The organism is Mesorhizobium sp. ORM8.1, assembly GCF_053005525.2.
This window is the reverse complement of record NZ_CM132600.1, coordinates 4,757,501-4,840,000: the sequence shown is the minus strand read 5'-3', so window position 1 is coordinate 4,840,000 and position 82,500 is coordinate 4,757,501. Positions and strand designations below refer to the sequence as shown.

The window sequence follows — 82,500 nt, the reverse complement described above, 5'->3', positions numbered from 1 at the left end:
GCCTCAAAATCCTCCAGCATGCGCAGGCCGGCACGGACAACCTCGCTGGCATTGTTGTAGCGGCCTGATTCGAGCTGCCGCCTGATGAAGCGCTCATAGTGGTCGTTCAAAGCGTAGTTGGGCATGGCAACCTCCTGGGGAAATATGGGGCCGGCCGGCAGATATAGCAATAGATAGCAACAATTGACAGTTTTGGTTGATTCGATCGCAGTTCCGTCCTTTGTGATTCGGTGAAGCGCTGAGCTCCACCGATTCGGCAGCGATCAAAATGTCGATCAAGACGCCGGCGCCCGAACGAGGATCGCCATGCGGCCAATCCCACGACCTGTGCGCGCTCGCCATTTGCGAGACGTCTGAGACACAGAAGCCGGCTGAGTTAGAAACTCAACCGGCTAATATTAGTTTCGTTCCTGGTGGCGCACTGGTTCGGAACGCGTCGTCGCCCTCACCTTGACGCCCTCACCGGCCGCGGCTCATGAGTGCCGTCGAAGCGAGCATCGCACCAGGCGCCGATGTGGGCTGAATTATTCGGCTTGGTGGGAGGCCTTAGCTCAGACAGCAACCGGCGCGGAGGACACGCCGCAACGCGAACGGCCCGCTTGGATGCGGGCCGTTTGGATTTGGTTGCGGGGACCCGATACCCCTTTTGTCATAACATCGTTGGGCTGGTCATTTGGATCGGGTCTGGCGAGTTCGAGGATGCCGAACAGCTCGCCGCGTAGCTCCGCATGCACCTCACCGCGCTTTTCGCCGGGCGTGACTACGATCTCTCCGATCAACGAGCGCAATGCCTCGGCGGCCCGACGTCCGTCCTCGTGGTCGGCGAGCGCTTGCGTGAGTTGCTCGACCCGCTTGCGGTAGAGCGTGGCGATGTTGGGATGCAGGTCGGGTACGTCAGTGGGCCCCAGAGCCAGACGCGCGGTGATCTCCGCCTTCTGCCTCTCCAGGTCTTCCATCCTTGCTTTCATCGAAGGTTGGTAAAGGCCATCCTCGATCGCGGCCATGATGCCGGCGATGGCGCGCTCGATCTTGTCGAGTGCCTTGCGATCCTGTTCGCCTTGCGCGCGACGCTCCTGATTGAAGCGATTGGTCTCCAGGGCGTAGGCTCTGATCGCCTCTGCCACGGCTTCGGCCGAAACGAGCGTTTCCTTCAGGCCTGCGAGGACCCGCTGCTCGATCTTCTCCCGGGTGATGGTGCGGCCATTGTCGCAGATGCCGCGGCGCTGATGGTTGAGGCAGGCATAGCGGTCTCGCGTGAACAGGCCGTAGCGCCCACCGCAGCAACCACAGGTGAGCAGGCCGGAAAGGAGGGAGACCGGCCGCCTCATCGTGTGCAGTTTTTTCGCGCGGGCCTTGCGCGTAGCGATGGTCACTGCCTCGAACTGGCTGGCGATGGATTTCTGTCTCTCCTTCACGGCCTGCCACAGTTCGTCCTCAACGATCCTGAGATGCAGCACCTCGGTGCGGATCCATTTGGCTGGCGGATTGGCCCGCGAGACACGCTTGCCGGTGGCGGGATCTTTGACGAAATGCAGGCGGTTCCAAACCAGCACGCCGGTATAGAGTTCGTTGTTGATGACGCCGGTACCCCGGATGACGTGCCCGCGCACGCTGGTATCGCCCCAGTGCCGGCCGAGCGGACCAGGAACGCCCTCTTTGTTCAGGTCGACGGCGATCGCCTTCGGGCTCTTGCCGGCAGCGAATTCGCGAAAGATGCGGCGCACGATGGTCGCTTCCTGCGGCACGATCTCGCGATCGCCCCGGACGGGCTCGCCTTCCGCATCGAGCTTCTTCACCACCCGGTAGCCGTAGCACAGCCCGCCCCCGGCCTTGCCCTTCTCCACCCTCCCTCGCAGGCCACGATGGGTCTTGAGGGCAAGGTCCTTGAGGAACAGGGCATTCATTGTGCCCTTGAGGCCGACATGCAACTCGCTGATCTCGCCTTCGGCCAAAGTGACGATGGCAACGCCGGCGAATTTGAGATGTTTGAAGAGGGTGGCGACATCTGCCTGGTCGCGGCTGATGCGATCAAGCGCCTCGGCCAGCACCACCTCGAAGCGGCCACGCTGGGCATCGCGCACCACTTGCTGGATACCCGGCCGCAGCACCGTGCTGGCACCGGAGATCGCCGCATCCTCGTAGGCTCCCGCCACGCTCCAGCCTTCCCGCGCCGCCTGCTCGCGGCACAGCCTCAACTGGTCCTGGATGGAGGCATCCCGCTGGCTGTCGGAAGAATAGCGGGCATAGAGTGCGACACGGGTCATGGCGGCAGATCCTCTCTTGTTGCCAAGGGGTTTGCCATCCGGCTCCCTGCCCTCTCCATCTTGGCGGCCCGGCCGATTGTCATTGGCCGCCAGCGCCGCCTCGAATGTCTCCCGCGCCAGCTGCCGGCCGATCAGCCTAGCGATATCCAGCACAACCCTATCCAGTTTGGCCGCCGCCGCGGTTACAGGGCGGCCCTTGGGGCCGGCGAGGTCGCTGTTGTCGTTCGCCGGAATCAGCGACTGCGGTCCGGTCCTGGTTTCCTCTGCCATCGCGGTCGCTCTCCCAAGGGTGGATCGACCCGCCATCAGAGTCCTCCGGACGGCGAAGGAAAGCGCGAACTTCATGTCGTAGGGCCACAGCGAGCAATGACTTGCGGCGTGCGGTTTCGTCTTAAGCGTCAAGATCGACCTGAAGGCGACAAGTGGTTGGGGCCGTGTCACAGGACGGCTACATCGCCAAGGCGCTCCGCCTCGTCTTCCTCTTTCAGCGCCGCGACCAGCTTGACTGCGGACTCCCAATGCCTGGCAACATCGCTCCGCGTCCTTTCCCGGCTCCGGCGGCCAACCGGCAAGTCTCCCGCGATCGCCTTTAAGTCACGCAGCACGGAAGCTATGTGCGGCCAGGGGAAGTCGGTAGGATCACCAATATCTCGATCAGCGCTGACGATCATTTCCAACTTGGCGATGGCGCCGAGAAGCGACGTCGCCGCGACTTCAGGGATAGAATCCTGGAACTTGAGGGCTTCGGTCATCGCAAAGACCTCAGCCTCGCGCGCAACCGCATACTCCCGAGGATCGCCTTGGGTGCGCGCCGTTCGCTCTTGAACTCGCGTCGGTGAATCTGCGGCCAATACCTGAATTCCGGGATTGACCAGCATTCGGCTCTCCAGCCGCTGCTGCACACGACATAGAAGCATGGAGACGTACCGAGCCATTTGCCAATCGCTCACAAGCAGGAGCGCGGGATCGCGTAGGGTTGCCGGGTGCAATTCCGTGTCGTTGCTGCATGAGGCGAGAACGGTTGGCTTTTTCGTTGGCAAGGCATGGCCTCCTTCCGTGGGGTCAGTCTCCCGCTGGTGAATACATATTATAGTTGATAAACTTAAAGTGTGTAAACCTCGATTGTCCGACGCATGGACATGCGTCAGCTGGTTGGAAAAAACTTCGCGCGTATTCGGCGAGAGAAAGGCCTGACGCAGGAGGACGTCGAAGCACGCTCTGGATTTAGTCAGCAGTATCTGAGCAGCCTCGAACGAGGCCGGCGAAACCCCACGGTGATTACGCTTTATGAACTTGCTCAGGCGTTGGGAGTAAGTCACGTGGAGTTGGTCAAGCCAACCGATCATCCCTAGTTTTATAGCAATGATCTAAGCGGAAGCCGCTCGCTCGCGCGCTCATTCAATGGCGCCGTAGCGAGCCAGCGGCGGGTTTGCGCTGCATTTCGGACTTCGCGAGGGAGTCTGCCGCATGCTACAAGCAGACATTATCCCTCTCCTAAACAGTCCTACCTGAGGTCCCCCAGGCTCCTCAGAACTTTCGTCAGGCCCGGCATGTTCTCGGCTGTGCGCGGCGCCTTGGCAGCGCGCCCGAAGATCGTTTCGTCGTCAAGACTATGGCGGGATGCCGAGGCGGATTTCGCAATGCTTCCCATCCAGACCTGCTGGCCGGAGGACGCCGGTGCTCTCATCACGTGGCCGGTGGTCGTCACCCGGCCGCCGGGCGAGGGCGATCCCGGCAGATACAATCTGGGCATATACCGCATGCAGGTCATCGCCCAGGATCAGGCGATCATAAGATGGCTGCCTATGCAAGGCGGTGCTGCGCACCCTTGCATGTGGCGGGCGAGAGGGCCGTAGAGGCGCTCGAGAAAATTGAAGCGCTAGTCGCCGGCAAGGTCTTGCCGGCCGCTACTCGTGGCCAACTGAGCCAGGAGCCGGAAAAGCCGTGAGCGGTCGGCCTGCTCGAATCTGTGCAGGCCCATCAGTTCGAGCATCATGATCCCTTCGCACGCCATCCAGACGAGGCGGGCGAGGTCCACGTCCTTCGCCTCCGCGTCGATCATGCGTGCATAGTTCTGGTAGGCTTCCCGAACCGGCTGCATCAGTCCAGGATCTTCGGCCAGAGCAAGCATCATCGCTTCCACGTAGGATGGCGCCAAGGGGTCGGTAGCCGAGAACGTGCCAACATAGGCGCGCAGCGCCGCGGCTGGCTCGCCGGAAAGAGCGCCGTGGCTGTGCCTGAAACGTTCGTCCCAGTCGCTGCAGAGATCCTTCAATAACGCCTCGAAGAGCTTAGTCTTGCTGGGGAACGAATGCAGCACCGCACCCTTGGTGGCACCGATCTCCCTCGCCACAGCCTCAAGAGTGACGTTTCCCGCCCCACGATCGAACGCGATCCGTCTCGCGGCTGTGATCATTTCCTTTTTGTCGAACCTGCGTCTTGCCACGCATTATCCTTCCTGATACATACCTTCTGGTCGGTATGAACTCTAATATAACGCCATAACCGCCGATAGCCAAATGTCCGAGCACACGCAAAAGCGATGATTGAAGCCAGGATTCTCAGCGTCGAACAATTGTCGCCGGAAGTGAAGTCCTTCGCTGTCGAAGCCATCACGGGCGAACGTATGCCTGCAGCAGAGCCCGGCTCGCATATCGACCTTCACCTACCCAACGGTCTGATCCGTCAATACTCGCTGTACGAGGAGACGGACGGAAGCAGATACGAATTCGCCGTCAAGCATGTGCCCGACTCCAGGGGAGGCTCCAAGTACGTTCACGAGCACCTAGCCGCAGGTGACGTCGTCACGATTTCGCCGCCGCGCAACAATTTCGTTCTCGGCCGGCACCCGCACACGCTGTTTATCGCAGGCGGAATTGGCATCACGCCGATCATTGCCATGAGCCGAAAGCTTGCCACCGAGGGCCGGAGCTTCGCGCTCCACTATTTCTGCCGTGACGCGGAAGCGCCGTTCAAGAATCGCCTGGATGTGCTGATGAAGACTGGATGCGCGACCCGTTATGTCGGCTTGGACCCGGCGGCTACGGCGCTCACACTTTGCGAACTTCTGACCGGCGGCCATCCCGCGGGAACTCACGTCTATGTGTGTGGCCCTGGACCTCTGATGGACGTGACAGTCAGACTAGCCGCGTCCAGCCTCGGCGCGCACGCGGTTCATCTCGAGCACTTCAGCCCCAGAAGTCACGGCGGCGGGACCGACCGAGCGTTCACCGTGAAGCTCGTCCGCAGTGGAAAGACGCTCGACGTGCCTGCTGATCGATCGCTTCTGTCCGTTCTGGTCGCCGCAGGGGTCCGCATATCCTCCTCTTGCCAGGAGGGCATATGTGGCTCGTGCGTCACCGGCGTTCTTTCCGGCGTACCCGACCACCGCGACTCCTTCCTGACCGACGAGGAAAGGGAAGGCGGGCAGGACATCTGCGCCTGCGTGTCTCGGGCCAAGACACCGGAACTCGTCCTCGATCTGTAGAACAACGGAAGCTGAAACGGGAGCAGCGCTATGGCGATCGCAGCCAGTACCCACGACTTGCAAGCAACTCGCGACTGGACGCCGGGCTATTGCCTGCCGCAGGCCCTGTACCAGAGCGACGGCATTTTCCGCTCCGACGTGCAGATGCTGCTGGATGAGCAGTGGCTTCTGGTCGATCACGAAAGCCGCATCCCTAACCCGGGAGATTACTTCCTGTTCGAAATTGGGCAGGAGAGTATCATTGTCGTCCGCTCACGCTCCGGCGTCGTCAACGCCTTTCATAATGTCTGCCGCCACCGCGGCTCGCGGATCTGTCTGGAGCCGGAAGGCAGCAAGCGCATCCTAACCTGCCCCTATCATGCCTGGAGTTATGATCTCGATGGCAGCCTGCGTGCCGCCCATCTGATGCCGGAGGATTTCGACCGTACGAAAATCTCGCTGGAGCCGGTCAATGTCGGCGTGTTCGAGGGCCTTATCTTCCTGAACGCGGCGGCCGCGCCACCCTCCTTCGAGGAGTTCGTGGCCCCATTCCACAAGTTGGTGCGCGGTCAGGGCGTGGCGACTGCTAAGGCCGGTGCGCGCAAGTTCTATCCGACGCAGGCGAACTGGAAGCTGGTCGTCGAGAACTTTTTCGAGTGTTATCACTGCAACACCGCACATCCGACCTATTGCTCGGTTCACGATCGGATGAAGATGCTCGCCTTCGGCGCCGGTGCCGGATCAGGCGACGACGTGGCTATCCAGGAATATAAGGAAAAGCTGAAGACCTGGGAGGCCAGATCGGCGTCGCTCGGCTATCCAACCGGCATGTTTGCTGACGGACCGGAGACGCCGTTCTTCAGGTCGGGCAACCGCCTGCCAATCTCGGACGACGCCAGGACGGAAAGCGTCGACGGCAATCCCGTCGCGCCGCTGATGACTGCCTATGGCGAGTTTGACGGGGGGCAGACCGGATGCGTCTTCAATCCCGTGAGCGCGATCCTGGTCAACAACGACCATGCCGTGATCTTCCGTTTCACACCGCGCGCCCCGCAATTAACGGATGTCGAGGCTATCTGGATGGTCCGCGGCGATGCGCGCGAGGGCGCCGACTTCAGGCCGGAAGAACTCATGCGGGTGTGGGACACGACGCTACGGGAAGACAAGACGATCACCGAAAACAACCAGAAGGGCGTCAATTCCTCCGCTTACCGGCCCGGCCGATACTCTACCCAGGAAAGGCGCATCTCGGAATTCGCCGACTGGTACATGGGCCGGCGCGAGCAGCGTTTGGAACAAAGCGCCGCCTGATAGGCCGCCGCCAACGCGGGCCGAATCCTGTTCGACCCGCTCCTAGCGATCTGCCAGAACTTTGGTTCGGTCAGCTTCGGGGAGCGGCAGCCTCGAACGCGGGAAGTTTCGCACAATGCTGTGCGATCGCGTTGGCGCGCTGCAACGCGGCTACATCGGCATTCCAGCGGTGAGCGTTGTAGAACTGCGGCACTAGGCACAGATCGGCGATGGTCGGTCGGTCGCCGTGGCAGAAGAGGCCTGTAGCGGGACTGTCGAGAAGCGTCTCAAACGCGGCCAGCCCCTGGCCGATGAACTTCTGCATCCACGCGACACGCACCTCGTCGCCTCCGTTCGTCAAGGCCATTACATGGCCGACAGGACCAAGGTTGCAGACCGGATGGATGTCGGCGGCGATCGCCTGCGCCAGCGCCCGTACACGCGCGCGCTCGGCAGGGTCCGGCGGCAGTAGGCCAGAGCCCGGGCGGGTCTCGTCCAGATATTCGATGATGGCAAGCGACTGGGTTAGCCTCAGCCCGTCGATCTCGAGCACTGGCACTAGACCCTGCGGGTTGCGGGCCAGATGCTGCGGCGCCCTTTGCTCCTTCTCCAGAAGGTTGACGGGCACCGTCTCGTAGGGGATGCCGAGCAGGTTCAGCGCGATCCGCACTCGGTAGCTCGCCGACGAGCGCCAGTAGTCATAGAGAACAGGCATACTCATCGCGGGATCCGGCCCCGCGATGTGGCGACGCTTGCAGAAGGCGGCTGGCTATGGGGATTCATGCCTTGAACAGTTCCTCGGCATGCAGCCACTCGGCATGCTTCGGGGCGCGCTTGGTTTTCGACCACTCCTCCAGCATCTCCCGCTTCACCGCGTCGAGCCGCTCAAGCATCGCCTCTTCCTTCGGGTCCGGGCAGGATAACTCGATCCGGTGGCCGTTAGGGTCGGAAATGTAGATGGAATGGAAAATGGAATGGTCAGTGACGCCCAGCACATCGACTCCGCTCTTCTCCAGCTTGTCCTTGAAGGCCAAGAGCGTATCGCGATCCTTGACCATGAAGGCGATGTGCTGGACCCATCTCGGCGTGTTTAGGTCGCGGTCCATCTCCGGCTGCGTCGGCAACTCGAAGAAGGCGAGCTTACCGTCGCCCGCGCCAAGGAAGACGTGCATATAAGGGTCGGGCTCGTGGGTCGAAGGCACCTGGCTTTCGGCGATGGCGAGCACAAAGTCCATGTTGAGGTTGTTGACATACCATTTGACGGTCTCTTTGGCGTCCTTGCAGCGATAGGCGACGTGGTGGATTTTCTCGATCTTCATTTGAAATGGCTCCTCTGCCTTGGCCGTGGCTCCGGACACAGTTCCACCCGAACTACCTGCCATAACCCCTACTGCTGCGGGTCCGCCGCCGCCCGAAGCGCATCGCTCAACAGCCGGCGGTCGCCGATATGATTGGCCAGAAGCAGAACCAGCCGCGCATTGATGGCGTCACTTTCGGCTTTGCTTCGCCCTTCGTGCAGGGCCAATAGCTCAGCGTAGAAATCGTCCGGCTGCGGAATGTTCGGAGCCGTATTGAGTGTCGTCATCGCCAGTTTCTCCCATCAGCGTCCCGTGGCCTTCGCAAGCGCGGCTTCGACCTCCGTGCGGTCGAACGCGGTCCAGCGCGCGGCGACGTGTTGGTCGGGGCGCAACAGATAGACCGCCATGCCTTCATCGCCGAGATAGCGTTCCCTGAGCGCGCCGGTCGGATCGTCCGCAGCCGACAGGGCCAGCCGCTCGGCTGCAATGCCGCCGCTTTCGATCACGTCCGGCGCTTCGGCGTCGATGGTTAGAAGCTGGAAGCGGTCGCCCAGCCGGTCGAGCAGCCAGCCGCCCTTTACCGGCGCATCGACGGCCGGCGAGCCGGGTCGGGTGCGCGGCGGCAGCCCCTGCGTGTCAGGGCCGTTGAGCGGAGAGCCATCATAGGTGCACGGCACCGACAGCCGCCCGGAATTGACCAGCGGCCGCGCGAAGGCAAAGCGCTCGGAAAGATCGAGCACGGCATCGCGGAAAATCCGGCTCATCTCCGACTTCGGCGTAATGAAGTCTGTTGATCGGCTGGAGTTGAGGATGTTCTCGTCGGCGCCGTTGATACGCTCGGTTTCGTAGCTGTCGAGCAAGCTGTCGGGCGCCCTGCCGTCCATCACAAGCTTCAGCTTCCACACCAGGTTGTCTGCATCCTGCATGCCGGAATTGGCGCCGCGCGCGCCGAATGGCGAGACCTGGTGCGCCGAGTCGCCTGCGAACAGCACCCGACCGTGGCGGAACCTCTGCATGCGCCGACACTGGAAGGTGTAGATCGACACCCATTCGAGCGTGAATTTGGCGTCCTCGCCGAGCATTGCCTTTAGCCGTGGGATAACGTTCTCCGGCTGCTTTTCCCGTTCCTTGTCGATGTTCCAACCGAGTTGGAGGTCGATGCGCCAGACGCCGTCGGGCTGCTTGTGCAATAGCGCCGATTGGCCGCGATTGAAGGGCGGGTCGAACCAGAACCAGCGCTCGGTCGGAAACTCGGCTTCCATGACCACGTCGGCAATGAGGAAATTGTCTTCGAACACGCGGCCGATGAAGTCGAGCCCCATCATTGCGCGGATCGGTGAGTTGGCGCCATCGCAGGCGATCAGCCAGTCAGCACGGATGCGGTAGGGGCCTTCCGGCGTCTCGAGCGACAGCACCACTCTATCGCCGTCATGCTCTACCGCCGTGACCTTGTTGTTGCCGCGGATATCTATCGGCCGACCTTCGGCCGCTAGCGCGCGCACGCGGTCGACGAGGAATTTTTCGAAATAGTATTGCTGCAGGTTGATGAAGGCCGGCCGCCTGTGGCCGGCCTCCGGTAGAAGGTTGAACTCGTAGACCCGGCGGTTGCCAAAGAACACCTTGCCGACGTTCCAGATGACGCCCTTCTCCACCATCGGCTCGCCACAGCCCAGCCGGTCTAGGATCTCCAGCGGCCGCTTGGCGAAGCAGATGGCGCGCGAGCCGAAGCTGACCTTGTCGTTCTCATCCAGCACCACCACGGGAACGCCCTGGCGAGCGAGATCTATCGCGCAGACCAGGCCGACCGGCCCGGCGCCCACCACAACGACCGGATGGCGCACCGGCGTGGCTGCGTCCTGATCAGGCGAACGCTTGTAGGGATAAAGCGGCGTCTCGAATACCTTTGCCATGTTTCCTCCCGCCGGTTGCGTCCGGACCGCTAACCCTGAAGTGCGGCCCACATCTGCCGGTCACGCTCTGCGGTCCAGATGCGCGGCGTGTCGATGCCGCAAGCCTCGTCGTAGGCGCGGGCGACGTTGAAGGGCAGGCAGTGCTCGTAGATGGCGTAGGATGCGAATTTCGGATCGCACGCCGCGCGGGCCGCGTCCCACGCTTCCTTCAGAGAGCCGCCGCCCTGGGCTACCCGCGCCACCGGCCGGTAGGTGGAGGTGACGAAATCGGCAGTGTTGTCGAGCGCGGCATTGACCTTATCCGAACCCACCAGCGCGTCGCCGCGTCCCGGCGCGATCGCGTCGAGGTCGAACGACCGGATCGCCTCCAGCGTTTGCGGCCAGTCCGCAAAATGGCCGTCGCCGCAATAGCAGGCCGAATGGTACTCGACGATATCGCCGGTGAACATGACGTTGGCGTCGGGCACGAAGGCGACGATGTCGCCCGCCGTGTGTGCCCGGCCGATAAATTTGAGGTCCACGCGCCGCTTGCCGAGATAGAGCGTCAACCGGTCGTTGAAGGTCAGCGTCGGCCAAGTTAGGCCGGGGATCGACTCGTGGCCTTGGAAGAGGCGCGGAAACCTGCCGAACTCGGAGTCCCAGTCCTCCTGCCCGCGCTCGGCGACCATGGCGCGCGCCTTCTCCGACATGATCGTGTGCTGTGCACCATAGGCCGAAGCGCCTAGCACCCGCACGGCGTGATAGTGCGAAAGCACTACGTAATTGATCGGCTTGTCTGTGACGGTCCTGATCTTCTCGATCACCTTGCCGGCCAGCCGCGGCGTGGCCTGCGCGTCGATCACCATCACCGACTCGTCGCCGATGATGACGCCGGTGTTCGGGTCGCCCTCGGCGGTGAAGGCCCACAGGTCGCGGCCGATCTCGGTGAACGAGATCTTCTTCTCTGCCATATCGCCGGCTGATGCGAATTGCTTTGCCATAGTCTCATACTTCCTTCTTGTATTGCGTCACCGCTTGTTCGATCGCGCCAAAGATGGAGTGGCCGACCTTGTCTCTCATCTCGATGCGCGGACCATGCCGCCGAAGGCGCATGAAAGGCGTTTTCGCCGCGCCCTCCTCAATGATTTCGATCATGCGCATCTCGGCTATGAAGGAATAGCCGACGCGGCCATCCGTAACAGGCTCGCACGGCCCATCGCCAAGCTTGTTCGACACCGTGCCCGAGCCGATGATTGTGCCGGCGGCGAGTGGCCGAGTTTTCGCCGCTTGGGCGACCAGCGCGGGAAAATCGGAGGTCATGTCGATGCCGGCGTTGGCGCGTCCGAAGGCCATGCCGTTGAAGTCCACCGCCAGTGGCAGATGCAGCTTGCCACCGTCCCAAGCTGGCCGCCCGTAACCGATGCGAGTCGCGCCATTGCGACAAGCCTCTCGCGATCTTGCGACGTGTAGGCAGGAGCGAGTCGCAGGAACAGCGCCTCGCGATCACCTCGACCTCGCTGGTCTTGCGGATTTCCTCGCGATATTCGGACAGCTCCATAGCAATCTCTCTTTGGCTTCGCCTGTTCTTCGTGATCGCAGCGACTGCTCGCCCGCCCACGTTATATGCGGGAGCGTGTGGATTTGGGGTCGTAGACAGCCTGGGGGCGGACGGTGGCTGCGACGTCGTTCGGCAGACTGACGACCCGGCCATCGGTCACGAGATCGCGCTTCACATAAGCAAGCGCCAGTGGCCGGCCGACGGTATGGCCCATCGCCACCGATGTCACCTTGCCGATGGCGGCGCCCTCATGCGTGACCGTCGCGCCCATCTCCGGGAGGGCAGCCCCCTCGGGCAGTTCCAGCAGCACCAGAAGCCGCTCGGGGCCATCCTGTTTCTGCCGCTCGACGACGGCCTTGCCGGGGTAGTCGGCCTCCTTCGGCTTCACCGTCCAGCCGAGTCCGGCTTCGACGGGCGTGGTATCCTCGCCGATGTCACGACCCCAGATCGGATAACGCTTCTCGATCCTGAGCGATCCCATCGAGCCTGCGCCGCAGGGCACGAGGCCAAAGGGTTTCCCTGCGTCCAGCAGCGCGTCGTAGAAACTTTCGACATACTCTGTCGGTACCCACAGCTCATAGCCAAGTTCGCCGGTGAACCCGGTGCGCGTGACGACTACGCCCGGAATGTCTGCCACTGTCGCCGTCAGCAATCCGAACGCCGGCAATGCCGCGTTCGACAGATCCGCCTCGGTCACGGCAGCGAGACAATCGCGCGACCTCGGACCCTGCAGCGAAAGCGAGACATAGCGGTAGCCGAGCGAAACGGCGTGTACGCCATAGGCCGCGCCGCGCTCGCGCAGATAGGTTTCGACGCGATTCACCCGGTGCGGGGCCGGCACGACCCAGAAAACGTCCAGCGCGGGACGATAGGTTATGACATCGTCAATGTAGCCGCCTTGCTCGTTGAGGATGCCGCAGTAGACGCCTTGGCGGAGCGCGACCTTGGTGAAGTCTGCGACCAGCGTCTCGTTCAGGAAGCGTTCCGCCTCCGTGCCCGCGACCTCCACAAGGAACTGACCGAAAATCTCGAACAGGCCGGCGGCGTTGCGAACGGCCTCGTGCTCGGTCTTTGCGTCGGTGAAGACGTTGGCGGTGAGGAAATGCGCCTTCTCCGCCATCTGGGCGTTTCGCGCGAGAAATGCATGGTAGAGCGGTGTATGCTTGGCTGTCATTGCTGAAATTCCTGCATTTAGAAGAGCACAGGGCGCTCGCGGCGGAAGATACGGTCGGCGGGCTCGGTGCCGAGGATTTCGCGTGCGTGCCGGTGGCCGGAATAGACTGCAGCCTGGATCACGCCGGGGCAGTCTGCGTCGCCGACTATGCGATGTGCGAGGCCGCGTTCGCTGAGAGCCTGTGACAGCGCCGGATCGGGTAGCCGCGTCGTGACGGAGATCAGCGTGCGTCCTTCGATCATTGGCAGCTCGTCGCCAGTGTCGGAGCGGAACACCGACAATCCGCCCTCCTTCCAGGCGATCGCGGTGGTGTTGGGATGCATTTTGACCCCTGCCGATTTCAATTGGCCCAGCATGCGCGGCTGCTCCAGCGTCTGCGCCATCCAGGCTCCGAGTACAGGCAGCGGCGTGACGATGCTGACCGCATGCCCTTTGGCCGCGAGGTCCGCGGCCAGGGCGTTGGCCATGTAGTAGTGGTCGTCGTCATAGATGACGACTGGCCCCTCGATCGCCCCGCCGTCCATCACATCGTCGGGAGTCAGCGCCGTTCCCTCGAAACCCGGGATGGGATCGAGCCTCGTGCGTCCGGCCCCATCGCCAAGCCACAGAGCGCCGGTGGCAAGAAGGATATGATCCGCCCCGAATTCGGCGATCGCGTCGGCGTGGAGATCGCTGCCGGGATAGAGCTCCACATTTGGCATTTGCCTGAGTTGATACAGGCGGTAGTCCGCTACGCGCCCCCAAGCGGAGAGCCCTTTGATCCGTGACTCGCGGGCGACCCGGCCACCCAGTTCCTCGCGTCTCTCCGCGACCGTCACCGCATGACCCGCGCGCGCCAGCACTAGTGCCGCTTCGAGTCCCGCCGGGCCGCTGCCCACGATCAACGCAGACTCCGGCTTTACCACCTGCGGCACGCGCTCAGGGTGCCAGCCGCGGCGCCATTCCTCGGAGATCGTCGGGTTCTGGGTGCAGCGCAGTTCGACGCCAAGGGTCTCGGCCGAGACGCAGAAATTGCAGCCGATGCACTCGCGGATGTCCTCGATCCGCCCTTCACGGATCTTTGCCGGCAGGAACGGATCGGCGATCGACGGGCGCGCGCCTCCGATCAGGTCGAGCACGCCGCGCCGGATCTGACCTACCATCGCATCAGGCGAGGTGAAGCGGCCGACCCCGAGCACGGGCTTGCCTGTCACCTGCTTGACGAAGCTAGTGAACTCCTCCTGAAACCCTTCGGGGTCGTAGCGAGAGGTGCCGCTGTCTCGGCTCCAACCGGAGATATTCACGTCCCAGAGGTCTGGAAGCTCCGCAAGCGCCTCGACGACAGCACGACCTTCACCGGTGTTGAGGATGCGCTTGGGTCCCGACAGTTCATGCACAGCAAAGCGCACCGCCACGGCCATGTCATCTCCGGCTTCTTCCTTGGTCTCTTCCAGCACCTCGCGGAACAGCCGCAGGCGGTTGTCAAAACTGCCGCCATATTCGTCGGTTCGCCGGTTGTAGGCAGGCGACAAGAAGTGCCAGAGCACGGAGGCGTCGTGCGAGGCGTAGACATAGACGATGTCGTAGCCCGCCTGCTTGGCCCGCCGAGCAGCGGCACGATAATTTTCGCGCAAAGTGCGGATGTCGGCTTTATCCATGGCTCGCGCCATGAATGGCGCTTCCGCTTTCAGCGTCGGCACGACCGACGGCCCCATCGCCGGATAGCCGTTCGAGATGCCGCGCGAACGGATGCCGGTATGCGCGAGTTCGATCGAAGCCAGAGCCCCGTGCACGTGGATGCGGGCCACCGAGCGCGCGTGCGCCTTGACATCCTCGTCATCCCACAGCCGTTCGTAGGGAAGGCCCGACAGATCCGATGTCGGATCGATCTCGGAAAGCTGCATCGCCACGATGCCCCAACCGCCTTCGGCACGCGTCTCGCGGATGCCGATGGCACCGTTGGGCATAAGATAGGAGAACCCGATCGCGTGAGGCATCGACACCAAGCGGTTCGGCGCCACGACCGGGCCGATCTTCACGGGCTCGAACAGGATGTCATAGCGCGGGTCACGCGACATGGCGCTTGCTTTGTCTTGTTACCTTGATGGTGCCGTCGGCGATCCAGCCGTCGATGATCTCAAGAACCTTGTCCGAAAAGGCGAGGTCGTTGATATGGCAATCCACGACCGACAGTTTGATCGGGTCGGTCATGACCTTCCTATACTCGTCGACCATCTCCGCCAGCGCGGCAGGGTCGTGCGCGGGCATGCCTTCGGTGTCCCACGCGTGGATGCCGTGAGTTGGCAGCACGAAATGCACCGGTCCCTTGGCGGCTCTCAGTCGGCGGGCGACCTCGCGTGCAAGCTCGCGCCGCTCCTGCCCGGTCAGTGAAGCCGATGCGAGCAGTCGGTTGTGAGCATGATAGGGGCGGTCGCGGAAACGCTCGGGCACCGGCTGCCAGGTGGCGAAATCGATCATGTCGCCGAAACCTGGCGCGGCGATGATCGGTGTCCCGCGCCGGCCCGCAGCCATCATGCGATCCTTGCCGGCGTTGATGACGGACCCGACCATGAGATTGCCGATCTCGGCCACCGCCAACTCCAAAATGGCGGCGAAATAGCCCTGCGCGGCGAGGCTTTCCATCGCCATGCCGCCCATACCGGTGCCATGGAAGACGGCAACCGAGAAGCCACGGTCGATCAGCGGTTGGCGCAGGTGAATCATGTATTTCAGGGCCGACGATCCGAAGCTCATCATGCCGATCACCGGCCGGTCCGGATCGGGTGGCACCACCGCCCGTGCCGCGCCCAGCACGGCTCCCGCGGCCTGGCTGAGCGTCGCCTTGCAGATATCATTCAGACCATAGAGCCCACCCGCCCACAGGATCATCTGAATGTCGGCGGACAGTCTGTCGGGCGGGATCAGAGGGGAGAAGGCGATCGTCGAGATCACATATTTGGGCACCCCGATCGGCAGCGCCCGCGCGCAGTCCAGCGCCAGGTCCGTGCCCATGGTTCCGCCCACGGCAATCATGCCATCGATCTTGCCTTCGGCATGTAGCTTAGCCGTCAGCTTCGAGGCGCCCGTCGCCATGATCTGCATTGCAGTGTTCTCATCACCTGAGCTAACGGCTACCGCGATTGAGGAATCTGCCGCTTCGGCCACCTGGTGCTTCGAAATGTCGACCGGCTGAGGCGCGTCCCCCAACACACTGACATCCATGGTCAGAGCATTGCCGCCTTGCTTCTCGATGCAGCCCTGCAGAAACCTCAACTCATCCGACTTGGTATCGTAGGTCCCGATGATCAGGATCGTCTTTCCGCTCATGGGCTTGGTTCCCCTTGTTTGTTGTTTTTGCCTGGTTCGGCCCGCCGCGCATACGTTCGCCGGCAGGGTCATAGAATGGCGCGAGTTGCACGGTCAGGGGGAAATCCTGTCCAGCGACTCGGACCGTAAAGCGGCCTTCTTCGATCCACTGCTTCGACACCCCTTCAGGATTCTGAAGCGTCGCCATGCCCAAGGATTTGCCGAGCCGGAACCCCCAGGCGCCTGATGTCACATGGCCGGCCAACCGGCCGTCGTGCCAGATCGGCTCGTTGTGGATGAGGAACGGGCCATTCTCGGGTGTTGCTCCCTCCACCGCAATCGCTACCGTACGGTGTCGGGTTGCCGGTCCCGCCGCCTTCTGCTTTACCAGCGCCTGGCGTCCGACGAAGGGTTCGGCCTTGTCCAGCTTCACAGCGAAGCCGAGGCCGGCCTCGTAGGGCGTGTCGTCCTCGCCGATATCGTGGCCAAAATGACGGAACGCCTTTTCCATACGGCAGTGGTTCATCGCGAACATGCCGATATGGCGCAGACCGAGCGGCTCGCCCGCGGCCAGGAGCGCCTCGTAGACTCCCGCGGTGAATTCCGTCGGAATCAGCAGTTCGTATCCGAGTTCGCCGAGGAAGGAGCGACGGATAGCCCAGACGCGCGCATAGGCGAGGTCGATCTCGCGTGCGTCGCCGAACAGAAATGCTTCTTCCGCGAGGTCGTCCATCGAGATGGCCGAGAGAATTTCGCGGGAGCGGGGTCCGTGGACGGACAGCAGTGAAAAGGACGAGGTGGCGTCAAAGACTTCAAAGCGCCAGTCCGGATCGGAATGCGCCTTGATCCACGCTTGATCGCGAATCTGGCTCGGATGGCCGGTGACGATGACGAACCTGTCAGGCCCGATGCGGGTCGCGGTGATGTCAGCCTCAATGCCGCCGCGCTGGTTGAGGAACTGCGCGTAGACCGATGTTCCGACCGGCACATCCATCTCGGCGCCGCAGACCCGATTGAGAGCGCGTGCGGCGTCCGGCCCTTGAACAAGAATCTTGCCGTACATCGACTGGTCCAGGAGTGCGGCCGCGTCGCGCGCGGCCTGGCATTCCGTTTCCACCAGCGGGAACCATTCCTGCCTGCCAATCGACGGCTCAGTCGGCCACCCTTTGCCTGACGTATCGAAATACATCGGCACTTCCCAGCCGATACGCTCAGCGAACACCGCGCCTTTCGCCTTCAGCCGATCATGCAACGGAATCCGGCGCACGCCACGGGCGGTCTCGATCTGCCGGCCGGGCCAGTGCAGGCCCCAGTGCAACCCGACCGCTTCGGTGACGCGCTCCGCGTTGTAGGCGGCATTGACCTGAAAGGGAAGCGCGCGGGCGGCGAGCATTGACCCCATGCCGCGCGAAGGCAGACCGTCAATCAGCCACTCGGCCATGGTCAAGCCGACCCCACCGGAATTGAGGATGCCGTTCGAGTTCATGCCTGCGGCAACGAAGAGCCCAGGCATCTCCGGCGCTGGGCCCAGATAGGGCCGACCATCCGGCGTGAAGCTCTCAGGGCCGTTGAAGAAGGTCTGCACGCCGAATTCGGCGAGGCCCGGCATGCGGGCAAAAATCGTCTCGAGCACGGGCTCCAGATGCTCCATGTCGAAAGGAAGCTCGTCGAACTCGAAGCTATCGGGAATGCCGTCGCGGCCCCACGCCTTGCCGCGAGACTCGAAGCCGCCGATCAGAAGCTTGCCCGCGTCTTCCTTCGCGTAGATGCGCTCCTCCAGCACCACAAGCCCAGGCAGCGTCTTCGACAGGTCCGGTATCGCCTCCGTGACGATGTAGAAATGCTCGGCCGCGTGCAACGGGACAGTGACACCGTGAGCCTTGGCAAAGCGGGCCGACCACATACCGCCGGCGAGTAGCACCTTTTCGGTTGCGATGGTGCCGCGCTCGGTCTCCACTGCGACTACACGACCGTTGCGGGTGACGATCCGCGTCGCGGCCGTGTTCTCGAACACCAGACAACCATTGGAGCGAGCGCCCCGCGCGAAGGCCTGGGTGACGTCGAGTGGATTCACCTGTCCGTTTGAGGGAACGAAGAAGCCGCCTAGCACGCCGTCATAGTCGGCCCAAGGCCATTTCTCCTTTAACTCTTCCAGACCGAGCAGATGGCTTTCGATGCCGACGCGCGCCGCATGGTCATGATTGCGGCGCAACTGCTCCAGCCGGACCGCCGACAGCGCAAGATGGATGGTGCCGTTCTGCTTGTAGCCGGTGGCCTGCCCTGTTTCAGCTTCGAGTTCGGTGAACAGTCGCGCGGTGTATTTCGACAGTTCCGTCTGGGCTCCTGACTCGCGCAACTGTCCAACGATGCCGGCTGCATGCCATGTGGTACCAGACGCGAGTTGCTTGCGCTCGAGCAGCACGGCCCCCGCCACGCCGCGCTTGGCGAGATGATAGAGGGTCGATGTCCCGATGACGCCGCCGCCAATGATGACGACGGGTGCGTGATCAGGAGGGGTCTTGCGGTCATTGAAGATACTCTTTCACAGCTGAATCCATGCCGTCTTGAGATCCGTGTATTTGTCGAGAGCGTGGAGCGATTTGTCGTGTCCATTGCCCGATTGTCTCACCCCACCGAGCGGCACGGTGCCGTCTGCGCCGCCGTAGGTGTTGACGTGGACGAGGCCCGCCTTGATCGCTCGGACCATGCGGTGGGCGCGGGAAAGGCTCGACGTCCAGACGGCGGAGGCGAGACCGTAAGGCGTAGCGTTCGCAATGCGGACGGCGTCGGCCTCGTCGTCGAACGCGATCACGCCAAGGATCGGGCCGAACACCTCTTCGCGGGCGAGAGTCATTTCCGGCCGCACCGCGTCGAAAATCGTAGGCGTCATGTAGAAGCCGCCGGTGTCCCGCAAGATACGCTTGCCGCCGATCTTCAGATTGGCGCCCTCGAGGCCCGCCTTCTCGACATGCGCGAGGTTCTTGGTCAACTGTTCGAGGCTGTTGACGGCGCCAGCCTCGGTCGTAAGGTCGAGCGGGTCGCCGACCTTCATCTTGGACGCAATGGCAGCGACCTTCTCCACGAATTCGTCCTGGATCGCGCGTTCGACCAGCAGGCGCGAGCCGGCCACGCAAACCTGACCGGAGTTTCGGAAGATGCCGTAGGCTGAAACCTTTGCGGCCTGATCCAGGTTCGGCGCATCTGCAAAAACCATGTTGGGCGATTTACCGCCGAGTTCGAGATAGACGCGCTTGAGGTTGGAACGCGCCGAATATTCGAGGAGCCTGCGGCCGACGTCCGCTGAACCGGTGAAGGCGAGCACGTCGATGTCCATGTGGAGCCCGAGCGCTTCGCCTGCGACCGCACCGCGGCCGGTGACGACGTTGAGGACGCCGTCGGGAAGTCCGGCTTCTGCACAGATCTCGGCCAGGCGCAGAAGCGACAGTGACGCTGTCTCGGCCGGCTTGAGCACAACGGAATTGCCGACCGCGAGTGCCGGTGCGATCTTCCAGGCGCCGATCATCAAGGGGAAATTCCACGGCACGATCGCCGCGATGACACCCACCGGTTCCCGGTGAACAAGGCCGAGCATATTCTGGGCCGTCGGCGCGATCTCGCCATAGACCTTGTCGATGGCCTCCGCGTAGTAGCGGAAGGTACCGGCCGCACTGCCCAGTTCAGCCTTCAACGCCATGGATATCTCGGTTCCGTTGTCGCGCACGCCAAGCACAGCGAGCTGAAGGGCGTACTTCTCGAGCAAGTCAGCAATGCGATGCAGAACCTTCTTGCGCTCGGAAGGAGCCGCGCGCGACCAGCCGCCATGTTCGTAGGCTGTGCGCGCAACTTTGACCGCAGCGTCCACATCGGCGGCGCCGGCGGCTGCGATCGATGTCAGAGGCTGGCCATTGATCGGCGAAACGACCTCGAGGGTTTCGCCACCTTCAGCGTCTTGCCACTTCCTCCGATAAAGAGGCCCTGCGGCGGGATGGAGTTCAAGCGCAGGGCATCGATACTCTCTTGGACCGACGCACTATCCATGGCTAGCCTGCCCTCCTCACCTTGTCGTTGTTGATCACAGCACGCTCGCCAGTCGATTTCCTACCCATGCCGGCAGCTTGAACAGCGGCGCCCTCTGCCTGGCCATCATGTGTCCTTTAAGCGCCGCAACGTCGCCAGCTATTCGTGTGGCATGCGATGATTCATGTGTGTATCATCGGTTCAATATTATCACCGACGGTGAGAATAATGTTGCAAGAGGCTCGGTTTTCTGTCAAGAGGTATTTGGAAGTGCAAAAACGAGCGCATCAAAAGGGGCGAAACCCAAGCGCCAGAGTGGGAATTGACAGGGCTTTGTGAGCCCTCAGCATGAGGAGAGACGCATGAAAATTTCAGATAGCTGTTTCAGACTGCTGGCGCTGGCCGGCATAGGCGGAATGATTGCGACCGCCACCGCGACCCATGTACGAGCCGAAGATAAAGCCGCCTTTCCTTCTTTGGAGGAATTGTACAAGGGCACATACCAGGGCCCGCCGACCAGTGCGCCAAAGCCCGTCACCGGCAAAAAGATCTGGGTGATATCTTGCAGTCAGGATGTCAGCCTTTGCGCAGCGCAGGCCCAAGGCATTACGGAGGCCGGAAATCTCCTTGGTTGGAAGACCACCGTTTTTGATGGCAAATATGATCCCGCCACACAGGGCAATGGCATTCGCCAGGCCATCGCGGGTAAGTATGACGCCGTGGTCATCGCCGGAGCCGATTGCGCCGGCATCAAAGCGCCGCTTGAGGAAGCCCGTCAGGCGCAGATGAAGGTTGTCGGTATCGAAGGCGCCGATTGCAATGTCACAAACCCAGGCGAGCAGCCGCTATTTCACGGCGAGGTCAGCTATGTCGAAGGCGATGTTATCTCTTGGGTGAAGAAATATGGCGCCTGGCAAGCGGACTACATAATCGCCAGAACCGAGGGTAAGGCGAAAGTTATCGTTTTCGTCAGCGACGAAGTCCTCATTTCTAAACTGAACAGCGAGGCGACGATCGCGGAGCTTAAGCGCTGCCCTGGGTGCGAAGTGTATGAGGTCAAGTTCAGCTATGCCTCGCAGGGTCCGGAATTGCAGCAGCTGGCCGAACAGGCGCTGCTTCGCTATCCGAATGCCAATGGAATCGCAGTACCTGCCGATTCGCTCATTCTCAGCGGAATGGGTTCGGCGATCGAAGCCTCCGGCCGCGATATCATCGTTATGGGTGCCGAGGGCCAGCAGGCAACCATGGACTTGGTGCGCAGTGGCAGCAAGCAAGTGACTGCGGGGGTCGGAATCCCAAGTGTGTGGGAGGGCTATTCTGCTGTCGATAATCTCAACCGGCTGTTTCAGAATCAGGATCCGGTCGGCTCTGGCGCAGGCCTGCAGGTGTTCGACAAGGATCACAATGCTGGAACGTCTGGGCCATTCAGTGCATCCGTCGACTTTGTAGCCGGGTTCAAGAAAGCCTGGGGCCTCGCACAGTGATGCCCGTGCCGTCTGCCGCTCTCAAAGTTACGGATATCGCCAAGAGGTTCGGTGCGACCCGTGCTCTCGCGGGCGTTTCGATGACCGTAAGACCTGGGTCGATTCATGCTCTGCTCGGCGGCAACGGCTCGGGCAAGTCCACTCTGATACGCATTCTGGCCGGCGTCGATCGCGCCGATGCTGGCCAGATCGAAGTCGGCGGCGCACAAATCGACGCTGGGTCCTTGACCGCCAGCCTCGCGCGAAAGCACGAGATTCATGTTGTTCATCAACATTCCTCCACCTTTCCGCATCTGTCTGTTGCCGAAAATCTGTCGCTGGGGCGAGGATATGAGGCCAGCATGGGAGGTCGGATCCGATGGCCGGCCGTGCGCGAGCGGGCCCAAGGGTGCTCACTCGCTTTGGCATCGAGGCGAGCCCAGACCAAATCCTGTCGTCCCTGCGCCCAGCCATGCAGACGATGGTGGCAATCGCACGCGCGCTACAAGATCAGGAGGGGAGCACGACCGGCCTTCTCATACTCGATGAGCCGACGGCAACCCTATCTTCAGCCGAGGTGGCACGCCTCGCGCAAGCTCTCAGGCGATACGCGGCCGCGGGCCAGACCATTATCGTCGTGACCCATAGGCTTGATGAGGTGCTCGACCTTGCAGATCACGTTACCGTCTTGCGCGACGGGAAGGTGGCTGGAGATTTGCCCCGCGACGAGATCACCCACGATATACTGGTTCAGTTGATCGCTGGAAGTCCGCTTGCGGTTTCTGAAAATCGGGGCCCAACTTGCGTGACGGACCGGGTTCTGCTGGAAGCGAAGAACCTTTGCCTGGGGCCACTCGTAAATGTGAACCTGTCGGTCAAAGTGGGCGAGGTGTTGGGGATCGCGGGACTGGTTGGATCAGGCAGGACGTCCTTCCTACGCGCGGTATTCGGGCTAGCTCGGCCAAGCGCGGGCACCATGCTGTTTGATGGATCTGGCTACAACCCAGTTGATCCCGCGGACGCTGTTCAGCACGGGATTGCCTACGTACCGGAAGACCGTCTTGCGGACGGCACGTTCCCAGGGCTCTCAGTGGCAGGGAACATCTCCATGGCAAGTCTCGATCGGTACTGGAAAAGTGCCCGTCTGCGTGCCAAAGCCGAAAAACGGGACGCAGCCGCCATAGCTGACTTGGTAGGGTTGCGACCACGCAGGACCGACCTCGCGATTAGCCAGCTCTCCGGAGGCAACCAGCAAAAGGTTGTAATCGGCCGCTGGTTGTTGAGAAGGCCCCGTTTGCTTCTTCTGGACGAGCCAACACAAGGTGTCGACGTTGGCGCCCGCGCCGATATTCATCGGCTCGTGCGCGGCGCGGTGTCTGAAGGAGCAAGCGCGGTGGTCGTCTCCTCCGATTTTTCAGAATTGGCCGAGCTGTGCGATCGCGTAATCGTATTGAACCGCGGCCGCATCATCGCCGATGTGACCGCAGGCGAACTGACAAGCGACAATCTTCAACGACTCGCCCATATGAGGATAGCGGCATGAGTGACCCGACCGTGACCCAGGTTCGCAAGACGGCGGCCGGCCCCTCTACCAGCCGCGTTACCGGACTGATCATCCGCTACGCAGAGGCTTACACACTCGTCGGCCTGATGCTGCTGATCGCGGCCGTCTTCTCGGTTCTGCCTGCAACGAGCGAAACCTTTCCGACGGCGGCCAATCTTCGGATCGTCATAGCCAATCAGACGGTTTTGGCGATCGTTGCATTGGCTGCCTTTATACCTCTCATCACCAACGAGTTCGACGTAAGCGTTGGAGCAAATCTCGGGTTGGCTTCAATTCTCGCGGCGTCGGCGATGTCGATTGGCGTGCCATGGCCGGTTGCGCTCTGCATCGCCGCAGGCGTCGGCGCGTGCGTGGGCGTCGTCAACGGCCTATTGATCACTTGGGCGGGGATAAACTCGCTGATAACGACTTTAGGCACCTCGATCATCATACACGGAATCGTCGTGTGGAAGACGAACGGCGTAAGCATCGTCAGCAACATCCCACCTGCGCTCACGCGCTTCGGATCCGGTGCTGTATTCGGAGTGCCGTTGCCGCTTTTCGCCCTGTTGGTGGTCACGATCGCAATCGCCTATCTGGCGTATCACACACCGTTCGGCCGTTACATGTATGCTATTGGCTCGAATGCGTCCGCCGCTCGTCTTGTCGGGATCAACACCAAACGAATTCTTTTCCGGAGTTTCGTGCTGGCCGGATTGCTGGCAGGGCTCGCAGGGTTTCTTCAGGTATCGAGGACCGGCGGAGCCAACCCGAGAGTCGGAGAGGCTTTTACATTGCCGGCGCTGGCGGCTGCCTTCTTGAGCGCCGCCTCGATCAGGCCAGGCGTCTACAATGTGTTCGGAGTGGTTGTGGCTGTCTTCTTCCTTGCCACTCTCAACAGTGGATTGAACCTCGCTGGTGCTGACGTTTATGTGAACGATCTGATCAACGGGTGCGCACTGATACTCGGTGTCGGACTCGCCCGTTTTCTGGGACGAAATCAAGTTTGAGGATCTCCGTGACAGAGTTATTTCTCACGACCGGGGACGCCGGTCAACGTGGCGGACGGAGCACGGTCTCATGAGTAAAACCATGGGGACTGTGGACAAAGCCCTGATTTTGCTGGAATTCTTTTCGGTCGCGGAACCCGAATGGGGATTGAGCGAACTGGCTCGCGAAGCCGGGCAGGACAAAGCCACAACCTTGCGGTTGCTTAACAGCCTGATGCGTGGCGGTTTCGTCGAGCAGCATTCAGCTACCAAGAAGTTTCGGCTCGGAAGGAACATCCTGAAGCTCGCCCGAGTGCGTGAGGCAAGCTTTCCGATCGCCTCGGTAGTAGAGCCGGTGCTTGAGGCGCTAGCTGCCCAAACCAGCGAGACAGCACATGCCGCGCTTGGCTCCGGAACTGGTATGATAACGATCGGCATTGCCGAGCCGCAGCGTTCGACGAGGGTGTACGTTGATCCATCGCAGCGGCTGCCGTTCCATGCCACCGCGTCCGGAATCGCGTATCTCGCCTTTGCGGATGACAGGATGCTCGACGCGGTCCTCGCGGATGGAGACTTCAAAAAGCACACTAGTCAAACCGTGCGGACTGCCGATGATCTACGCCGGCTTCTTGCGGACACGCGGGAAAAGGGTTTCGCTATTTCGGCGCGAACCTTTGAGGACGAGGTCGTCGGTATTGCCGTCCCATTCTTCGACGCAACTGGCCAGGTCTACGGAACGATTGCCGTTGCATCGGTGGCCTCGCGCTTGACATCGGAGGGGGAACGCTCAATTGCCGCGGCCGTTCGGAAGGCTGCCAACGAAGTCACTACGACGATTGGTGGCGAGATTCCGGACGAGATCCGTGATGGGGAGGAAGCCACAGCATGATCGAGACAGCACAGGCGCTGGTCCTCGACTTCGGGGGCGTGATCTCCAAGTCTCTTTTCGAGACGCACCAGCAGAGTGAGCGGGCGCTCGGACTGCCGCCGGGCACGCTCGGCTGGCGCGGGCCGTTCGATCCCGACACCGATCCGCTCTGGCGTGCCATGCAGGCCGGTGAGATCTCGGAGCGTGACTATTGGTACAGGCGTGCGCATGAAACGGGAAGGCTGGTCGGGGAGGATTGGACGACGCTGCCTGAGTTTCTCCGGCGCGTGCGCGGCGACGATCCCGTCTCGGTCATCAGGCCGGAAGCGTTGGCCGCGATCGAAGCAGCAACGGCTGCCGGGAGAAAGCTCGCCATACTGTCCAACGAACTCGACCTCTTCTACGGCGCCGACTTTCGCGAACGTTTGCCCTTCCTGGCCGACTTCGACGTCGTCGTTGACGCGACATACACGCAGATTCTGAAGCCAGATCCGCGCGCATATCTGATCGTGACGAGCGCGCTTGGACTCGAACCCGCCGCGTGCGTTTTCGTCGATGACCAGTTCAAGAACGTGCGCGGCGCGCTGTCTGTCGGAATGAACGCGATCCAATTTGACGTGCGCCGGCCCGCGGAAAGCTATTCGGAAGCGCTTCGGTTACTAGGACTGAACGCCCAGACGGAGGACCAATATGGTGGTGCATGACAGCAATTTTCTGAAAGAGAATAACGCCAGGCATCTCTGGCATCCAATGGCGCATCCAGCCGAGATGCGCGCGCACCCGCCCAAAGTGCTGGTTGGGGCCGAGGGCGTGACTCTGACTGACGTCGACGGCCACCGCACGCTCGATGCCGTCGGTGGACTGTGGAACGTGAATCTCGGCTATTCCTGCGATCCCGTGAAGAAGGCGATCGCCGACCAGCTCGACGCGCTTCCCTATTATTCTGCCTTTCGCGGCACCTCCACGGGATCTGCGGTCGAACTCTCGTATGAACTCGCTGAATGGTTCAAACAAGACGGTCTTGTGCGCAGCTTCTTCACGTCCGGGGGCTCCGACAGCGTAGAGACCGCGCTCAGGTTGGCACGGCAGTACCACAAGATCCGCGGCGAGCGCGACCGCACCAAGTTCCTAAGCCTCAAGAAGGGCTATCACGGCACGCATTTTGGCGGGGCCTCGGTAAACGGCAACACCAATTTCCGACGCAACTATGAGCCGCTGCTGCCGGGCTGCTTCCAGATTGCGTCGCCCTATCTCTATCGCAATCCCTTCAACGAGACGGACCCGGCAAGGCTGGCCGAGCTGTGCGCTGCAGCGCTTGAAGACGAGATCGCTTTTCAGGGCGCCGACACCATTGCCGCGTTCATCATGGAACCGGTCCTGGGTGCGGGCGGCGTTATCCCGCCTCACGAGAGCTTCATGCCCAAAGTACGCGAAATCTGCGACAGGCACGGCATCCTGCTCATAGCCGACGAGGTCATAACTGCCTTCGGCCGTACGGGTGCCTGGACGGGATCTCGTCTTTGGGGCGTGGGGCCCGATCTCACCTGCACGGCAAAGGCCATCACTAACGGCTACTTCCCCTTCGGCGCGGTGATGATCTCGGAGAAGGTGGTCGATGTGTTCGAGAACGACGCGACAGTATTCGGTGCGATCGGCCATGGCTACACCTATTCGGCGCATCCGGTCGGGGCGGCAGCCGCACTTGCCTGTCTGTCCGAAATGAAAAAGGTGAACGTGACGGCTAATGCTGAAGTGCGCGGCGCTGAGTTGCTTGCCGGTTGTTTGGCTCTCAAGGAAAAGCATGAACTGGTCGGCGATGTGCGCGGCAAGGGGCTGATGGTGGCGTTGGAACTCGTCGCCGATCGCTCCACGAAGAAGCCGATCGACAAGAAGGTCATTGGCCTGGTCTTCGAGCGGGCTTACGAGGCGGGAGTAATGATCCGCATCTCAGGTAACAACATCATCCTGTCCCCTCCGCTCGTTATCACGGCCAGCGACGTGAAGAAGATCGTCGCGGCAATAGACGAAGGGCTGGCGGCCGCCTGATTTGAAGGAATTTGCCGCAATGAAAGTTTTGGTACCCGTGAAGCGAGTTGTGGACGCCAACGTCAAGGTCCGGGTGAAAGCCGACGGACTGGGCGTCGAGCTTGCCAACGTCAAGATGGCGATGAACCCGTTCGACGAGATCGCGGTCGAGGAAGCGATCCGCATCAAGGAAGCCGGCAAGGCGGAAGAAATCATCGTTGTCTCGATCGGCCCGCAGCAGGCGCAGGAAACGCTCCGCACCGCGCTCGCCATGGGCGCCGACCGCGCCATCCTGGTCAAGACCGACGAGCAGACCGAGCCGCTGGGCGTCGCCAAGGTGTTGAAGGGCGTGGTCGAGGCGGAGAAGCCCGGCCTCGTCATCCTCGGCAAGCAGGCGATCGACGACGATTCGAACCAGACCGGCCAGATGCTGGCGGCGTTGCTCGGATGGTCGCAGGGCACCTTCGCCTCCAAGATCGAGCTCGCCGGCGACAAGGCCAAGGTGACGCGCGAAGTCGACGGCGGTCTGCAGACGGTCGAGTTGAAGATGCCGGCGATCGTCACCGCCGACCTGCGCCTCAACCAGCCGCGCTATGCTTCGCTGCCGAATATCATGAAGGCCAAGAAGAAGCCGCTCGACGAGAAGAGCCCGGCCGACTTCGGCGCCGACGTCAAGCCGCGCCTGAAGGTGATCAAGACCGAGGAGCCCGGCGGCCGCAAGGCAGGCGTCAAGGTGAAGTCGGTGGCCGAGCTCGTCGAAAAGCTGAAGAACGAAGCCGGCGTGCTCTAAGGAAATCCGATGAGGCCGGCCTGCAAACGGCTGGCTTCTGCGCTTCCGGTGCTCACGTACGGTTGTACGCTCCGCTCCGGTTCTCGAAACCAACCGTTTTCGGCTCGGCCTGGATGGATTTCAGGGAGCCTCGGAGACGAAAGTCAGGGATAAAACAATGGCAATTCTCCTCATCGCCGAACACGACAACGCAAGCCTTTCCGACCAGACCGCCAAGGCGCTGTCGGCGGCGCTCCAGATCGGCCCGGAAGTCGACGTGCTGGTGGCCGGCAAGGCCGCCAAGGGCGCTGCCGATGCCGCCGCCAAGCTGAAAGGTGTTCGGAAGGTGCTGTTGGCCGAAGCCGACGAACTTTCCGAGCGCTTGGCCGAGCCGACCGCGGCTCTCGTTGTGTCGCTTGCGGGCGGCTATGACACGATCATCGCGCCGGCCACCTCCGCCGGCAAGAACATCGCGCCGCGCGTCGCCGCCCTGCTCGACGTCGCCCAGGTGTCGGAAATCATCGAAGTGGTCTCGCCTGACACCTTCAAGCGGCCGATCTATGCCGGCAACGCCATCCAGACCGTCCAGTCGACCGACGCCAAGAAGGTCATCACGGTGCGCACCGCCTCCTTCGCGGCAGCGCCGGAAGGTGGTTCGGCCGCGGTCGAGACGGTCAGCGCCGCCGCCAACCCCGGCCTCTCCTCCTTCGTCGAGAACAAGCTTTCCGAGAACGATCGGCCGGAGCTGACCTCGGCCAAGATCATCATCTCGGGTGGCCGCGCGCTCGGCTCCTCGGAGAAGTTCCAGGAAGTCATCCTGCCGGTCGCCGACAAGCTCGGCGCCGCGGTTGGCGCGTCCCGCGCCGCAGTCGACGCCGGCTATGCCCCGAACGATTGGCAGGTCGGCCAGACCGGCAAGGTGGTCGCGCCCGACCTCTACATTGCCGTCGGCATCTCCGGCGCCATCCAGCATCTCGCCGGCATGAAGGACTCCAAGGTGATCGTCGCCATCAACAAGGACGAGGAAGCGCCGATCTTCCAGATTGCCGACTACGGCCTCGTCGGTGATCTCTTCGAAGTGCTGCCCGAGTTCAAACAGGCGCTGTGAGCACTTACAGCCGAGCGACTATTCAGAGGGAAAAATGACCAATTGCAATTTCGTGCTCAACCTATCGTGCGAAGACAAGCCGGGCATCGTTGCCGCGGTAACGACCGAACTAGCCGCATCCGGTGCCAACATAGGCGAGAGTGCGCAATTCTGGGACCGGCATACCGACCGCTTCTACATGCGTATTGCCTTCACGCTGCCCAAGCGCGTTTCCAAGGAGGACATCGAGCGCGTTCTGAAGCCCGCAGTCGAGCGATTCGGTCTGAAGACCACGATCGCCGATCAAGCGTACCGACCCAGGATCATCATCATGGTCTCAAAGTTCGACCACGCGATGCTGCATCTGCTCTACCAGATCCGGGTCGGCTGGCTCGATGCCGAAGTCGCTGCCATCGTCTCGAATCACGAGGACAGCCGGCGCACTGCCGAACTGGAAGACATCCCCTACCACTACTGGCCGGTCAATCGGGACAACAAGGCCGAGCAGGAGGAAAAGCTGCTCGACCTGGTGCGCGCGACTGGCGCCGACCTCGTAATCCTTGCGCGCTACATGCAGGTCCTGTCGGACAATCTATCTAAGCGGCTCTACGGAAAGGTGATCAACATCCATCATTCCTTCCTACCGTCTTTCAAAGGGGCGAAGCCCTACCACCAAGCGCACACGCGTGGCGTCAAACTCATCGGCGCGACCGCCCATTACGTGACGCCGGACCTGGACGAGGGCCCGATCATCGAGCAGGAGACTGAACGCGTCACTCATGCCATGAGCGCGGATGATTTCGTGGCCACCGGCCGCGACGTCGAAAGCCGAGTCCTCGCTCGGGCTGTCAAGCTGCATCTGGAGGGCCGGGTGATGTTGAACGGGCGCACCACCGTGGTCTTTTCGCAATAGCCGCATCAAGTTTCACTCCACTGTTGTCGAATTGGCAAATGATCGAGTCGTGTGATGCGGCACCTGACGTGACAATTCGCCGGAGGTTCCCATGAGGCGCTGCGATCGACGCGCGCGGGGTGTCGAAACGGCTCCGCGAGGCAGGAACTGAAGCTAGCAATCTCGAACAATGAGCGGCAAAAGGCGACCTGGATGGTCAGTCAGGAGCTCGAATCTTTTCGGGTACGTCCACAATTCCAATAAGTTAGCGAACCCATCCTTTCAAATCGCCGATTTGAAACGGTTTTGCACAGTCGGATACTGGGACTGCGAGAAAGAGGATTGCGATCGGTGGGTGGCTATGTGTCTCGGCTATCGCAACGCTGAAAGTGATTGGTTATTGCCGCTGAAAAAGGTGCGCTGATCGCCAGAGGCCCTGTTCCACAGAATCGATTGAACAGGGCAAACGACCAGACCGTCCATCTAGCTATTTTCGTGTCTCAGCCGAGTAGTCGCGCATAACTGCGGCTTGTATCGAAGCGCAACGGAGGCCGAAACCGACACAGAGCTTGGCTGGGGGTTGAACCGCACAAGTCACAAACCTTTTCGCCACGGAGCACGAGACGGCGATAGCCAGCCCCAGACGACCTATCTGGCCATACGACCTAGAGGTTAGCTGTCGAGAGCCGGATTCAGTCGAGTGAAGACGACAGCTTGGCGGAGTTGTCGGAGCCAACCGGCAGCTTACTTATACGTTGTGCCGAAACCGGACTGGCTGCAAACGGCCCCATTGCGGACATTTGGAGGGACAAGCGACGAACGTGTCATTGGTTCGTGAAACATCCACAACATTGCTGGGCCATCGCAATCCGGAAGTTAACAAGATGCGCTCGCAACCTTCAAATTCCAAAGCTGAATCAGTTATTTAGTGAAAAGTCGCACATTGCAGCAAGTACTCACAATGTGCGGGAAGCGATGAAAAACCCAGCAAAAACAACCAACCGACCGCCGCACAATGTGCGCCCTTTTATCTTGCCGTCTTAATCGGTCGCATTTTGAGAGACTTGATTGCCATCGTCGTTCCTCCTCCAATCTACGATAATACACTATTCTATGCTCTACACCACGATCCCGTACTCTTGCGTTGAGTTCCGACGCGCCGTGCAGTCTCCCGCGCTCTGCGACGGCGTAGCAGCGCTGCTTATTTGCAGCACGCGAACCGTCGTGGCGCACTTTCCATCGGAGTGACGGAGCAGCGTCACAGGCAATCCGGCGCGGTCCGGCCGTCTCGCGATCGGCGCGGCCGCAGGCAATGTATGGCCCGCCCCGTCTGCAAGCAGAATGTATTGGATGGAACAACCGCTCTGCACCAATGTATCCGGCCTAGACGCTCTGCGCGCCCTGCCAAGATGAAGATCCGCGCGCCAGGCTCCTAACAAGATACACGACCTCGAAAGGGCCGCTGCCTGCCGACAGGTTTGCCGAACGCCGATCAACCGTTGTGCCATCTCTATGTACATCTTCCCGCAGACTTCATGCGGCCGAGCAGATGCCGGGACGCACCGCTCGACCAAATTCGTTACGCCTTGGAGGCCATCGCGGCTCCATAGGGGCGCTGGTTCGACATCACCGCCCAGGCGATCCGGGCCAGTTTATTGGCAAGCGCAACGACCACCACGTTGCGCTTGGCGCGCTTGAGCAGTGCCTGCGGCCAGGCGCCGAGCTGGGTGTCCATTCGCGCCAGATATGGCAGTGCCGCTCGCGCGCCATGGATCAACAGCATGCGCATGTAGGTGCTCCCGCGCTAGCTAATCCCCGTCAGCCGCGGCTTGCCGTCGGTCGTGATCTGACGTGGAACAAGCCCAAGCCAAGCAGCGAAGTCACGCCCCTTCGCAAACGCCGACACATCGCCGGCCGCCGCTGCCAGCGCTGTTGCATTGAGGCCTCCAATGCCCGGAACACTGCGCAACAGACGAGCCCGTTGATCGCTCTTCGCGAGCGCTTCGAACTCTTGATCGAGCTGCTTGATCCGATGATCGAGCGCGTGCAATTCGTCAAGCCTGCCATGAGCCAGTTGCCGCATCCTGGCGGTTAGGATCGGGTTGTCGGAGAGGTTCTCGCACAGCCACAGGTTCAGCTTTGGGCGCCCTTCGCGATGACGATACCGTGGTCGAACAATACACCCCGCAGTTGATTGAACAACGCCGTCCGGGTGCCAGCCGGCCGTTCGCGGGCACGGTGCAAAGTCTGCACGTCGAGCTGCTCCTCCGACTTGATCGGTACGAAGCGCATTGTCGGCCGTGTCGTTGCTTCAGCGATTGCCTCCGCATCGCGATCATCGTTCTTGTGTGATTTCGCGTACGGCTTCACATACCCGGGCGGCATCAGCCGAACCTCATGTCCGCCCATGACGAACTGACGCGCGAGGTGATGAGCACCGCAGCACGCCTCCGTGCCAATGATGCGGTGCGATTGCTTTTCGACGAATGCAGCAAGGGACGCGCGGCGTATCCGACGACGCAGCACAACCGCTCCTTCACGGTCAAGGCCGACCAAGCTGCGGAGCGTCTTTTCCCAGATCGATTCCGAGTACGACGATGTTCATTTCCTTCCTCCTTCTGACAGGGACTAGCAGTTTGGCCGGAACCGGGGCGGGCCATCCCATAAGATGACGTGCGTTCCGTCGTTCCTGGTCTGCATCGGTCCTCATCCGCCGGAGCGGATCTCTTGTGTCAGGTGGCGCCCGTCAGCGTGCCGGCGCGATGCGTTTCAACCGTCGGTCTTCTGCTCATCAATGCGCTCCGAAGGGCCTGCGGGCCTTGTTATGGGGCACGCCGGCCTGCATCCGCCTGGCTTGCCGCCGGGTCGCCGACATAGAACGCCCGCGCGTGGTCCCCAAAATCGTCATTGCAGACCGCTTGACGCTTTGCTGATATGAGCAAAGGCTAAATTGCTAAGGACCACTGCATCGCGGGGGGTAGTTTCTTTGCATGCAACCGGAATTGTTGAGCCCCTACAACTCGCAGCCGTTCTTCTAGCTGGTGTCCTAGCTGGTGTGGCCTTAGAACGCTTGCTATCGCGGAAGCGGAGGCAGGCCTGGAGAGAAAGAAACCGGTTGCGCTGGGCGAGAGAGCGCAGTGGAGGCGACATCCTTAGCGGCCTGTGGACCACCCCGCAGCCTGTCGCCGCAGCACCGAAACTAGCTGATCCTGCTGACCAGTTGCGGATTGTCATGGGTGCGAACTTCACTATTCAACCACTCCTGAACAAAAGCGAAGTGCGCGTCTTCAAGGAACTTGATCGCATGGTAATCGGCTGCAATCCGGGATGGCAGGTGATGGCCCAAGTATCTCTGGGCGAAATTCTGCGTAGCGCCAACGCCGACGCCTACAGCTGCATCAACTCGAAACGGGTGGACCTTCTTCTTGTAGACGAGAACTGTCTGCCTCGACATGCACTCGAATACCAAGGCTATGCACATCATCAAGGCACAGCAGCAGCACGTGATGCAGTAAAAAAGGAAGCCCTGCGACGGGCTGGCATCAGCTATCACGAAATTGTCGGCGGTCATACCACACCTTCCGAACTCAGGCGACTGGTCGAGAAGCTTGTGGATCGGCCAGCCGCAGGGCTATAGCAACTCGCGCTGTTCGGGGACCAGGATTGCCTCCAACTGAAGAGGGACCTTCGTGGAACGAGGATACATACCGAGACTTGCCGAAGAAGAAGCTAAGGTGTTGGTCCTTAGAGCGCTTTTCCATGCGAAGAAGGGGCAACTGACCTCCACTGAGATCAAAAAGATAGCTCCGAAATATCGCAAAATGAGCGACGAAGACATGAAGCCAAAGGATAATCGGAGCGGAGCGCCCACGTTCCATCAGATTGTCCAGAACGCCTTCGACAGGATGGACAAAACGGTTGGTGTCTATCGTACTTCATTCGCGATGGAAATTTCAGAGCCTTTAGGACGAGTAATAAGAATTACGGATGATGGAAAAGATTTCGTTCTGGATTTTCCGGCTTCATAGAATGTATCGAACAGCGGGGTTTTGATGCATATGACTTCTTTGATCATAGCGCGATTGATTTCATTTGGCCCCGCATTGAACGGACGCTTCAAAAGAATGGGTTCAAACGCGGAAAGGACTACTTCATAAACTGCTTGCAATCGCAAAAGTATGCGTCGAATCATCCGGGTTCGTGGGAGCAGCGCGGGCATTTCGTATCAAAAGGGTCTGAAATAGTTGAGTTTCTCGGCGCGGCCCATAAAGCCGGTCAAATTGAGGGCCATATCAGGCCGAGGAGCATCGAATTGTGGCTTCAGACGCGCAGCGTCATTGATAGCCACATCAACTTCCAGAACCCTTATAGTTCACTACAACAACTTCGGTTCATTTGACGGTTTCCACTTATAATAGACGGGGCGCGGTTTCCGTGATCGAGCGGCTCGCCGAAGCACTCAAAATTGATGCAACTGAGCCTATTCACGACGGAGCTTGCGGCGGGCGCGATCAATCGGGGTCAGTTGGTCGAGGTGACCAAGCGATTGGCCGGGCTGTCAGCGAGCGACCCCCGCTGGATCACCAACATTATCGACGCTGCCCCCGCGCGAGCGTTCCTAATGTGCCAGAACATTCCCGACGCCGACGGAGACTGGAGTGCGCTAGTAGGAGAGAAACGTTGGATCGCCAGTCGCCCAGCCGAGGCGTAAAGGCTGGCCGGTATTTAGCGTGATCAGCGCGGGCTGGTCGTGGGCGACCTTTAGCCCGATCAAATTCGCAAATCGCTCGAAATCGTCAAACCATTCTCGCGAAGCTGAAAAAGAATGGACGATCATCGCGGCCTCGTCCGTTTTGAACCGGCGTGCCTCGATCAAAGCAGAGGCTGTCCTGTGAAGCAATTGGTAGCGGATTGCATCACCGGGAGCTTTTGCAAGCCCCAAGACATCGCAGAGATGTTTCATACGGATGCGTTTGCCGTCCGACGGCTCGCGAAACCATTCGCCAACGGTTGGTCCGAACGCTTCACTGACTTTGCCCTCGATCATTGATGCTGAGGTTCGGTCGTGAGTTCGAATAAGTGCAAAAACGTCGTTTTGGCTGTCTCGCCCACCACCGGGGAGCGGAACTTTGTGCTCTGGAATAGCAACTAGAAGCTCAACCGGGGCGTCGAACAAAGCCGCTACTTCTTTCGGCAACCCGCCGGAGCTTTCCCAGCAATGCGCTACCGTGCGAGCTGAGTAGCCTGTTCGCCAGTGCTTGATCGGGTCGGCAAGGAAGGCACGCCAACTGTCAGGGCCAGAACTTGGGATATAGACGCGGGACATTTCTTTAAGTCTCCTAACAATCGCCTGGCTATCCCATGGACCATCGAACGCTCCCGACACGAGGCAGCGCTCTATTGCTCAATTGAGCAAATGGCGCTTTATCCTCTCGTCGTGTTGCTTTTCGGCCAGCACTAGATAGCGCCTTCGCGCGTCGTACGTCATCGGCACGGAGCGTCGGTTGCCAAGGTCATCCACAAGGCCGAAATAGGCCGAAAATGTTGCAGTTGTGACGTCAATTGGCACAGTGACCCAAGCAGGGATCGCACCTTCCGCTCGCGCAAGTTGGCGAACTTCGTCCAACGCCATACGAGTGATTTGTTCAACCGTCTTGCCTTGCGACTTCAACGTCCGGTTCTTCGTGTTGCTGACCAAAACGAGGTTGTAGGCCCCGTTTATTTCGAGCTGCCCCTGACGCATCTCATTCCGCGTCTTCACCCCAATCAGAAAGCGGGCGTTATCGCGTACGCCTATCAGATCGGCAAAGGGATAGTGCCGTCGAATGCTGTTCAAATTCACGACCTCGGCGAATCCGAAACGGGCGAGGCACTCTGCAGCAAGCTGTTCGCCTAGATTACCTAGCTCGCTAATCCGTTCGACCGTCTGCAGTATCATGGCTTTCCTCAAAGGCTGCGCATACGCCGGGACCACTCAGACGGAACTTTGATCAGAATTGATGAAGGAGCTTCCTTGCCAATTCGACCACACGGTTTCGCTCGGGGCTTAGCCAGCCCTGAGGATGACGTGTTTCAATGGCGAATGCCCCATCGGACGTGGCTTTCAGTCGAGTGTAGCCATCTCTAAAATTCAGTGGCTGGCTCCTGTAGCCGAGCTCCTCTAGCACGTCAGAGATTGTGTCCTCGCAGTACCCTGAGGTAGCGAAGAGGATGACGCGAGGGGACAGGTATTTGATCTCCTCCGTCAATGCCATTTGGTGCGGTACTGATATGCCCTGCCATCGGTGCGCTGGGGGTGGCCTCTTACCACCTACCTCGTCCATTTTGCAGATGTTTGTCCAAGCGATGCGACGGCGCGACGGGTCAAGAAGATCGACCATTTGCCAGAAGGCTGACTTGTTTCTTTTTTCGATCATCCACTTGGTGGACGCGGCCGCACTGGCAATCTGATCACTGGCTGAACCCACAAGTGTGCCCAACGGACCAGCACTCTTGCCGACGTAAAGCAATGCCAATTTGCTTTTGGGATTGTATTCGGGGCCGATGCCGGTAGCGAACACTCCGGACGATGCCCAACCTTCCTGCGCGGCGTCCTGATTAAGCGCAACGAGTTGGCTCCAGGTTCTGTCGGAGATTGGCAATCGGCTCGTCATATAAATGTCCCCCACCAATTTATTAAAACGCTGGTTTGCCCGACTGGGTCAAGTCGTCAGATTTCCGAAACTCCGCGAGGCGCTGCATCATTTCGATGGCAGCAACGGCTGCTCCCATGGTTCTAAGTATCAATATTTCTTTCCTCCCTCGGTCCTGCTATGCCGCTGCGCCAGAAGGCGGAGGTTCAAGATGGTTGGTCAGATTTACATTTCAATGACTGGAGACGACAACGAGCTATGGGATCGGTGTTTGGCTGAAAAGCTGGTGGCCATAGGTTTTGACAAGCCTTACTTCGACGCTTGGTATGCGGATGACTACGACCAGTACTTGGACCTTATGCGAGCTGCGGAACCTAAGAAATCTGGTAGTGCCGTAAAAGCCAAGGCCACCCGCTGGTTCCGGAGGGCCACCTTGATATCCAAGAGCGAGGACGACATCTGGCTCCACAGGGATGGCAAGGACCTTTACTGGGCCACAACGACATCTGATCAACCGATACTTGAGCCGTTCGAAGATAAAGTCATGATCGCGAAGCCAGTCGATAACTGGTTAAAACGGGATGCAAAAACGGTCGCCCTATCTTGGAAATCGATACACCCCAAGGGTCAGGACTATCTCGTAACCCAGCAGGCCGTCTTCAGGGTAGCAGATGAAGATATGCGGTCTTATCTGCTGGCACTGGTGGGTGGGGAACCGCTCGGTCCCTGGCACGATAGAAAGGAATGGAAAGAACGGCTAGGAAATGGAAAAACGGTAGGCAAGCACATGCCTCAGGCTCAGTTTGCCATCGAACGGATGTTGCAAGCAATCAAAGAAACCGTAAAGAACTCGAACGGCCAGATCATCCAGAAGGCGCTCAAAAATAAGAAGCTGCTTTGCTCGGACGACGAAATGAGAGCCCATCTCGCAAAGCTCATGGAAGAACAGCAGGGCAGGTGCAACATCACTGGGCTAGCGATGCATATCGATGGACAAGACGAGCTGGAGCATGATCTGCTCGCCTCGGCGGATCGCATCGACAGCGACGGTCATTACGAGATCGGCAACATGCAACTCGTTTGCCGCTTCGTGAATTTTTGGAAGTCCGCTCAAGAGAACGAGAAGTTCGTTGATCTCCTAGAGCGCATCATCCAGCACAGGATCGCGGCGAGCCAGCAATAAGTGCTCACAATACCGCACCGTAGCGATGGGGCTGAAGCCGACGCCGCGTTGAGCCCGGGACGGTCAAATTTTGGCACGGCGGAGCCCTTTTCAGAGCGAATATCCGATGCACGAGAACCGTTCATGTGGCCATCGCAGCCGTACAGGATCGACGCGCGCGCGAAGTAGTTCTTGCGTGCACTTCGGTGGTGCATTTACTACGCTGAACCAAGACGGCTAAGGGGGCGCAATGAAGGGCGATTGGGTTAAGCGTGGATCGCCGACTTCACCCGTCGTCGTATTCATTCACGGCATCCTGTCGAGCGGCGAGAGTTGCTGGCGGCACGCATCCGGAGCCTATTGGCCAGACATTGTCGCTAAGGATCCGGAGATGTCGGATCTAGGTGTCTACGTCTTCACTTACAGAACTGGCTTTTTCTCAGGTAGTTACCGCCTTGCCGACGCTGTTGATGCGTTAAAGGAACATCTGGCCCTCGATGGGATAACCGGCTCGACGAGAATTGTATTTGTGTGCCACAGCATGGGCGGGATCATCGCCCGCAGGTACCTGGTATCGCGAGCCACCGAGCTGATCGAGCGCCATGTACAGGTCGCGATCTTCCTTCTGGCATCTCCGTCGCTTGGAGCAGACTACGCTGACTGGCTTAAGCCGCTTGCAAAGTTCTTTGGACACTCACAAGGCGACGCTCTGCGTTTCACCCGATCCAACGATTGGCTGGCTGACCTGGACCGCGATTTCCTAAACCTAAAGGAGCAGGGCCGCCTTTCTATCGTAGGAAAGGAATTGATCGAGGATCGCTTCATCGTGTTACGTTGGCTTTGGCGCAAACAGGTTGTCGAACCATTCTCTGGGGCCCGCTATTTTGGCGAGCCCTATAAGGTACCCGAGTCAGACCACTTCTCAATTGCGAAGATCGAGAATGAACATGCGATCCAGCATCGTCAGCTTAAACGCTTCGTCGCAGAATGGGGTCGGGCCAAAATAAGTGCGGCAACGTCCAGCGAGTCTGTCGAGCAAAGCCGCAGCAACCCGGTAGAACCAGGCGGGGACTCGTACCCTATCTCCGTGAGCGACGTGACTGCTGCAAAAGTCCAAGGCGTAAACCCGGTTGTCTGGCCTTCCCACACGTCGCTTTCTCTCGTTGATGACGCGATAACCCCCGTCCCCCACGCAAGCCTAGAGGTAATCATGGGCGATCCCAGAACTAGTCATCTCATCGACCGCTTCTGGGATTTGGACGCAAGCGACCGGCGTGAGATCGCGCTCGAACTTGGCCTGATTAGTGACGGGGAAGTCGACCTGCCGGAGCTGCAGCGCTACGGTCTAGCACTGATACGCGCCTCCGAGCGAAACCTACTCGATCGGCTTGAGAAGCTGGTCGAGGAGCGAGAATGACGAAAAGGGAGCGGGATTAAGATGCATACGGACTTTCCGAAACTCTATGCCGAAATCTCAACCGACGGTGCGCAGAGTTCTCGGCGCTGGACCGGGGTAGAGGAATTCGTCGGCAGCTACACGTCCACGCGGCTCGAGATGCTCGCCCGCCTTGTCTTCAACACCAAGCCACCGGCCGGTGGTCACCAGCAGGAGAATCTGGCGACCGAACTGGCAGCGTTCCACAAAGCGTTTTCGGATGCCGATCCCTCCATCGAGCAAGGCGCGCGGCAGGACCAGATCCTCGCGGCTGCAGCGCTGATGCAATACTTCGCCACGAATTCGAAGGCGGCGATGGCGGTAATCACGACGGCCTGCAACGGCGCGCGCACGGTTGCGCTGCCAATCGACCTCGTGACAGCGGCCGAAAACGCTCTGTCGAAGCTCGCCGCCAGTCGGCGCAAGCGGCCCGACCTCGGCAAGCTCGAGATCAAAGCTCCGGAATTGGAGTATGAGTTGGACTTCTCTGCAGCGCAGGTCAACACTCCAGCGACGTTCAAGGGCGTATTAGATCAACTCGCCGAAGCGGTGGACCAAGCCCTCGCCGACGTCGTCGCCAAGTTCAATGCGTCGACACAGCTCCTGGTCGACGCTAGCAAGAAGGCGGACGAGGAGCTGGATATGCTTTCCTGGGTATTCGGGCAGAGGGCCCTGCTGCCCGACCAGCCGTTCGCCGATATCCCGGCCGACCAGAAGCCGCTCGTGTTCGCACGGGATCTGGCCTCGCGGACCACGATCTATCCCGGTCCAAACCCGGTGCCGGCACTGTTGGCACGTGCCGGCCTCAATTGCACCGGGCAGCTGAGGATTGTAGATGCGGTGAACGCGGTCACGGATGACTGGACTGCAGCGGCCCTGAAGAACCTCAAGCCGTCCCCTGCAACCTCTCCCATCCACTTCGCGCTCATGAAGCGGGAGGAGACCGGGGCCGGCGAAGGTTGGCACGCAGGCTGGGCGGCCATCACCGGGATCGACCTTGGCGCGGCGATGTCACCCATGGCACTAGCGGAGCTTTTCTACCGCGAAATCCTCTGGCTACGTTGATCCCATGGCCGACACCGAAATAATCTGCGCGAACCGCGAATGCCGCATCGCCCAAGGTGGCAAGTGCATCGAAGGCCACGATGATCTTGCAAAATGCCCCTTTTACGGCAGGGAAACAGAGGAGATCGACGAAGAGCAGGACGACGACGGTCAGCATGCCACCGAGGCGTTCGACGGCGTCCATCTGCCCGACGCTCTTCCGCTAGATAGAGGAGGCACCGACAAGATACTCGCCATGCTGCCGTCGCGCATGATCGGCGTGATCGGGGGTTACGATTCCGGCAAGACGAGCGTCATCGCGGGCTTATTCGACCTCTTCCAGTTGGGGGCGGTTTCCGATAGCACCTTCGCCGGATCCTCGACGCTGCACGGTCTGGAGATCATATGCCACCATGCGAGGGTCGCGTCGGAACGCAACGAGCCGCACTCGGAGCGCACCAAGCGGGGCGAGGTCCGGTTCTACCATATCGACGTGCGGCGGAACGGTGCGCTCCAGTCCCTACTGATCGCCGACCGTTCGGGAGAGGAGTACGAGGAAGTTGCCGATCTCGCAGCGAACGCGGCCGGCATGTTCGAACTGCGGCGGGCGGATGTAATCACCATACTAGTGGACGGGCGGCGGCTGGCATCACCCATCGATCGTGCGGACGTTATGGGCACCATACCACTCATCGTCCGGGGCATGGTCGAGAACGGCGCGTTCCTAAGGAAGCCAAACCTCGCCATTGTGCTGACTAAGGATGACGCCGTACAGGCATCACCCCGCAGGGAGCGCGTCGAGCAGGACTTCAGGGCCATTGCCGACGGCGTCCGGGATTCGTTCGCCGACCACTTCGGCGAGTTCGGCTCCTTGGTCACCTGTGCCTCGCCCGCGGACACGAACGTCATGCGCGGCGCGGGCTTGGACGAGTTGCTGGGCTTCTGGATGAAGCCGATCGCGCAGCCGAAGGCAATTCGAATCCGCCACCGAAACGGTCGAGTGTTTGATGGACTCGCCATCGAGGAGACGGAAATTGGTTGAAGGCGACAAGCAACATGTCTCGATCTCGGTCATCGGCCTGCCCGAATCCGGCAAGACGACCTTCCTCGCGGCACTGTGGGAACTGGTGAACGAACATCGGATCGCGAAGGCGCTTACCTTCGACTCGATCGGGGAGAACGACCACAGCTACCTGCGAAAGATCGTCACGGTCTGGCGGAAGGCGACCGAACAAGCGCGGACCAGGCTCACCGGTCTAAGCGCGGTGAGGATGAACCTGAAGGACCGCGACGGGAACGTGGTCGAGGTCGCCATGCCCGACGCACCAGGCGAAGACTTCCGCGCGATGTGGGAGAACCGTGAGCTCGGGCGCGTGCTCGGCGACAGTCTCTCTGCCGGGAATATCATGCTCCTTGTCAACGGCAACAAGGTGAAGGCGCCCGCTTGGGTCACTGAGCGGGCCGCGCAGCGCAAGGCGACGGGCAGGCAGAAGGCCGAGGCTCTAGCGAAGGAGTGGCATCCGAGCCTCGCCCCGACCCAGGTGCAGTTGGTGGATCTTCTCCAGCTCGTCTCGCACGCGCCCGTCGGGCAGGCCGGCCGCAGGATCGTCGTTATGATCAGCGCCTGGGACAAGGTTGAGGGCGAGAGGCTCACGCCAGACGCATTTCTGACCGCGAAGATGCCCCTGCTCGCACAGTACATCGAAGCCGGGCGCGACGGCTGGACGAGCCGGGTTTACGGCGTCAGTGCGCAGGGCGGAGAGTACGACGGAAATGACGACAACGCCGAACCGGTCGAAGGAGGGGCTCCGAAGAAGAAGAAGACGAAAAAGGGTCGCGACGCGGACCGTCTACGCGAGGTGGACGTCCCGGCCAACCGTATCCGCCTCGTTTTCGGCGAGCGGGAGTCGACCGACCTAACCGAGCCGCTGCAATGGCTTGTGCATTGAGCATGGACCGCATGAGGGTTGACCAGACGCTCCACGGTTACAGCGATGGCCACCGGCTTATCTACGGATCGTTCAAGCTGCAGCAGTCCGACGCGCGGACGATGCTGATGCTGAGCGACGCGTCCGGTAGCGGCAGCCGAATCCCGTCCGAGGGCTACCTCACCGGCTACCCGCTTGCGGAATCGGGGAAGTACGTCCTCGCCCGGACGTGGGCCGCTCTTGAGATGAGTCGACCGGGCTGCGTGTGGACCCATTCTCTCCTGATCGACTTCGCGGACCTTGCGCGTCTGGGCTCGGCACTTGACCTCCTCGAATGCTTCCAGCGTCCATCTGGGGGAGGCGGCTCCGACTATTCCGCCCAGCTGGAGGTCGCGATGAAGAGGGCGCCGACGGTTGTGCCCCCTCACGAGCTCAGGCGAGCCGGCCAATGGGCCAGCGCGCTCTACGGGAAACCCAAGGGCAGGATCATCGCTGAACGCGAGGGCCCCGGCGACGACGCGCTCGTGTTGGCGATCTGGATGCAGCAGTGGCCCCGATTGCGGCGCGCCTTCCGCTTCTGCTCTTTCTCGGCGGACGATCGCTCGACGTCGGCGGACACCTTCGACCTCCAGCTGATGGATGCGGGCCGATCAACTCGATCGAGGAGGCCTGACGTTATCGTCGCGACCGCGGTCGAACAGGGTGACTGGCTCGGTGCTCTCCTCGACGACCTAGAGCTGCCAGCGCGATCGCACCTGCGGCAATTCCTGCGGGACGTGGGATCCGATGTTACTAACGGCCGAGCGGCGATGGTCCCGCTGATCCACCTGCACGGGGCGTTGGAGCCGAACGCCGGTCCATCGAGGTTGGCGGACGCCGTTTCCGAACTTGAGAGGTTGGGTTCGGGACAGGGCCGGATGGGACGAGCTGCAGCCGCGCGCGTCGTGCTTTCACGATCGGGGATCGACGATAGCCGGCTCTTGGACTTCGCGTTGCAGCAGGTCCGAGCCGACCGCGACCTGCTCGGAATCGAGCCGGCCATCATCGGTCAGGCTATCCTGCGTTGGAGGCCTGAACTGCTCGCCGACGGTTTGGCCGAGGAGGGTCCCTTGCAGAAGGCGGTGGAAGCGGCGCTTCCGGGAGCCGACCTCGACGAGCTGGTGGGCGTACTCGAGGTCGTGCCCGGCGCAGCCTCGGCAGTGCTCCCGTCGCGCCCGGACCTCCTCGAGCACGCGTCGTTTTGGCGGATCACCAACATCGACGCCTTGGGGCTGATCCGCTCGCTGGATATCGATCAGGATCATGCGACCCGGATCGTCAGCGCGCTTGCGGAGGCCGCCCGAGACGACTGCTCGCGGATGGTGGTCGACTGCTTCGGCATCAGTCCGGTGGTGGTCGCCCTATCTAAGTTAGACATCGTTGGGATCCGCTCGAGAATGGGCTGGGTCCGCACCATAGCACGGCGGACGAACGATCTGGCGGAAAGAATGGCGGACGGAGGGCTGTCGCATAGGCCGCTGCTGTTCGTCCTCGCCGAAATCCTCGACCCCGACGCCGTGCCGAACAGCGTAGGGACTGACCCTTGGGTGGCCGCCGTCGAGCGCACGAAGACCACTGACGACGTGTCGGCAGAGGACCTGCTCGCCGCCTTCCTATTCAACCGCGCCAGAGGATTGCGATCAGGGTCGACGGGCAGGCTCTTCCTCCTCTCCGTGCAACGCCTCCACGAGGCCATGGCCTCCGAGCGCCTCTCCGGCGAGGCTTGGCGCATCGCCAAGCAGCGATTGCCATATGGATCGGTCTGGCGTGATTGGGACCAGTGCGAGAAGCTCCGTCACGCCGTCGTTGACGATTTCATTGACCGGGATCTGCCCCCGATCGAGTTTGGAACAGTCGTGGACGACGGCAATCTCTGGAAAGGGCTGGTCGATCTCGCCGCCGAAAGCACGCGGGGGCGCCGGTATCTCGACAAAGTGCGCGGCGCACTCCGGGGTGGTCACGAAGGCTGGTGGGTCGAGCGCGCGAAGCTGATTGATCGCAAAGTGAAGTAGCGGGGAGCTGCGGATCCGGTTGCTAAGACAGCTCCTCGCAGTGCAAGCACCTACCCCCGCTTCATGATTCTGCACGAGCCTTCCAGCGCGGCGGCGATATCAAGTTCGTGGTGCTCTCAGGTGACCGCAGGCCTATTAAATCAGTCACTCAGTGAACGACTGCATATGAATCAGAAGATCGCTCCAGAAATATCCTGAAGCTTCATCTTGAAACCACCGAATCTGACTAAGGGCCGCTCATGCCGGTTTGGCGCAGCAAACCGGCCCGTAAGTTTCTTAACCCATCACCCTGGCAAACGCGCAATGACCGAGGGGCACACTTCGGGTTCGATCGCGCGGCCGCGCACGACCGAAATGAGGCGCATTGCCGACCGGCAGCCTTGGGCCAACTTGACGATCCGCAGACAGGCACACATGCTAGCGACGCGGCTTAGGCAATCGACGTATCCCGCCCGAACCTGTTGCTCGCGACAGACTCAGCCAGCGTGTCGAGCCGCGATCACGCCGAGGCCGAGGTGATCGGGCCGGTACCTCAGCCATCCTGAACGTCGAATAGCCCTCAAACGCAAAAACCGTCCCGGTTAGACCGGGACGGTTATCGATTTATGATAGAATTGGTTGCGGGGACAGGATTTTGAGCCTGTCGGGCCCACTTGCGAAGTCCGGTCAACAGACGAACTCGGTTGCAGAGCTGTATTGCGGTCGCCCCCTACCGGCCCGTCTCCCCAGAATGGAACTTCGACCACGTTTGCACCATTGCGGATCGAGACTCCCGTTGTTGTGCACGCGCATTCGAGCGGAGGTCGCAATGCAGAAACTCCAGTCGGCCTCTGATTGTGGAACGGTGTCGTGACGGCTGTGGGGCCGAAATCGGACTGTCGGGTTCTGACATGACAAGCTGTCCGGACGGTCGGACCACAAGAGGTGAGGGTCGCGTCAGGTCGAAAATGCGCATGAAAACTTAAGATGGTTGCAAGGTGGCCGTCTCTTTTTGCCGCTCAACTACAACGCCCAGTCTACCCGAGCGTTTGGCTTGCCAAGCCAAAGGTTTTCGGCATGGCCGAACCGCCGGCAGCAAAATCGGCGAGGCGTTTGCCCCGTGACATAGTCAGCACCGTGTCGAAGACCGGCAATCCGGCGTGCGACAGGAAGGCGGCGAACTCCCCGTTGTCCATATGAGTGTCGACCCGAAGGAAGGATCCGGAACGATCGATGACGTGGGGCCGGACGACCGCTATGGCATCAGCGTCGCTTTGGGCAACGATCGGCCCCACGACATGACCGCGCCCGAACGGTCGGCAGAGCGCGAAAGCGGTCAGCTTCTTTCCGTCAAATAGCCCATAGCCGCTCGAATGCACGAAGAGCTTTTCAATAAGCACCGCGCGCCTCACGCCGAAGCCCGCCGCGTCGATCTCGACCGCTGCCAGAATATCGCTTTCGCCCAAAACCCGGATATCGCCGCACGCCTCTGCCGGGCTGGCCGTCGTCGGCACGTGGGCGATGCCCTGGCACTGGTAGACGGTCTTTTCCGGCTGGAAGTCCAGCGAGAGATAGAGCCGCCGTGCGGCTCGGGTCGCATTGAGGCGCAGGTCGCGCCCGGGAACCTTATCGAAGACCCGCTTCATCAGCCACTGCGCCGCCCCCAGCGTCTGAAGCCGGGGCGAGGTGATGACCATGCCGATGGTTGCGAAATCGGGGCCGTACTGGAACCACATTGCGGAACCCAGAACGCGACCGATCTCATCGAGCGCGACGAACCCGTGCCCCAATTCCCGCAGGAACTGCCAGTCTTCAGCCCGGTGCGGCCATCCCACGGACAGCGAGTGCGCATGCAGGCGGTCGAGCCCGATGCCCTCGATGTCGGCTATACGCATCGAGAAGGCATCTATTTTCAAGCTTTCGGACGGCTTCAATTCCCTGCCTCTGAAAGATTGCCTAACAGGTGACGCGCAATGACCCCAGCCCTGCCAACGCTAAACAACCACGCCGATACAATTTGCTCGATTGCCGGTCGCCAGCGCAAGATTCGACTGAAACACTTCCGCTTTCGGCACGCAATCGCGAAGGAACGCGTCCATGCTCTGCGGCAATCCCGCAGTTATGGCCAGCGGCGCCGATCCCCCGCAACCTGAAGATGCCTTGAGGGCTGGAATGGACGTCTTAGACATCCTCGACCGTCTCGTCGCCTTTCCGTCGGTCGCCGGCAAGCCGAACTCCGACATCGCCGGCTGGATCGAGACCTATCTCGGCGAACATGACGCAAAGGTCACCCTGCTTCCCGGACCGGAAGGCGACCGCGCCAATCTTTTCGCGACGATCGGCCCCGCCGATGTTCCCGGCTATATCCTGTCCGGCCACATGGACGTCGTCCCCGCCGGTGAGCCGCAATGGAGCTCGCCGCCTTTCGTGCTGCGTCGGGAGGGCGAAAGGCTGTATGGACGCGGCACAACGGACATGAAGGGGTTTCTCGCGGCCGCGCTTGCGGCCGTGTCCAAGTTGGCCGGGCTTCGGCTTACCAAGCCGGTCCACCTCGCCTTCTCCTATGACGAGGAGATTGGATGCCGCGGCGTGCCGCATCTGATTGCCCGACTTCCCGAACTTTGTGCGAAGCCGCTCGGCGTCATCGTCGGCGAGCCGAGCGGCATGGGCGCCGTGCGCGGCCACAAGGGCAAGGCGGCCGCCCGCGTGACTATCCACGGGCGCTCCGGCCATTCCTCGCGGCCGGATCTCGGGCTCAACGCCATCCATGCGATGGCCGAGGCGCTGAGCGCGGCAGTCCGCGAGGCCGAACAGCTGACAAACGGTCCGTTCGATCCAACTTTTGAGCCGGCCTATTCCTCGCTGCAGGCCGGCGTGATCGCCGGCGGACATCAGGTCAACATCATCCCCGACAGTTGCACGCTGGACCTGGAGGCGCGCGCCATACCGGGCGTCGACCCCGCCAGCCTGCTCGCGCCCATCAAGGCGCGGGCCGAGGCGCTTGCCGCCAAGGGGTATCTGGTCGAGTGGACGCCGAAGAGCGCCTATCCGGCGCTGTCGCTGCCGCAGGACTCAAGCCTGGCGGCACTCCTTAGCGACCTGACCGGCAAGGCGCCGCTCGCTGCCGTCAGCTACGGCACGGAGGCCGGGCTTTACCAGGCGTCCGGCTTCGATGCGATCATATGCGGCCCCGGCGATATCGGCCGCGCCCACAAGCCGGACGAGTATATCCTCGCCGGCGAACTCATTGCCTGCCAGCGGTTGATCGAGGCGCTGGGCGCGCGTTGCGCGGCCTGAAGGAGCATCTGGCATGACCTTCCTGTTCAACTCCGATGCACGGCGTGGTGCGGTGTTTGCCGAGGCCTTCGCCAAGGAACTTCCGGACGTCCCTTTCGCGATGGATGCCGCGGCGATCGACCCCGACGCGGTGCGTTATCTGATCACCTGGACCGTTCCGGAGAACCTCGCCCGCTACAGGAACCTGGAAATTCTTTTTTCCCTCGGCGCCGGGGTCGACCAGTTCTGCTTCGATGCCGTGTCCGCGAGGGTGAAGATCGTACGCATGATCGAGCAAGGCATCGTGCGCATGATGCAGCAATATGTGGCGCTGGCTGTGCTTGCGCTCCACCGCTGCCTGCCGACCTATCTCGCCCAGCAGCGTGCAGGCCAATGGCGAGATATCCCGCAGCCTCAGGTCGGCTCGCGCCGGATCGGCGTACTCGGTCTCGGACAACTCGGCCAAGCCGTGTTCGACCGCCTGAAACCCTTCGGTTTTCCGCTCTCCGGCTGGAGTCGCTCTCCGCGGCGGATCGAGGACGTGATCTGTCACCATGGCGAGCTCGGCCTTCAGGAGATGCTCGCGGTCAGCGACATACTGGTCTGCCTGCTGCCGCTGACCGATGAGACGCGCGGGTTTCTCAATGCCGCCCTATTCGCAAAACTGCCCAAAGGCGCGGCGATCGTCCACACCGGGCGCGGGCCGCAGCTCGACCACGAAGCGCTTATCGCCGCGCTCGACAGCAATCATCTGTCGTCAGCGATGATCGACGTGACCGAGCCCGAGCCGCTGCCTGCGGGCCATCCGTTCTGGTCGCATCCGAAGATCATCCTGACCCCGCATGTCGCCAGCGTCACGCAACCCGCCACCGCCGCACGGGCGGTCATCGAAAACATCAAGCGTCACCGCGCCGGGCTCGATCCCATCGGGCTCGTCGATCGATCGCGCGGCTATTGAACTCCAACCGGAAAGGCCATCCCGTGTCCCTGCTCAAATCCATCGACACCAACCCGAGCTTTTCACCGCGCGAATCCAGTTCGCTGCCCGAGCGGCTGATTGCTGGTAATCCCGCCTTCAAGACCTGGGCGCAGGACGTAGCCAAGGACGACCTCGTCCATACAGGCATCTGGGAGGCGACACCTGGCGAGACGCGCTCGATCAAGGGCGAGACCTTCGAGTTCTGCCACATCCTCTCCGGCGTTGTCGAAATCACGCCCGAAGCCGGCGAGACGGTGACCTACCGGGCCGGCGACAGCTTCGTGATGAAGCCAGGCTTCACCGGGGTGTGGAAGACCGTCGAGACCGTGCGCAAGATCTACGTCACGGTAGGCTAGCGAGCGTCCGCGCCGGCGCAGAACCTCGGCGCGGAAGATTTTGCCGTCGCTGCCGTCCGACACGCAACATTCGTCGGCGGGGGATCATCGAACAGCGCATGCTGCATACCCGCAGGCGCTAGGCTAAAGCCGATACTGCCGAGTGGTTTGCCCATGAGCCTAAGCTTCGATCCCGACACAATTCCCCTTCCAGTCGGCCATTTCATCGGCGGCGAGCTGATTTCGGCCGACGGCGCGATCGAGATGCGCCGCCCGTCGGACGGCAAGGCCTATGCCGCCTGCCCCGTGGCGGGTGTTGATATTGTCGGCCGTGCGGTGGAGAGCGCCAAGGCGGCGCTTAAGGCCAGCAACTGGGGCGGCGTCCGTCCGCGCGAGCGCACCAGGGTCCTGCAGGCGTGGGCCGATCTAATCGAGTCGGAAGCCACAACCCTCGCCCGGATCGAAGCGCTGTGCTCCACTCGCCCCGTCGGCCAGCTTGTCGCCGGCGACATCGCGGTGACCGCCGAGCAGATCCGCTTCTTTGCCGAATTCGCCGACAAGGAAGGCAGCGAGCTCGCGCCGACCGACGACGCCAGTCTCGGCATGATCATGAGCGAGCCTTATGGCGTGGTCGGCGCAATCACGCCGTGGAATTTTCCGATCTCGATGGCAGGCTGGAAACTCGGTCCGGCGCTGGCGGCCGGCAACGCAGTGGTGCTGAAGCCGTCGGAAATGACGCCCTTCTCGGCCGTCTGTCTGGCGGAACTCGCTGTGAGGGCCGGCCTGCCGGCGGGGCTGATCAATGTGGTGCTCGGCGACGGCCTGACGACCGGCACGGCGCTGACCGGCCATCCAGAGATCGCCAAGATCAGCTTCACCGGCTCGACCCGCGCCGGTTCGGCGATCATGGAGAATGTCGCTCGCACAGGGGTCAAGCCAATGACACTGGAGCTTGGCGGCAAGAGCCCGCAGCTCGTCTTTGCCGACGCCGATCTCGACAAGGCCGCAGCGGCGATCGCCGGCAGCGTCATCTTCAATGCCGGCCAGGCCTGCGTGGCCGGCACGCGCCTGATTGCCAAGAAGAATGTCGCCGATAAACTGACGACGGCCATCTTGGATCGAATGAAGGCAACACGGCCTGGCCCGACCTGGAACGAGGCGACGCAGTATTCGCCGATCATTTCGGAGCGGCAGCGGGCGCGTGTCGACGGCGTCGTGCGGGCCGCCATCGCCGCCGGTGGCGAATGCCTGACTGGTGGCGGGGCCATGGAAGCTCCCGGCTATTTTTACGAACCGACGCTGATTGCCAATGTCAATCAGGCCAATCCGGCAATCGTCGAGGAAATCTTCGGCCCGGTCCTGACTGTCCAGACCTTCGAGACAGAGGAAGAGGCGCTGGCGCTGGCCAGCCATCCGACCTACGGCCTGGCTTCCGGCCTTTTCACCGCCGACTTATCCCGCACCATCCGCATCGCGCGCAAACTGGAAGCAGGCACGGTTTGGGTCAACCGCTACAGCCGCTCGCGCGACCACATCCTGCCGACCGGCGGCTACAAGCGCTCCGGGATCGGCAAGGATCTTGGTCGCGAGGCCTATCTCGCCAATCGCAGGACCAAGAGCGTCCTGATCAGCCTCTAGAGATGCCGATGAAGTCCTATTCGATCGCCCTGATCCCCGGTGACGGCATTGGCCGCGACGTAACCGCCGCCGCCTGGACGGTGCTGGAAACCGCGGCCAAACAGTCGGGCTTCTCCTTGACCGGAACCGAATTTCCCTGGTCCTGCAAATTTTACAAGGACACCGGCAGCATGATGCCCGAGGACGGCATCGGTATATTGCGCGGCTTCGACGCCATTCTTCTGGGCGCCGTCGGCTGGCCGGCGGAAGTGCCGGACTCTGTTTCGCTGCACGGCCTGTTGCTGCCGATCCGCAAGGCCTTCGTGCAATACGCCAACATAAGGCCGCATCGTCTGCTGCCGGGCGTGACGGGTCCGCTGCGTGCCGAGAGCTTCGATATATTGTGCATCCGCGAGAACACCGAAGGCGAATATTCGGGCGCTGGCGGACGCGTGCATCAGGGCACCCAGGACGAGGTCGCAGTGGAGACTTCGATCTTCACCCGCGCTGGTGTCGAGCGCATCCTGCGCTTCGGACTCGAGCAGGCGCGCGCACGGTGCCGCAAGCTCGCCTCGGTCACCAAGTCCAACGCGCAGAAACACTCAATGGTGTTCTGGGACGATATTACCCGTAAGCTGGCTGCGGAATATGCCGACGTCGAAGTCACCAGCTATCATGTTGACGCGCTTGCCGCACGCATGATCATGGCGCCTGACAGTCTCGACGTGGTCGTCGCCTCCAATCTCTTCGGCGACATCCTGACCGACATCGGCGCAGCGATCCAGGGCGGGCTCGGCTACGCCGCCTCCGCCAACATCAATCCCGACCGCTCGGCGCCGTCCATGTTCGAGCCGGTGCACGGCTCCGCCCCGGACATCGCCCATCTCGGCATCGCCAATCCGATCGCCACCATCTGGTCGGGCGCGATGATGCTCGAGCACCTCGGCGAGACGGCCGCGGCCGGCCGCATCATGAAGGCGCTCGAGGCGACGACCGCGCGCGGCATTGGAACCATCGCCGGCAAGGACAAGACAGACGCCATCACAGCCGCCGTCGTCGCGGCGCTCAGCTGAATGCAAGGTCGTTTCCAATGAAAAACCTGAAGGACAAAAGCCTCTTCTGCGAAGCCGGCCTGATCGGCGGCAAATGGGTCGCTGCCGACTCTGGCAAGACAGTCGGGGTCATCGATCCGGCGACGCAGGCGGCGATCGGCACTGTGCCCGACATGGCCGGTTCCGACACCCGAGCGGCCATCGAAGCCGCGGCCTCCGCCTATCCAGACTGGCGGAAGAAGACCAATGCCGAGCGCGCGGCGCTGCTGGAAGCCTGGCATGGCCTGATGCTCGCGCATCTGGATGATCTAGCGCTGATCCTGACGACGGAACAGGGCAAGCCGCTGGACGAGGCCAAGGGCGAGATCCGCTACGGCGCGTCCTTCGTCAAATGGTTCGCGGAAGAAGCACGCCGCATCAACGGCCACACCATCCCCTCGCCCACGCAAGACCGCCGCATCATCGTGCTGAAGGAACCGGTCGGCGTCTGCGGAATCATCACGCCGTGGAACTTTCCCAACGCCATGATCACCCGCAAGGTCGCGCCGGCGCTGGCCGCCGGCTGCACAGTGGTGATCAAACCGTCCGAGTTCACGCCCTATTCGGCGCTGGCGCTCGGCGTGCTCGCCGAACGCGCCGGCATTCCGGCCGGCGTCATCAACATCGTCACCGGCATGCCGGCCGAGATCGGCAACGAGATCATGGCGAACGACACGGTGCGCAAGATATCCTTCACTGGCTCGACGCGGGTCGGCTCACTGTTAATGCGCGGCGCTGCCGACAGCGTAAAGCGGCTCAGCCTGGAGCTCGGCGGCAACGCCCCCTTCATCGTCTTCGACGACGCCGATCTCGATCTCGCTGTCGAAGGCGCGCTCGTCTCGAAATTCCGCAATGGCGGCCAGACCTGCGTGTGCGCCAACCGCATCCTCGTCCAGGCGAGTGTCTACGATGCCTTCGCCGCCAGGCTCACCGCCCGCGTCAATGCCATGACGGTCGGACCCGGCACACAGCCGGGCGTCGCGATCGGGCCGATGATCAACATGGCGGCGGTCGAGAAGATCAACCGTCATGTCGAGGACGCGCTTGCGAAGGGCGCTGCGATCGTCACTGAAAGACCGGCGCTGCCGGAGGGCCCGCAATATGTCGCGCCTCTGGTGCTGACCGGCGTCACGGCAGAGATGCAGCTCGCCGGCGAGGAAACCTTCGGCCCGGTCGCGCCGCTCTTCCGCTTCGAAACCGAAGAGGAAGCGATCGCGCTCGCCAACGGTACGCCTTACGGCCTTGCCTCCTACTTCTACACCGAGAATTTGAAACGCGCCTGGCGCGTCGGCGAGGCGCTGGAGTTCGGCATGGTCGGGCTCAACACCGGCTCGGTCTCGATGGAAGTGGCGCCCTTCGGCGGCGTCAAGCAGTCCGGCCTCGGGCGCGAGGGCGCGCAGGTCGGCATCGAGGAATATCTCGAGATGAAGAGCTTCCACATGGGCGGACTGGGCTAAACTCAGCCCGGATCACTGCATCCGGTCGAGCGCCTTGTAGTAGAGGCCGACCATCGGGAGGAACCACGGCTTGCCTGAGTAGCCTGGGATGGAAGGCCACTCGAGGCCCTTCAGCGGATTGCGGTCCTCGCGGCCGAGCATGGCATCGGCCAGGATCATGCCGAGATGGGTGGAAAGCTGCGCGCCATGGCCGGAATAGCCCATCGCGTACCAGACCCCCTCATGGTAGCCGGCCCGCGGAAAGCGATCCTTGGTCATGTCGACTAGCCCGCCCCAGCAATAGTCGATCTCGACCTTCGCGAGCTGCGGAAAAATCGCCGCGAGGCTTGTCCGCAATATCTGCCCGCTCTTGGCGTCGGAGCGCTGGTCCGAAGTCGCCGAGAAACGCGCGCGGCCGCCGAAGATCAGGCGCCTGTCGGGTGCGAGCCGGAAGTAGTTGCCGATGTTCATTGAGGTCACGCAGGTCCGGTTGCCCGGCATGGTGGCGGCGATCTCAATGTCGCTCAACGGCCGCGTGGCGATGATGAAGCTGCCGACCGAGATGAGTCTGCGGCGGAAGTAATCGAAATTCGGCGTCGTGTAGGCGCCCGTCGCCACCAGCACATTATCAGCGCTGATCTTGCCGCAAGACGTTGTGAGCTCGTGCCTGGTTCCGGCCTGCCTGCGGTCGGTCACCCTGGTGTTCTCGTGTATGACCGCGCCATGGCGAACGGCGGCCGTCGCCAGGCCCGCCACATAGCGGCCCATATGCATCATGGCGCTCTTTTTCGACAGCATCGCGCCATGGAAGGGCGAGCCGATCTCGGATTTGAGATCGGCCACCGACAGCAGAGCTGTATCCGGATCGACCTCGGCGTGAATGGCTTCGAAGTTGCGCGCGATCGCCTCGAAATGCTTCGGCTTGGAGGCGAGCTTGAGCTTGCCGGCGCGGCGGAAGTTGCAGTCGATGCCTTCCTCGGCGACCAGCGCCTCGATGGTGTCGACAGAGTCATCCAACGCCCGGTAGAGAGCGATCGCGCGCTCCCTGCCGAGTTCCGCCTTGGCCGACAGGTAGCTGTGGGCAAGGCCGTTATTCAGATGCCCGCCATTGCGCCCCGATGCGCCCCAGCCGACACGCTCCGCTTCTAGCACGATCACTTTGGCGCCGGACTTTGCCAGCTGGCGCGCGGCGGCGAGACCCGTGAAGCCGCCGCCGATAATGGCGGTATCATAGTGCCCTTCGATCGGGCCGTGCGCCCCATCGGCAAAGATCGGGGCCGTGTCGTGCCAGTAGGAGACGAATTTCATCGACAATCCGCCCGTTTCAAAGCCCGACCACGCCAGGAAGACCGGAAATATCGGCGATCTCCACATATCCGTAATACGGGTTGGCCGGTTCGTGGCCGCGATTGACCCAGACCTTGTTCTTGATGCCGAGATCATGCGCCGACATCAGGTCGTAGCGGAACGAAGACGAGCAGTGCAGGATGTCCTCAGGGCCGCAGCCAAGCCTGTCGAACATATATTCGAAGGCCTTGAAGCGCGGCTTGTAGGCCTGCGCTTGTTCGGCTGTGTAGACGGCATGGAACGGCGCGCCGAGCTTCTCGACATTGGACATAATCTGCGCGTTCATGGCGTTGGAAAGGATCACCAGCGGAATTTCCTTGGCGACCTTGGCAAGGCCTGCCGGAACATCGGCATGCGGTCCCCAGGTCGGGACACGCTCATAGACCATCCTGGCGGCGTCGGTGCTGAAGGCGACGCTGTTGCGCTTGCAGGCGCGCTCGAGCGCGTTGTGGACGACGTCGGCATAGGGCTTCCAGTCACCCAATATCTCGTCGAGCCTGTACGCTGCGAAGTTTTTGATGAACTCCTGCATGCGCGGCTCGTCGAGCCGGCTGACGTAGAGGTCGCGCGCCGCTTCAGCCATCTGGAAATTCGTCAACGTGCCGTAGCAGTCGAAGGTGATGTATTTGGGCCTGAAAGAAGCCATGTCCGTCGATCTCCGGTGGAAACATATCCGCGCTGGGATGTGTTCATCATAGGTCGGGAGGTGGCGGGGCACCTGACCGAAAAGCGCCTGCCGAAAGCAGAAAGTTCCGTATCCGCCGTCCGGTTTGGCACGCTGTAGCATCTTGCCCGTCGAGAAGTCCGCCATTGAGCGACGGCAAAGCGACCATCGAGGACGCTGCCAGCAGAACATGCGGCGCACGCCCCGCGCAAAGGCGAAAGATATCGCAAAGACCGAAACGTTCAGACGATCCGCCGCGCGCAGATGACCGAGACTTGCAGGCAGAAGGAAGGATGCCTCATGCAGCAGCGCGAGATCGAACTCCGGGCCTTCGGGTCCGACCATATCGAGGGCGCGGTGGCGCTGTCCCGCCAGGAGAACTGGCCGCATCGCCCGCAGGACTGGCAGATGGCGCTGCAGCTTTCTAGCGGCGCGGTCGCGCTCGACGACCAGGGCCGGGTCACCGGAACTATCCTGGTGACGCCCTATGGCACGGATTGCGCCATGATCAATATGGTGATCGTTGACAAGAGTATGCGAGGCATAGGGCTCGGGCGCCGGCTGATGGAGCAGGCCTTTGCCTTAGCCGAGGATCGTCCGCTGCGGCTTGTCGCAACCGCCGACGGCATGCCGCTCTATCAGAAACTGGGCTTTGCGCCCTCGGGCACCATCCTGCAGCATCAGGGCAGCGTCGCTCGGCTTGGCGCACCCGACGGCGTGGAAGCGGCAAGCGCGAATGACTTGCCTGAGATCAAGGCGCTGGACCGCAGTGCCTATGGCGCCGACCGCGAAGCCCTGATCGATGCGCTGGCCGAGCGCGGCCAGTTCGCCTGCATTCGCCGCAGCGGCGCCATCGAGGCCTATGCCGCGATTCGCCCGTTCGGGCGCGGCGAGGTGATCGGCCCGGTCATCGCGGGCAATGCGGAGGAAGCCAAAGCCCTGATCGGCTTCTTCGCCGCGTCGCGCCCCGGCGCCTTCCTGCGCGTCGATACCGACAGCAGGACAGGCATCGCCGGCTGGCTCACCGAAATCGGCCTCGCTCACGTCGGCGGCGGCGTGGCCATGGACCGTCCATCCAGGACCGACGCGGCGCAGGCCAGGCCAAAAGTTTATGCCCTCGCCAACCAGGCGCTCGGCTAGTTCGGAGAAAAAAATGCTCACCAATTCGCTGATCGAACTCGACCGCGCCCATCTCATTCATCCGGTCTCCTCCTATCGCGGCCACGAGGCGCTTGGCGTGCGCGTGCTGAAATCCGCGAAGGGCGCGACTGTGACCGACGCATCCGGCAAGAAGCTCGTTGACGGTTTCGCCGGGCTTTGGTGCGTCAATGCCGGTTACGGCCACGACAGCATCGTCGAGGCGGCGGCCCGGCAAATGCGCGAACTTCCCTATGCCACAGCCTATTTCGATCTCGGCTCGGAGCCGGCTATCCGGCTCGCCTCGGAACTGGCCGACCGCGCGCCGGGAGACCTCAATCACGTCTATTTCACGCTCGGCGGATCGGACGCGATCGACAGCACGATCCGCTTCGTCCGTTACTACTGGACTGCCAAGGGCGAGCCGCAGCGCGACCAGTTCATTTCGATCGAGCAGGGCTATCACGGATCGTCGGTGGTCGGCGCGGGCCTGACAGCCCTACCCGCCTTTCACGCCGGCTTCGGCATTCCCTTCGAATGGCAGCACAAGATCCCGTCGCCCTACCCCTACCGCAATCCGGTCGGCGAGGATGGCAACGCGATCATCGCCGCATCGCTCGCCGCGCTGAAGGCGAAGATCGAGGCGATCGGGCCCGACCGGGTCGCCGCCTTCTACGCCGAGCCGATACAGGGCTCCGGCGGCGTCATCGTGCCGCCGAAGGGCTGGATCAGGGCGATCCGCGAACTATGCAAGGAATACGGCATCCTGTTCATCGCCGACGAGGTGATCACCGGCTTCGGTCGCACCGGGCCGCTGTTCGCCTGCACGGAAGAGGACATCGTTCCCGATTTCATGACGACCGCGAAGGGCTTGACGTCGGGCTATGTTCCCATGGGCGCCGTGTTCATGGCCGACCATGTCTACCAGGTCATCGCCGACGGCGCGGGTAACGCGGCGATCGGCCACGGCTATACCTATTCGGCCCATCCGGTCAGTGCCGCCGTCGCGCTCGAAGTGCTGAAGCTTTACGAAGACGGCGGCCTACTGGAAAACGGCGTCAAGGCCGGTGCCCGCCTGATGGCAGGCTTGGAACGCCTGAGGGATCATCCGCTCGTCGGCGACGTGCGTGGCCGCGGCCTGCTCGCGGCGATTGAGTTAGTGACCGACAAGCAGAAGAAGGCACCGCTTCCGACGTCGGCAATGCCGGCGCGACGGGTCTTCGACCGGGCTTGGGACAACGGCCTCATTATCCGTGCGTTCGCGCATGGCGTTCTCGGCTACGCCCCGCCGCTCTGCTGCAGCGATGGCGATATCGATGCGATCATCGAACGCACGCGCGTGACGCTCGACCAGACGCTGGACGATCCGGATGTCCGTAAGGCGTTGAGCTGAGCAGCGGCGGATTTTTAGCATCTCGAAATATCGCCGGGGCAGACGATTTCGCAATTTTGTGCCGAAGCCCCGCGCCTTTTCGGCGAATCCAGCGCGGGGGAAGTGCCAGACTACCGTTAAGACAAGGCCAGAAAGTCGGAATTTACCGGCTTCTTGACAAGGCGACGTCCCGGACAGCACGGAATTTTGTTCTGTTCAGCACGGTTCGGCCATAGAGGAGAGCTAGTTCTTGCCCAAGGCCTTTAGCGAATTCGAATACATGACCTTCGATGTGGTCGGCACGCTGATCGATTTCGAAGGCGGTATCACGGCCTGCCTCGACGCTATCGCCGCCGAGGCCGGCGTCGCCATCGAGGGTGAGGAGGCGCTGAGCCTTTACCGGCAAGCTCGCTATATGCCCGATGCCGGCCTGTTTCCCGACGATCTCGTGCGTGTCTACATGGTCATCGCGGCGCGGCTCGGCCTGCCGGCAGAAGAGAAACACGGTGTCCGCCTGCGGGATTCCGCGAGCGTCTGGAAAGGCTTCCCGGACAGCGCGGCCGCACTGGCCGACCTTGCCAAGTCGCACAAGCTGATCGCCATGACCAACGCGCGGCGCTGGGCGCTTGACCATTTCGAGAAGCAGCTCGGATCGCCCTTCTTCGCCACCTTCACGGCCGACGATACCGGCACGGAGAAACCTGATCCGGCATTCTTCCAGAAGGTTTTCGATTTCGTCGCATGGCGCGGCGATAGCAAGGACGACATCCTGCATGTCGCGCAAAGCCAGTATCACGACATCGGCGTCTCCAGGACGCTCGGTATGACCAATTGCTGGATCGAGCGCCGGCACGCCCAGAAGGGCTATGGAGGCACGATCGAGCCCGAGCGCTTCACCGTGCCGGACTATCACTTCACCTCGATGGCCGCCCTTGCGGCTGCCGTGCGCGAGAGCCTGAAGGAGCGAACCTGAACCCAAGCCCGGAAAGCCGCACAAAGACGAGCATACCGACCAATCAACAGAAAGGGGAATGATATGACCGACAAGATCACCAACTGGACCAGCGCAGACGATGCCATGGTCGAAAACGCCATTCGGCGGGGTGCGAGCCGCCGCGAACTCCTCAAGATGCTGCTGGCCGGCGGCGCCTGCAGTTGCCGCGGGGAGTGTGGTACTCGGCCGCGCTACCAATGCTGTCGCCGCCACGCCAGTTTCAGGTGGAAACCTCAAGGCCGCCGGCTGGTCGTCTTCGACCGCGGACACGCTCGATCCGGCGAAGGCTTCGCTCTCAACCGACTATGTCCGCTGCTGCTCTCTCTACAACCGACTGACCTTCCTCGACAAGGACGGCAAGACGCAGATGGAGTTGGCCGAAAGCATCGACAGCAAGGACGCCAAGACCTGGACCGTGAAGCTGCGCAAGGGCGTCACCTTCCATGACGGCAAGGACCTTACGGCTGACGACGTCGTCTTCTCGCTCAAGCGCCATCTCGACAAGGCGGTCGGCTCCAAGGTCGCCAAGATCGCCGCGCAGATGACCGGCTTCAAGGCGGTCGACAAGTCGACCGTGGAAATCACGCTCGCCGACCCGAATGCCGACCTGCCCACCATCCTGGCACTGCATCACTTCATGATCGTCCAGGACGGCACGACTGATTTCTCAAAGGGTAACGGCACCGGCGCCTTCGTGCTGCAGACCTTCGAGCCTGGCGTGCGTTCGGTGGTCACCAAGAACAAGAACTACTGGAAGTCCGGCAAGCCTTATCTCGACTCCTTCGAGTTCATCGCCATCAGTGACGACAGTGCCCGCGTGAACGCGCTGATTTCGGGCGACATCGCCTTTGCCGCCTCGATCAATCCGCGCGCCATGAAGCTGCTGGAAAGCCAGCAGGGCTTCGAGCTGTCGAAGACGACCTCGGGCAACTACACCGACCTCAACATCCGGCTCGACATGGACCCGGGCAATAAGGCCGACTTCGTCGCCGGCATGAAGTATCTCGTCAACCGCGAGCAGATCGTCAAATCGGCATTGCGCGGCCTCGGCGAGATCGGCAACGACCAGCCCGTCTCCCCGGCCAACGTCTTCCACAATGCCGACCTCAAGCCGAAGGCCTTCGACCCGGACAAGGCGAAGTTCCACTTCCAGAAGACGGATTTGCTCGGCCAGTCAATTCCTGTGGTCGCCTCAGATGCCGCGACCTCGTCGATCGACATGGCGGTGATCATCCAGGCCGCGGGTGCCGACATCGGCATGAAGCTCGACGTTCAACGTGTTCCGTCCGACGGCTACTGGGACAATTACTGGCTCAAGGCGCCGATCCATTTCGGCAACATCAATCCGCGCCCGACGCCCGACATCCTTTTCTCGCTCCTCTACGCATCCAACGCGCCGTGGAACGAAAGCCAATACAAATCCGAGAAGTTCGACAAGATGCTTGTGGAAGCTCGCGGCTCGCTCGACCAGGCCAAGCGCAAGGAGATCTATGGCCAGATGCAGACCATGATCGCCGACGAGGCTGGCACTATCATCCCGGCTTACATTTCCAACGTCGATGCACTCTCAAGCAAGGTGAAGGGTTTGGAAGCGAACCCGCTCGGTGGCATGATGGGGTACGCAATGGCGGAATATCTCTGGCTTGAGGCCTGAGAGGCGCCTGCCGGGGCCGGCCGACCGGCCCCGGCACTGCATTGCGCAGGATTGTTTGACCGAACGCAAACGCAGGGAGCGCTTCCATGAAGTCTGGGGTCTTGAACCTCGTGCTGAAGCGGCTGGGGATCGCGATCGTCACGCTGTTGATCGTACTGTTCGCCGTATTCTTCGCCACCAGCATGCTGCCGGGCGACACCGCGTCGATCCTGCTCGGCCAGGCGGCGACTCCCGAAGCAGTCGCTGGCCTGCGCGAGGCCATGCATCTCAACGATCCGGCAATCCTGCGCTTCCTGCGCTGGCTTTTCGGGCTGCTCCACGGCGATCTTGGCACCTCCTATGCCAATCAAATGCCGGTCGCAGCATTGATTGGCGGCCGTCTGGTCAACACGATGAAGCTCGCTGCCATCACCACACTCATCTCGGTGCCGCTGGCCCTGACGCTCGGCATCACTGCCGCGATGCTGCGCGGCTCGCTCTACGACCGCGCCGTCACCGTTCTCTCCATCGGCGTCATCTCCGTGCCGGAGTTCATGGTGGCGACGCTGGCGGTGCTGCTTTTTGCCGTCTATCTCAAATGGCTGCCGGCGCTGTCTTCGGTCAACGAGGCGCATTCGCTGACCGACCTGGTGCGCATCTACGCAATGCCGGTGATCACGCTTACCTTCGTCATCTCCGCCCAGATGATCCGCATGACCCGCGCCGCGGTGATCGAGACGCTATCCACACCTTATGTCGAGATGGCGCTTCTCAAAGGAGCGTCTCGCAGTCGCATGGTGCTCAGGCACGCGCTGCCCAACGCGCTCGGGCCGATCGTGAACGCAGTGGCGCTCTCGCTGTCCTATCTTGTCGGCGGCGTCATCATCGTCGAGACGATCTTCAACTATCCCGGCATCGCCAAGCTGATGGTCGATGCGGTCGCGACCCGCGACCTGCCGCTGATCCAGAGCTGCGCGATGATCTTCTGCCTCGGCTATCTCCTGCTCATCACGGCCGCAGATATCGTCGCCATCATGTCCAACCCGAGGCTGAGATAACGATGGCGCGCGCAGTGGCCTCCCGACGGTCCTTCCTGGGCCACAGCTACAACCTTGTCGGCGTCGTGGCTTCGCTGGTCATCATGGCGTGGATGGTGGTCGCGATCTTCGCGCCCTACATCATTCCGCATCCCATCGGCGACATAGTCGACGACGATTATTTCGGCCCGATGCGCCAGGGATTGTGGCTCGGCTCGGACTATCTCGGGCGCGATATGCTTTCGCGAGTGCTGATGGGCGCGCGCTACACCGTCGGCATATCGCTCGCAGCCGTTTGCATCGCCTGTTTTTCGGGTGTCGCGCTTGGCATGCTCGCGGCTGTGACTGGCGGCTGGTTCGACACCTGCCTCAGCCGTTTCTTCGACGCGATGAACTCCATCCCGAGCAAGCTGTTCGGTCTCGTGGTCGTCGCAGCGGTCGGCTCCTCGATCCCTGTGCTGATCCTGACGCTCGCGGTGATTTATATCCCCGGCGCCTACCGTTTCGCGCGGGCGCTCGCAGTCAACACCAACACCATGGATTTCATGACCGTGGCCCGTGTCCGTGGCGAAAGCACGGCCTATCTCATCTGGTCCGAGATTCTGCCCAACATCGTCCGCCCGGTGTTGGCCGACTTCGGCCTGCGCTTCGTCTTCATCGTGCTCCTGCTTTCAGGCCTGTCCTTCCTCGGGCTCGGCCTGCAACCACCTTTGGCCGACTGGGGCGCGCTTGTGCGTGAGAACATCGGTGGCTTGCCCTTCGCGGCCCCAGCGGTCGTTGTGCCCTCACTGGCGATCGCCAGCCTCACCATCAGCGTCAACCTGCTGATCGACAACCTGCCGCAGAAGATCAGGGACCGCGACGCATGACCAATCTCGTCGAGGTCAGAAACCTAAGCATCGAGGCGACGACCGACGCCGGACGTGTCGTCGAGATCATCAAGGGTGTCAGCCTCGATATCGCCGACGGCGAGATCGTCGCGCTGATCGGCGAGAGCGGCTCCGGCAAGACGACGGTGGCGCTCTCGCTCATGGGCCACGCGCGGCCGGGATGCCGGATCACCGGCGGCCAGATCAACGTCAACGACAAGAACATGGCAGCGCTCTCCGAGAAGGAACGGGCCAAGCTGCGCGGCACCGACATCGCCTATGTGCCGCAAAGCGCGGCCGCCTCCTTCAACCCCGCGTCCACCATCATGGAGCAGGTAATCGAAGTCACGCGCATCCACAGGCTGATGCCGCCCGAGCGGGCGCGCAAGCGGGCGGTCGAGTTGTTCAGGGCCTTGTCGCTGCCGAATCCGGAAGGGATCGGCTCGCGTTATCCGCATCAGGTTTCGGGCGGACAATTGCAGCGGCTTGCGGCGGCCATGGCGCTCATCGGCAATCCCAAGCTGGTCATCTTCGACGAGCCGACGACGGCTCTCGACGTGACGACGCAGATCGACGTTCTGAAGGCCTTCAAGTCGGTGATGCGGGCGGACGGGATTGCGGGCGTCTATGTGTCCCACGATCTCGCCGTTGTCGCCCAGATTGCCGATCGCATCATTGTGCTGAAGGGCGGCGAAGTACAGGAGACCGGCACGACGGCTGAAATCCTTACATGCGCCAAGCATCCCTATACGCGCGAGCTGCTGGCTGCGTTTGAACCTAAGCAGCGGCAAGCGCACGCGGATGCGAAGGCCGCGACCAACCAGCTGCTGCGCATCGACAACATAACGGCCGGATACGGCGCGGTGCGAGACGACGGGCTGCCGCTGATCCGCGCCGTCGACACGGTCAGCATGGTCGTGGAGAAAGGCCGCAATCTCGGCGTCATCGGCGAATCCGGTTGCGGAAAATCAACACTGGCGCGGGTGATCGCCGGCATCCACCCGGCCGCGGCTGGTGACATCGTCTTCGACGGCAAGCCGTTGCAGCGCGCTGCAAGCAAGCGCAGCCGGGATCAATTGCGCGAGATGCAGATCGTGTTCCAGTACGCCGATACCGCGCTCAATCCGGCAAAGCCGGTCGAGGACATCATCGCCCGGCCGCTGGTCTTCTATCACGGGCTGGACAGACAGGCGCGCTCCAAGCGCGTCGATGAACTGCTCGACATGGTGCGCCTGCCGAAGTCGCTCCGCTATCGTTATCCCGCGGAGCTGTCGGGTGGCCAGAAGCAGCGCGTGAATTTTGCGCGCGCGCTGGCGGCAGATCCCAGGCTGATCATCTGCGACGAGATCACCTCGGCGCTCGACACGGTTGTGGCGTCCGCCGTCATTGAGCTGCTCAAGGAGCTGCAACGCGAGCTCAGTCTGTCCTACATCTTCATCAGCCACGACCTCTCCGTCGTCGAGGCGATCTGCGACGAGATCATGGTCATGTATAATGGCCAGCGGGTGGAGCAGATCACGCCAGACAAAGTCAAAGCGGCCACCCACCCCTATTCCAAGCTTCTGTTCTCCTCCGTGCCGAAGCTCGATCCGACCTGGCTCGACGGCCTCGTCCGCGACCCGGAGCTCGTCGCCCAATATGGTCACCGCTGACGCGCCAACGCAGTCTCACATGGGAAACAAGCTGGGCAGCGGCATGTGCGCCTTGACGATGGGCGACTTCAGCACCACGAACGAGAAATATTTGTCGATGCCGATATCCATGTCGGTCAGCCGCTCCATGATCGTCTGGTACTCGCCGATGCCGGCGGTAACGAATTTCATAAGATAGTCGTAGCCCCCCGAGACGAGGTGGCATTCGATGACCTGATCGATCTTTTCCACGACGGCGAGGAAGCGGGCGAAATCCACCTGGCGATGGTTCTTCAAGGTGATCTCGGTGAACACGGTCAGCGTCTGGCCAAGCTTGCCTATATTGACCTGCGCCGAATAGCCCTCGATGTAGCCTTCCGACTGCAGCTTCTTGACCCGCATCAGGCATGGGCTCGGCGACAGATGCACCAGCTCGGCCAGTTCCACATTGGTGATGCGGCCGTTCTTCTGCAGCTCGTGCAGAATCTTGATGTCGATTCGATCCAGTTTCATGGGCTGTCTCCGAGGAAGAGTGCCACAGCACAAAATGCTGCCATGCTGGTGCCCGTCGAGACTACCATAGCCCGCCGGCCTGTCCATCCGAGCGGGCACCGCATTGAAGCGCAGGCTCTCGCGATTTCAACGGGGTTGCCGGAACAATATTCTGCGCGCGCCTCAACTGCGGCAGCGGCTGCCTGCGCAACGCGATAAACTGGGGCTTCAAGGCAGAGAGTGTCATGCGCGCGCCACTGCAGCAAATCGAGACATCCAGCGAGATCCCGCAATCCGCGGATGCGGTAATCATCGGCGGCGGCATCGTCGGCGTCTTCGCGGCCTACTATTTGGCGCGGCGCGGCATGAAGGTCGCGCTTGTCGAAAAGGGGCGCATTGGCGCCGAGCAGTCCAGCAGGAACTGGGGATGGTGCCGGCAACAGAACCGCGATGCCCGCGAGCTGCCAATGGCGACTCACAGCCTCGATCTGTGGGAGCGCTTTTCGATAGAGACTGGCGAGGACACCGGCTTTCGCCGCTGCGGCCTGCTCTATCTCAGCAATGACGAGACCGAGCTGGCCGGCTGGGCGCGCTGGCGCGACTTCGCCAAAACCGCCGGCGTCACCACGCATATGCTTGACAGCAGCGAGGCCAGCGAGCGAGGCCGCGCCACCGGCAGAACGTGGAAGGGCGGCGTCTTCTCGCCGACCGACGGCACCGCCGATCCCTCGCGGGCCGCGCCGGCGGTCGCCCGCGCCATCCTCAAGCTCGGCAGCAGCGTGCATCAAAATTGCGCCGCGCGCGGCATCGAGACCGAAAGCGGGCGCTTGAGCGGCATCATCACGGAGAGCGGTACGATCCGCACCAAGATGGCGGTCCTGGCCGGCGGCGCCTGGGCGTCGTCCTTTTGCCACCAGTTCGGCTTCCGCTTCCCGCAGGCATCGATCCGCTCGTCGATCCTGTCGGTCTCGGCCGGCGCTGAAGGCCTGCCCGATGCACTGCACACGGCAAAGATTTCGGCCACGCGTCGCGGCGACGGCGGCTACACGCTCGCGATCAGCGGACGCGGACGCGTTGACTTGACGCCGCAGCAGCTGCGCTTCTCCTCGCAATTCGTGCCGATGTTCCTGAAGCGGTGGCGCAGCCTCGGCCCGGGCGGGCTGCAAGCCGTGCGCTCGGGCCACGAGACGCTGAGACGCTGGCGGCTCGACCGCCCGACGCCGATGGAACGCATGCGCATCCTCGATCCGATCCCGGATCAGTCGACGATCCGCCTGACGCATGCTCGCGCGCTCGAACTGCTGCCAGACCTCAGAAAGACCAGGATCAGTGCTGCCTGGGCCGGCTACATCGACAGCACGCCGGACGGCGTGCCGGCCATGGGCGAGACACATGCCGTTCCGGGTTTCTTCCTGGCTGCCGGGTTTTCGGGTCACGGCTTCGGCATCGGGCCAGGCGCTGGGCACCTCGTTGCCGATCTGGTAACCGGTGCAGAGCCGATCGTCGATCCAGCGCCCTATGACCCGCGACGCTTCGACGCCTCCTCTTGGGGCAAGGTCGCCGATTTCTAGGACTAAGCGTGGCTTTCGCGGTCGCATCAGTCTTCCCGGAGAAAAGCGCCGATCGGCGTCGGCCGCACAGGAGCCTGCCCGCGAAATCGGCCGACATCCTTCGGCCCGCATCCAGCGTGTGCCGCAACAAGCTCGACGGCCGCCAACTGGCAATAGCGCCCCTGGCAGCGCCCCATGCCGGCCCGTGAAACCGACTTCACCCTATTGGCCTCGCCTCCGCCGAAATCCGCGCCCTCGCGCACCGCTCCGGCAGTGATGTTTTCGCAGCGGCAGACGATCGCATCGTCGGGCAGTGCTCGTACCATCTCGGACGGCCAGGGAAAGGCACGAGCCAGACCGAGGGCAAAGCGCTCGAGCCGCGTCAGCTTGCGCAGATCGGCTCTGACGGATGGCGCCGCATGCCCGAGATCGGTGAGGCATGCCACGGCCGCGAGACGGCCCGCGATCTCCGCGCCATCCGCACCAATGAGACAAGCCCCATCGCCCGCAAGGTAGACTCCGTTGCCAGCCCGCCCCATCATGTCGGTCTGTGGCAGCCATTGCCGCCACTGCTCGTCATAGTCGAAGGCGCATCCCGTCAGGTCGGCAAGATGCGTCTCCGCCCGCAGGTGCCAGCCCATGCCGACCATGTCGCATTGGGTGACGCGCTGCCGTCCGCCGGCGTCGCGCCAGCGCATCGCAATGATGCCCGATGCGTCCGCTTCGATCCGCTCCAGCGTCACGCCCGCATGATAGCGGCCGCCGAGCCGTGCCCGCAGGACCAGACCACGCAGCGCGACGATCGGCCGAGCCGCAAGTCCGGACAAACCCCGCATCTGCCGGTGCCAGGAGGATGTGTCCAGGACCGCTGCCACGTCCGCTCCTGCCTTGAGAAGTTGCGCGCCGACCAGCGTCAGCAAAGGTCCCGATCCGATGAGAACGATGTGCCGTCCGAGCGCCACGCCCTGCGCCTTGAGCGCAATCTGCGCCGCGCCGAGGCTGTAGACGCCGGCACTCTGCCAACCGGGGACCGGGGCGACGCGGTCGGACGCGCCGGTGGCAAGGATCAGGCCGTCGTAGCCGATCACTTGCACCTCACCTTCCCTCAGCACATGCAGCCGCCTCTCATGCGCGGCGATGACGGAACTGCCCGCACAATGCGTGAGCCGCCCTGCTTCGACCAGTTGGTCGAAGAGGGCATGCAACGCGCGGGCCTTGGTCGCTTCCGACCCGTAGAGCTGTTCCGGCGGGCGGATGAAACCGTCCGGCGGGGCGCCGATAGATCTGACCGCCGGCGCGGTGGCCTTCGTCGATCACCACCGGGTGAAGCCCAGCCTCGATCAGCGTTGCAGCCGCCCTTATTCCGGCGGGGCCGGCGCCGACGATGACGACCTTCTGCGATGAGGCCTCGCTCACGGCCAGCTCTCCGGTGCCGTCGTGCGCAATCGCATGCCCCCAGTGACCGGCGTAGAGCATGCCCGCACGCGCGGCCCAGCCTCCTGCCACACCCAGCAATCCTGACAGGCTCCCATCAGGCAGAAGCCGGCGCGGGGCTCAGGTCCAAATTCGGAATTTCGCAAAGTGTGTCCCGGCGCCAGCATGGCGGTCAGCACGGTATCGCCCGCAAGCGCATAGCGCATCTCGCCGTCAAGAAAGAACTGCACCTCCGCCCGGTCGCGCTCTGCCAGCCGAACGATGCGGCCGGTGTTCATTCCGCAGCCTCCCGCACCGGCCTCGGACGTGGCAATTCGGGAAAACGTTCGCAGACCGCATCGAAGGCTGCTTGGACGCCATCCGCCCCAGAGCGCCCTTCCATGCGCCGGAAAATCTCCGTCTTGACGAAGAAGCGCCAATGGATCGGCAAGGCGTCCAATATGACATGGAGCCGATCATAGGCGGCCGGCGTCCACTGCGCTTCGTAACCGTCGCGCTCCGGCCCGAAATGGAAATGGCCGGCGGATGGGTTGTGCCGCGCGCGCAATTGGTCTGTCGCCTGCTCGTCGACCGCACCGTCGCGGAGGACGACGCCGTAGTCGCGCTCCGCAGCTGTCGGAGAGAGATAACCGCGCCGCACATCCTCAGCGACCCGCCAGGGCTCGCGCTGAAACGGATCGCCGCGCCCGCCGCCTCCGGCGGAGCGGATTTCCAGCACGTCGCCAGGCTGCAGCACCGCGGTGTCAATATTGCCCAGCCGCCGCTCGTTCCCGGTCCCTGGATTGACGACCATGTCCGACAGGCCGGCCGCCTTGCCGCCCAGCACGCCCCAGGGGCGGAAGAAGCTGCGGTCGCGATTGCGCGCGGTGATCCTTGAGTCCGGGGCAAAGACGCGGAAGGCCATCTCGGTCGCCAGTCCTCCCCGCCAGCGGCCCGCGCCGCCGCTGTCCCGGGCGAGCCCGTATTTGACGAACTCGACCGGCGTCTCGGTCTCCGTGATCTCGATCGGCGTGTTCTTCAGATAGGCGGCATCGGCGCCTGACCCATTGGTGCCATCGCGATGCGGCATCGCGCCGCCGCCGCCCACCACCGGGTTCACCGCCGCTATGACCGTGCGGCTGGTGCGCTCGTCGGTGGTCATGACGTTCAGGATGCAGTTGTTGCCGGCCGGAGCCGCAGGCAGCCGGTCAGGCACCGCTTGCGAGAAAGCCCCGAAGATGACAGAGCGCAGTCGGGCGCAGGTGAGCGAGCGCATGCCGACGGCGGCCGGATGGACCGGGTTCAACACCGAGCCTTGCGGCGTGATGCAGGTGAACGGCCGGGTAAGCCCGCTGTTGAGCATGATCTTCGGATTGAGCGTGTAAAGCACATAATAGACGCCGACGAGCAGCACGGTGTGTCGCGGATCGCCACCTGAAGGCACGTTGAGAGAGGACCCGAGCTGCGGGTCGGAACCCGTGAAGTCGAGCACCGCCTCGTCGCCCTTGATCGTCAGCGTGAGCTTCAGTCGGCAGGGATTGGCCTCGACCGAATCCTCATCGGCATAGTCGGCGAACTCCCATGTTCCATCGGGCATCGAGCGCAGCACCTCGCACGCTTGGGCCTCCGCATGATCGAGAAGCGCGGCAACGCCTTCAATGAGGCCAGTTTTACCGAACTTCTTCACCATCGCCAGGATCTTGCGCTCACCGGTATTGAGCGCGCCGACCAGTGCCTTGATGTCCCCGATGTTGAGATCGGGCTTGCGCACATTGGTGCTCATGATCCGCAGGATCATTTCGTCGAAGACGCCCTCATTGACCAGCTTCACCGGGGGAAAGCGGATGCCTTCCTGGTGGATTTCGGTCAGCGCCCGGCTGATCGAAGCCGGCACTGCGCCGCCCATATCGGTGTTGTGGATGTGGCCGCCAGTCCAGGCAACGATCTCGCCGTCGATGAAGACTGGCTTCCAGAGATGCGTGTCGGGAGCATGCGTGGCGACATGGCCAGAATAAGGATCATTGGTGAAGGCGACGTCGCCGGGCCGGTAGTCATCGACCATCGCGATCGCGCGGTGATAGGAAAGCCCCGGAAACCAGGTGGCACCGAGTTCCAGCGGTACGGCGAAAGTCGCGCCAGAACGGTCCATCAGCATCACGGTGAAATCCTGCGTCTCCTTGACGAAGGCTGAATGCGCCGTCCGATGCAGCGTGTGGGCCATATTCTCGGCCGCCGCGCGGGCATGGTTGGCCAGAACCTGAAGGTTTGTGCGGTCGAACAAAGACATTTACTCCGCGAAGGACAGAAGGATATTGAGATGGCGGTCGACCCTAGCCTGCGTTCCGGCCGGGATGACCAAGGTCGTGTCTTCCTGCACAACCACCGCTGGTCCCGGGAAAAGGCTGCCGGGCACCAGTGTCTGCCGGTCATGGAGGTCGACCGTTTCGATGCCCAGACCCGTATAGACCGAGAGTCTGCGCGCAGGACTGACCGGCGCATCGACTTCCTCGATCTCCGGGAAGGATAGCGCCGGGCCCGCGCCTATTGCCGAGAGACGGACATTCACAAGCTCGATCGCACCTTGGGGATCGTGGAAATCGTAGAGCTGCTCGTGGGTGCGGTGAAAGGCTTGCTCGATTGCCTCCGCGCTGCCCTCCGCCAGCCATTCCGGCAAAAGCGCGACCTCGATCTCATAGCTCTGCCCGAGATAGCGCATGTCGCAGGAGAGATTGAGATCGGCGGCCGCATCATGGCCCTGCGCCGCTAGCCAGTCTCGGCCATCTTGCGCGAGCGCCTCGAAGGCTTCACGGATCGCGGGAAGCGACCCGGTCGACAATGGCGCGAAGATGGTGCGGATGAAGTCGCCACGCAAATCGGCCACGAGCCCGCCCAGCGCCGAGACCACGCCGGGGCGGCGCGGCGCCATGACGCGCTTCATGCCGAGCTCGCGGGCCAGGAAGGCGCCGAGCATCGGGCCGCCGCCGCCGAAGGGCATCAGCGTGAAATCACGCAAATCCACCCCGGCCCTCGAGGCAAGTTTTTCGACCTCGACGAACATTTCCGACACCGCGATATCGAGGATCGCCTGCGCTGTCTGCTCGACCGTACGCCCGAGCCTGGCGGCAAGATCGCCGACTGCGCGATGCGCCAGCCCCGTATCGACCCTGAGCTGGCCATAGGCCATCTCGCTGTGGCCAAGCCATCCGCAAACAACCATGGCGTCCGTCACCGTCGCTCGCTCGCCGCCACGGCCATAGCAGGTGGGTCCAGGCGTCGAGCCGGCCGATTCCGGGCCGACGCGCAGCACCCCTTGCGCGTCGACGCCGGCGATCGAGCCGCCGCCGACGCCGATCGAGCTGACTGATACGGACGGGATGTGAAGCGGAAACTCGCCGATCAGCTCGCCGGTGCCGAACTGCGCCTCGCCGCCGATGATGAGCGCGAAGTCGGCAGAGGTTCCGCCAATGTCTAGGGTAAGGATCTTGTCCTCACTGGCCTGACGCGCCAGCCACGCGGCGCCCATGACGCCGGAAGCCGTTCCGGACAACAGCATGTTGACGCAAGCGCGCTTGCCTTCGGCGGCATTCATCAGCCCGCCATTCGATTTCGTCAGCATCGGGCGGGCCGGCACCCTCGCTGCTTCAGCCGCTCTTCCAGCGCCGTCAAATACCCGGAGACGCGCGGATGGACATAGCCGTTGAGGATAGCGGTCGAGCTGCGTTCATATTCGCGGATGACCGGCCAGACTTCGGCAGAGGTGAAGACGAAGAGCTCCGGTGCAAGCCTTGCCACCGCCGCCTTCACCAAGGCCTCCTGCGCGGCATTGCGCCAGGCATGAAGGAAGCAGACGATGATGCCTTGCGCGCCATTCGCCTTCGCGCCAGCGACGGCGCTTTCCACAACCGCCATGTCCGGCGCCTGGGACTCGCTACCATCGGCGCGCATGCGGACCGGAATGCCGAAGACCATGTCGCGCGAGATCAGCGGGTCCGGCCGCGAGCAGAACAGCGAATACATGTCCGGCATGCGAAGCCGCGCCAGTTCGATGACATCCTCGAAGCCGGCGTTGGTGAAAAGCGCCAGCGGCGCACCCTTGCGTTGGATGATGGTGTTGATGCCGACGGTCGTGCCGTGCACGAAGCGGGTCATGTGAGTGGGGTCAAATCCTTCCCGTTCGGCGAGAAGCATGAGGCCGGTCATCAGCTCGGCGCCTGGGTCCTCCGGCGTCGTCAGCACCTTCAGCGAGGCGACGCGCCCGGAGTTTGCCTCTAGCGCACAGAAATCTATGAAGGTCCCGCCGATATCGACGCCGACCTTCCAGTCGGCCTTGCTCCGCGTCTCATCCGTCGCGACGGCACCATCCATAACGTGTCCCTTCCTGTCTGCCACCGAAACTGGCACGAGTGGACGGCGCGGGTCCAAGATGGATGAAGGGCAAGGATATAAGTCTTGCTTATGACTTTGCGCGATGCTCGTGGAGAATGGCGGAGCAGGCCGTACGGATTTCGTCGCGCATCATCTCGTCGGCGCGCGACAGGGCCTGGGCACGGGACGTGAGCAGCGCGATCGGGAATTCCGGCCCGGCCACCAGCGGCCTGACGCCGAGCCCGGCAAACCGCTGCCAGGGCAGGAGCGCGTCGACGAGAGCTATACCCAGGCCGGCCTGGACGAAGCCAATGGCGGAGATAGATGCGTCGATCTCGAGCGACGGCGAAAGCGCTACTCCTTGCGCGCGTGCGGCTTGGGCCAGCTCGTCGGCAGGACGAGTGTTTCCCCGATAGGAGATCAGCTCTTGCCCAGCGAGATCGGCAAGCGTCAGCTCGGTCCTGCTTTGCAACGCGTGCCCGGCGGGCAACAGGCATGCAAAGCCGATGCTGCCGATCACCTCGGCCTCAATGTCGGGAGGCAGGCGATCGTCCATGGCCACGCCGAGACTGGCATCACCGGCGCGCAGCATGTCGACGATCGCGGCGATCGGCGCGCTGTGGGAACGCAGCAGAATATCGGGGTGCTGCGCCCGGAATGCGGTGAAGGCGCGCGGCAATATCGCCATGGCCGGGGGCGGCGAGGCCGCCACCCGCACCAGCCCGGTTCGGCCGAGACGCAGGTCGGTGGTCTTGCGGCGCAGGCCGTCGAGCCCCGCCGATAGCCTCTCCGCATCGGCGAAAATCTCAAGCGCTTCCGGCGTCGGGCGAAGCCTGCCCTTCACACGCTCGAATAGCGTGAAGCCGAGTTCGTCCTCGGTATGAAGCAGAATCTGGCTGAGCGCCGGCTGGGAAATGTTCAGCATCCGCGCCGCGGCCGTCACAGTGCCCGCGCGCATGACGGCGATGAACACTTCAAGCTGCCGAGCCCGCATCGCCACTCCATAGGCCAAGCTTATGGCCGCTGTCCAAACCCATCTTTGACGCAAAGCCGCGGCGCGAACAAGATGGCACTGCAAGGATCAGCCTCAGCGCTAAGGAACGATTATGGATGTGATTGTGCTGGGCGGCGGACTGATGGGGACGGCTTCGGCCTATTTCCTCGCGAGGCGCGGAGCCCGCGTGACGCTGATCGAGCGCAACCGAATCGGCACTGGAGCGACGGTCGCCTCGTTCGGCAACATCCGGCGAACCGGGCGGCATCTTTCCCAGCTCCCGCTGGCTCATCGTTCGCTCAGGCTCTGGGGCGAGGCCGAGAAGATGCTCGGGCGCGATGTCGAGTTCCGCGCCACCGGCCATATCCGGCTTATCTTCGACCAGGGCGGTCTCGCCGACATGCGGGCTTACGCTGAGGCCGCGCGCCCGTGGGGGCTCGAGCTGCAGGAACTCGAGCCGCACGAGATCCGCGCCCGTTTTCCCGGGCTCGGCCCCGAGGCGATCGCGGCATCGTTCTCGCCGCATGACGGCAGCGGCAATCCCCGCCTGATCGCGCCGGCCTTTGCCGAGGCTGCTCGCAGGCTTGGCGCCGAAATCATCGAACAAGCTCAAGTCGAAAAGGTCGAGCAGACGGGCTCCGGCTTCCTTATCGCTACCTCAAAAGGTCCATTCGGCGCCGCATGTCTGCTCAACGCCGCCGGCGCTTGGGGCGCTCGCATCGCCGCGCTGTTCGGCGAACATGTTCCCCTCGAAGCTCGCGGACCGCAAATGGGCGTGACCGAGCCCCTGCCGCACCGGGTGCTGCCCGTGGTAGGCATCTGGACGCGCGACAAGGACTATGGCGCCTATCTGCGTCAGGTCGAGCGTGGCAACATCGTCTTCGGCGGTGCGGCCGAACGGGTGGCGGCGAACCTCGATCCAGGCCACGCGGTCGCCGACCCGATGCGGCTGCCGGTGCAGTTGCGCGCCGTGGCGCGACTTTTGCCGGCGATCGCAAACGTCGCGGTCATACGTACTTGGTCGGGTTGCGAAGGCTATGTCCGCGACATGCTGCCGGTTATCGGGCGTTCCGCGACGACGCCGGGCCTGTTTCACGCCTTTGGGTTCAGTGGACATGGTTTCCAGCTTGGTCCGGGCGTGGGCGAGGCGATGGCCGAACTCATCACGACCGACCGCTCCGAAACGTCGCTGGACGATTTCACGATCGAGCGCTTCAACCGAGAAGCCTGACGAAGCAAATCCATTGCGATTGGCCTCCTTGAGGCCACTGGCAGTGACCGTTTTAGGGAACGCTCGAACTCACTGCAGTCCCTGACACGAGGCGTAACGCAGCCATGTCGTATTTGCGGCCGACATCATGGCAGCTTCGCAGAAGCCCAGCGGGGAAACTGACGTTTCAGCGACGCCATGGAGGCGAGTTCAGCCTCTCTCTGAGCGTTTGCAGGAACCCGTTCGTCCGGCGGCTGCGTCCCTGGCGGGCATGAAGCAGTGCAACCACGTCAGCCGACGGCGATGACCATGCAGGGAGAACGCTCTGCAGACGCCCGGCTGCCAAATCATCAGCCACATCCCATTCGCTTCGAACCATCACTCCAAGCCCGGCAAGGGCCCAGTCCCGGACTATCTCTCCATCATTACTCGACATGCACGGCTTTACCCGAACGGTCGTCCTGCCATGCCTGGAATGGGTAAAGCGCCACAGCGTTACGTCTTCGTTGTTTTCTCGAAGGGCAAGGCATCGATGCTGCACGAGATCTTCCGGCTGGAGTATCGGCAAGCTATGCTTCAGATAGCTGGGGGATGCACACAGAACCCGCTCATTCGGAGCGAGTGTGGTCACCAGACGATCGCTCTCAGGCAGTGATCCGATATGCACCACCACGTCCCAGCTTTCAGACATCTGTCTGATCGGGCTATCGGAGAGTTCCAGCGTCACCGACACTGCGGGATGCTTCGTTACGAATTCCTGCACGATCGGTGCGATGTATCGCCTGCCAAAGCCATAGGGTGCCGCGACACGCAAATGTCCCCGCACCTTGCTGGTTCGGCTGGCCAGGCGCTCCGACAAATCCTCGATGGCTGCAATGATCGAAGCCCCCTCTGAAGCGACCAGCTCACCCTCGTCCGTAAGGCTGAGGCCTCGCGATGTACGCTCGATGAGTCTCACTCCAATGCGATCCTCAATGGCTCGCAGACGCTGCGTCACTGCCGGTGGGGTCACGTTGAGCCTTCGTGCAGCTTCCGCGAGCGAGGTCGCGCTCGAAACGGCTTGGAAGAAGGTCAGATCATCCGTCGATATCATTAAGATCGATGTTAATTGAGGATATAGAATCGGTTAATTGTGATATTTACGACTTCATACTCTCCCCAACTAGGCAATGGCCGCGATAAGCACCCCGGCACGGCGCCGCTTTTTGGTGGGCGATGGGAGAACACATCAATGCGCATGCCGCGGTGCGATCAGCTATATCTTGATGGCGGCTGGCGACTTCCCGCAAAGGCCGTCGCGACGATCCCAATCGTCAGCCCGTCGACGGAAGAGGTAATAGGGTCTGTCGCTCGAGGCAGTATCTTGGATGTCGACATCGCGGTTGCTGCCGCCCGGGGGGCATTTGCATCTTTTTCAGCGACATCACCGAACGAACGAATCAAGTTGCTCAAGCGGATTCTCACTCTCCTCGAAGAGCGATTCGACGATCTGGCTGAGGCGATATGCCATGAGATGGGATCAGCGATCGCCTTTGTGCGCGCCTCGCAGGTTCCTTTCGGGCTCGCTCATATCCGCGCCGCGATCGAGGTGCTGGAAGATTACAGCTTCATCAAGAAGCAGGGCACAACCGCGATCGGCAGGGAAGCGATTGGCGTCTGCGGTCTCATCACGCCATGGAACTGGCCGCTTTATCAGATCACAGCGAAGGTTTCTCCGGCACTCGCTGCTGGCTGCACCATCGTCCTCAAGCCCAGTGAACTTTCTCCGTTCAGCGCACATCTGTTCGCGCAGATCATGCATGATGCCGGAACACCGCCTGGCGTTTTCAATATGGTTACCGGCACCGGGGAAGAGGTTGGGGCCGCGCTTGCTTCCCACGCCGACGTCGACATGATCTCGATGACAGGGTCGACACGCGCCGGCGTGCTGGTCGCGCAGGCCGCGGCGCCCACGGTCAAGCGCGTAACCCAGGAATTGGGGGGTAAATCGCCCAACGTCCTGCTCGACGACGCCGATTTGGCGCGGGTTGTGCCACTCGGTGTTGCCGCCGCGTTTCGCAATGTTGGCCAATCGTGCAGCGCCCCCACGCGAATGATTGTGCCCGCCAAGCGACTTTCGCAGGTAGAAGAGCTGGCCAGGACGGTCGCGGCTCAAATGACGGTCGGCGACCCGTTCGACAAAGCCACCGACCTCGGACCCGTGGCCAATCCTGCGCAGTTCGACAAGGTGCAAGCGATGATCGGCCTCGGAATTGCGGAGGGCGCCAAGCTTGTCTGCGGCGGACCAGGGCGACCTGAAGGCCTTTCGAAAGGCTATTTCGTCAAGCCGACCATATTCTCCGAGGTGCATACGGGAATGCGTATCGCCCAGGAAGAAATCTTCGGACCGGTGCTTTGCCTCGTTCCCTATGAGGACGAGCATGAGGCAATCCGTATCGCCAATGATACGGTCTATGGCCTGGGGGCCCACGTTCAATCGAGCGATCTCGATCGTGCGCGTCGCGTAGCGGGAAGAATTCGTGCCGGTCAAGTGCATATCAATCATCCCGCATGGGACGGCTTTGCCCCCTTCGGAGGATACAAGCAGTCGGGCAATGGCCGGGAATACGGTGTCTTTGGTCTGGAGGAGTATCTCGAGACGAAAGCGATCCTCGGCTATTTCCCGGCATGACCGGCCCGGATTGCCCGACCTCCGCGCGGTTCGCCTTGGTGGGCGGCGCACCCGATCGTCGCACTCAAGGCAAGGAAGAAGCCGGTGAGTGAAGCAGAGACACTGGACATCACGCAGGACGAGAGCGCCGCGACACGTCTCGGGGCGATCTGGCAACGCCCTGCCTCATCCTCGATGCCGATCGCATGGACCGTAATATCGCTCGATTGCGCGAACGGCTTGCGTCTCTTGGGGTGTCGTTGCGCCCCCATCTCAAGACGGCAAAGTCGGTCGAAATTGCCCAGCGAGTCATGACCGCGAAAGAGGGGCCGGCCACCGTCTCCACTCTCAGGGAAGCACAGGTTTTCGCCGATGCTGGGGTCGTGGACATCATCTATGCCGTGGGCATCGCACCAGCGAAGCTAGGCAAAGTGATCGAGCTAAGAAGACGGGGTATCGACCTTGCACTGGTTCTTGACACGGTCGAACAGGCGCAGGCGGTCGCCGCGGCATCCCGAGAAGCCGGCAAAGCCATCCCTGCCCTGATCGAAATCGACTGTGACGGTCACCGGTCGGGCGTGTTGCCCAACGACCGGGTTCGGCTGCTCGCAATTGCTGGAGCCTTGCTGGATGGAGCAGAACTACGCGGGGTTCTGACCCATGCCGGCGGCAGTTACGGTGTGCAGGAGCGTGAGGCACTGCAGCGTTGCGCCGAGGAAGAGCGGTGCGCTGTCGTCACCGCTGCTACCATTCTTCGAGACGCTGGCTTGCCCTGCCCCATCGTCAGCGTCGGATCAACCCCCACCGCCCATCGTGCCGTCGATCTGACTGGTGTTACCGAAGTCCGCGCGGGCGTTTTCGTATTCTTCGACCTTGTGATGGCTGGCATCGGCATCTGCAAGATTGAGGATATTGCCATCTCCGTGCTGGCGACCGTCATCGGCCATCAGCATGAAAAAGGTTGGATCCTGATCGACGCCGGCTGGATGGCGATGTCGCGAGATCTTGGAACCGCCAGGCAGGAGGTCAATCATCGCTATGGTATTGTCTGCGACAGCAATGGCCGACCATTCGAAAATCTCATACTGGCAGATGCGAACCAGGAGCACGGCATCATCATGGTGCGTCCAGGGTCCGGCGCGACCTTGCCCTCCCTCAGGATCGGCGATCGTGTTCGGATTTTGCCCTGCCATGCCTGCGCGACCGGAGCTCAGTTTCGCAGCTATCATGTCGTCCGCGGCGCCTGCGACATTGTCGAGGGCGAGTGGCAGCGCTTTGGAGGCTGGTAGTGGACAGCAAGCCGCAAACCATCCTGACTGAGAACGCGCCAGCTCCGGCAGGCCACTATTCGCAGGCAATCCGATCAGGCAACAGCCTGTACATTTCAGGCCAGCTTCCGACCAAGGCTGACAAAGCGTTACTCGCTGACACAAGCTTCGAAATCCAGGCCCGCCAGACCATCGCCAACGTACTCACTATACTGAAGGCAGCTGGCGGAGAGCCGCACGACCTCTGCCGCGTCGCGGCCTATATCGTTGGCGTGCATAATTGGCCTGAGTTCAATCGCGTCTACAGCGAGATGCTCGGTGATGCGAGGCCTGCGCGAACGGTCATTCCCGTGCCTGAACTGCACTATGGCTACCTGGTTGAAATAGACGCGATCGCGACCATTCCGATGCAGCAGTGACCGCGCAAGCCAACGGAACATCTCCCATTGATCTGCCGCACACGACGACGGCTGCAAAGGCGCCCCGGTCGTCCCGGTCAATCCAACGAGGTTCTTCCATATGTCTCCTGTTGTCCGCTCTGTCTCCAGCGATGTGGTTCTTCCCAAAGCAGTAGACGTCGTGGTCATAGGCGGGGGGATCGTCGGTACCGCCTCGGCCTACTTTCTCGCAAAGCGTGGGTTCTCCGTAGCGTTGCTCGAGAAGGGCCATGTCGCATGCGAGCAATCAAGCCGCAGTTGGGGCTGGTGTCGCCAGCAGAACCGCGATCCTCGCGAGATGCCTCTTTCGCTCATCTCCATGCGGCTCTGGGCCAATTTGGCAACCGACATAGGTCAGGATCTAGGCTTCCGCCGCACCGGCCTAATCTACACGACCGACAACGCCGCCATGCTGGCATACTGGGAAGCTTGGCGGCCGACGGCGAAGGAGTTCGGCGTTGAAACTCATATGCTGAGCGCAGCGGAAGCCGGCAGACAGATTCCGCAAGCACGACGTAAATGGTTGGGTGGACTGCACTCCGTGGCGGATGGCAAGGGTGAGCCTGCCATCGCGGCACCGGCGCTTGCGGAAGGCGCCCGCGCGCTGGGCGCGACAATCCATCAGAACTGCGCGGCACGGGGCCTCGACGTCACCAACGGCAGGGTGACGGGAATACATACCGAAAAGGGTCGCATTCGCACCGACGCCGTCCTATGTGCCGCCGGTGCCTGGGCTTCCGGCTTCATGCGCCGCCACGGGGTCATCTTCCCTCAGGCCAGCGTTCGGCAGACAGTCGTCCGCTCGAAGCCGACGGCCAATGTGGGCGAGGTCCTCTATTGTCCCGATGTCGCGATGACGCGTCGGCTTGATGGCAGTTATACCATGGCCATCAGCGGCCGGGCCACTTTGGAAATAACGCCGCAGGGCATTCGCTTCGCCCGCGAGTTCTTGCCGCAATTCATCAAGCGCTTCAAGTCGGTGAAGTTGAGGCTCGGCAGCTCGTTCTACGGAGGCCCTGAGTCCCTGGGCGCGCTGTTCGGGAACGATCCAACGATTTTCGAGCGCAATCGCATTCTCGATCCCGCTCCAAACCGACGGCTGGTCAAGACAATTATGGACAATGTACGTGGAACGTTTCCCCAACTGGCAGGCCTCGAACTCGATCAAGCATGGGGCGCCTATGTCGATTGCACCCCTGACGCGATACCGGTGATATCCGGTATCGATACGCTTGGAGGGCTTTACCTGGCAGCGGGCTGCTCCGGCCACGGCTTCGGCCTCGGCCCTGGCGTAGGCTATCTTGCGGCGGATTTGATCACCAATGAGACGCCAAGCGTCGATCCGAGCCCCTTCCGGCTTGCTCGGCTGACCGATGGCTCGATGATCAAGGTCGGGCCACTGTGAGGTGTCCCGGGGCGGCCGGTTTGGGATCGCATTGCGACCGACTGGCTCAGCGCCAGCACTCCTATGTTCGACTGCTCAGGACGGTAGGACTGTCTAGGAGAGGGACAATGTCTGCTTGTAGGATGCAGGAGACTCCGTCGTAAAGTCCGAAATTGTGCGCAAAGCTGCCTTTCCGGCATGACGCCTTGGTGCCCTATTTGTCCCAAAACCAGCAGCGACGATTGTGTCCCTTCAAACGCAAAAACCGCCCCGGGTTAGACCGGGACGGTAATTGATTTATGATAAAATTGGTTGCGGGGACAGGATTTGAACCTGTGACCTTCAGGTTATGAGCCTGACGAGCTACCGGGCTGCTCCACCCCGCGTCAACCTTTGGCGTAAGCGCGAGCCTATGAGAGGCTGGCCTACAGATAGATAGGTGGCTCACCAAATGAAAGGGCCGCTTGCGCGGCCCGTGGTCCCTTGGCGGGCCTTATGCATGTCGCCCAAAAGTGCTTAGCGGTTTTGGGACAACGACATGCATCAAAAAACAGCAGAGAGAAGATTTGTCTCTCATCCGATTTGGATGTGAGTTTAACGTGCATTTAGCAGACCTGGCAGCGACCTACTCTCCCGCGTCTTGAGACGAAGTACCATCAGCGCTGGAGCGTTTCACGGCCGAGTTCGGAATGGGATCGGGTGCAGCCGCTCCGCCATAACCACCAGGTCGGCAAAACGCACGTTATATCGAGAAGCTTTTTGAGCGAATAGCGATGAGCGAGTAGCGAATAGGGAGATCCTATCCTCGTGCTCTCTCTAAGCTGTTCGCTGGTCTTTTTTGTGCCAAGGCGACGTCTTCTGCAGGTTGCTTCGGGCGTAAGCCCGCAAGCGCGACTGCGCGTCGCCGGTTTTCCGGCGCCCTCGCGGAGCATAGGCCCGTAAGGGCCGCTCATGCGTGAGCGCTGGTCAAACCATCGTATTTCACGATGGATATTAGGAATGAGAACGATCAAGCCGATCGAACTATTAGTACCGGTAAGCTTCAAGCGTTGCCGCTCTTCCACACCCGGCCTATCAACGTGGTCGTCTTCCACGGTTCTCAGGGAATACTCGTTTTAAGGTGGGTTTCCCGCTTAGATGCCTTCAGCGGTTATCCCGTCCGGATATAGCTACCCTGCAATGCGGCTGGCGCCACAACAGGTCCACCAGAGATCCGTCCATCCCGGTCCTCTCGTACTAGGGACAGATCCTTTCAATATTCCTACACCCACGGCAGATAGGGACCGAACTGTCTCACGACGTTCTGAACCCAACTCACGTACCGCTTTAAATGGCGAACAGCCATACCCTTGGGACCTGCTCCAGCCCCAGGATGCGATGAGTCGACATCGAGGTGCCAAACAACCCCGTCGATATGGACTCTTGGGGGTCATCAGCCTGTTATCCCCGGCGTACCTTTTATCCGTTGAGCGATGGCCCTTCCACGCGGGACCACCGGATCACTATGACCGACTTTCGTCTCTGCTCGACTTGTCAGTCTCGCAGTCAGGCAGGCTTATGCCATTGCACTCAGCGAACGATTTCCGACCGTTCTGAGCCCACCATCGCGCGCCTCCGTTACTCTTTAGGAGGCGACCGCCCCAGTCAAACTACCCACCATACATTGTCCCGGACCCGGATAACGGGCCGCGGTTAGACATCCATAGTAATAAGGGTGGTATTTCAAGGGTGGCTCCACCTGAGCTAGCGCCCAGGCTTCAAAGCCTACCACCTATCCTACACATGCCACTACGAATGCCAATGTAAAGCTATAGTAAAGGTGCACGGGGTCTTTCCGTCTAACCGCAGGAACCCCGCATCTTCACGGGGAATTCAATTTCACTGAGTCTATGCTGGAGACAGCGGGGAAGTCGTTACGCCATTCGTGCAGGTCGGAACTTACCCGACAAGGAATTTCGCTACCTTAGGACCGTTATAGTTACGGCCGCCGTTTACTGGGGCTTCGATTCAGAGCTTGCACCCCTCCTCTTAACCTTCCAGCACCGGGCAGGCGTCAGACCCTATACGTCGCCTTGCGGCTTCGCAGAGCCCTGTGTTTTTGATAAACAGTCGCTACCCCCTGGTCTGTGCCACCCTCCTCTGCTTGCGCAGAAAAGGGTCACGCTTCTTCCGAAGTTACGCGTGCAATTTGCCGAGTTCCTTCAGCATAGTTCTCTCAAGCGCCTTGGTATACTCTACCTGACCACCAGTGTCGGTTTCGGGTACGGTCTATAAGGAGGAGCTATTTCCTGGAACCGCTCCGCTGCCCGTTCAATCCGATAAGATTGGACAACTTGTGCGATCCGTCACTACCTCCAGGCCCACGAATATTAACGTGGTTCCCATCGACTACGCGTTTCCGCCTCGTCTTAGGGGCCGGCTAACCCTGCTCAGATTAACTTTAAGCAGGAACCCTTGGTCTTTCGGCGGGGGAGTCTCTCACTCCCCTTACGTTACTCATGTCAGCATTCGCACTTCTGATACCTCCACCGCCCCTCACGGGTACGGCTTCATCAGCTTACAGAACGCTCCGCTACCGCTTGGCCTTGCGGCAAACCCTAAGCTTCGGTGTATGGCTTTAGCCCCGTTACATTTTCGGCGCAAAGACCCTTATTTAGACCAGTGAGCTGTTACGCTTTCTTTAAATGATGGCTGCTTCTAAGCCAACATCCTGGTTGTTTTGGGATCCTCACATCCTTTCCCACTTAGCCATAACTTGGGGACCTTAGCTGTAGGTCAGGGTTGTTTCCCTTTTCACGACGGACGTTAGCACCCGCCGTGTGTCTGCCGACTAGTACTCCCAGGTATTCGGAGTTTGGTTAGGTTTGGTAATCCGGTGAGGACCCCTAGCCCATCCAGTGCTCTACCCCCTGGGGTATTCGGTCGACGCTCTACCTAAATAGATTTCGCGGAGAACCAGCTATTTCCGAGTTTGATTGGCCTTTCACCCCTAGCCACAAGTCATCCCGAACTATTGCAACAGTTATGGGTTCGGTCCTCCAGTAAGTGTTACCTTACCTTCAACCTGCTCATGGCTAGATCACTCGGTTTCGGGTCTAATGCGACGAACTGAACGCCCTGTTCAGACTCGCTTTCGCTGCGCCTACACCTAGCGGTTTAAGCTTGCTCGTCACACTAAGTCGCTGACCCATTATACAAAAGGTACGTGGTC

The 82,500-nt window shown here is 61.7% G+C and carries 64 protein-coding genes, 1 tRNA gene, 2 rRNA genes and 7 pseudogenes (2 of these 74 only partly in view); 41 read left to right on the top strand and 33 right to left on the bottom strand.

All coding sequences use genetic code 11. The annotated features are described in order from the left end of the window. The 3 genes from ACVDG8_RS24305 to ACVDG8_RS24295 form a co-directional block, all read right to left on the bottom strand. Positions 1–125, bottom strand: partial view of a type II toxin-antitoxin system ParD family antitoxin gene (locus ACVDG8_RS24305; RefSeq protein ID WP_447256983.1) — the beginning only. It extends 142 nt beyond the left edge of the window; 125 of the gene's 267 nt are visible here — the first part of the coding sequence; the start codon lies at positions 123–125; its stop codon lies beyond the left edge, outside the window. Positions 126–551: 426 nt separating this feature from the next. Continuing rightward, the gene (locus tag ACVDG8_RS24300; RefSeq protein WP_455707247.1) at positions 552–2,534 is read right to left on the bottom strand and encodes a recombinase family protein; all 1,983 of its coding nucleotides are present in this window, start codon (positions 2,532–2,534) and stop codon (positions 552–554) included. A gap of 167 nt (positions 2,535–2,701) precedes the next feature. Further along, a complete protein-coding gene (locus tag ACVDG8_RS24295) occupies positions 2,702–3,142 on the bottom strand; it encodes a hypothetical protein (RefSeq protein WP_447256980.1) in 441 nt (146 codons plus the stop codon). A gap of 255 nt (positions 3,143–3,397) precedes the next feature. On the opposite strand from ACVDG8_RS24295, the gene ACVDG8_RS24290 reads away from it, so the two are divergent. Both ACVDG8_RS24290 and ACVDG8_RS24285 read left to right on the top strand, forming a co-directional pair. Next, positions 3,398–3,616: a helix-turn-helix domain-containing protein gene (locus tag ACVDG8_RS24290; RefSeq protein WP_447256979.1), complete on the top strand. Its 219-nt coding sequence runs from the start codon at positions 3,398–3,400 to the stop codon at positions 3,614–3,616. 288 nt (positions 3,617–3,904) lie between these two features. Continuing rightward, a complete protein-coding gene (locus ACVDG8_RS24285; RefSeq protein WP_447256978.1) occupies positions 3,905–4,120 on the top strand; it encodes a UbiD family decarboxylase domain-containing protein in 216 nt (71 codons plus the stop codon). A gap of 23 nt (positions 4,121–4,143) precedes the next feature. Here ACVDG8_RS24285 and ACVDG8_RS24280 read toward each other — a convergent pair whose 3' ends face one another. Further along, positions 4,144–4,710 carry a TetR/AcrR family transcriptional regulator gene (locus tag ACVDG8_RS24280; RefSeq protein WP_447256977.1) on the bottom strand — a complete coding sequence of 189 codons (567 nt, stop codon included), beginning with the start codon at positions 4,708–4,710 and terminating at the stop codon, positions 4,144–4,146. Positions 4,711–4,806: 96 nt separating this feature from the next. On the opposite strand from ACVDG8_RS24280, the gene ACVDG8_RS24275 reads away from it, so the two are divergent. Both ACVDG8_RS24275 and ACVDG8_RS24270 read left to right on the top strand, forming a co-directional pair. Further along, positions 4,807–5,751: a PDR/VanB family oxidoreductase gene (locus tag ACVDG8_RS24275; protein ID WP_447256976.1), complete on the top strand. Its 945-nt coding sequence runs from the start codon at positions 4,807–4,809 to the stop codon at positions 5,749–5,751. Positions 5,752–5,781: 30 nt separating this feature from the next. Next, positions 5,782–7,041, top strand: a complete 1,260-nt coding sequence (locus ACVDG8_RS24270) for an aromatic ring-hydroxylating oxygenase subunit alpha (RefSeq protein WP_447256975.1) — start codon at positions 5,782–5,784, stop codon at positions 7,039–7,041. A 70-nt stretch (positions 7,042–7,111) separates the two neighbouring features. Here ACVDG8_RS24270 and maiA read toward each other — a convergent pair whose 3' ends face one another. The 11 genes and pseudogenes from maiA to ACVDG8_RS24215 all read right to left on the bottom strand — a co-directional run bounded on the left by maiA (position 7,112) and on the right by ACVDG8_RS24215 (position 20,262). Continuing rightward, positions 7,112–7,741 (bottom strand): maleylacetoacetate isomerase, encoded by a 630-nt coding sequence (gene maiA, locus ACVDG8_RS24265; protein ID WP_447256974.1) that lies wholly within the window; start codon positions 7,739–7,741, stop codon positions 7,112–7,114. A gap of 58 nt (positions 7,742–7,799) precedes the next feature. After that, positions 7,800–8,339: a VOC family protein gene (locus ACVDG8_RS24260; RefSeq protein ID WP_455707246.1), complete on the bottom strand. Its 540-nt coding sequence runs from the start codon at positions 8,337–8,339 to the stop codon at positions 7,800–7,802. Between the two features lie 68 nt (positions 8,340–8,407). Further along, on the bottom strand, positions 8,408–8,605 hold the full coding sequence (locus ACVDG8_RS24255) for a DUF2783 domain-containing protein (protein WP_292321253.1): 198 nt from the start codon (positions 8,603–8,605) through the stop codon (positions 8,408–8,410). 15 nt (positions 8,606–8,620) lie between these two features. After that, on the bottom strand, positions 8,621–10,228 hold the full coding sequence (locus tag ACVDG8_RS24250) for an FAD-dependent oxidoreductase (RefSeq protein WP_455707245.1): 1,608 nt from the start codon (positions 10,226–10,228) through the stop codon (positions 8,621–8,623). A gap of 29 nt (positions 10,229–10,257) precedes the next feature. Then, positions 10,258–11,208 (bottom strand): MBL fold metallo-hydrolase, encoded by a 951-nt coding sequence (locus tag ACVDG8_RS24245; RefSeq protein ID WP_447256972.1) that lies wholly within the window; start codon positions 11,206–11,208, stop codon positions 10,258–10,260. A gap of 4 nt (positions 11,209–11,212) precedes the next feature. Continuing rightward, positions 11,213–11,611: pseudogene (locus ACVDG8_RS24240) on the bottom strand (fumarylacetoacetate hydrolase family protein); the annotation flags it as partial. 215 nt (positions 11,612–11,826) lie between these two features. Then, positions 11,827–12,939 (bottom strand): aminomethyltransferase family protein, encoded by a 1,113-nt coding sequence (locus ACVDG8_RS24235; protein ID WP_447256971.1) that lies wholly within the window; start codon positions 12,937–12,939, stop codon positions 11,827–11,829. 17 nt (positions 12,940–12,956) lie between these two features. Beyond that, a complete protein-coding gene (locus ACVDG8_RS24230) occupies positions 12,957–14,996 on the bottom strand; it encodes an oxidoreductase (protein WP_447256970.1) in 2,040 nt (679 codons plus the stop codon). Beyond that, positions 14,986–16,245, bottom strand: coding sequence for a Tm-1-like ATP-binding domain-containing protein (locus ACVDG8_RS24225; RefSeq protein ID WP_447257430.1), 1,260 nt, complete (start codon positions 16,243–16,245; stop codon positions 14,986–14,988). Before ACVDG8_RS24225 ends, ACVDG8_RS24230 begins: the two co-directional genes overlap by 11 nt. Further along, positions 16,193–18,697: an FAD-dependent oxidoreductase gene (locus tag ACVDG8_RS24220; protein WP_455707856.1), complete on the bottom strand. Its 2,505-nt coding sequence runs from the start codon at positions 18,695–18,697 to the stop codon at positions 16,193–16,195. The genes ACVDG8_RS24225 and ACVDG8_RS24220 overlap by 53 nt, the downstream gene beginning before the upstream one ends. A 69-nt stretch (positions 18,698–18,766) precedes the next feature. Continuing rightward, a pseudogene (locus ACVDG8_RS24215) lies at positions 18,767–20,262 on the bottom strand (aldehyde dehydrogenase). Positions 20,263–20,603: 341 nt separating this feature from the next. Between ACVDG8_RS24215 and ACVDG8_RS24210 the strand changes: the two are divergent. The 10 genes and pseudogenes from ACVDG8_RS24210 (at position 20,604) to purU (ending at position 29,898) form a co-directional block, all read left to right on the top strand. Continuing rightward, positions 20,604–21,725 carry a substrate-binding domain-containing protein gene (locus ACVDG8_RS24210; protein WP_447256967.1) on the top strand — a complete coding sequence of 374 codons (1,122 nt, stop codon included), beginning with the start codon at positions 20,604–20,606 and terminating at the stop codon, positions 21,723–21,725. Then, positions 21,725–22,042 (top strand): annotated as a pseudogene (locus ACVDG8_RS24205) (ATP-binding cassette domain-containing protein); the annotation flags it as partial. The gene ACVDG8_RS24210 and the pseudogene ACVDG8_RS24205, both read left to right, overlap by 1 nt. Positions 22,043–22,083: 41 nt before the next feature. After that, positions 22,084–23,247, top strand: coding sequence for an ATP-binding cassette domain-containing protein (locus ACVDG8_RS24200; protein ID WP_455707244.1), 1,164 nt, complete (start codon positions 22,084–22,086; stop codon positions 23,245–23,247). Next, a complete protein-coding gene (locus ACVDG8_RS24195; RefSeq protein WP_447256965.1) occupies positions 23,244–24,257 on the top strand; it encodes an ABC transporter permease in 1,014 nt (337 codons plus the stop codon). Before ACVDG8_RS24200 ends, ACVDG8_RS24195 begins: the two co-directional genes overlap by 4 nt. A 70-nt stretch (positions 24,258–24,327) precedes the next feature. Then, positions 24,328–25,125, top strand: coding sequence for an IclR family transcriptional regulator (locus ACVDG8_RS24190; RefSeq protein WP_447256964.1), 798 nt, complete (start codon positions 24,328–24,330; stop codon positions 25,123–25,125). Continuing rightward, complete coding sequence (locus ACVDG8_RS24185; protein WP_447256963.1) at positions 25,122–25,808, top strand: HAD-IA family hydrolase; 687 nt, start codon at positions 25,122–25,124, stop codon at positions 25,806–25,808. The genes ACVDG8_RS24190 and ACVDG8_RS24185 overlap by 4 nt, the downstream gene beginning before the upstream one ends. After that, positions 25,801–27,150 carry an aminotransferase class III-fold pyridoxal phosphate-dependent enzyme gene (locus tag ACVDG8_RS24180; protein ID WP_447257429.1) on the top strand — a complete coding sequence of 450 codons (1,350 nt, stop codon included), beginning with the start codon at positions 25,801–25,803 and terminating at the stop codon, positions 27,148–27,150. The genes ACVDG8_RS24185 and ACVDG8_RS24180 overlap by 8 nt, the downstream gene beginning before the upstream one ends. 19 nt (positions 27,151–27,169) lie before the next feature. Further along, positions 27,170–27,919, top strand: coding sequence for an electron transfer flavoprotein subunit beta/FixA family protein (locus ACVDG8_RS24175; protein WP_447256962.1), 750 nt, complete (start codon positions 27,170–27,172; stop codon positions 27,917–27,919). A gap of 157 nt (positions 27,920–28,076) precedes the next feature. Further along, positions 28,077–29,006 carry an electron transfer flavoprotein subunit alpha/FixB family protein gene (locus ACVDG8_RS24170; RefSeq protein ID WP_447256961.1) on the top strand — a complete coding sequence of 310 codons (930 nt, stop codon included), beginning with the start codon at positions 28,077–28,079 and terminating at the stop codon, positions 29,004–29,006. 34 nt (positions 29,007–29,040) lie between these two features. Beyond that, positions 29,041–29,898, top strand: coding sequence for a formyltetrahydrofolate deformylase (purU, locus tag ACVDG8_RS24165; RefSeq protein ID WP_447256960.1), 858 nt, complete (start codon positions 29,041–29,043; stop codon positions 29,896–29,898). A gap of 1,558 nt (positions 29,899–31,456) precedes the next feature. On the opposite strand, the pseudogene ACVDG8_RS24160 reads toward purU, so the two are convergent. Further along, positions 31,457–32,482 (bottom strand): annotated as a pseudogene (locus ACVDG8_RS24160) (IS110 family RNA-guided transposase). A 381-nt stretch (positions 32,483–32,863) separates the two neighbouring features. On the opposite strand from ACVDG8_RS24160, the gene ACVDG8_RS24155 reads away from it, so the two are divergent. Next, on the top strand, positions 32,864–33,514 hold the full coding sequence (locus tag ACVDG8_RS24155; protein ID WP_447256959.1) for a DUF2726 domain-containing protein: 651 nt from the start codon (positions 32,864–32,866) through the stop codon (positions 33,512–33,514). A gap of 52 nt (positions 33,515–33,566) precedes the next feature. Continuing rightward, positions 33,567–33,905 (top strand): hypothetical protein, encoded by a 339-nt coding sequence (locus tag ACVDG8_RS24150; RefSeq protein WP_447256958.1) that lies wholly within the window; start codon positions 33,567–33,569, stop codon positions 33,903–33,905. A 197-nt stretch (positions 33,906–34,102) separates the two neighbouring features. On the opposite strand, the gene ACVDG8_RS24145 is transcribed toward ACVDG8_RS24150, so the two are convergent. From ACVDG8_RS24145 to ACVDG8_RS24130, 4 genes are all read right to left on the bottom strand, one after another. Next, positions 34,103–34,225, bottom strand: coding sequence for a hypothetical protein (locus tag ACVDG8_RS24145; RefSeq protein ID WP_447256957.1), 123 nt, complete (start codon positions 34,223–34,225; stop codon positions 34,103–34,105). A 315-nt stretch (positions 34,226–34,540) separates the two neighbouring features. After that, a complete protein-coding gene (locus ACVDG8_RS24140) occupies positions 34,541–35,203 on the bottom strand; it encodes a DUF6946 family protein (RefSeq protein ID WP_447256956.1) in 663 nt (220 codons plus the stop codon). Between the two features lie 78 nt (positions 35,204–35,281). Further along, complete coding sequence (locus ACVDG8_RS24135) at positions 35,282–35,815, bottom strand: hypothetical protein (RefSeq protein ID WP_447256955.1); 534 nt, start codon at positions 35,813–35,815, stop codon at positions 35,282–35,284. A gap of 52 nt (positions 35,816–35,867) precedes the next feature. Then, positions 35,868–36,530, bottom strand: a complete 663-nt coding sequence (locus tag ACVDG8_RS24130; protein ID WP_447256954.1) for a hypothetical protein — start codon at positions 36,528–36,530, stop codon at positions 35,868–35,870. A 190-nt stretch (positions 36,531–36,720) separates the two neighbouring features. Here ACVDG8_RS24130 and ACVDG8_RS24125 point away from each other — a divergent pair, with 190 nt between their 5' ends. The 6 genes from ACVDG8_RS24125 (at position 36,721) to ACVDG8_RS24100 (ending at position 44,129) form a co-directional block, all read left to right on the top strand. Beyond that, a complete protein-coding gene (locus ACVDG8_RS24125) occupies positions 36,721–37,692 on the top strand; it encodes a hypothetical protein (protein WP_447256953.1) in 972 nt (323 codons plus the stop codon). 229 nt (positions 37,693–37,921) lie between these two features. Beyond that, a complete protein-coding gene (locus ACVDG8_RS24120; RefSeq protein ID WP_447256952.1) occupies positions 37,922–39,088 on the top strand; it encodes an alpha/beta fold hydrolase in 1,167 nt (388 codons plus the stop codon). A 21-nt stretch (positions 39,089–39,109) separates the two neighbouring features. Continuing rightward, positions 39,110–40,171: a GTPase-associated system all-helical protein GASH gene (locus ACVDG8_RS24115; RefSeq protein ID WP_447256951.1), complete on the top strand. Its 1,062-nt coding sequence runs from the start codon at positions 39,110–39,112 to the stop codon at positions 40,169–40,171. Positions 40,172–40,175: 4 nt separating this feature from the next. Next, a complete protein-coding gene (locus ACVDG8_RS24110; protein ID WP_447256950.1) occupies positions 40,176–41,192 on the top strand; it encodes a TRAFAC clade GTPase domain-containing protein in 1,017 nt (338 codons plus the stop codon). Next, a complete protein-coding gene (locus ACVDG8_RS24105) occupies positions 41,185–42,099 on the top strand; it encodes a TRAFAC clade GTPase domain-containing protein (RefSeq protein WP_447256949.1) in 915 nt (304 codons plus the stop codon). The genes ACVDG8_RS24110 and ACVDG8_RS24105 overlap by 8 nt, the downstream gene beginning before the upstream one ends. 11 nt (positions 42,100–42,110) lie before the next feature. Then, entirely contained in the window at positions 42,111–44,129 is a 2,019-nt protein-coding gene (locus tag ACVDG8_RS24100; protein ID WP_447256948.1) for a GAP1-N1 domain-containing protein, read from the top strand. Positions 44,130–45,145: 1,016 nt separating this feature from the next. Here the strand turns inward: ACVDG8_RS24100 and ACVDG8_RS24095 are convergent. Further along, complete coding sequence (locus tag ACVDG8_RS24095) at positions 45,146–46,003, bottom strand: GNAT family N-acetyltransferase (protein WP_447257428.1); 858 nt, start codon at positions 46,001–46,003, stop codon at positions 45,146–45,148. A 277-nt stretch (positions 46,004–46,280) separates the two neighbouring features. Here ACVDG8_RS24095 and argE point away from each other — a divergent pair, with 277 nt between their 5' ends. From argE to ACVDG8_RS24065, 6 genes are all read left to right on the top strand, one after another. Continuing rightward, positions 46,281–47,405: an acetylornithine deacetylase gene (argE, locus tag ACVDG8_RS24090; protein WP_447256947.1), complete on the top strand. Its 1,125-nt coding sequence runs from the start codon at positions 46,281–46,283 to the stop codon at positions 47,403–47,405. A 13-nt stretch (positions 47,406–47,418) separates the two neighbouring features. Continuing rightward, positions 47,419–48,342 (top strand): 2-hydroxyacid dehydrogenase, encoded by a 924-nt coding sequence (locus ACVDG8_RS24085; protein ID WP_455707243.1) that lies wholly within the window; start codon positions 47,419–47,421, stop codon positions 48,340–48,342. Positions 48,343–48,365: 23 nt separating this feature from the next. Further along, positions 48,366–48,719, top strand: coding sequence for a cupin domain-containing protein (locus ACVDG8_RS24080; RefSeq protein WP_447256946.1), 354 nt, complete (start codon positions 48,366–48,368; stop codon positions 48,717–48,719). Positions 48,720–48,872: 153 nt separating this feature from the next. Then, positions 48,873–50,336 carry an aldehyde dehydrogenase family protein gene (locus ACVDG8_RS24075; protein ID WP_447256945.1) on the top strand — a complete coding sequence of 488 codons (1,464 nt, stop codon included), beginning with the start codon at positions 48,873–48,875 and terminating at the stop codon, positions 50,334–50,336. An 8-nt stretch (positions 50,337–50,344) separates the two neighbouring features. Next, positions 50,345–51,388, top strand: a complete 1,044-nt coding sequence (locus ACVDG8_RS24070; RefSeq protein ID WP_447256944.1) for a tartrate dehydrogenase — start codon at positions 50,345–50,347, stop codon at positions 51,386–51,388. Between the two features lie 17 nt (positions 51,389–51,405). Continuing rightward, positions 51,406–52,863, top strand: coding sequence for an NAD-dependent succinate-semialdehyde dehydrogenase (locus ACVDG8_RS24065; RefSeq protein WP_447256943.1), 1,458 nt, complete (start codon positions 51,406–51,408; stop codon positions 52,861–52,863). A 12-nt stretch (positions 52,864–52,875) separates the two neighbouring features. Here ACVDG8_RS24065 and ACVDG8_RS24060 read toward each other — a convergent pair whose 3' ends face one another. Together ACVDG8_RS24060 and ACVDG8_RS24055 are read right to left on the bottom strand one after the other, a co-directional pair. After that, on the bottom strand, positions 52,876–54,150 hold the full coding sequence (locus tag ACVDG8_RS24060) for an NAD(P)/FAD-dependent oxidoreductase (protein WP_447256942.1): 1,275 nt from the start codon (positions 54,148–54,150) through the stop codon (positions 52,876–52,878). A 16-nt stretch (positions 54,151–54,166) separates the two neighbouring features. Then, complete coding sequence (locus tag ACVDG8_RS24055; protein WP_447256941.1) at positions 54,167–54,835, bottom strand: haloacid dehalogenase type II; 669 nt, start codon at positions 54,833–54,835, stop codon at positions 54,167–54,169. A gap of 318 nt (positions 54,836–55,153) precedes the next feature. Here ACVDG8_RS24055 and ACVDG8_RS24050 point away from each other — a divergent pair, with 318 nt between their 5' ends. The 7 genes and pseudogenes from ACVDG8_RS24050 (at position 55,154) to ACVDG8_RS24020 (ending at position 63,547) form a co-directional block, all read left to right on the top strand. Continuing rightward, positions 55,154–55,993: a GNAT family N-acetyltransferase gene (locus ACVDG8_RS24050; RefSeq protein WP_447256940.1), complete on the top strand. Its 840-nt coding sequence runs from the start codon at positions 55,154–55,156 to the stop codon at positions 55,991–55,993. Positions 55,994–56,006: 13 nt separating this feature from the next. Beyond that, the gene (locus ACVDG8_RS24045) at positions 56,007–57,383 is read left to right on the top strand and encodes an aminotransferase class III-fold pyridoxal phosphate-dependent enzyme (protein ID WP_447256939.1); all 1,377 of its coding nucleotides are present in this window, start codon (positions 56,007–56,009) and stop codon (positions 57,381–57,383) included. Positions 57,384–57,612: 229 nt separating this feature from the next. Then, a complete protein-coding gene (locus tag ACVDG8_RS24040; protein WP_447256938.1) occupies positions 57,613–58,335 on the top strand; it encodes an HAD-IA family hydrolase in 723 nt (240 codons plus the stop codon). Positions 58,336–58,398: 63 nt separating this feature from the next. Continuing rightward, a pseudogene (locus ACVDG8_RS24035) lies at positions 58,399–60,010 on the top strand (ABC transporter substrate-binding protein). Positions 60,011–60,096: 86 nt separating this feature from the next. Further along, positions 60,097–61,047 (top strand): ABC transporter permease, encoded by a 951-nt coding sequence (locus tag ACVDG8_RS24030; protein WP_447256937.1) that lies wholly within the window; start codon positions 60,097–60,099, stop codon positions 61,045–61,047. Between the two features lie 2 nt (positions 61,048–61,049). Then, positions 61,050–61,895, top strand: a complete 846-nt coding sequence (locus tag ACVDG8_RS24025) for an ABC transporter permease (protein ID WP_447256936.1) — start codon at positions 61,050–61,052, stop codon at positions 61,893–61,895. Further along, positions 61,892–63,547 (top strand): ABC transporter ATP-binding protein, encoded by a 1,656-nt coding sequence (locus ACVDG8_RS24020; RefSeq protein WP_447256935.1) that lies wholly within the window; start codon positions 61,892–61,894, stop codon positions 63,545–63,547. Before ACVDG8_RS24025 ends, ACVDG8_RS24020 begins: the two co-directional genes overlap by 4 nt. 15 nt (positions 63,548–63,562) lie before the next feature. On the opposite strand, the gene ACVDG8_RS24015 is transcribed toward ACVDG8_RS24020, so the two are convergent. Next, on the bottom strand, positions 63,563–64,039 hold the full coding sequence (locus ACVDG8_RS24015; RefSeq protein ID WP_127220635.1) for an Lrp/AsnC family transcriptional regulator: 477 nt from the start codon (positions 64,037–64,039) through the stop codon (positions 63,563–63,565). Positions 64,040–64,263: 224 nt separating this feature from the next. On the opposite strand from ACVDG8_RS24015, the gene ACVDG8_RS24010 reads away from it, so the two are divergent. Continuing rightward, the gene (locus ACVDG8_RS24010) at positions 64,264–65,589 is read left to right on the top strand and encodes an NAD(P)/FAD-dependent oxidoreductase (RefSeq protein WP_447256934.1); all 1,326 of its coding nucleotides are present in this window, start codon (positions 64,264–64,266) and stop codon (positions 65,587–65,589) included. Positions 65,590–65,615: 26 nt separating this feature from the next. Here ACVDG8_RS24010 and ACVDG8_RS24005 read toward each other — a convergent pair. The 5 genes and pseudogenes from ACVDG8_RS24005 to ACVDG8_RS23985 form a co-directional block, all read right to left on the bottom strand. Beyond that, positions 65,616–66,984: pseudogene (locus tag ACVDG8_RS24005) on the bottom strand (FAD-dependent oxidoreductase). Beyond that, entirely contained in the window at positions 66,981–67,280 is a 300-nt protein-coding gene (locus tag ACVDG8_RS24000) for a (2Fe-2S)-binding protein (protein ID WP_447256932.1), read from the bottom strand. Before ACVDG8_RS24000 ends, ACVDG8_RS24005 begins: the two are co-directional and overlap by 4 nt. After that, positions 67,277–69,262 (bottom strand): hydantoinase B/oxoprolinase family protein, encoded by a 1,986-nt coding sequence (locus ACVDG8_RS23995; protein WP_447256931.1) that lies wholly within the window; start codon positions 69,260–69,262, stop codon positions 67,277–67,279. Before ACVDG8_RS23995 ends, ACVDG8_RS24000 begins: the two co-directional genes overlap by 4 nt. A 6-nt stretch (positions 69,263–69,268) precedes the next feature. Next, positions 69,269–71,346: pseudogene (locus tag ACVDG8_RS23990) on the bottom strand (hydantoinase/oxoprolinase family protein). An 88-nt stretch (positions 71,347–71,434) separates the two neighbouring features. After that, positions 71,435–72,340, bottom strand: a complete 906-nt coding sequence (locus ACVDG8_RS23985) for a LysR family transcriptional regulator (RefSeq protein ID WP_447257427.1) — start codon at positions 72,338–72,340, stop codon at positions 71,435–71,437. A gap of 112 nt (positions 72,341–72,452) precedes the next feature. Between ACVDG8_RS23985 and ACVDG8_RS23980 the strand changes: the two genes are divergently transcribed. Further along, a complete protein-coding gene (locus tag ACVDG8_RS23980) occupies positions 72,453–73,571 on the top strand; it encodes an NAD(P)/FAD-dependent oxidoreductase (RefSeq protein WP_447256929.1) in 1,119 nt (372 codons plus the stop codon). Positions 73,572–73,737: 166 nt separating this feature from the next. On the opposite strand, the gene ACVDG8_RS23975 is transcribed toward ACVDG8_RS23980, so the two are convergent. Next, a complete protein-coding gene (locus tag ACVDG8_RS23975) occupies positions 73,738–74,643 on the bottom strand; it encodes a LysR family transcriptional regulator (RefSeq protein ID WP_447256928.1) in 906 nt (301 codons plus the stop codon). 138 nt (positions 74,644–74,781) lie between these two features. On the opposite strand from ACVDG8_RS23975, the gene ACVDG8_RS23970 reads away from it, so the two are divergent. From ACVDG8_RS23970 to ACVDG8_RS23955, 4 genes are all read left to right on the top strand, one after another. Further along, positions 74,782–76,221 (top strand): aldehyde dehydrogenase family protein, encoded by a 1,440-nt coding sequence (locus ACVDG8_RS23970; protein WP_447256927.1) that lies wholly within the window; start codon positions 74,782–74,784, stop codon positions 76,219–76,221. Positions 76,222–76,406: 185 nt separating this feature from the next. Then, the gene (locus tag ACVDG8_RS23965) at positions 76,407–77,489 is read left to right on the top strand and encodes an alanine racemase (RefSeq protein ID WP_447257426.1); all 1,083 of its coding nucleotides are present in this window, start codon (positions 76,407–76,409) and stop codon (positions 77,487–77,489) included. Continuing rightward, positions 77,489–77,887, top strand: a complete 399-nt coding sequence (locus ACVDG8_RS23960) for a RidA family protein (protein ID WP_447256926.1) — start codon at positions 77,489–77,491, stop codon at positions 77,885–77,887. Before ACVDG8_RS23965 ends, ACVDG8_RS23960 begins: the two co-directional genes overlap by 1 nt. 100 nt (positions 77,888–77,987) lie before the next feature. Then, a complete protein-coding gene (locus ACVDG8_RS23955; RefSeq protein WP_447256925.1) occupies positions 77,988–79,310 on the top strand; it encodes an NAD(P)/FAD-dependent oxidoreductase in 1,323 nt (440 codons plus the stop codon). Between the two features lie 288 nt (positions 79,311–79,598). Here the strand turns inward: ACVDG8_RS23955 and ACVDG8_RS23950 are convergent. The 3 genes from ACVDG8_RS23950 to ACVDG8_RS23940 form a co-directional block, all read right to left on the bottom strand. Then, positions 79,599–79,675: transfer RNA gene (locus ACVDG8_RS23950), tRNA-Met, on the bottom strand. 226 nt (positions 79,676–79,901) lie between these two features. Then, positions 79,902–80,016 (bottom strand): 5S ribosomal RNA (rrf, locus tag ACVDG8_RS23945). A gap of 278 nt (positions 80,017–80,294) precedes the next feature. Then, positions 80,295–82,500: ribosomal RNA gene (locus ACVDG8_RS23940) — 23S ribosomal RNA — on the bottom strand; it runs 643 nt beyond the window's last position.

What these genes read in the sequence shown, in the direction of transcription:
- ACVDG8_RS24300 (WP_455707247.1), bottom strand. Translation starts at nt 2,534, where the DNA reads ATGGCAGAGGAAACCAGGACCGGACCGCAGTCGCTGATTCCGGCGAAC.
- ACVDG8_RS24295 (WP_447256980.1), bottom strand. Translation starts at nt 3,142, where the DNA reads ATGCTGGTCAATCCCGGAATTCAGGTATTGGCCGCAGATTCACCGACG.
- ACVDG8_RS24290 (WP_447256979.1), top strand. Translation starts at nt 3,398, where the DNA reads ATGGACATGCGTCAGCTGGTTGGAAAAAACTTCGCGCGTATTCGGCGA.
- ACVDG8_RS24285 (WP_447256978.1), top strand. Translation starts at nt 3,905, where the DNA reads ATGCTTCCCATCCAGACCTGCTGGCCGGAGGACGCCGGTGCTCTCATC.
- ACVDG8_RS24275 (WP_447256976.1), top strand. Translation starts at nt 4,807, where the DNA reads ATGATTGAAGCCAGGATTCTCAGCGTCGAACAATTGTCGCCGGAAGTG.
- ACVDG8_RS24270 (WP_447256975.1), top strand. Translation starts at nt 5,782, where the DNA reads ATGGCGATCGCAGCCAGTACCCACGACTTGCAAGCAACTCGCGACTGG.
- maiA (WP_447256974.1), bottom strand. Translation starts at nt 7,741, where the DNA reads ATGAGTATGCCTGTTCTCTATGACTACTGGCGCTCGTCGGCGAGCTAC.
- ACVDG8_RS24260 (WP_455707246.1), bottom strand. Translation starts at nt 8,339, where the DNA reads ATGAAGATCGAGAAAATCCACCACGTCGCCTATCGCTGCAAGGACGCC.
- ACVDG8_RS24255 (WP_292321253.1), bottom strand. Translation starts at nt 8,605, where the DNA reads ATGACGACACTCAATACGGCTCCGAACATTCCGCAGCCGGACGATTTC.
- ACVDG8_RS24250 (WP_455707245.1), bottom strand. Translation starts at nt 10,228, where the DNA reads ATGGCAAAGGTATTCGAGACGCCGCTTTATCCCTACAAGCGTTCGCCT.
- ACVDG8_RS24245 (WP_447256972.1), bottom strand. Translation starts at nt 11,208, where the DNA reads ATGGCAAAGCAATTCGCATCAGCCGGCGATATGGCAGAGAAGAAGATC.
- ACVDG8_RS24235 (WP_447256971.1), bottom strand. Translation starts at nt 12,939, where the DNA reads ATGACAGCCAAGCATACACCGCTCTACCATGCATTTCTCGCGCGAAAC.
- ACVDG8_RS24230 (WP_447256970.1), bottom strand. Translation starts at nt 14,996, where the DNA reads ATGTCGCGTGACCCGCGCTATGACATCCTGTTCGAGCCCGTGAAGATC.
- ACVDG8_RS24225 (WP_447257430.1), bottom strand. Translation starts at nt 16,245, where the DNA reads ATGAGCGGAAAGACGATCCTGATCATCGGGACCTACGATACCAAGTCG.
- ACVDG8_RS24210 (WP_447256967.1), top strand. Translation starts at nt 20,604, where the DNA reads ATGAAAATTTCAGATAGCTGTTTCAGACTGCTGGCGCTGGCCGGCATA.
- ACVDG8_RS24200 (WP_455707244.1), top strand. Translation starts at nt 22,084, where the DNA reads ATGGCCGGCCGTGCGCGAGCGGGCCCAAGGGTGCTCACTCGCTTTGGC.
- ACVDG8_RS24195 (WP_447256965.1), top strand. Translation starts at nt 23,244, where the DNA reads ATGAGTGACCCGACCGTGACCCAGGTTCGCAAGACGGCGGCCGGCCCC.
- ACVDG8_RS24190 (WP_447256964.1), top strand. Translation starts at nt 24,328, where the DNA reads ATGAGTAAAACCATGGGGACTGTGGACAAAGCCCTGATTTTGCTGGAA.
- ACVDG8_RS24185 (WP_447256963.1), top strand. Translation starts at nt 25,122, where the DNA reads ATGATCGAGACAGCACAGGCGCTGGTCCTCGACTTCGGGGGCGTGATC.
- ACVDG8_RS24175 (WP_447256962.1), top strand. Translation starts at nt 27,170, where the DNA reads ATGAAAGTTTTGGTACCCGTGAAGCGAGTTGTGGACGCCAACGTCAAG.
- ACVDG8_RS24170 (WP_447256961.1), top strand. Translation starts at nt 28,077, where the DNA reads ATGGCAATTCTCCTCATCGCCGAACACGACAACGCAAGCCTTTCCGAC.
- purU (WP_447256960.1), top strand. Translation starts at nt 29,041, where the DNA reads ATGACCAATTGCAATTTCGTGCTCAACCTATCGTGCGAAGACAAGCCG.
- ACVDG8_RS24140 (WP_447256956.1), bottom strand. Translation starts at nt 35,203, where the DNA reads ATGTCCCGCGTCTATATCCCAAGTTCTGGCCCTGACAGTTGGCGTGCC.
- ACVDG8_RS24135 (WP_447256955.1), bottom strand. Translation starts at nt 35,815, where the DNA reads ATGATACTGCAGACGGTCGAACGGATTAGCGAGCTAGGTAATCTAGGC.
- ACVDG8_RS24130 (WP_447256954.1), bottom strand. Translation starts at nt 36,530, where the DNA reads ATGACGAGCCGATTGCCAATCTCCGACAGAACCTGGAGCCAACTCGTT.
- ACVDG8_RS24125 (WP_447256953.1), top strand. Translation starts at nt 36,721, where the DNA reads ATGGTTGGTCAGATTTACATTTCAATGACTGGAGACGACAACGAGCTA.
- ACVDG8_RS24120 (WP_447256952.1), top strand. Translation starts at nt 37,922, where the DNA reads ATGAAGGGCGATTGGGTTAAGCGTGGATCGCCGACTTCACCCGTCGTC.
- ACVDG8_RS24115 (WP_447256951.1), top strand. Translation starts at nt 39,110, where the DNA reads ATGCATACGGACTTTCCGAAACTCTATGCCGAAATCTCAACCGACGGT.
- ACVDG8_RS24110 (WP_447256950.1), top strand. Translation starts at nt 40,176, where the DNA reads ATGGCCGACACCGAAATAATCTGCGCGAACCGCGAATGCCGCATCGCC.
- ACVDG8_RS24100 (WP_447256948.1), top strand. Translation starts at nt 42,111, where the DNA reads ATGAGGGTTGACCAGACGCTCCACGGTTACAGCGATGGCCACCGGCTT.
- ACVDG8_RS24095 (WP_447257428.1), bottom strand. Translation starts at nt 46,003, where the DNA reads ATGCGTATAGCCGACATCGAGGGCATCGGGCTCGACCGCCTGCATGCG.
- argE (WP_447256947.1), top strand. Translation starts at nt 46,281, where the DNA reads ATGGACGTCTTAGACATCCTCGACCGTCTCGTCGCCTTTCCGTCGGTC.
- ACVDG8_RS24085 (WP_455707243.1), top strand. Translation starts at nt 47,419, where the DNA reads ATGACCTTCCTGTTCAACTCCGATGCACGGCGTGGTGCGGTGTTTGCC.
- ACVDG8_RS24075 (WP_447256945.1), top strand. Translation starts at nt 48,873, where the DNA reads ATGAGCCTAAGCTTCGATCCCGACACAATTCCCCTTCCAGTCGGCCAT.
- ACVDG8_RS24070 (WP_447256944.1), top strand. Translation starts at nt 50,345, where the DNA reads ATGAAGTCCTATTCGATCGCCCTGATCCCCGGTGACGGCATTGGCCGC.
- ACVDG8_RS24065 (WP_447256943.1), top strand. Translation starts at nt 51,406, where the DNA reads ATGAAAAACCTGAAGGACAAAAGCCTCTTCTGCGAAGCCGGCCTGATC.
- ACVDG8_RS24060 (WP_447256942.1), bottom strand. Translation starts at nt 54,150, where the DNA reads ATGAAATTCGTCTCCTACTGGCACGACACGGCCCCGATCTTTGCCGAT.
- ACVDG8_RS24055 (WP_447256941.1), bottom strand. Translation starts at nt 54,835, where the DNA reads ATGGCTTCTTTCAGGCCCAAATACATCACCTTCGACTGCTACGGCACG.
- ACVDG8_RS24050 (WP_447256940.1), top strand. Translation starts at nt 55,154, where the DNA reads ATGCAGCAGCGCGAGATCGAACTCCGGGCCTTCGGGTCCGACCATATC.
- ACVDG8_RS24045 (WP_447256939.1), top strand. Translation starts at nt 56,007, where the DNA reads ATGCTCACCAATTCGCTGATCGAACTCGACCGCGCCCATCTCATTCAT.
- ACVDG8_RS24030 (WP_447256937.1), top strand. Translation starts at nt 60,097, where the DNA reads ATGAAGTCTGGGGTCTTGAACCTCGTGCTGAAGCGGCTGGGGATCGCG.
- ACVDG8_RS24025 (WP_447256936.1), top strand. Translation starts at nt 61,050, where the DNA reads ATGGCGCGCGCAGTGGCCTCCCGACGGTCCTTCCTGGGCCACAGCTAC.
- ACVDG8_RS24020 (WP_447256935.1), top strand. Translation starts at nt 61,892, where the DNA reads ATGACCAATCTCGTCGAGGTCAGAAACCTAAGCATCGAGGCGACGACC.
- ACVDG8_RS24015 (WP_127220635.1), bottom strand. Translation starts at nt 64,039, where the DNA reads ATGAAACTGGATCGAATCGACATCAAGATTCTGCACGAGCTGCAGAAG.
- ACVDG8_RS24010 (WP_447256934.1), top strand. Translation starts at nt 64,264, where the DNA reads ATGCGCGCGCCACTGCAGCAAATCGAGACATCCAGCGAGATCCCGCAA.
- ACVDG8_RS24000 (WP_447256932.1), bottom strand. Translation starts at nt 67,280, where the DNA reads ATGAACACCGGCCGCATCGTTCGGCTGGCAGAGCGCGACCGGGCGGAG.
- ACVDG8_RS23985 (WP_447257427.1), bottom strand. Translation starts at nt 72,340, where the DNA reads ATGCGGGCTCGGCAGCTTGAAGTGTTCATCGCCGTCATGCGCGCGGGC.
- ACVDG8_RS23980 (WP_447256929.1), top strand. Translation starts at nt 72,453, where the DNA reads ATGGATGTGATTGTGCTGGGCGGCGGACTGATGGGGACGGCTTCGGCC.
- ACVDG8_RS23975 (WP_447256928.1), bottom strand. Translation starts at nt 74,643, where the DNA reads ATGATATCGACGGATGATCTGACCTTCTTCCAAGCCGTTTCGAGCGCG.
- ACVDG8_RS23970 (WP_447256927.1), top strand. Translation starts at nt 74,782, where the DNA reads ATGCGCATGCCGCGGTGCGATCAGCTATATCTTGATGGCGGCTGGCGA.
- ACVDG8_RS23965 (WP_447257426.1), top strand. Translation starts at nt 76,407, where the DNA reads ATGGACCGTAATATCGCTCGATTGCGCGAACGGCTTGCGTCTCTTGGG.
- ACVDG8_RS23955 (WP_447256925.1), top strand. Translation starts at nt 77,988, where the DNA reads ATGTCTCCTGTTGTCCGCTCTGTCTCCAGCGATGTGGTTCTTCCCAAA.